Here is a 115,343-nt window from a genome sequence, read left to right on the forward strand (position 1 = left end):
TCATAATCCTTAAAGCATTAGTAAAATAATTGGGGCTTTAAAGTGAAATATAGCTATATTTTTTTCTTATCTTTTCTCAGTTTTGCGATGCTGACAGTAGCATCCGCATCGCCTTTAACATATCCATCAAATACTGATTCACTGATCAAAATGAGTGATGATGAGCTTGCAGAAGTTGAAGGGCAAGCATTATTTAATTTAAATAAAGTAGATGATAGTAATCAAAAATTAAGTTTTTTTAGATTAGGAATGGAAGCTGAGGTGGCTTTAAATGCGAATATTAAAAAGTTACAACTTGGATGTGGGGGATCAAAGGGCGCTGGATGTGATATAGATATTGATAATATTGCTCTAACAGGGATTACTACAAGTACAGCTCAAGGTGCTGGTGTAACAACTGATTTTATATTGAATAATCCATTTATTGAATTTGCGATTTCTAATGCCAATAGTGCTTCAACAAGAAGTATAGAAGGCTTTCGTTTGGGCGCACTCTCTGCTTTGGGAATGCTGAGCTTGGGGGCAAATGAAGATACTTCAGATTTAGCTGACGACACAGGCATTAATTCTTTAAGTGGGGATATTGGCGTACGGGTAACAAATGCAAATATTAGGGGAATTAATGTGACTTTAATTGGTACTGCAAATGCCAAAGTTGCTGATTATTCAACCGTTCTTACAGTGGATCGTTCTCCAAAATTTAGCTTAAATGGTTTAAAAGCAGCTGCAAGGTTGAGTTTGGGAGGATTTATTCCAATGCCTATTGACCTACAATTAGATGTGAATATGAAAGATATTCCTTTTAATACAGTACATAGGTTGCAAGTTTCAGATATAAATGGAAATCCAACAAGTGGTGCTTATCTAGCATTACAACAAAAAGATATTAAATGGCAGAATATTGCAACAGGACAATGGAATAGTATTGAAGCAAAGAAAGGATGGTGGTTATCTATTCCTGATACTCAATTTGCAAATTTAAATATGGATGGTTCAGGCGTACGTTTATCGGCTTTAGAGGCTATTGGTGGAGTATTAGGCGCTACTGTTGATATTCCTAAGATGGACTTAGGTCAAAAACCTGTTAGTAACTGCTATGGAAATTTAAAATTTTGCTAAATTAGGTTTAAACACACGTGATATTTCTGATCTAATATATTGTATATGCATTTGAAATTATTTAAAAATACAAATTATATTTTTTTAGTCATCGCTTTATTTTTTATGTATAACCTGAGTTCGAAGTAGAATTTCACCTAAAATTTGATAAGGGGAAGCTGTTTGAGCAGGATAATTATTGCAAGATAATATTTCCGTGATCATTTTTTAAATCTTGGTCTTTTGCTAGTTTTGCGAAGGACAATGATTTTCTTGAGCAATTTATCTACAAACTCTGGAATAATTTCTCGGCTATTTGCAATGATTCTACTGTACTCCTGAATTGCAGATTAAGTGTTCCAAGATTCCCCAACACAAAAACCATTAATTAAATAAGCTGAAATGCTTGCTCCTTACTAAGAGAATGAATTTGCATTAGTAAAACTTTTGCTTTTTCCTCGATCCTTAAGATCAGCGAGTTTCATTTTAGTTTCTTTTAAATCATCAATGAGCTTTTTATACTGTTTGATAGAAATTTCTAAAATACTCTCTAATTGAGTAGGGTTAATGCCTTCTGCAATATAAGCAGTTATACGTATTAATATCAAAAATAAATATTGAGCAGAATGTTATCTAGCAGATAGACGATTACAAACTAGCTAAACAGAAGGTAAGGGGGAGTCATGACCTAATCTTCAATCACTTTTTCTTTATAATATAGAGTGTTAAACATATTTTTTATAAGATCTACAAAGTAGTTTTGCGATGCTTCACTTTTCATGAGACTAATCTAAAAATATAAACTTTAGTTATAAGACTATGTCATGTAATTTATCAACATAGCCTTTAATTATATCTAAATTAAATTTTCTATTTAATATAACAAATTAATTTTTAATGACTTTTTGCTCTTTGTAAAGCATCATTCCATTGTTGTAAATGAAACTGTCTTTCGTTTTCTTGCATATTGGGTTCGAATGCTCGATCTAATTGCCAAGAGGTTGAAATTTCTTCTAAATTTGAAAATATCCCCATTTTCAAACCCGCCATCGCCGCTGCACCCCATGCCGTTGATTCCAACAGTTTAGGACGTAACACTGGTACATTTAAAATATCGGCTTGGAATTGCATCAACATATCATTTTGACTTGCACCACCATCGACTCGAAGTTCTTTTAATGGTTGGGAAATATCGGATTGCATTGCAGTTAAAACATCAGACACTTGAAATGCGATGGATTCTAAGGCTGCGCGTGCAATATGAGATTTATTTGTGCCTCGCGACATACCACAGAGCAAAGCTCTCGCATCACTGTCCCAATGTGGTGCCCCCAAACCTGTAAAGGCAGGTACTAAAACCACCCCATCGGTTGTGCTCACCTGACAAGCCAACTTTTCGACTTCTGCACTGTTTTTAATAATGCCTAAACCATCTCTCAGCCATTGCACAATTGCCCCTGCCATAAACACACTCCCTTCGAGTGCATACGCAGGCTGTTGCTGGCAATTCCATGCCAATGTGGTCAAAAGCTGATTTTGACTAAATTGAATCTCTGCACCTGTGTTGAATAACATAAAACAACCTGTGCCATAGGTATTTTTTGCTGTACCTATATCAAAACAAGACTGTCCAAACAGTGCCGATTGTTGATCACCCAATACGCCTGCAATCGGAATTTCAGCACCAAGCAAACCCGTTGCTGTATTAGCAATATACTGATCTGAATGAATAATTTTAGGTAAAATAGACTTTGGAATGTCAAATAATTCTAATAGTTCATCATCCCATTGTTGGTTTTTTAAATTCATTAACATGGTTCGAGAAGCATTACTTGCTTCGATCACATGTTCCGAACCTTGCGTTAGGTTCCAGATCAACCAACTGTCAATGGTACCAAAAGCTACATGTCCTTGATCTGCAAGAACTCTGAGTCCGTCAATATTTTCTAGTAACCAAACTAATTTTCCAGCACTAAAATAAGGGTCTATACGTAAGCCTGTTTTGTATTGTATTTTTTCTAAATAATTATTTTGTTGTAAATCATTACACCATCCTGCTGCACGGCGGTCTTGCCATACAATCGCAGGCGCTAAAGCTCGCCCTGTACGTTTGTCCCAAACGACTGTGGTTTCACGTTGATTGGTGACACCTAAGGCTTGAATGTCTTTAGCAAGTAGTCGTGCTGAAGCAATGGCTTGTTGTACAACGGCAATTTGGGTTGTCCAAATTTCTTGTGCATCTTGTTCAACCCAACCTGAATGTGGGGTTTTGATTTGTATTTCTCTTTGAGCTGTAGCATGAACTTTTCCATGTTCATCAAAAATAATCGCTCTGCTAGAGGTTGTTCCTTGATCAAGTGCGAGTAAATAGCTCATGTTTTTTGGTTTTAACCCTTGAAAAAATTAGATAGTAACGCAATTATGTAATTAAGCGCATTATTGCAAACAAAAGTTGTGAATTATCATCGTAATTTATAACTTTTATGCTATGATAACGTTGTTATCTGGGGATGTTATTGGCTTCGACGCTGATGATGAAGCTCATAGATGCATGCCGAGAGCGCATTTCCTCTCGTAAATAAAATTTGCATTTTAAATAGTCGCAAACGACGAATCTTACGCTCTAGCTGCCTAAGGGCCGCTTGTCCGCATCTCTGAATACTTGTGGTTAGAGATCCCGACTGAAGCGCACGCACACAAGTCCGTATAACATCAAGCCTCGGGGTGTTGTACTAAATCTAGAGGATCGCGTTTTTAATCCTGTTCGTCGGGTCTTTAAGCGTTAAAACAATAGACGATATCTAAGCATGTAGTATTCTCGAGTGTAGTGTTGGCGGACGCGGGTTCAACTCCCGCCATCTCCACCAAATACCTAAAATCATATACTGTTACATAACTTTATATGAGTACAAAAGCCTTAAACCACAATGGTTTAGGGCTTTTTTATTGCTTCTTATAAATATTCTTAACTTCATATAATACACAGCATATTGTATCCCTATTTGTAGCCCATTATGATAATTGAAACTGGGGATACATTATTTTGTTATGAAAAGATCAGAAGTAAAGACTGGTAAGCGTTTATCAGATACCACACTTGAAAACTTAGAACCTGATGAAAAGGAATACCGTATTTTAGATGGCGATAATCTCTATTTTCGTGTCAAAACAAATGGGACAAAATCGTGGCAACTAAGATATAAAACACCTGAGAATAAATGGGCTTGGCGTGGACTTGGTTCATACCCTGCCGTATCTGGTGCAAAAGCAAGAAAACTTGCCTATGAAATGATGAATGCTGCATCCAATGGAACACCTATACCAACTCAAAAAGAAAAACGTATAGCTGAGATTGAAAAAGTTCATTCAACTTTTGAGCAGATCGCCCAAGAATGGCTAGATACTAAAAAGCAAAGATGGACTGAGGGAACATGGACAAGAAATGTCGGAGCTTTGGAAAAACACATCTACCCTACTTTTGGTAAATCTGATTTCAGAACTATCATGCCTAAAGATTGGTTTGAGCATCTTTTAGGGATACAAAGAGAGCTTGGAATTAATGAACAAGTCAAACGAATGGCTTCTTTATGTCGTGAGGTTTATGACCTTGCAAAAGTGAAAGGAAAAATACAATACAACCCTTTGGATGGTGTAAATAAGTTTTTAGACCCAGCAGAATCAAAAAATATGAAGCATGTTCCCCTTGAAGAACTACCAAGACTTTTACAAGTTATTAATAACTATCCTACTCCAGACGTAAGAATAGGACTTCAATTATTAGTGATGCTTTTCCCTCGACCATCGGAATTAAGGGAAGCAAAATGGGACGAGTTTAATTTGAAAAAGGCTATGTGGGTAAGACCAGCCGAGAGAATGAAAACAAGGATTGAACATGCTATCCCTTTACCTACTCAAGCCATTGAACTTTTAAAAGAACTAAAAAAATATAGTGGTAATTCTGATTTACTTTTTCCGAGTAGAACCAGTTTAGATAAGCCTAGATCAGATACAGTTTTTATTATGGCTTTGCGCCGTATGGGATATGGTGACAAACAAAGTCCGCATGGTTTTAGACATATTGCGAGTTCTGCATGGAATAGAAAATATCCGACTATGGGACAAGTTGTAGAATCTGCCCTTGCTCATTTAAAGAAAGGTGTAAAAGGTATTTATGACAAAGAAGCACACTATGAGGACAGAATAGAGATGCAACAGTGGTGGGCTGATGAATTGGATAGGATGGTGGGGTAACGATGGAAAATATATCATTAAACAGAATTGAGTTAATGCTTAAATTTAAAGATTTCGATTTTGGCAAGCTCACGCCAGAAGAAGGCTATAATTTACTGAATGTTAACTCAGCAGATAGAGATTTAATTTTTTCAGACACTTTTACCATTACCTCTGCTTATTGGCACATTTTTGATCTTAAAATAGGATACCTTGCTGGTGAAAATTTAAATTTAATGTGGGCATTAAATATTGTGAGTTCAAATGAATTACTTATGCCAACTTGGCTTGCAAAGGAGTTAAATAGTAAGATCTCTGACGTAAAAAATTATGAATTTAAAGACTGGAATGCCGTATTCGGAAATCCCGTACCAAAAGGAAAGTCAATTTATACTTTAAAAAAAGATCGAGAATTATTATTCCAAATAGGAAGTTATGTAGCAAAGTCATGCTCAACTGGTAGATCAGTTAATAATGAGTTATTTGAGGAAGCAGCAGAGAAATTTAATACCAATAGAGATAAGGTTGCTAAGCTATATAGAGCATTTTGTGATTTATCCTCATTTAATAAAAATGCGGCAAGAAAAAGATATAAATACAACTCAGAAAAAAATTAAAAAATTTCTGAGTAACTTTTTTTCAAATATGTGAATAATTGAGTACATCCTAAATAAATGCATAAGGATGTATTTAAATGCTTAAAAAGTTTAATGAAGTTTGCGATCTACTTAGTGTCACTCGTGATGGTTTACGCAAATTAATGCTTAAAGATAAAGATTTCCCACAACCAATTAAATTAGGAGATACAAAACAAGCACCAGTTTATTTTTGTTCAAATGAACTTGAACACTGGTTAGAAGTAAAAAAAGCTGAACGCCATGAGGTGACAGCATGAAAAAAATTGGTTATAGTTTCTTTGCTTTGTGCAAAATCACAAAGTTAGCTTTGGTCGGCTATGAATACACAAGCGCATACAGTCCGCTTCGGGCTTTTTTTATGCGTAAAATCTCTATGCTATCGCATCTCTATGGTGAAGCTGGAGAGGGACACTTTCGAGTGTGCAGGTCTCTTGTGTACCTGTCGACCAACCCTTTTCAGCTTTGCCACCCTCATTTGGTCGTGAATGGTAAAGCTCCAAAACTAACACAAGGAGCGCATTAATCATGCCTAATCAAAATATCAAATCAATTCCTAAAACTTATGACGCTGGTGACATGCTTGACTTAGCTTCAATGGCTGAGTGTGATATGGGCTGGATGAGTACAGCCCTATCAGATGTGCAGCTCAAAGTTAAACAAATCAAAAAAGAGTTAATGGCTCGTAATCCAAGTGCCGAATACCATTTTTCCGACTTGGAGAAAGTCTTAGAAATGTTTGTATATTTAGCGGAAGATCGTTGTAGTTATCACGAAAAAGAGGCTGAAAAACTCAGAGAAGAATGGGAATCTGCAAAACAAGGAGGTAATAAATGAATATAAAGCCTTCTTGGGATACAACTGGGGATTTACTGGAAACAGTAGACCCTAGACCCCAGAACCCTATTTTTGTTCACACGCAAAACTACACTAAAAAAGTAGTAGAAAGCTATTCGATTCAAGATTTTGATTTAAACGTTTTAGTTCAAAATGAATCAAAAGGAAGTATTAGGACTGTAGCTGAAGAAACAATTTATAAAAGTCGGGATATTTCAGGATATAAAGCTATCCCTTTATATGACTTGGAAAGTAAATTATTAATCGGCTACCAATTACTAGATCGTAAAAAGAAATCCCAGCCCATTAAAGTGGGTACTGGGATTCCAGTTTGTAATTTTAGCAATGCCAACCCGACAAGTTTTATTGCTACCGATAATTTAAATTTATTTTTTAGATTATCGCAACTCAATTATGTTGTAGTTTTTCACAGTCGCATTAATACTGCCTTTGAATTGATAAATAATTATTTTGATGATCAAAAGCCTAGAATCGTTGCAACTGAAAAACACCTAGAATACAACAATGATTTAAAGATTCATTTTGATTCTGATGTATCTAATTTATCTGATGAGCAAATTAAATCTGTTTTAAAAGGTAAGTCATTAGAAATTCGACCAGCAGAAGTAAAAAACAATTCCACACTCCAAATTGTAAATATGAGTTCTATTAAAGCTCAAGCAATTAATTGGTTATGGACTGGATGGTTGCCTTTAGGAAAAATTACGATTTTGGCTGGTGCTGGTGGATGCGGTAAGACAAATTTACTCCTTGCTCTAATTGCTACTATTTCAACAAATGGCGTATTTCCTGATGGTTCTAAGTGTAATGATTCTGGGAAAATATTAATCTATTCCACTGAGGATGACCCAAACGACACTTTGTTACCTCGTTTGATCGCTAATGGTGCAGACCTCAACAAGATTGATTTTATTGCTGGTCGTATTAATGAAAAAGGAGAACGAGAGCCTTTCGACCCAACAAAAGATTTACCCTTACTTTATGAATATGCAAAGCGGAATCCTGATATTAAATTACTAATGATTGATCCTATTATTTCTGCCGTTGGTGGAGATTCGAATAAGGCAACAGATGTAAGACGATCATTACAGGTATTAGTAGATTTCGCTCAAGAATTTAACTGTGCGGTTGTAGGTATTACCCATTTTGCTAAAGGTACATCTGGCAGTAGTCCAGCCGAAAGAATTATAGGTTCACAGGCTTTTACTGCTCTTGCTCGTATGGTTTGGAGTGCTGCAAAACGTGAAGATGAAAACGACTGCATTCTAGTAAGGGCAAAAAGTAATATCTCAACTTTGGATGGTGGGATTAGATACCAGATCGAAGCTGAAACAGTTTTAGAAAATATTGAAACTACAAAAACAGCTTGGTTGGGAGTAATTGAGGGTTCAGCTAGAGAGTTATTGAATGAGGCTGAATCCACCGAAAATGATAACGGTTCAATGGTAGATATGGCAAAAGAGTTTTTAATTGATCTATTAAGTTCAGTTGAAAATATGCCGACAAAAGAAGTTCAAGCACAGGCAAAAGATGCAGGATTTAGTCCAGCTTCGATTAGGAGAGCGCAAGAAAAATTAAACATAAAACCATTTAAACCACAGGGTGAAAAAGTCTGGTTTTGGTCACTTCCAAAAATTCATAGATTGGATGAACCAACACACTTTTAACACTACTACCCTCATGAGCAAGTTGAGCAACATGAGCAACTTGATGCTAACCACATGAAATATATAAATATTCAACTTGCTCAAGCTAAAACAGATTGAGCAACATGATGAGCAACTTGAATTGATTTAAAAATCATTAACTTACAGCCAACTTGCTCAACTTGTTCATGTTGCTCATGGTTTATAGATATGAATTAAAGGAAATTATGATGACTAATAAAGTAATTGAATTATCAATTGATGAACTGAAAAAACTTGATGATGTTTTAGAAAATTATGCTAACCAACAAAGAGAGCAAAGAAAGAAATTTGGTGAATGCGAAGAAGATAAAAATGGCGATCAATCATTCTTTGAATTGAGAAAAAAAGTGAAAGCTAAATTAAATAGTGATGACCCTGAATACAGCATACATTTTATTTAGGAAATAATAGCCCACTCGATTGAGTGGGTTTTATATATAGTTATATAAATTTAAGACTATGATTTATAAATATATATTCTGATATATAGGCTATATCTTGTACAGGATATAGAAAATGACTTTAACTGAATTACTCGAAAAACGATCTAACACCGTAAACCAGATGAAAGCGATTGCAGATAAAGCATCGACTGAAAATCGAGATTTAACAACCGAAGAATCTACACAGTTCGACACATTGAAAAATGAAGAACGTAGTGTCCAAAAACAAATTGATCGAGCTGAATACCTACGAAGCCTTGAACGATCAGCACCAGCCGACCATGTAGGCGATAACTACAATAAAGACTTTGAAAAATTAAAACGTTCGGTGTCCGTTGCGAACATCATCCGTTCACAGATGAACAGTCAAGGTTTATCAGGTGCAGAACTTGAATATAACCAAGAAGCAGAGAAGCGTTCTGGGCGTAAGGCACAAGGCGCATTTATTCCGTTTGATGCCTTAGAAACAAGAACGAATACCACCACAACAGCCAGCGAACTTGTAGCAACCAACCACCGACCACAGGATTACATCGGGGCTTTACGTTCTTCTAACATTGTCCGTTCAATGGGTGTTCGTACATTGACTGGATTATCAGGTGATGTGGTGATTCCTAAATTTGGTTCAGGTTTATCATTAGGCTGGATTAATGAGGGTGAATCAGTACCAGAAAGTGAAATGGGATTTGATGCAATCACTTTAAAACCAAAACATACAGGCGGTAAGACTGAAATGTCACGCCAACTTATCCAGCAATCAAGTCCAGACATTGAAAGTTTAGTTCGTGAAGATCTGAGTTATTTAATTGCCCAAAACATTGATAAAGCAATTATTGCAGGTACAGGCGTTAAAGACCCATTAGGGATTTTAAATACTGTAGGCGTTTTGACTGGAGCAATCCCTGCGACATGGCAAGAAGTCCTAGCCCTTATCCAACAGATCGAAGATGAAAACATTACCAATCTAAAATGGTTAGGTACAAGTACCACAAAAACCACATTGGCAGGCATAGAGAAATCAGCAGGCACAGGACAGTTCTTATATTCAGGCGGTCAGGTGGGTGAACTTCCTTTTAATGTGTCCGCAAACATGCCAGCGAACAAATTGATTTTAGGTGACTTTAGCCAAGTATTACTTGGTGTTTGGTCAGAGATCGACATTCTAGTGAATCCTTATGCAGAACCAGCCTACAGTCGTGGCGGTGTGCAAGTTCGAGCAATGGCAACGTGTGACGTAGCAGTCCGACACCCTAAAGCGTTCCTAGTGGCTACAGGTGCATGATATGGAAAAACGCTCTTTTAGCATTGAATCTAAAGGGCGCACCCTTTCAGGTTATGCAGCCGTATTCGACAGCCCAACCATGATCGGGAACATTCAAGAAGTGATTAGAAAGGGCGCATTTTTGCGCTCTTTGACTTCCAATGATGCGTCAAAAATTAAAGCCATTTATGAACATGACACCAGTCAACTATTAGGGCGTTTAGGTTCAAATACACTCCGACTTTCAGAAGATGAAAAAGGCTTGAAATTTGAACTTGATTTACCTAATACCACACTGGGGAATGATGTAGCTGAGTTGGTCAAACGTGGCGATCTATCAGGTTGTAGCTTTGGTTTTATTGTTCGATCAGAAAATTGGACAGATACCAGTCGGGAACTTTTGGACGTTGATCTATTTGAAATCACTCTAACCAGCGACCCAGCTTATGAAGCGACCAGCGTAGATATTCGAGCAAAACGTAAAAACATTAAACGCCTTGCCAATGTTAAAAAATATCTGGAGTGCCTAACATGAGCCGAAGAAATCAAAGACGACATGAAAAAAGGAATAACACTCCAGCATATGACACCTATTTTTCTAATGTGGTGAACAACCCTATTGTAAACGCCAAAACAGCCGAATCCATTTCTACTGTTTACGCTTGTATATCTGCAATTGCTGAAACAATCGCAAGTTTGCCTTTTGAAGTCTATAAACGCACTGATACAGGACGAGAAAAGGCAAAACAACACCCACTCTACAAACTTATCCATGACAAGCCGAATCATTGGCAAACAGCCCTAGAGTTTAGGGAAATGCTACAGCGTCATGTTCTCTTACGTGGCAATGGTTATGCTGAAATTGTGAGAGATAACCGAGGGATTAAATCCTTAATTCCATTGCACCCAGACAGCGTAACTGTCCTACTCAATCACAATGGAAATTTAGTTTATGACATTGTTCTACATGATGGCAGCACTAAGCGACTACTACAGGATGAAGTCCTACATTTACGCTACCACCCAAGCGACAGCACCCCATATTTAGGGCGTTCACCTATTCAGGTAGCACAAGACACAATAGCCTTGTCTTTGTCCGAACAACAGCACGGAACAAACACCTTTAACAATGGCACATCATTAAATGGTGTGATCGAAACCTTACCGACTACCACCAGAGAGCAAGCAAAAAATATATCTGATAGCTGGAAACAAAACTATTCAGGTGTGAAGAATGCTGGGACTACACCAATCCTACCAAGTGGAGCAACTTTTAAACCAGTCAGTATGTCATTGATAGACAGCCAATGGCTTGAGAGTAGGCAGTTTAGTGTATTGGAAGTATGCAGACTATTTCGTATTCAGCCCACCATTGTAGGCGTTTTGGATAATGCCAATTACTCCAATAGTGTGGAGCTTGCGAGGCAGTTTGTAACGCTCACTTTGAAGCGTCATTTACTCATGTGGGAACAGTCAATCAATAACACATGCCTAACACCACAGTTCTATTGTGAACACAACCTAGATGGCTTGTTACGTGGTGACAATGCCAACCGTGCAGCGTTCTACCAGTCAGCACTACAAAACCAATGGATGACCATTGATGAAGTCCGAGAGCTGGAGAACCTACCTATTCAAATAAAGACAGAGCCAACACATGAAGAAACACAGCCTATATAAACCGAAAGAAAGAACTATCCCATTGAATAGCCGACTATGGCAAAAGATTAGAGAAATGGTTATAGCCAGAGATCAGGGACTATGCCAAGTCTGCTTAAAACGTGGGCTTACTGTAGCAGGTACAGACGTAGACCATGTAAACAACGATGGTAACGACAATGACCTAACTAATCTTATGTTGCTATGCCATGAATGCCATAGCTTAAAAACAGCACAGGACATGGGGAAGTCAGTCAATTGGGGATGTGATGCACAAGGCAGACCATTAGACCCTAACCATGAATGGAATAAGCCAAAGCTAATACCAAAACGTTGGGATGACCCGAAGTATGATGACAATCCATTTGCCCAAGTGATGAGGATGTAATGCTAAAAAATCACGAAAAGGTTTTGATTGAAGAACCGCCCACCCAATCACATTTTTATGAACGCAGTTGAGGGATTTTGAAATATGGGAAATCCAAGAAAACCAACCGCACTAAAAGAGCTTGCAGGCAATCCTGGTAAACGTCCTTTGAATGATGCTGAACCTGAATTTTTACCAGCCGAAACAATTGCACCCGATTGGCTAGTTGGTGAGGGTTTAGTTCAATGGAATAAGTTAGCACCACAAATGGCTATGAATAAACTATTGAATATTGCCACTGTAGAACCGTTAGCGACTTATTGCGACCTATTAGGTGCATATATTGAAAGCCGTAGATTGGGCGAAATGCCAGACATGCGAGTATTTAACGCATTGCGCTTAATGGCTAAAGAGTTTGGATTCACACCATCGAGCAAAGGCGGAATAGTTACACCAGAAAAAGGAAAGAAAAATGACAAGTCCCGATTCTTTAGCTAACTATTATTTTGATGAAAATGAAGCCGACAAGGTGATAGATTTCTTTTCTGAATGTCTTACTCATAGTACAGGACAATGGCGTGGTAAACCCTTTGAACTCCTTGATTGGCAAGTAAAATATTTAAGAGAACTGTTCGGATGGAGAAGAACGGACAACGGCAAAAGACGTTATAGACAATCCGCTTTATTTATCAGCCGTAAACAAGGTAAAACGGAAATTGCAGCAGCGATAGCCTTGTACTGTTTGCACTGTGAAAATGAACCAGCAGCACAATGTTTCAATGTGGCAGCCGACACAGATCAGGCAGCACTTTGTTTTAATGCAGCAAAGGCAATGACTGAAAATGAAATTGAATTAAGTTCACGATCAGATATTTATAAACGCTCTATTCTCGTTCCCAACACTGGCAGCGTTTACCGTGTGCTATCAAGTTCAGCAAGTACAAAACATGGTTTGAATGTCCATTATTGTGGCATTGATGAATTGCACTGTATTGATGATCGGGAACTTGTAGACGTATTTACTACAGGAACATTGGCACGTAATAACAGTCTTATTTTATATACCAGTACAGCAGGGTTCGACAAAAATTCTATTTGTTATGAGATTTGGGATTATGCCCTAAAGGTACAGGATGGAATCATTGATGACCCTACTTTCCTACCTTGTATTTATGCAGCTCCAGACGATGCGGATTGGACAGATCCAGAAGTATGGAAAGCAGCTTGTCCAAGCATGGGACATACAGTAGATCAAAGTTTTTATGAACAAGAATGTTTAAAAGCGCAACAAGTCCCAGCCTATGAAAACACTTTCAGACGTTTGTACCTGAATCAATGGACAGAATCCGATTCTCGTTGGTTGAGTTCGGCAGTTTGGGAAGAATGTAGGAACGAAGATTACCCCGACCTCACAGGACGACAATGTTACATAGGTTTAGACCTTTCATCCGTACAGGATATTACAGCCCTTGTTCTAGGCTTTCCGATTGATGGGAAATTCTATGTAGTCCCTTATTTCTTTGTCCCACAAGTGCAAATTTGGGAGAGATCGAGAAAGGATAAAGTTCCATATCCGCAATGGGTGGAAAATGGATATTTGATTGCTACAGATTCCAAAGCCGTAGATCAGCAAGCTATACGCCTAAAAATCCATGAACTTGGTGAACAATACCAGATTAAAGAAATTGCCATTGATAGATGGAATGCAAGCCAACTAATGACTGACTTAGAAGCTGATGGTTTTGATGTTGTAGGCTTCGGTCAAGGTTACGGAAGTATGTCATCCCCCTCAAAACAGCTTGAAACTATGCTGATTAATGGTGATCTACAGCACCCTAATAACCCAGTTTTAAACTGGATGTGTGCCAATACCGTTGTCGAAATAGATGCAGCAGGCAATACCAAACCAAGCAAAAAGAAATCTAGTGAAAAAATTGATGGAATTGTTGCCACGATCATGGCACTTGGACGAGCAATGGCGAACATCGAATTAGACATAAATGACGAGGTAATATTTTAATGGCTTTAGTTCAATTATCCGAAATGAAACAGCATCTTAGAATCTTGCATGACTTTGATGACACAACAATCCAAATTTATTTGGACAGTGCCGAACAGCACATTAAAAACTTTCTTGGTTCAGATTGGGACAAGGTGACAGACATACCAGCACCAATCAAGTCGGCAATTCTGCTACTAGGTGCAGACCTTTACTTAAACCGATCTATGCAGGCAGAACAAACATTGAATAGCAATCGAGCTTTTGACTTGTTATTGAATCCTTACATCACCAAAGAGGTGTATTAATGAATATAGGTGCAATGGATAAACTTTGTATTGTTGAAAAATATGAAGAAATCCGAGATGAATACAATAATTTAATTGGGAAAGGTTGGGCAGAGTTCACCAGATTGTATGGTGACTTTCAGCCATTGAGTAGTAAGGATCTAATTGCAGCAAAGGCGGCTGGAGTGAGTACCAGAGCTAGGTTAATTACCCATTTTATTGATGGTATTGATTCTTCAATGAGAGTGTCAATTTATGGGTTAAGTTCAGAAATGCAATCATTCAATATTGATGGTGACCCCCAATCAGATTTGAAATCCAACAGGGAGTATTTGACTTTTAATTTGGTGAAAGCTGAAATTTGAGTTCAAATGGTATTTTGGAAATTGAACTCATGAAAATATTCATTATCTTAGAAGCATATAGATACACATAAAATACAGTACCTTGTATCCCTATTTGTATCCCAAGATAGATCTAAATTATTTTATTATTATAAATCAATAAAATACATATTTGTTCAATTGTCGCCATCAAAATTTAATTCAGAGATGTCCGACTGAATGTAAAAAAGCCTTTAAACTCAATGTTTAAGGGCTTTTTTATTGTCTCTATTGTCCGATCTTATCCGATGCGATTTGACCCTAACTTTGCCTTCTTTGGGTAATTTTTGGGAAAATTTACCCAGCAAATATCATAAATATATTGGGTAATATAAATGGCACTTACTGATCAAGAATGTAAAAAAGCACAACCTAGCGATAAGCAATACCGTCTTTCAGATGCGAATGGCTTATCATTAATTATTAGCCCTAAAGGACAGAAATATTGGAATATCCGTGTCACTGTTCATAGACAGCGTAAATCTGAATCCTTAGGACAATATCCAGATATTAGTTTAAAAAAAGCACGTGAGATCGCACTTGAACTAAAATATAAATATTCTCGTTCTGCTGTCCATGAAGAATTAAAACCTTTTTTTCGTGATGTCGCAGAGGAATGGTTTGAAAATCAAAAGGAAACTTGGTCTAAGAAACATATTAGTAATGTACGTGCTTCTTTAGATGAATTGTATCTAAGCCTAGGCGATAAGCGTATTAACCAAATCCAAGCTCCTGAAATTTTGCAAAATATTAAAAAAATTGAAGCAAGAGGCTCTCTTGAAGTAGCAAAACGAACCTTATCTCGTTGTGGTATGGTGATGAAATACGCCATTGCAAATGGTTATCGTTTAGACAATCCTGCTGGAGATTTAGTTTATGCACTTAAATCTAAGCGAGTTAAGAACCTAGCTTCACTTGCAGCAAGCGAAATGCCTGAGTTTTTGGCAAAGGTTCGTGCTTATCCAAGTGATGCACAAACACACCATGCACTTACATTAATTATGCTTACAGGTGTGCGTGTTAGTGAGTTACTTCAAGCCACATGGGACGAGTTTAATTTAGAGGAGCGTAAATGGGACATTCCTGCTGAACGAATGAAAAATGGCTTAGCACATCGTGTACCTTTAACAGACTATATGATTACAGAGCTACAAGCACTACGTTTAACGCATAATCAGGACTTACTTTTTCCACATAGATTAAATAATAAAGAGCCAATGCGCAGTGAATCCATTCTACAAGTCATCAAACGTTCAGGTTATGCAGGTCGTATGACTACTCATGGTTTCCGCTCTTTATTTAGCACAGTCGTCAATGAGTCCAATTTATTTAATTTTGATGCAATTGAACGTCAGCTTGCTCATGTTTCTCAAAATAGAATTCGTTCTGCTTATAATCGAGCACAGTACTGGGATGAACGTGTCAAGATGATGGAATGGTATAGCCGTCAAGTTCAGTTATGGGGTAGTGAAGTGATATAATATAGGACTTACGCACTATTCTTTTACTAATTTTTGTGGCAGAAGATGATTTTTGTCTAAAATAAAACTATCAATAAAATTCTTAATAATTGGTCTAAATAGACCCTTCTGCCATTGATAAATATTCATAAAAATATCATTCCAGTGTATTTTTTGTATCTGCACATAAGCCATTAATGATGCAAAAATATGATTGTTAATGAGCTTCGCTCACCTAACCTGAAACTTTTCAATATGACATACTTGCTTAATGATATCGGTGATATTGCTCAATTTTCCAATGACTTGCCTGTAAATTTTGAAGCCCTTCAATGGTTAAATACTCATCAGCATCATAAACAATATAAAATCTCTGCTGTTCTTTGAGCTGAGTCTTAAATGATTGTACAAATTCAAAGTCTTTAAGCCACATTTTTTGACTATTTTCAAATGCAGCTAATTGCCTAATCTGATGCCAAATCCCTTTTTCAAGTGATACCTTGCGATTACTGTCGATACCAAACATAAATCGAATACCATGATTTCTTATGGTTTTTAGATTTGATGTTGTAATATACCAACGATCACCTCTGACATAAGCAATGTCTGCATCCCATTTTATAATTTTATCTACGATATCCCTGAAGTAATCATTCTTGATTTTATTTTCAGATTTGTCTTAATTTCTGAAATTGATAGGCATATTTTTTACCCAGCTGATCTGTCGCATACAGTGTAATAAGATTGATCGCTTTTTACAGAGCGATGGTGTTTCCCTGACCAGAAAAACCTGACTAAATCCATATATTGACTATAAGGTTTATCTAATCTGGTTGTAATTTTATCAACTACGATCAAATGTATTACATTTGATCGTAGAATTTTGAAAACCTATAGATCAGTCGTAATCAACTTTAAGTCAGTCACATTTTTAATGTGCTCTAAACTCACTCCATCAGCTAACTCAATCAGTTTAACACCGTCTTCTGTAATATCCATGACACCTAAATCACTAATAATTCGGCTAACCACGGCTTTGCCTGTGAGAGGCAAAGTACATTGTGGCACAATTTTTGGGCTGCCATCTTTGGCGCAGTGTTCCATCAGAACGACGACTTTTTTAACGCCAGCCACCAAATCCATTGCACCGCCCATGCCTTTGACTTTTTTACCTGGTATCATCCAGTTGGCAAGATCACCTTTTTCAGAAACTTCCATTGCGCCTAAAATTGCAATATTGACATGACCACCACGGATCATGGCAAAAGATTCAGAGCTTGAGAAAAATGAAGCACCTTGGCGGGCAGTCACGGTTTGTTTGCCTGCATTGATCAAGTCTGCATCTACTGTTTCAGCCGTTGGAAATTCATCAATACCGAGTAAACCATTTTCTGACTGCAACCAGACATTAATGTCTTCGGGAATATAATTGGCAACCAAAGTCGGTAGACCAATACCTAAATTGACATAAAAACCATCTTCTAGTTCAAGCGCAGCACGTTGTGCCATTTCATTGCGTGTCCAAGCCATGTCTTAAGCCTCCTCTGCTTTTAAGGTCATTTGTTCAATGCGTTTTTCAGGATTTGCATTGAGCACAATTCGGTTGACATAAATACCAGGTAAATGAATATCATCTGGGTCAATTTCACCAATTTCGACAATCTGTTCCACTTCAACAATGGTGAATTTCCCTGCCATAGCACAGTCAGGATTAAAATTTCGTGCAGTTTTACGGAACACCAAATTACCTGCTTTATCCGCTTTATAGGCTTTGACCAAAGCAAGATCTGCGGTGAGTGAGGGTTCTAAAATATAAGGTTTTCCATCAAATTCACGGACTTCTTTGCCTTCTGCAATCAGTGTACCAACGCCTGTCTGTGTATAAAATGCAGGAATACCTGCACCCCCTGCACGGAGTTTTTCGGCTAATGTGCCTTGTGGTGTCAGTTCGACTTCAAGTTCGCCTTGTAAAAACTGACGTTCAAATTCTTTGTTTTCACCAACATAGGATGAAATCATTTTTTTAATCTGTTTGGTGGCAAGCAGTTTACCCAAACCAATACCATCCGTTCCTGCATTGTTGGAAATACAGGTTAAGTCTGTAACACCTGTTTCCATCAGGGCGTCAATTAAAACTTCAGGAATACCACATAATCCAAAACCACCTACTGCAATGGTTTGTTTATTTTTTACCACATCTGCAAGTGCAATACGTGCATTGGCTACGACTTTATTCATTGGCTGACTCCATGTCTTTTTTAAATTATTAACATCGAATAGAAGCATTGAGAAATTGAATATTTTAAATATGTAATGAGGAAAACTTATTAATCAAAAAAATACACATTTAGAGATTAAAGTATTTTTTATTTAGGTGAGATATAGCGTAGAAGAAAATTTTAATATACAAACCAATATATAAACTTATTGAAAATAATGCTCACAAATAAGATTAATAAATTGTTGAGAAATATGAGAAAGCTCAAAGTCTTTTCGATATAAAACACCAAATGCCAAAGATACGTTTCCATCAGTGATATCCAAAACTGTGTTATGTTCTTGATCAATAAAATTTTGGAAGTGCCGAGGAATTGCAGTGACACCCATTCCATATGCTACAAAATGTGACAATGAACTGATTTGATGACATTCAACCTTTAAATCCAAAACTAAATTGTTTTTTAAACAACTCTCTTCAATGACATGGCGAATAATTGAGGGCTTTTGTAAGGTAACAAAAGGATACGTACATAGCTCAGCCATGGTGATGTGTTTGTACTGAGCGAGCACATGGTTCTTCGGTACAATTGCAATGAAGTCTTCTTTAAATAAGATGTGGAACATCAGTTGGTGACGAAATTGTGGTTCAAAACAAATCCCTATTTCAAAAATACCGTCTTGAACTTTTTCGATAATCTTTTCATTGGGTACATCGTGAATTGAAAAACTAATATTTGGAAATTTTTTGGAAAACTCCTGTAAAACTATAGGCAATACAGCATGGGTTGCAAAGGGCATTGAAGCAATATTGAGTATGCCACGATTCAGTTGGAAGCGTTGTTTGACATCTTTTTCCATATCCTCCCAATTTGCGAGAAGTTTTTTTGCATAAGGAATTAAAGCTAATCCTTCATAAGTTAAATTTACTTGTCGTGTACTACGTTTAAAGAGTTTCCCACCCAATTCTTCCTCTAAGGACTTGATACTTAAACTTAAAGCAGACTGACTTAAACACAGTTCATCAGCTGCATGTGCATAGTTCAAGGTTCGAGCAAGGATTAAAAAAGCTTTAAGTTGTTTTAATGTCATCTATTTTCTCATTCATCATCTATTTTCAGATCAGCTGGCACACCTTAAAGCATGTTGCAAAAATAGTGAAGTTGCCAAAAACGATGAGTGTATTTTCACATTAAAAATAGTGATGCAGATTTGCATGAAAATAGAGTTTTCCTTGATAAATATAAAAAACCAATAAGATCAATGTTATTGCTCAAAGAGCTGCGATGATCGGCCTATTTAGGGAATAGCCTGTCGCAAAATGTTAAGTCGATGTCGTCAAATGTAAAGGATATAAAGATTGACTGTTGTAGTTTTAGGTTATGCATTTAGCAATCAATAATAAGCAAAACATGGATAGGAAAATGACACAGACACAAGCAGTACGCTTTTATGAAACGGGCGCACCAGATGTAATGCAATTGGAAACGGTAAACTTAGCTGAACCTCAGACGGGTGAAGTACGTTTACGTCATGTTGCAGTGGGTTTGAATTATGCGGATACCTATTTCCGTAACGGTACTTATCCAATCCCACTGCCAAATGGTATTGGTACTGAGGCTTCTGGCATTATTGAAGCTCTTGGTGAGGGTGTGACTGATTTTGCAGTTGGTGATCGTGTCACATATACAGGGTTTTTAAACACGCTTGGTGCATATAGCACTGAACGTAATATTCCAGCCAATGCTTTGATCAAACTGCCAGAAGCCATTTCTTGTGAAACAGCAGCCGCAATGACCATGCGTGGTTTAACTGCTTCTTATTTAATGCGCCGTATTTATGACTTTAAAACAGGTGACACAATTTTGCTGCATGCCGCAGCAGGTGGGGTTGGGCTAATTGTATCGCAATGGGCAAAACTACTGGGTTTAACGGTGATCGGTACAACTTCTACTGAGGAAAAAGCAGCTGTTGCTCGTGCACATGGCTGTGATCACGTGATTAATTATAGTCATGAAAATGTGGCTGAGCGTGTGCGTGAGTTGACCAACGGTGTGGGAGTCAATGTCGTTTTTGACAGTGTCGGAAAAGATACTTTCATGTCCTCTTTAGATTCATTAAAACGTCGTGGCTTAATGGTCTGCGTGGGTACAGCTTCGGGTCCAATCGCAGAATTTAATCCTGTATTACTTGCAATGAAAGGTTCGTTATTTATTACACGTCCAGCACTAGCAGATTACATCGCCGATCCTGCTGAAAAACAAGCTTTAGCCAATGAATTATTTGATCATGTTGCAAGTGGCCGTATCAAAATTGAAATTAATCAACGCTATGAACTTAAGGATGCTGTTCAAGCCCATCGTGATTTAGAAGCACGTAAAACCATCGGATCTTCAATTTTTGTGATCTAGTCGCTTCAGTTTAGAAATGACGGTTTTTGCTAGAAAGGATTTCTCATGCAAATAGAACAATTAGCCTGCAATATCGGTGCAGAATTACGCGGTGTAAATTTGGCAGATGCCATTCAAGATCAAGACCTGTTTGCTGAAATACGCTCACATTTACTCCAACACAAGGTTTTATTTTTAAGAGATCAAAATATTTCACGTGCTGAACACGTTGCATTTGCTGAACTTTTTGGTCAACTTGAAGATCATCCAGTAGCAGGGAGTCATGCTGATCACCCTGGTTTGGTGCAGATTTATAAGACACCAGACAGTCCTATTGATCGTTATGAAAATGCATGGCATAGCGATGCAAGCTGGCGCAAAATTCCACCAATGGGATGTGTGTTGCGTTGTGTGGAATGTCCGCCTGTTGGTGGCGATACCATGTGGACCAATATGGTCATGGCATACGAAAACTTACCAGAAGATGTAAAAGCGAAAATCGCAGATCTACGTGCTTATCACAGTATCGAAGCGAGTTTTGGTGCGGCGATGCCGCTTGAAAAGCGTTTGGCGTTAAAAGCACAGTTTCCAGATGCGGAGCATCCTGTGGTTCGCACTCATCCTGAAACAGGTGAGAAGATTCTGTATGTAAATGCATTTACAACACATTTTAGTAATTATCACACCAAAGAACGAGTACGTTTTGGGCAAGATGCCAATCCAGGTGCAGCAGATTTACTGCGTTATTTAATCACCCAAGCATCTATTCCTGAATACCAAGTACGTTGGCGTTGGCAGCCAAACAGTATTGCGATTTGGGATAATCGTAGCACGCAACATTATGCCGTGATGGATTATCCAGCGTGTCATCGCAAAATGGAGCGAGCTGGCATTATTGGCGATACAACATATTAATTTTTAAAAACTTACTAATTTTATCTATCTAATAAATAGCATAGGAGATGCATATGCAATTTTTTGATGATTCTTTACATCCAGAAAATATGGAAAAAGTGGTAATTACTGTTGCGCCGTATGGTCCTGAGTGGATGCCTGAAGATTTTCCAGAAGATATTCCTGTGACGATGGAGGAACAAATCCAAAAAGCAGTGGAATGTTATGAAGCAGGTGCGACTGTTTTACATTTACATGTACGTGAGTTAGACGGTAAAGGTTCAAAACGTCTATCAAAATTTAATGAACTGATTGCAGGTGTGCGTGCTGCTGTACCAGATATGATCATCCAAGTGGGTGGCTCGATTTCTTTTGCACCTGAAAGTGAAGGTGAAGCAGCGTTGTGGTTGAGTGATGATACCCGTCATAAATTGGCAGAGTTAGATCCGAAACCTGATCAAGTCACTGTTGCTGTCAACACTACACAAATGAATATCATGGAGCTGTTATATCCAGAATATCTCAAAGGTACATCACTTGAACATCCTGCAATTCAAGCGGCTTATGCTGAAATGACAGTACCTGCAGGTCCTGAATGGTTGATTGAGCATTTAAAGCGTTTGGCTGCCAATGGTATTCAACCGCACTTCCAACTGACAGGAATGCATGGTTTAGAAACATTAGAGCGTCTTGTACGAAAAGGCTTATATAAAGGTCCAATGAACCTAACTTGGATTGGTATTGGTGGTGGTTTTGATGGTCCAAACCCATTTAACTTCTTTAATTTTATTCATCGTGTACCTGACGGTTGTACGTTGACTTCTGAATCTTTGCTGAAAAATGTATTACCACTCAATACCATTTCAATGGCAATGGGCTTGCATGCACGTGTGGGGAATGAAGACACCATTATTAACCATAAAGGTGAGCGCTTCTCTTCGGTTGAGCAGATCAAACAAACTGTGCGTATTGCACATGAGCTAGGTCGTGAAGTAGCAAATGGTCAAGAAGCACGTGAAATTTATCGAATCGGTGTACAGTACGACACCATTGAAGAAACTTTACTTGCAAATGGCATGGCACCTAATCGTAAAGTTGGGCAAAAAGGTGTACCACAGCGTTAATTGCATCCAAATTCATAAGAGTTATACGGAATATTAACTCGAATAGGTTGCATTTAGGGGGGCTACACTTTTTAGGCTAAGTGTAATCCTCCAAAAATTAAAAATTACAAATGATAAAAAATACAAGGAGGTGGTTATGGGTGTACATCAATATACATCCGATGTGACAGGTATTGATACGTCAATCGGTATTCCACGACGTTATGCTTGGATGGTCTTTGCGCTTACTTTTGGTTTACTCATTTCGGACTATATGTCGAGACAGGTTTTAAATGCTGTCTTTCCACTTATTAAAAATGAATGGGCATTAACTGACAGTCAGTTGGGTCTACTCAGTGGCATTGTAGCATTAATGGTAGGTCTACTCACCCTACCATTGTCACTACTAGCTGATCGGTTTGGACGGGTCAAAAGCTTAACAATAATGGCTGTATTGTGGAGTCTAGCAACTTTAGGCTGTGCGCTTGCTGAAAGCTATCAACACATGTTTATTGCACGTTTTCTAGTAGGTGTTGGAGAAGCTGCATATGGCAGTGTGGGGATCGCGGTGGTTGTCGCCGTATTCCCAAGAGAAATGAGAGCGACATTAGCCAGTGCATTTATGGCAGGTGGTGTGTTTGGCTCTTTCTTAGGCATGTCACTCGGTGGTGTCATGGCGGAACATTTTGGTTGGCGCTGGGCATTTGCAGGTATGGCAATTTTTGGTCTGGTTTTGGCGATGCTCTATCCATTGGTTGTGAAAGATAAAAAAATTGCGTCACCGAAAGTGATTGATCATCGTGGTCAAAAAATAAAACCAGCAAAAAGCCCTCTTAGAAGTTTGTATTCAAGTCGTTCTGTCGTTGCAACCTATATTGGCAGTGGTCTACAACTCTTTGTTGGTGGCACGGTAATCGTATGGATGCCAAGTTATCTAAATCGTTATTACGGTATGAGTACTGACAAAGCAGGGATTACTGCTGCCATCATTGTATTGTTTAGTGCGGTGGGGACAATTTTATGCGGCATGCTATGTGACCGTTTAGGAAAAGATCGTCCTGATCGTAAAGTTGTTTTAGCAATAATTTATTGTATTGGTGGTTGCATTCTTTTGTCTGTTGCCTTTGCCTTACCAGCAGGAATAGCACAATTATTATTGATTTGTTTAGGTATGTTTATCGCTTTGGGTACCAATGGTCCTTCGAGTGCAATGGTGGCGAATTTAACCCATAACTCGGTGCATGGTACTGCATTTGCAACTTTAACTTTAGCCAATAACTTTTTAGGTTTGGCACTTGGTCCATTGGTAATTGGAAAGCTATCCGATGTCATTGGTTTACATGATGCTTTTCGAGTGATGCCTTTGGTCAGTATTTTAGCGGCTGTGGTGTTTTTATATGCCAAACGGCATTACCACAAAGACATGGAACGTGCCAATCAGCAAGCTTTCGCAACAAATGATTTACAAGATATGGAAGAAAAATCATGACACGTCAACTCGTTATCGATGTTTTTTTTGAATTTATTTGTCCTTGGTGTTTAATCGGAAAGCGTCAATTACAAAATGCTATACAACAATTAAAACAAAGCCATCCTGATGTCAGTGTGGTGCTTCAGTGGCGTGGTGTGCAGCTTTTACCGCAAATTCCAAAAGACGGCGTGCCATTTAAAGCATTCTATTTAGTTAGATTAGGCAATGCGACAGCTGTACGTCAACGCCAAGAACAGGTTCGTCAAGCTGCAAAAATCGTAGGTATTGATATTGATTTTAATTTGATTCCGCGTATGCCGAATACGAACAAAGCACATGTTTTATTTAAAAATGCGTTGAAGTTTGCAAGTCCAACACTCTGTGATCGTTTGCTTGAAGCCATTTTCACGGCTTATTTTCATCATTCAGAAGATATCAGTGATATTGCAACCCTACAAAAAATAGCAAGCTATTGTGGTTTTACCGATGAGATCTTAGACAAAATATTTGCAGAACAAGATAACACAGTATTTATTTCGGCAGATACAGGTGGTAAGGGGGTGCCATACTTTGTGTTTGATGGGAGTTTTGCGGTGGCAGGAGCTCAACCTGCACAGGCATTATATCAGGCGATGCTTGAAGCATTGGAAATGCAGGAGCAATATGCATGAGCATTCGTTTTCAAATTCCTCAGGACAAAATTCCAACTTTAGGGCAACGTACTTTTTTACAAGTTGAAGATCAGTTTGTTGCATTATTTAATGTTAATCAAAATCTTTATGCTATTAATGATCGATGTCCTCATCAAGGTGCATCTTTATTTGGCGCCAAGCTTGAAGGAAAAACAATTCAATGTTGCGCACATGGACTTAAGTTTGATTTGGCGACAGGATACTTGAATAACTCCACCCACTTTAAAGTCACTACGTATCCATTAGAAAAGATCAATGATCACGTTTTTATAGTGATGGATTGAGGAGACGAACATGCCAAATATTCAAACTATTCATCTACGCACACGTGAGTTGCTGCCAGGTTTTATTGTTAGTGCTGTAGTGGCTGCCGCAGCCTGTTTCCTATCTGAGCATTACGGTGCACCTGTTATGCTGTTTGCTTTATTGCTTGGAATGGGGCTTAACTTTTTATCTAATGATGGAAAATGTAAAGCAGGCATAGAGTTTACAGCACGTACTGTGTTAAGGATCGGCATTGCGCTTCTAGGCATACGAATTACTTTAGGGCAAATCACAGCATTAGGATGGCAGCCAGTTATTATGGTGATTACCATAGTTGCTGTAACAATTTCTGCATCTGTGCTTGCGGCAAAAGTACTTGGATTTAATAAATTTTTTGGCATGCTCACAGGCGGAGCGACCGCAATTTGTGGTGCATCTGCAGCATTGGCATTGTCTGCGGCGCTGCCGAATCACCCACAAAAAGAAAAAGCAACTTTATTTACAGTGATTGGTGTATCTGCACTTTCAACATTAGCGATGATTGTTTATCCCATGATTGCTAGATGGTTAGAGCTTTCTCCACTGGCGTCAGGTGTTTTCTTGGGAGCAACCATTCATGATGTTGCACAAGTTGTCGGTGCAGGTTATAGCATGTCAACTGAAACAGGCGATACTGCAACGGTTGTGAAGTTAATGCGTGTAGCAATGCTATTACCCGTGATTGTTTGTGCAGCCATGATTACACGAATGCAAGGTACAGATGATGGTACAGGACAACGTCCACCACTTTTACCAATGTTTGCCGTGGGTTTTTTAGTTCTCGCCTGTATCAACAGTACAGGATGGGTACCACTTGTCATTCAAAGTGGGCTGAATGAGTTATCTCGTTGGTGTTTAATTATTGCGATTAGTGCATTAGGTATGAAAACACAACTCAAAGAATTGGCAAGTGTGGGAATGAAACCGATTTTATTAATGATTGGGGAAAGTATTTTCTTGGTGCTGTTGGTTCTAGCACTTATGCAGTTGTGGTTATAGTGTAGCGGTTGATTGATGAGTATTTGACAGTAGAAAAAAGGCTTCTCCATCATAGAAACGCCTTTTTTGTATGATTTCAATGGATAGATGATTGCTGTTGATGATTCGACTTAGTGCAATAAGGTTTTGTTCATTTCACGCCATGTATTTGGTGCCATTTTAAATTGACTGATAAACCAACGCGTAAATGAACTTGGCATTGAATACCCTAAAATATCAGAGACTTGTCCTAATGAATAATTTGAATTTTTTAAATAACGAAAAACTAGATCACGGCGAACATCATTGACTAAATCACTAAAATTAGTATTGTGCGCAATGAGACGGCGTTGTAGGGTGCGTACATTTAAACCATGCGCATGAGCAACTTGGTCAATGGTAGCGCGCCCCATAGGTAGCAATAAATAAATACTTTTGCGGACATCAAAAATAAGCGAAGATTCACCATCATTTTGTAAAATATCAAGATAACGTTGTGCGTGATCTGCCATTGCAGTATTGCCTAATGGATTGGCAGTATCTAGCTCTGTTGCTGTACAAACAATGCCATTAAACTCACTTCCAAATTTTAAAGTACAGCCAAAAATACGTTTATGCGTTGATAAATCCTTTGGTGCAGGATGTGTGAAATGAATACTTAAAGGATGCCATTTTTGCCCTAGTAGTGCTGTACAAAAACGGTGGGTAATACCGATTGCGAGTTCAATTGCTTGACGGCTATAAGCTGATATACCTGTCACAACCTCCTCTCTGATAATCACAGTTTTATCTATCTCTTCGATATAAATTGCGAGTGCATCATTAAATAAATTGCGATAACGCACAATAATCTGCAAAGCATCACGTAAGGTTTGCTGATAATTTAAAAGTAAGCTGATCTCGCCAAAATCTGCGAGATGGCGTTGTTCTGCCATGCGCAAACCAAAGGTATCACAATGGCTCATTTGAGCAGACTGTTCGAGTAGATAAATTGCCTTATTAACAGGAATACGTTGTTTCGTATTAGTCAGTTGTGTTGGACATAAGCCGACATTAGACAATAAATGATAAGGATTAATGTCTAATTGTTGCGTGACATGCACATAGTTTTTTAAAACTGCCATATGAGCAAGAGGAATCACCTGAGTTTCTCCTTTTTTAATTTGACCTTCCTAGTCGAATTTCATTTATAACGAAAATTTGCTGTTCAGCATAGGTCTAATACGGATCTTAAACGTAACTAGATGTAGCTATTTTCAAAATTTAAATTCAGTTTAATCCGATTTTATTCAGATGAATTTTTTTTAGTTATTGTGTCGTCAAATGAAAAGTAAATGTCATCTAATGTGTATTTTATGCAATTCTTAACTTGTATTGTGATTAAGTATTTTGATGAATTATTGTCCTTTTACAGCAGGATGCAAAAGGTAGAAAATATGGAAAAAATCAACACGAAGGCAACAATTTTGATCATCCCTGGGTTGAGAGATCATGTAGAAGAGCATTGGCAAACTATATTAGCTACACAGTTAGAAAAAGTACGTACTGTTCCCCCAAATGAGATAGATAAATTAAGCTGTGCTAATCGAGTAGCACGTATTCAAGCTGAGTTAGATAAAATTCAAGGTCCAGTGATCTTAGTTGCACATAGTGCTGGTGTACTGATGACTATTCATTGGGCAGCGAGCTATTCTTCGCCAAAAATCAAAGGCGCATTGTTGGTTACACCCCCTGATTTAAATCAGACTTGGCCTGAAAATTATCCAAGTTCAACAGTGCTTGCACAAGAAGGTTGGTCACCTTTACCTGAACAAACTTTACCCTTCCCAAGCATTGTGGTTGCAAGTGAAAATGATCACTTAGCAAGTCAAAAAGTTTTTGAAAAAATGGCGAAAAATTGGGGCAGTCAATTGGTGAACTTAGGTGAAGTTGGACATATGAATCCTGCCTCAGGATTTGGTTTTTGGCCTGAAGCTATTGAGTTTATCGCTCAACTTGATGGTGTAGAGTAACGTGTTATCTCAGCATCATAAGCATCTAAACATGAATAAAAATAGATCGGTTTAGCAGGAGTTTAAGCCGATATTAGAGAAAAAAGTATTGAGTAAAATCAATGCGAGAAAAAGATTTTCTATAACAATATATCACCGTTTTGCCCATCACATGGACGATGGTCGTCAAAACTTATCATGAATAAATCATATCGATATGGAGATGATATGGTGTGTAAAACTTTATTTTTAAAAAATGCCAAACAGCCTTTTTTTTCATTTACTCAACTTTGTGTCTGCATGGGATTAGTGTTCAGCATGACTGAAGTTTCAGCTATAACTGTTGAACTAAACGAGGATTGGAAGCTTGAAACCAATACTCATTTGAGTATTGGGCAAAGTTGGAGTACTCAAGATGCTGATCGTGCTTTACTGTATCGCCCTGATGCATTGAGTATTGGTAAAGAGGGAACAAGTATAGATATTAATGGGGATAATGGGCGGGCTAACTTTGAAAAAGGTGATCCTATTTCACAAGTTGTAAAAGGTTTAACAGAATTCCGTCTCAATGGGAAAAATCAAGGCGCTGTACTGAGTGCAAAGTATTGGTATGATCACGCTTATGAAACAAGGAGAGGTGATTTTATCCCTTTTGATGATTCAGAATGGCCACGTTTGGTGAAATATAAAGGGATTGACCTTTGGGATGCTTATCTTTGGAAAAATTTAAGTTTTGATCACGGGGAAAGTCTAGATTTAAAACTGGGTAAACATGCTTTGAATTGGGGTAAATCTCAATTTTTTCAAAATGGTTTAAATTCAGTCAGTGCTTTTGACTATGCTGCTATGAACCGTCCAGGAGGTGATGTAAAAGAACGCATCATTCCTGTGGAGATGTTTTCTTTTGTAGCAGGATTATCAGATAAAACTAAAGTTGAAGGTTTTTATCAGTTTAAATTTCGTCCTTCAACTATTGATGGATGTGGAACTTTTTTTGAGATCTCTGATGTTTTTGCAGAAAATTGTGGACCTTTATTGATTGGTGGACCGGGCTTTACTACAGACCAAGCCATCAATGGTCCATTGGATTTTACTATTGCCCGGTTGCCAAGTGAATATGCCAAAGATAATGGTCAATATGGTGTGGCCATTAAACACATTATTCCAAGTTTGAATAATACTGAATTAGGTGCATATTTCGCCAATTATCATAGTCGAATTTTACATTTTGATGGAATTACTGTATCTCAACCAGGCGCAGCCAATTATCACACGGCAAGGATTCTGTCGGTTTATCCTGAAGATATAAAAATGTATGGTTTAAGTTTGACTGGCAAAGTGGGTAAGACTTCTATTTTCAGTGAGCTCAATTATAAACCTGATATGCCGTTGCATTTTAATAGTACGGATATGGTCTATGCGCAGGCCTTATATAATGATACCCCGATTACTTCTGCAGGTGAAACCTTAGCACTTGGTGAGCGTATTAATGGTTTTGCACGAGTACCTGTCACGCAGTTTAGTTTGGGTGCTGCTAGCGCAATTCCAAATGTGTTTGGTGCAAGTACTTTATCGCTTGTAGGGGAGTTAGGAATAAATCATATTGGTGATACTGATCAATACCATTTTGGACGTAGTGGTGCTTTTGGGCGTAGTGGTTTGTCAACAGGTGCTTATAATCCAGCAAAGGTTGAAACTTATTGTATTGCACCCAAAACAGCACAATTATCTGATCAAGAGATTCAAAATTTAAATGCCAAATATTGTAATGATGAAGGCTTTTTTGAAGAATGGTCAGCAGGCTATCGCTTAAGAGGTGCATTGAATTATAACGATCTACTCGCTGATACCACAGTTTCGCCAAGTTTAATGTTTCGTCATGATGTCAAAGGTTATGGCCCTAATTTCCAAGAGCGACAAATGGCGATCAGTGCAGGTATTTCAGCAACTTATCAAAAGAAATATATAACTGAGTTATCTTATACCAATTTCTTTGGCAACAATGAGTTTAGTGTTTTAGATGATCGTGATTTTGCATCATTAGTCTTTAAAATGCAGTTCTAATCTATGACATATTAACGCTTTAAAATCATTTTTAATTTGGCTCTTCTTTTTATCTACCTTTGAGCGTGGATGAAGGGAAGAGCTTTATCATTTATAAAGAAACAACTGAGCATTTATACATTTTAGTGAAAGTGGCATTTATTTATCAGGTAAAAATTAGGTTCGATGTGTCCAAAAGATAAGTCCGTGTCGTGAAAAGATAAAAACAAATAAAAAAATTCAGCTAATTTAAAAAGTAATTTATGCAGCAATGCATGATGAATATTCAAAAAACATTTTAAAAAATTCGGGAATAAGGATATTTTCCATGTACGGCAATATGATGTTTCAGCCACTTTTGATCAGCAGTTTAATTGAGCATGCTCAGACTTATCATGCAGACACTGCGATTATTTCAAAAAATACAGATGGCACGATGACGCAAACCTGTTGGGGTGAAATTGCTGAAAACTCGAAACGCTTTGCCAATTATTTAAAAAATTTAAATCTACAAGCAAGTGATCGTGTTGCTACGATCGCATGGAACAATCATCGTCATTTAGAAACTTGGTATGCTGTTTCGGGCAGTGGCTTGATTTGTCACACGATGAATCCACGACTTTTTCCAGAACAATTGAGTTTTATTATTAATGATGCAGATGATCAAATCCTCATTTTTGATAAAACTTTTGTCCAGTTGATCTTATCGATTAAGGTAAATATTCCAAGGGTAAAACAATTTATTTGTTTAGACGCTTATGATGCAGATATTGCTGCGATTTTCCCTGATGTTCAGTTTTATGATGATTTAATTGAAAATCAATCCATTCGATTTACATGGCCGATCTTGGATGAAAACACCGCCAGTTCATTGTGTTATACCTCAGGAACCACAGGCAATCCAAAAGGTGTGTTATATAGCCATCGTTCAACTGTTTTACATAGTTATGCAAGCAGCTTACCTGATTCATTTAATTTATCTGCTAAAGATCGAATATTACCTGTCGTCCCGATGTTCCATGTCAATGCATGGGGAACACCGTATGCTGCAGCAATGACAGGGGCAAGTTTAGTCTTACCTGGACCGATGCTTGATGGTAGCAGTTTGGTCAATTTAATTGATGATTATCAAGTGACGGCTGCATTAGGTGTACCTACTATTTGGCAAGGCTTACTGAATGCAGCACAGCAGTTAGGTAGTGAGCTCAGTAGTTTAAAACGGAATGTCGTAGGTGGTGCTGCATGTCCACCATCAATGATTAAAGCCTTTAAGGAAAAATATCAATGTGAAACCATTCACGCATGGGGAATGACTGAAACCAGTCCAATGGGTGTGGTGAATCAACTCAAAGCTAAACATGGTCAATTGAATGAAGCCAATCAATTGCAAGTGCGTCTAGCTCAAGGTCGTCCACCATTTGGTGTGCAGTTGCGTGTTTGTGAAGAGGAAAAAGGTACAGTTGAATTGGAGAGAGATGGATATTCAACAGGGCATTTACAAATTAAAGGACACTGGATTGTCGATCGTTATTTTGCTCAAATTGAGTCCGCTTTAACAGAAGATGGTTGGTTTGATACAGGCGATATCGCCACTTTGGATGATGATGGTTATCTCAATATTGCTGATCGTGCCAAAGATTTAATCAAATCAGGGGGAGAGTGGATATCCTCTGTAGAGCTAGAAAATATTGCCATTGCACATCCTGATATTGAGAGTGTGGCAGTCATTGCAGCACATCATCCACGTTGGGATGAGCGTCCAATTTTAATTGCGAAAAAATCTACAGAAAGTCAAATTACCGAGAGCCAAATTCTTGATTATTACAATGACAAAATCGCCAAATGGCAAATCCCAGACAAAGTCATTTTTGTAGATACCATTCCTGTGGGCGGTACTGGCAAAATTTTAAAGAAAGATTTGCGTGAAATTTATGGGGCAGTGTTGTTAGAAAATAACTAATTATCACTCTAAGTCACCCAATACTTAGCTAATTTACCTATATTCAAGGAAAGGAATATGACACAAGAAACGTCTGCAGGCTTAAGATTTAGACAAGCACTGGAAGTGGAAAAACCATTACAAATCATTGGTACAGTCAACGCTTATGCAGCGATGATGGCGAAACAAGTCGGTTATAAAGCGATTTATCTTTCGGGTGCAGGTGTTGCAAACTACTCTTATGGTTTACCTGACTTGGGTATGACCAGCTTAGATAACGTTTTAGAAGATGTGCGTCGTATTACAGAACGTGTAGATACACCGTTACTGGTAGACATTGATACAGGTTGGGGCGGTGCATTTAACATTGCCCGTACCATCAAACAAATGATTGCCGCAGGTGCAGCCGCAGTACATATCGAAGACCAAGTGGCACAAAAACGTTGTGGACACCGTCCAAACAAAGAAATCGTGTCGCAACAAGAAATGGTGGATCGGATTAAAGCCGCAGTAGATGCCAAAACCGATTCAAATTTTGTAGTGATGGCGCGTACTGACGCACTACAAAAAGAAGGCTTGCAAGCCGTGATCGACCGTGCTTGTGCCTGTGTTGAAGCAGGTGCTGATGCTATTTTCGCTGAAGCCATGACAGACATTACTATGTATAAAACTGTTTGCGATGCAGTGGGTGTGCCAGTGTTGGCAAATATCACTGAATTTGGTGATACCCCATATTACACAACGCAAGAGTTGGGTGAGCAAGGTATTTCAATGGTGCTCTATCCATTGTCAGCAACACGTGCGATGCAAAAAGCGGCACTGGAAGTGTTCCGTTCAATTCGTGAAAATGCCACACAAGTGAATGTACTTGACACGATGCAACAACGCAAAGAACTCTACGAATTCCTTGATTATCATACTTTTGAAAATACATTAGACAAACTATTCACTGAAGGAAAATAAAAATGGCTGAAGGTAAAGTACTGACTGGCGCAGGATTGCGTGGACAAGTTGCAGGGAAAACTGCATTATCAACCGTAGGTAAAAGCGGTGCAGGCTTAACCTATCGTGGTTATGATGTACAAGACTTGGCAGAAAATTGCCAATTTGAAGAAGTGGCTTATTTGATCTTCTTCGGTGAATTGCCAACCACTGAACAACTTGCTGCATATAAAGCAAAATTAAAATCTTTACGCCAATTACCCCAAGCTTTGAAAGAAGTACTTGAGCGTATTCCTGCTGACTCACACACAATGGATGTGATGCGTACAGGCGTATCCATGCTCGGTAACCTTGAAACAGAAAAATCATTCGCAGAACAACAAGATGTTGCAGATCGTATTTTGGCGACTTTACCTGCGATTATTTGTTACTGGTACCGATTCAGTCATGATGGCGTACGTATCGAAGAAAATACCGATGATGATTCAATTGGTGCACAATTCCTGCATCTTCTTCGTGGTGAAAAACCAAATGAGTTGCATGAACAAGTGATGAATGTTTCCTTAATTCTTTATGCAGAGCATGAGTTCAATGCCTCTACGTTCACTGCGCGTGTATGTGCATCGACATTGTCAGACATGCATTCATGTATTACAGGTGCAATTGGTTCACTTCGTGGTCCACTCCATGGCGGTGCAAATGAAGAGGCAATGGAAATGATTGAAAACTGGACATCGCCAGAAGAAGCTGAACGTGAAATGTTGGGTAAGCTTGAACGTAAAGAAAAGATCATGGGCTTTGGTCATGCGATCTACAAAGACAATGACCCACGTAATGGCATCATTAAAATCTGGTCTGAGAAATTAGCGAAAGATGTCGGTGATACGGTACTTTATCCAGTATCAGTACGCTGTGAAGAAGTGATGTGGCGTGAGAAGAAATTGTTCTGTAACGCAGACTTCTTCCATGCATCTGCATATCACTTCATGGGTATTGCAACCAAATTGTTTACACCAATCTTTGTCATGAGTCGTGTTACAGGCTGGGCAGCGCATGTGATGGAACAACGTGCAGACAACCGTATTATTCGTCCAAGTGCGGATTATACAGGTCCTGAACTGCGTAAAGTGATCGCAATTGAGGAGCGTATTGCCGCTTAATTTCTTAAGAATACTCAAGTTTATTAATGCTCTAATGAGAATTTCATTGAGCATTATTTTATTTTTAAATATAAATAGGACTTACGTGTATTAGTCTGGAGTCTAAATAACTAAAAGACAATTAACATCCTCAGCATCTTTTAATTTTAAACTCTACTTAACGCTTCGAAACGAAATGATGCACCACGATGTTCTTCAGGTAAGTGTGCAGCACGTCCAAAAAGCTTTTCACGTAAAGTCCCTGTACGATATTCTTTTTGATAGACACCACGATATTGTAATTCAGGCACAACATAGTTCACAACATCTTCAAAGGTTTGATGCGCCAAAATATATGCTAAATTAAAACCGTCAATATCTGTATTTTCAATCCACTCTTGCAAACGATCTGCAACAGTACTTGCCGAACCAACAATTACAGGTCCATTGCCGCCAACGCTAGTCCATTTGGCGATTTCTTCAATCGTCCAAATCCGATTTGGGTCAGCTTTAACATAAGAATCGAGTAAAGACTGAATAGCATTGGTTTCAATATATTCAACTTGATCCGTTGATTGATATTGGGAAAAATCCACTCCCGACCAACCTGAAACTAAGGTTAGTCCCCCATCATAGCTACCATAACTTTGGTATTCTTCAAATTTCTTTTGTGCTTTTGCATCAGTTTCATCAACCACAATCGAGAGCATGCAATAAATCAACACAGAGTTTGGATCACGTCCTTCTTCTAATAGTTTGGATCGGATACCTTGTGTTAATTGTTTTACTGCGGCTTTGGTTGGTGCAGAAATAAAAACACATTCAGCATTTTGGCTAGCAAAGCGTTGTCCACGGCTAGATGCTCCAGCTTGATATAAAACAGGTGTACGCTGGGGCGAAGGTTCACAGATATGAATACCAGGGACTTTAAAATATTTTCCATCATGACCAATGGGATGAACTTTATCAAAATCAGCAAAAACACCGCTATTTTTATCACGCAGCACAGCATCATTTTCCCAAGAACCTTCCCAAAGCTTGTATAAAACCTCTAAATATTCGTCAGCAATGTCATAGCGATTATCATGATTGACTTGCGTTTCTAATCCTAGATTTTTTGAACCACTTTCTAAATATGAGGTGACAATATTCCAACCTGCACGACCTTTAGTTAAGTGATCTAGGGTACTCATACGTCGAGCAAAGGGGTATGGGTGTTCAAAGGAAATCGAAGTTGTTACACCGAATCCTAAATGCTCTGTCACCGCCGCCATTGCAGGCACGACTTGCAAAGGATCATTAACGGGAACTTGCACTGCACCCGTAATCGCATGTTTACCACTACCATAATAAACATCATAAATCCCCAAAACATCGGCAAGAAAAACACCATCAAATTTGCCTCGTTCTAATATTTTGGCTAAATCTATCCAATAGTATAAGTCTTTATATTCAATAGATCGGTCAAGTGGATGACGCCATAAACCGGGAGATTGATGGGCAATACAATTCATTTCAAAAGCATTAAAGCGAATTTGTTTAGTCATAATATTACTCATGAATACTCAAAAACTTTATTTATTGGTGATTTTTATCTTATGCAAAATAAATGTACATTTTTATATTTAAAGTTAAGATATAAATAAATTTTTATGCTTATGAAAATAAGCATATATTTTATAAATTAATGTTTAAAAGTTAATTTTTAAGAATATTTATCTTTTAATTTATTTAAAATATTGATTTTTAATATATAAATTTTATTTATGTAATTTTTATAGATGTGTTATTTCATTTTAAATATATTGCTTTTCATTTTAATATATAAAAATTTAAATATTGCTGCTAGTTTAAATTTAATATTTCAACTAGGAAATCCAATGACTGCTAAAGTTAATATTACATTAGACTCAATAGAAAATATTCCAAAAGATTTTTATTTACTAAAAAATAAAGCCTATATCATTCAAAATGATGCAGAAGCGATTGCGGTTGCAAAACAATTAGCAGAAGATTTTAAACAAGAAGCCGCTATTAGAGATCATGAGCGTCGTTTGCCTTTAACTGAAATTGAAAAGTATTCCCAATCAGGTTTGTGGGGAATTACTATTCCTAAACAGTTTGGTGGAGCAGAAGTTAGTTATAAAACTTTGGCTGAAGTCGTGAAAATTATTTCCAGTGCCGATTCATCTTTGGGGCAAATTGCACAGAATCATTGGGCTTTTGTAGAGCATATCCGTTTAGATGCGACACCTGAACAACAAGTTTTTTTCTTTGACCAAGTGCTACAAGGACACCGCTTTGGTAATGCTTTTTCAGAAAAAGGATCAAAAACAGTTGCAGATTTAACAACGACAATTGATTTTAAAGATGATCATGCTGTGGTAAATGGACAAAAATTTTTTGCTACAGGCGCATTGCTAGCACATTGGATACCTGTTGTTGCAATCAATCATGAAGGAAAACCATTTGCAGCGTTGATTCCACAGCATAGTGAAGGTTTGACCATTAGTAATGATTGGAGTGGCTTTGGTCAACGAACAACCGTAAGTGGTTCTGTGATTTTGGATCATGTGAATGTCGATTTGAAATATGTCGTACCAATTTATCAGGCGTTTGAACGACATACTGCAGCAGGTGCTATTTCACAATTTATTCAGGCTGCTATAGATGCGGGTATTGCTCGGGGTGCGATTCAAGAAACGATTGATTATGTCCGTCAATATACTCGTCCTTGGATTGATTCAGGTTTAGAAAAAGCTACTGAAGATCCTTATACCATTGCCAATATTGGCGAATTAAAAATTAAATTGCGTGCTGCAGAAGCAGTTTTAGATTTGGCTGCATTGGCAATTGATGCAGCTTTAGCTGAGCCTTCTGAACAGAACGTTAATGATGCAACACTACTGAATGCTGAAGCCAAGGTACTAACTACTGAGATTGCGTTATTGGCAGCCAATAAATTATTTGAGCTTTCAGGTACGCGTTCTACTTTGTCAGAATTAAATTTAGACCGTCATTGGCGTAATGCCCGTACCCATACTTTGCATGATCCTGTACGTTGGAAGCTAAATATCGTAGGCAATTATTATTTAAATGATATTGCACCACCACGTCATGCTTGGAGTTAATAGGAGAATAACAATGACAACATTTACACAAAATCATGAGCTTTCTTTGGGTGGGAACTATGAGCAAGTTGCACAAAAGTTTCGTCCAATTTTTTCTAAAATTTCCTCTGGAACGCTAGAGCGAGAGAAGAGTCGCATCTTACCATATGAGCCAATTCAATGGTTAAAACAAGCCGGTTTTGGTGCTGTACGTGTACCTGTGCAATATGGTGGTGAGGGTTTATCTCAACGTCAGTTATTTCAGCTACTTATCGAATTAGCAACTGCTGACTCAAATATTGTACAAGCGTTGCGTGGGCATTTTGCTTTTGTTGAAGATCGTTTAGTAGCACATCGTGATCATTCACAAGAACTCTGGTTTAAACGTTTTGTACAAGGTGATTTAGTTGGAAATGCATGGACTGAGATTGGTAAAGTTGAAATTGGTGATGTAGCCACTCGTATTTCTCAAAATAAACAAGGTGAACTGGTGGTCAATGGTGAAAAGTTTTATTCAACAGGCACGATTTTTGCCGATTGGATTGATCTTTTTGCTTATGATGAAACTTTGGATCAGCATGTGATTGCTGCGATTTCTACACATGATCAGGGTGTTCATGTGAGTGATGATTGGGATGGGTTTGGGCAAAAAACTACTGGCAGTGGTACACTAAAAATCAATCAGGTGCTTATAGAGAGGGATCATATTTTACCTTTTGAGCAACGCTTTAAATATCAAACTGCATATTATCAAGTTTTTCACTTAGCAACTTTGGCTGGGATTGCACTGAGTGCGGTAGACGCTTTTTCAGAAGAAGTTCGTCAACGAACTCGTATTTTTAGTCATGGGAATGCTGATTTGGTTAGGCATGATGCTCAAGTACTCCAAGTGATTGGTAAAGCATCTGCTCAGGCTTTTGCTAGTCAGTCTATTGCACTTACTGCAGCGGAAGCATTAGATTTAGCTTATTTAACGCATTTCCAAGACAATGATGTTGCTGATCAACAAGCCAACAATACAGCTGAATTAGAATCCTCACAAGGACAGGTGGTGATTTCGAATTTAGTATTAGATCTGACATCAACGTTATTTAATGCTTTAGGTGCATCAGCCAGTACAACAACCAAACAACTTGATCGTTTTTGGCGTAATGCACGAGTAGTATCCTCACATAATCCACTTATTTATAAAGAAAAGGTGATTGGGGATTGGATAGTAAATCAAACACCGTTACCTTTTGTTTGGCAAATTGGTAATAGTCCAACTGCTCGAAAAAATTCTGCTTAATATTTATTTTGGGATAAACAGAGTTTCCATCGAAAGGTGAAAACTCTTTTTTATACAATGTCTTATTATTAATAAGAAAATATTGAGATCGTATTTCTTATAGAATTATGTTATTAAAAATAAATCAAAACTGAAAAATAAAAATCATGAAAAAATTAACATTAATTTCGCTGATGAGTTTTATCTGCTTACCTACATTGTCCTTTGCACATGCCGAAAATCGCTTTGAAGGTCTATGGCAGGAAATTTCACTTTATGATGATTCAGACATTATTGAAGGATCTGATAATGGCGTATCTGTGGATGATAGCGAATATTACTATATTTCAAGTTATCAAAATAAATTGTTAATGAACAATGTGAATAAAGATTCTACATTTGCAGTAGGCGAAGTTAAACAAAATACTAATATTTTAAAGTTTGTTGTCGTAAATTATTTAGATCGAGATGACATTTACGTTTTAAATTATGAATGTCGTGAAAAAGTTAAAAATCTAGAACTTCGTTGTCAATTTACCAATCAAAAAGGCGAAGTCGAAAAAAATATTATTTGGAAAAAACGCACCCAGAAAATGACCCAAACAAAATAAAACCCGCATATTGCGGGTTTTATCGAATTCTTAGGGATTTAAGCAACTTGTACAGGAATACAGTTTGCTGTGTGATTCACTGTATTGTCTGGATTTGCATAAACAAGGCGAGGTTTATGCGCATCAGCTTCAGCATTGGTAAAATCACCAAATGTAGCGATGATCATCAAATCACCTACATCCGCTTGAAGTGCAGCGCCACCATTCACAGAAATGATGCCTGAGCCTTCTTCACCACGAATTGCATAGGTTGTGAAACGCTTACCATTTGTCACATTCCACATATGAATTTCTTCGTATTCACGAATGCCAGCCAAATCTAAAAGAATGCCGTCAATTGCACAAGAACCTTCATAGTGCAACTCTGCTTGAGTCACGACACAACGATGGATTTTAGCTTTTAATAAACGAGATAGCATGGCTTGCGTCTCCTAGTTGTCCTACGACAGTTATATGTGGTCAAACAATAACTTTTGCAATGGGATGCTTTTTGAAAGCGCATTTTGCTCTTAAATTTAGCGCATAGCAAGAAAAATTGTTTAACAAAGCTTGAAATTGAATAAATGAAGTTTACGGTTTGTAGGCATTTATTTGATTCATTGCCTGCTGAATCTCACCGTTCACTAAAAGATCGATCTTACTTAAGGCATGATGAATTGCATCATCCATTAAAGTTTGTTCATTGCTTGGAGCACGGCTTAATACGTGACCAGATACTTTCTCTTTTGCACCTGGATGACCGATTCCAATGCGTAAGCGGTGAAAATTTGCACCGATATGCGGAACAATATCACGTAAACCATTATGACCACCATGACCACCGCCTGTTTTTAAGCGAATGACACCTGGGTTCATATCGAGTTCATCATGTGCAATCAGAATTTCTTCTGGTTTGATTTGATAAAATTTGGCGAAGGGTACAACACTTTGACCAGAGAGGTTCATAAAGGTTGTCGGTAATAATAGACGAACGTCTTGACCTTCGATATTACCACGACCACTGATCCCTTTATATTTAGAATCAGTTCTGAGTTGAATGCCATATTGATCTGCAAGGCGTTCTACAAACCAAAAGCCTGCATTATGGCGGGTTTGGGCATATTCAGAACCTGGATTACCCAAACCAACAATCAGTGAAAGTTTACTCACACTCATTTACACCATTCAACACTTATGCGCGTTTGAAGTCAGCGTGCATAGGTGTGTTTTTAGCTGGATGACGTTGTAAAGCTTGGATTTTAACGCTTTCAGCTTTACCGTCGATGTTGATTTCTACAACTTCTTCAAAGAAAGCATTGCTTTCTAAAGCTTTAACAAGCTCACGAAGCTCTAACGTTACTGCTACAGGCTCAGCTGAACCACCATAGATGATTGCAGGTACTTTGTTTTGAAGACGAAGGCGGCGGCTCGAACCTTTCCCTTGTACTGCTTCTTCACGTGCTACTGCATTTAATACGAAGTTTGCCATGATAGACATTCCTAATTTAAGTTTAATTGACTAGACCTTCGACCAGTCTAGTGATAGAAAGCCCCACCAAAAGGCAGGGCTTTTAAATTTTAGCGCTATATTATAGATAAGAATCGAACATTGCGCTAATAGATTCTTCGTTATTAATACGACGAATTGTTTCAGCAACCATACTTGCAACTGAAACTTGACGAATTTTACCAAGTTTCAATGCTTCTTCAGAAAGTGGAATGGTATCAGTCACAACCAATTCATCAATCACTGAATTTTGCAGGTTTTCAAGTGCTTTACCAGAAAGAACAGGATGTGTTGCATAAGCAACAACCTTACGAGCACCAAATTGTTTAAGTGCATCAGCAGCTTTACATAATGTACCTGCTGTATCCACCATGTCATCGACGATGACACAATCACGATCTTTTACATCACCAATCAAATGCATCACTTGTGATTCATTGGCTTTTTGACGACGTTTATCGATGATCGCAAGATCAATATCACCCATTTGTTTTGCAACTGCACGTGCACGAACCACACCACCAACGTCAGGTGAAACCACCATGAGGTTATGATGAGATTGTTGACGAAGGTCAGCAAGCAAAGCAGGAGTACCGTAGATATTGTCTACTGGAATATCGAAGAAACCTTGGATTTGGTCAGCGTGCAAGTCGATCATGACAACACGGTCAATTCCTACAGTGGTCAGCATATCTGCGACAACTTTTGCAGTAATTGGTACACGCGTTGAACGTGGACGACGGTCTTGACGCGCATAACCGAAATAAGGAATCACAGCGGTAATACGACCAGCACTTGCACGACGCAAAGCATCAGCCATCACCAAGATTTCCATGAGGTTATCATTGGTTGGTGCACAAGTTGGTTGTACGATAAATACGTCTTTACCACGCACATTTTCAGTAATTTCGACAGTGATTTCACCATCAGAGAATTTACCTACTGATGCAGCTCCCAATGGGATATGCAAATGGCTAACGACTTTTTGGGCGAATTGTGGATGAGCATTTCCACTAAAAACGACAAGATTGGGCATGAAGCACCCTTGGCGGTTGGCATGTTTGAAAATAGATGGCAGGGGCGGCTGGATTCGAACCAACGGATGCCGAGATCAAAACCCGGTGCCTTACCACTTGGCGACGCCCCTAATGCGGCAGAACTTTAATATTTTTACCAAAATTTGTCAAGGTATTTATGAGTTAACCTTAGAAAAATCTACAGTAATGCTGTTCTGTCTTTTTGAAAGTAAATGGCAGGGGCGGCTGGATTCGAACCAACGGATGCCGAGATCAAAACCCGGTGCCTTACCACTTGGCGACGCCCCTAATTGATGTATGGTTTTAACTCAGTAATGGCAGGGGCGGCTGGATTCGAACCAACGGATGCCGAGATCAAAACCCGGTGCCTTACCACTTGGCGACGCCCCTAAAACTTAGCTGAAACACACATCTACAGATGAAAATGATGGCAGGGGCGGCTGGATTCGAACCAACGGATGCCGAGATCAAAACCCGGTGCCTTACCACTTGGCGACGCCCCTATCATGACACTTGAAAATGAACTAAAGGTGACTCATTTATACTTTTCACCAAGTAAGCTTTACATGGAGAACGTGCTAAAATTTCATCAATATTCATATTTTCAGTGACTTCAACAAAAACACAAGCACCTGTACCTGTGAGTTTTGCTTTACCGAACTGGTCTAAGTAATGCATGGCTTCATCGACTTCTGGATATAATTTTCGAGCGAGTGGCTCAAAGTTATTTCCAAAACTAGATGAGTTTTGTTGATAGGCGCAAAATTTAGTAGGCTTCGTATCTCTTGTCAATGTTTTTTGTGAAAAAAGCAGTTGAGTGCTGATAAAACAATCAGGTTTTAACACAATGTATTGTTTTTGATCTAAGTCTATGAATGTTAAGTGTTCACCAATGCCTTCTGCCCACGCATTTTTACCATGCACAAAGATCGGCACATCTGCACCTAATTGCACTCCCAGTTCTGCCAATTTAGAAATGCTTAAACCACATTGCCAAAGTTGATTGACTACAATCAGTGTAGTCGCAGCATTGGAAGAACCACCGCCTAGACCAGCACCCATTGGAATGTTTTTTTCGATGTTAATCGTCAAACCTGTCAAAGCTTTGGCAAATGGTTTTAGAATTTGTGTGGCTTTGTAGATCAGATTTTGTTCTAGATCAACACTGTTTAAACCCTCAATGCATATTTGATCCGCAGTGTTTTGAGTAAATTCCATCCAATCATATAAATCAATCAGTTGGAAAATACTTTGCAATTCATGGTAACCATTTTCACGGCGACCAGTGATGTGTAAAAACAAATTCAATTTGGCAGGAGAGGGCACACGAATCATAACAATTTAAGCTTTTGCAGATTAACGATTTTGGATGATCATTGTAATACGATTTTCCTGTCCTTCCGCTAAAGCTTGTTTTAAAATTAACTTATTCGGTAATGCAGCAGCATCGTTATAACTTAAATCAACTGTCCAACCATCCTCAATAATGGTTTTTGGGCGTTGTTGTTGATCTTTTTCAATTTTTGCTGTGGTGGTTGCGGGTTTGGCTTGTACCCAGTCTACAATATGGGTAATTGGTGCGACCCAACCTGTAGCGCGTTCTAGTAATTCCTCAGGTGTTGCTGCGGTGATTTCGCCAGTTTTAGAACTGTTTAATGTCACTTGACCGGGTTTCCCTTCGATAATGGTTTTACCAATCCCTAAAATACCCGTTAGCTGAATGTCAAAATTGTCCTGATTTTGTTGCCAAGTATAAAATGCGCTGCCTGTTTGTTTGGGAGTTTTGACGCCAATTTTTCCTTCTAAACTGAAATTTTGTGCATCTTGAACTTGTGGGGCAGTGGTTTGTGGGGTTTTTACATATTGCTGACAACCTGTTAAGGCAAAACTTGCTGTCGCAATCGAAGCAAAAAATACTTGAGCCATAAAACGCATAAAAATTAACTCTTATGTAAATGTTGAGGTAACAATAAAGAATCTAGTTGCTGTAATTCAGCATCATTTGGGTGATTTTGTTTGAGTTGTTGTAACACTTGATTAAATTTGTCTAATGCACCTTGCATATATAATGATTTTGCGTAACGCACCCCGATATTAATACTGCCACTCATTTCATAGGCTTTGGCAAGGACTTTTGATGAGGTTACAAAGTCATTTTGCAAGAACGTGATATAACCTAAAGTATCTAAAATAGAGGCTTGTTCAGGGGCAAAATCGAGTGCTTTTTCTGCATAAGCACGTGCTTCATTCAAACGACGATTTTGTAAGGCGAGTGTATAGGCATAAGCATTTAAATAAGTTGGACTGTTGGGTTCTATGCTGAGCAATTGTTTTAAAGCTTTGTCTAATTGTTCTTTATTTTCAAATGGATCAAGCAATAAAACTTCTGAATATAATAACTCAGGATCGTCAGGTAAGTTTTGTACAGCTTCACTGAGTAAACGTAATGCTGCCTTTTTGTTGTCCATTTTCTTTAATATTTCAGCTTGTGCTTGATAAAGGAAACTTGCATGCTGAGGATAATTAACACGTTCTTGGGTTAAAAAACGTAAAACATCATTGAGCTTGCCTTGCTTATCATAAATTGAAATCAGGTTACGTCTAGAAACGGTGTATAGGTTTCCATCTACCAGTCGATAGTAGGCTTTAGCAGTTTCAAGCTGTTGTTTACGTTCAGCATTTACAGCTAAGTAAAAATACGCATCATTTTGATATTTGCTTGAATAGCGTAACTCAACCAAATAGTGTTCAGCCAAATCATATTTTTTTAGATCGATTGCGGTTAAGCCTGCAATAAATAAGGCTTCTTCAGCATCAGGCCATGTTTTAATGATTTTTTCTAATTTGTCTAAAGCCAGTTCAGCTTGGTTGACCTTAATCAGATAACGGACTTCTGCCAGTCGCACTTCCAAATTATATTTGTGCTTACGACTACTGCGTTCATACCAGTCTAAAGTTTCTTTCTCATCGCCTAAAGCCATCAGTAGATTGGCTTTCATGAGAATAAAACCAGTTACTTTTGGACGTTTTCGCAAGGCTTTATTCACAGTTTCTAAAGCTTTTTCTATGTTGTTACTTTGCGCTTCAAGACCTGCGATGAGGATCAAAACGGAAGGATTATTTTTTTCTTTACTCGCATAAAGCGTGTTGAGAAGATTTACACGGTCTTCTTCTGACTCAGGGGTGATCCCTGCCAAAATTTGTTCTAAGTCAGCATTTGGGTCAATATTTAAAATACTATCTAAGGTTTCTGCTGCAAGCTGATACTCATGGGCTTTTAACGCAATATGTGCCAAATAAAACTTGGCAGGAACATCCTCAGGTTCTTGTACAACCCAATGGGTAGCAATGTCTAAAGCGGCTTGTAAGTCTTGGTGTTCAATGGCAACATCTAGCGCACGTTGCTTAATTGACGTTGAATTATTACGGATTGCAAGTACGGTATAGTTGTGCAAAGCTGTAGGTGTGTCATGATATGCTAAGGCAAATTCAGCAATCATGCTTTGTTTTAATGCTTCTGTATTATAATTTGCATGATACAATTCGCCAGCTGCTCGAATATGAGCGCTAGAAGCCATGCTACCGACAAGTAAGAATGTGGTAGAATATTGCTTAATTGTCGTGCCGTTAATGCGGCTGCTTATTTGACGCAATTTTTCTTTATCCAAGTATGCTTTTTATGACACCGTTATTGCACAATAGCATAAATTTAGCGAAATGATGATCTGATATGTCTTTCTTTGCATTGGGTGTCAACCATCAAACTGCTTCTGTAGAGTTACGTGAAAAAATCGCTTTTAATCCAGAGCGATTGAGTAGCCTACTTGCAGAACAGTGCCAACATCATGAAATGAACGATATGGTGGTGGTTTCGACCTGTAACCGTACCGAAGTCTATGCCATGGCTGACAATGCCGATATGGTATTAGATTGGCTCGCCCAGAAAAACGGTATTGATGTAAAACAATTGTCAAATCATGTATATCGTTATGAAAATAGTGATGCTGTTTCACACTTAATGCGTGTTGCGAGTGGCTTGGATTCACTGATGTTGGGTGAGCCACAAATTTTAGGGCAAGTTAAAACCGCCTTAGCACTGGCAAAAGATGCAAAAATCGTTTCTCAAAATCTGAATCAAATTTTTGAATACGCTTTTTATGCAGCTAAACGGGTACGTTCTGAAACTGCAGTTGGAAGCCATGCTGTTTCGATGGGCTATGCAGTTGCACAGTTGGCTTTGCAAGTATTTAGTCAACCGGCAAAACTTACCGTCATGGTAGTTGCCGCAGGTGAAATGAATAGCTTAGTGGCGAAGCATTTAGCGGAAATGGGTGTGGCTAAGATCCTCATTTGTAACCGTGGGCGAGAACGTGCTGAAAAATTAGCACAAGAGATTGCACATCGTGTCGAAGTAGAAATTATTCCATTTAATGAACTTGCTGAAAATCTATATCGTGCAGATGTGATTTCAAGCTGTACAGGCAGTTTATATCAGGTAATTTCATTTGCTGATGTTAAAGCTGCTTTGAAAAAACGCCGTTATCAGCAAATGTTGTTGGTTGATTTGGCAGTACCACGTGATATCGACTCCAAAGTAGAAAGTTTGGATGGGGTATATTTATACGGGGTTGATGATCTGCAATCCGTCATTGATGAAAATCTTGCCCATCGTCGTCAGGCTGCTGTTGAAGCTGAAGTGATGGTGAATCAATTGGTCACGCAGTTGGTGACACAGCAAAAAATCAATGATGCAGGTGAAACGATTCATCATTATCGGCAGCAAGGTGAGCAACTCAGTCAGCTTGAATTAGCCTATGCTTTGCAACGGATTCAAGCAGGTGAAGATGCAGCCACAGTTTTACAAGAGTTTAATCATCGTTTAACGCAAAAGCTTTTGCATCCAACTTCTATTTTGCTGCGTCATGCTGCCAAAGATGAAGATCCTTCGCATTTTGAATGGTTAAAAGAAAATATTCAGGATATTTTTGAAAATACACGTCAAGTAAAAGTAAAAACTTAATTGTTAATCTTGTGGTGTAATCGCCTGTATTGAAAATTCTTTTTGAGCAATAAACTCACAATAACAGTGCTGTCCAAGTACCAAAAAGCGCGTCAGATTTAAACGACCAAGCGGATCAAAATCTTGAATTTTTTCTAAGTCAGCGTGGTCACATCTAAAAATTCCACGATAAGCATGCTCTGAAATTGTTGTAAGATCATATTTTTTAGCAAGTTGTTCTAACCACATTTCATCATTTTCATAATAGAAACTGGCGATATTCTTAAAATACAAACTAAAATAAATAATATGTTCATCCCCAACATATCCACCATCCAAAGTGATTTTTAACTGTTCCTGTTGGTGTGAGAGTTCAATTTGAAAATCACAGCCTTCAAGAAAAATATGCTCTAAGGGAATTGCTAAAAGTGAATGTGGCATCATGAAAATTCAGTATGTAAAACTTAACTATGCACCAATTTTAAACTAATTTTCTTGGTGAGTTCATTGAGTTGTTGACGTAAGTTACGAGATTCACTTAAGGATGCAGGCGCTTTCATTTTTTGACGCAGATATTTTTCTTGCAAAGATAATGAATATTCAGCTGCTAATTTATCTGCCATTTCAGGGGCTTGGATTAAATTTTGAATATTGGTGCGCTGCATAATTTCAGACAGCTCTAAATGATAAGTGCTGCAAGCACCTAAAATATAATAAGTTGCAAGCTCTTGATCATCGGGTAAATCATCAAAAACAAGGTCAAAAATAGCAAGCACTTTGGCAAGTAATTCATCAGGATGGATAAATGCTCGTAACACTTCAAAATGAATGTATAAAAAAGGATGCTGCATCAAGATTGCTACTGCAAAATCTTCATCTTTGGTGCGAATGTTAAAAGACAAAGAGGCATCTAAGCTCACTTGTGGTTGCCATTTTTTATTAAAACCTAACTTTTCACGAAAAAATTGTCTTAATAAATAACGATATGAACCTTGTTTCGGGAGTAGTTCAACCAACTGATTGAGTTCTGCCATAACCTGACTTTTGCCTTCAGGTGTATTTATCACATAGTTTTGACTGAGTAAGGCAAATAAAAAATCAGATAGCAGCGGAGCGCTTTGCCACAAACGCTGGAAGGTTTCCATGCCTTCTTTGCGGATCAATGAGTCTGGATCATGTTCTTTGGGTAAAACGAAAAACTTGAGCTCACGTCCATCATTGAGCAAAGGTAATGCGATCTCTAAAGTACGACGTGCGGCTTTTTGACCTGCTGCATCACCATCAAATGCAATCGTGATTTGATTATTTTGTTTAAATAAAATACCTAAATGTTCAGCATTACTTGCTGTACCAAGCGTGGCTACAGCCCCCGAAATACCATACTGTTGTAAGGCGATAACATCCATATAGCCTTCGACCATCAGCCAGTCTTGCGCACGCTCTTTACGCCCTTCATACAAGCCATAGAGTAATTGGTTTTTATGGAAAACTTCGGAGTCTGGTGAGTTGATATATTTTGGTTTGATTTCATCATTCAGCGCACGACCACCAAAACCAACCACACGACCTTTTGAGTCACGAATTGGGAAAATGACCCGATCACGGAGTAGATCAAAGTCACGTCCACTATCACTGGTACGAATTAGTCCGAGCAGTTTTAAACCTGCAATATCTTGTGGGAAGGCTTTTTCTAAGTGTTGCCAGTCTTCGGGCGCATAACCCAAACGCCAATATTGAATCGTATTTTTGCTTAAACCACGATGTTTAAAATAATGCTGTGCAGTTTTGCTATGAGGCAGTTGTTTTTCATAAAACTGTGCGACATTTTCCAAAAGGTCATATAAGTTTCCGTCTTGTGGAATTTGCTCAAAAGGCGCAGCTTCAAACTGTGTTGGGTCGAAATGATCAAAATCAGGATATTGGTTAAATGCCTCAAAAGGATCAATTTCCGAAGGCATTCCCTCATTTTGTAGCGTCGGTTGCGTACTTTGCGGATCAGTAACGTTATGTTCTATAACAGGTTGTGGCTTAGGGGCTTCACGTTTATAAGACAGTTTTTTATTGTCTTGATTGTCTTTTGGAAGTTCGATGCCGGTTTGACTGGCTAAGTCTTTCATGACATCAACAAAGTTACGATGGTCAATGTCCATTAAAAAACGGATAGCATTTCCATTGGCTTGACAGCCAAAACAGTGAAAATATTGTTTGTCACGATAGACATGAAAAGAGGGCGTTTTTTCCTGATGAAAAGGGCAACAACCTGAATAGGTACGTCCTGTTTTTTTCAACTTCACACGTTGACCAATCAAATCGACAATGTCAGTTCGATCTAAAATTTGATCAATGGTGTGCTGAGGAATAGCCATAAGTCAAAGCCAAGTCAAGGAGGTAAAACCAGTGGGTCGATAAGTTTAGCTTAGATTTGCCAAGGCGTATATGTGTATCGAATTTGCTTACATATAAAAAAGGCAGAATAAAAATTCTGCCTTTGCAAGATATTTAAATCATTACTGTTGAGGTTGTTCTGTCTGCTCAGGTTGAGTCTGTGGCTGCGTACGCTGACCATCATATAGGCTTTCATTGGCATTTGCATATTCACCAGAACTTTGACGATCAGGACGATCCAGTAAACCAAAAGTTGCACGATTTAACCAACTTGGTTTATTTTCTGATGAATCTTGCGCTTGTGCATTTGACTCAGAAGTTTCAACTGCACCACCTGTTTTTTCACTACGCCCAAAAATACCTAAAGTTGCACGGTTCAAGAAGCTACCTTCTTTACGTGCAGCACGTAAATTCACTTCACCGTTCGATTTAACTAAGTTTGGATAATTCAGTTTTAAAATTTCAACATACTGTTGAGAGGTCGCTTTGTCGCCAAGTTTGTCATAGCCATACGCCATGGTTGCAAGTGCTTCAGCAACTTGAGGTGTTTGTGGATAATGTTCAATTACCCATTGTGAACGCTCAACAGCCGCTAAATATGCTTTACGTTTAACGTTAAAGCGAGCAGCATTCATTTCACTTTCAGCAAGCTCTTGCCCAATAAACTTCATACGTTGTGCAGCATCGACTGCATATTGGCTGCTTGGGAAGCGGCGAATAAAATCTACAAAGTTTTGGTAGGCATTTTTTAAATAACTGGTATCACGGTGTGATTGCTTGAGCGAGGTATAACGCATCAAGCCGTCATAGTTTTGCTCCATATTCGCCACACCACGAACGTAGTAAGCATAATCAACATTTGGATGTTGTGGATTTAAACGAATAAAACGTTCAGCATGAGCAATCGTCGCCTCATAATCTTTTTGTTTAAATTTGGTATAAATCATTTCCAACTGTGCTTGTTGGGCATATTGACCTGTTGGATAGTAAGTATCAATCGCTTGAAATGATTTTTCAGCATCGCCATATTGCCCCTTATCTAAGGCTTTCATCGCTTTGTTGTAATAGCTTTGCTCGCTTGACTGAGGACCAGTATCGACAACATCTTTTTTACTTGGATTGCTGCTACAGCCTACAAATGCCGTTGCGATGCTCAAAGATAAAGCAAGCATTGTAACTTTATAACGTGGTAGCGACATAAAAATTCCTCTGTTTATACGGGCAATAGGCTACAATTGCGCTATTAAACCACTTTTGTCCGAATGAGCAAATGACTTCAGCACAATCTTCTAATTCTAATTTCTCAGAAAATGATTTCAATTTACTTGAAGATTCTGAGGATGCAGATAATCATACTTCAGCCTTAACTGCAACACGTTTATCGTTGCAATTTCAATTGGATGACAGTTATTTAGGGCAACGCATAGACCAAGTTGCAGCCGCCGTTTGGAGTGACTTTTCCCGAGAAAAGCTCAAACAGTGGTTGAAGGATGGTCATTTGTTGGTAAATGGTAACATTGTTAAGCCAAAGTACAAATGCGAAGGCAATGAGTTACTGACTTTAGAGGTTGAGTTAGAAGCACAAACTTCAGCGCAACCTGAGAATATCCCATTAGATATTGTCTATGAAGACGATGATATTATTGTGATTAATAAACCTGTCGGCATGGTGGTGCATCCAGGTGCAGGCAATTCAAATGGGACACTGGTCAATGCCTTATTACACCATTATCCAAAATCATCTGAATTAACCCGTGCAGGCTTGGTACATCGTATTGATAAAGATACCAGTGGCTTATTGGTGGTTGCTAAAAATTTAGAAGCACAATTTTCACTCAGCAAGCAGTTGGCAAAGAAATCGGTTTATCGTGTGTATGATTTGATTTGCTACGGCAATATCATTGCAGGCGGTACCATTGATGAGCCAATCAAACGTCATCCTGTTGATCGTATTAAAATGGCGATTTTACCGGGTGGGCGTGATGCGGTGACACACTATAATGTCAAAGAACGCTTCCAAAACTTCACGCGTGTTCAAGCGCAACTTGAAACAGGGCGTACCCATCAGATTCGTGTACATTTCACCTATATTGGTTATCCTTTGGTGGGTGATCCAGTGTATATGAGTCGAGTAAAAGTACCTGCGGGTGCATCTGAGTTGCTTAGTGATACTTTGCGTGGCTTTAAGCGTCAAGCCTTACATGCTGCCAAATTAGGTCTAATCCATCCACGCAGCAAAGAGGAAATGTTGTTTGAAGCACCTTGGCCAGAGGATTTTACGACTTTGGTCAACACGTTACGCTCTGAAAATAAAGCGTATTGATCAGGTTCTAAAAAGGAGAATCACATGCAATTTGTTCAAGGATTACCGCAAGGCGTATTTGTCGGACAAACCCAAATCCAACATCCGCAAGCATTGCCATCAGCGCAAGCTGAACTTGCAGGGTTCAACTTGGCATTGCATGTGAATGATGATCCTAAACGTGTGCAACAACACCGGATGATGTTATTAGATGAATTTTCTAAATACGGTGTCAGTAAAATCACATGGATGACGCAAACGCATAGCACAATTTGCCATACCATCAATGAGCAAATGCCATTGGACGCTTTGGTGGGGGATGGTTTAGTTACCCAGAAAAAAGCCCATGCTTTAATGATGATGACGGCTGATTGTTTACCTGTGGTACTGGGAAATACTCAAGGCACAGAAATAGCAAACTTGCATGCAGGCTGGCGTGGTTTGGCAGGTGGTATCATTGAAAATACCATTGCAAAGATGCAAACCCAGCCAAGTTGGGCGTGGCTCGGTGCTGCAATTAGTCAACCTTGTTTTGAAATAGGTGCGGAAGTAAAAGCTGCTTTTTGTGATAAATATCCTGAGCTTGTAGATGCCTTCAAAGATGGTGAAAAACAAGGTAAATACTATGCCGACCTTTATGCCATTGCCCGTTTTATTCTTAAATTAAATGGTGTCGAGCATGTCTTTGGCGGGGAACAATGTTCATATTTGCAAGACCAAGATTTTTATTCATATCGTAGATCTGCCAAAACAGGACGTATGGCGACATTCGTGTTTATGCAGTAATTCATGTAAACTTGAGTAAATCTGTTTGTTTTAATTGCTATGTCTTTACCTACACACTCCCTTGCTATTGTTTATCATAGTCCTTATGGACACACTGCAAAAGTTGCCCAATATATTGCACAAGGCGCAACACAGGTGGGCGTTATTGCGCATTTGATGAATATTGAAAATATAGACTGGGATCAATTAGACCAAGCCGATGCCATCATCTTTGGTTGTCCAACATATATGGGCAGCTTAACCTCTGGATTAAAACAATTTATGGAGCAGTCATCTAAACGTTGGCTAGCTCGTTCTTGGCAAGGCAAACTTGCAGCGGGTTTTACCAATAGCGGTGGGTTAAGTGGTGACAAACTCGCAGTATTACAACAGATCAATCTATTTGCGATGCAACACGGTATGTTGTGGACAGGTTTACCTTTGATGCCTACAGGCCGTAGTGCGGATGATTTAAATCGTATGTCAGGTTTTTTAGGACTAATGACCCAATCAGATAATGCGCCTGTGGAAATTACACCACCAAAAGGAGACTTAGAAACCGCAATTTGGTTTGGTGAATATGTTGCCTTATTGTTAATGAGAATATTTAAATAATTTACTTTTAAACAACTGTTTAAAAAATATGAAATGTGAAATACATCATAAAATAATACTTTTTATATGAATTGTGTAAAATAACCACCTTTAATAATTTTAAATTTAATGAATAATACTCCGACTTGCTGATGGAATTGGCACGTAATAAATAAAATAAAAATTTGGAGTAAATCGAATGACAACTAAGAGACTGGTCATCTCTAGTGCTTTGCTTGCGTTGACAATGGGTTCAACTTATGCAGATGACTCTACTTTAAAATCTCTTTCAGATTCCGAGCTTTCAGAAGTGCAAGGTCAAGCATTGATGAATCTCACCTATACAGATCCCTCAAAAGCAAATGCTGCTATGGCATCGCAAAATATCGGTTTTTATAAACTCGGTATGGAAGCGGATGTTGAGCTGAATGCCAATATTAAAAAATTACAATTGGGGTGTGGTGGTGTCAATGGTGCAGGTGGATGTGATATTGATATTGATAATTTAAGTTTATCGGGCATTTCAGATACACGTGAAGGGCGTGTCGGTTCTTCTGCAAAACTAACCAATCCTTTTGTTGAATTTGCCATTAAAAATCCAAACTCAGCCTCTACCCGAGAAATGATGGGTTTTCGTTTAAGTGCTGAAAAAGTATTAGGGATGTTGACGCTTGGTGAGGAAAACTCAGATAAACCGAATGGTATCAATAGCCTAAGTGGTTATATGAAAATTAAAGACGCAACGGGTACTGCAACGACCGCAGCAAGAAGTGGTGTAAATTATAATAATCTTGGTGAAACAGTGTATGGTAAGGCAAAAAGTACAACAGGACTTATTTCGGCAGATTTTACATCCAATGATTATTCTTTAAATTTAGCAGAGGGAAGCGGGACACTTAAAATTAATGGGCAAACAATTAGCGGTAGACGAATGTCTAATGTGAATTTAATGGGGACTGCTAAAATTGATAATATTGCTTTAAGTGGAAACATTTCTGCAAGTGCTAAATTATGGGGACTTTTACCTATACCTTTATCAGGAAATGTTTCAGGAAATGTATCGAACTTAAATGTTGATGTTGAGGTTTCAGAAAACTTGGGATTTATTCATAAACTACCTTTAAATAATCCATTTTCTTTATCTTTACAGAAACAAGATATTTTTTGGAATGGTGCAGCTACAACAGCTCAACGAGGATGGTGGTTAGCGATTGAAGATCCTGTGGATATTGGAAATGTTACGCCTAGTCAAAAAGTTGAAGTGACGGACTCTGTAATTAAGCAAGTCATTCCACTTATAAGTACATATTTACAAAATAATCCGATTGAATGTGGTTTCTTAGCAACGAGTTGCTTGGCTGGAAATTTTAGACTTGGTGAAGTGCCATTGCAAAATGCAAAGGTAAATATGGAGTTAGCAAATTTACAATTAAAAAATCAAACCTTTGCCCCAAACTGTTATGGCGCTCTTAAATTCTGTTAATTGAACATGTAAAAATTACAAGTGAACATTTTTTAGAAGAATATGCCTCAGGTCTTTGAGAGCATATTCTTCTGTTTAAAAACAACAGAGTGTTCTCTAAAACTTAGCCTGACAATTTTCTTGCTGCATATTAAAGTTTAATGTTGCTTGAACCTTATAAAGCTCATCAAGATTTTTTTGATGTTCAGGTAGAGAGAAGATTTGACTATCAACCAAATTGAGTTTTTTCATAGAAATATGTTGAGCGGCACAATAACGACCAACAGCACGATTATAGGCAAGTTGCTTTTGTTGCTCAGCCGTTAATTTATCGAAATTTAAAACTTTTTGCTGCTCTTTTGCGTATTCCACTAATACTTTTCGATCAGCAATACTGAAAAACATAGAGTTATTAATATACGTCGCAACATCACGCCGTACACCATTATAATCAACAACAAGAGGGCTAATCAGTTGACAAGCTGAAAGGTTCAGTAGTAAAGCAGTGCAGGCAAAAACTTTAATTTTCATCGTATAAAATCCTGTTTAGATCAGCCTATTTTGCCTAATTATTACAAGAAAAATGTATTAATTTTAAGCATTTGTTTTGCAGTTGTTTAAAGCATGATCATTAGCGCTGAAGAGTGCTTGACGAATTATAAATAAATTTAGATAATGCGCACACAGTTTACGGCTATGTAGCTCAGTTGGTTAGAGCACAGCACTCATAATGCTGGGGTCACAAGTTCAAGTCTCGTCATAGCCACCATTTTTATAGACCATGCTCACCGCATGGTCTCTTTTTTTGTGTATAAAAATGCTTGCATGACTAAAATGATACAACTACTTTAACCCATAGATCTTCTATAAACCTATTTCATATTGCTCTATTAAGTTGATTTAAATGATAAAATGACCGAACTATAAAATATATTATTTTTCAATCAATTGTTTTTGAATATAATTTTCAATAAATTGTTGCGTATTATCGTCTAAATAAAAGGGTGCAATGAGTGCAGCGATGAGATCATCTAATCGATTTTGCTGATCTAAAGCCTTTAAACAATAGGGCGCAAAACGCTCAGCTTCTTTAAATAAATCTTGTTGTGTTAGGCTCACAGAATGCAATAATTCTTGAAGCGTATAATCACTAAAATATTCATAAAAAGCAGATACCACTTCTAAAATAATGGTTTGTATATAGGGTGTTTGGCGTAAATGTTTCCAAGTTTCATAAGCCAAAATAAAAAACTCTTCAAAATCGATTGATTGAAACTGAGAGAAAGTTTCTTTTAAGGTTTTTTGTTTGATTTCCGACCAAAGTTGCAATGCGATTTCTGCTAGTTCTTCATTGGGTAATAAAATGATATTACCGATTTGGTTGCGAATCGCTGTAGCAAGTTGTTGTTCTAATTTTAGTTCAATGAGATGTTGCTGATCTTGTAAATAATTGACGACTTTAGCACCAATACTTTTACTTCTTACATTCAGTTTACGAAAGTAATCTAACCATGGCGTATTATTTTCTAAAATTTGATTGGCAAGTTGTAAACTCACATGTTTGATCTGTGAATTTTCTTGCAAATTTTCCTGAATATAATGGCGTAATTGTTGTAACTCTAAAATCTTATATAACCACAATTCAAACTGCTCATCAGATAAAAAATCATTGAATTGCGCAGAGCTTGTAGTTGCTGTTTGATGCACTTTTTGCGCACTAAAGCCAATAAACTCTAAAATATCCGCACCGAGTGTTAATTCAAAAGCATATTTTTGTACAACTTCATGCAATGAATGAAGTTGGATAACTTCTTTTAAATGAATATGTTCAGCATGAGCATATACTTTTTGAATAAAATCTTGGATATAACTTTGATCTTGGTGATCCAATAATTTGTGTTTGATAAAAGCAACCTGCTCAAGCAAAAGTGCTTGAGCAAAGTCTTGACTAAAACTTTTTGGCAGCTTTAAGGTATCCATACGGATCAGTTACCTGCTTTCCAACCGTTGACGATCGGATAACGACGTTCACGACTAAATGCACGTGATGTAATTCTTGGTCCAATCGCTCCTTGGCGGCGTTTATACTCGTTGCGGTCAACCAGTTTAATCACTTTTTCAACCACATTTTTATCAAAACCTTTTGCAATGATGTCATCTTGACTTTGATCTTCTTCGACATAGGCATAAAGAATCGCATCTAAAACATCATATGCAGGTAAAGAATCTTGATCTTTTTGGTCTGGACGAAGTTCTGCTGATGGTGGGCGAGTAATCACACGTTCAGGAATAACGGCAACTTCACTTAAACTATTACGATATTTTGCTAATTCAAAAACAATCGTTTTATAGACATCTTTCAGAACGGCAAAACCACCGACCATATCACCATAAAGCGTACAGTAACCAACCGATAACTCAGATTTGTTTCCTGTAGACAGCACTAAGTTACCAAACTTATTAGACAAGCCCATGAGTAAAGTACCACGAGCACGAGCTTGAAGGTTTTCCTCAGTTGCATCTGCAGGCGAGTTACCAAAGAATGGATAAAGCGTTTGCATGAAACTATTTACGATAGGGTGAATTTCTGCAATTCCAAAAGTTACGCCCATACGTTTTGCTTGTTCAGCAGCATCTTCGACACTGATTTGTGAGGTATAGGTATAAGGCATCATGACAGCTTGTACTTTCTCAGCACCGATAGCATCAACGGCAACCGCTAAGGTTAAAGCGGAATCAATCCCACCAGACAGTCCTAAAATTACACCAGGGAAACCTGAACGCTCGACATAATCACGTGTTGCCATGACTAAGGCTTGATAAATTTCAGCCATCGTGTCTAAAGCAGGTGCTGTTTCGACAATTTTATAAGCTTTATTTTCAACTTCATAATCAACAAAATAAAGCTGCTCTTTATAGCTTTCAGCACGTAAAGCAACTTCGCCAGTATTGTTAATAACAAAACTTGAACCATCGAAAATCAAATCATCTTGACCACCGACTTGGTTGGTATAAAGCACATGAATATTGATTTGTTTTGCCAATTCTTGCAGCGTTGCAATACGATGTTGCGGTTTACCCACTTCATAAGGTGAAGCATTTAATACTAAAACGCTTTCAACATTGAGTTGCGCAAGTTGTTGAACGGTGTTGAGTGACCATACATCTTCACAAATCAATACACCAAACTTATGTCCTAAATATTCAAACACAAGGTGTTGATGTCCTTCGTTAAAATAACGTTTTTCGTCAAAAACACTATAGTTTGGTAGATTTTGTTTATTATAAATCCCTAAGATTTGTCCATCTTTCATGACTGCTGCAGAATTGTAGCGCTGACCGTCTTCAGTTGCATTGACAAAACCAAAAACCATTACAATGTCTTTCACGGCTTGTAATTGCTCAAAAGCCTGAGCAGTACGTGTATTTACGCTTGGACGAAGCAATAAATCTTCAGCAGGGTAGCCTATAGTTGCGAGCTCTGGAAAAACGATAATATTGGCATCTTGTTTTTTTGCTTGATTGGCTTGTTCAATCATTTTTTGAACATTTGTTTCGATATCGCCAATATGTGGAGAGAATTGCGCGAGAGCAACTTTAAAACTTTTCATTTAAACCTTGTCCTATTCCTATAGGGTAGTAAGCACACAACAAATTGATTTATATCTATATAGTTATTCAATTGTGTGTAGTTTAACGTTTCAAACACTGCCAAAAGGCACAAAATAAAAAATCACTTTCATGACAAAAAATCTTTATTTCTTGCATGGCAAAAATTACAGATTGGGGCTATTTTAACGAAATTAAAGCCAGATGCTAGAGATTTAAAAATATTGTCAAAAAATTATCTAACATCCCATCAAATCTAACAGAATTTTCTTGAAAATATGAAGAAATTTATAGCTTTATTTTGTGTTTTTTGTGTATGTAAATCAACTAGAAAAATTAAGTGCAGTTAAAATTAAAATGCTTTAATCAGATCGGTTCTAAAATAATGTTTTTGATTCTTTTTAAGAAAATATCTCTTGCAATATCACCTTGTTGCTCAATGTTATAATCTTGGTATTTTTTATGCATTTGTAAAGTGTAGCGATAAGGATTGTATTTGCCATAACTGGCATATAAAGCAATTTGTAAAATTGCGCCTTTAAGCAAGACATTAATATTTTTTTGATGTTGATAAACATGCGCCATCTCATGAATAAAAATGGCTTGATTGGATAAGCTTTCTTTGGAAAAATCACAGCAAAAATCAGCATCTTTCATGTGAATACAACCATTTGGGGCCATTAAAATGCCAACAGGTTGCCAAGGTAAATAAGGCTGATTCATCACTAAAACTTTTGAATAATCAATTAAATTTCCAAAAACAGACTGACTAATATGAATTTCACCCTCCGTTAAATGGCGGTATTTAAATAACTCAATTTTAAGAAATTTATATAACCAACGATAAAGATTAAACACTGTATTAACCTTGTGATTTTAATTTTCAAAATTATAGCGAGGCTTGCTGTAAAACACGATATTTTTATCAAAATGTCATATTTCAAACTTATGCTATTTCGGCTCAGCATCAGTACATTTTAAAGTGACATAAAAGGCATAAGTGTTGCTTTGCAATGTTAAGTAAGTGATCAAAATAAAAAGTGTAAATTTCAAAAAAATATCCTTAGAGGACAAAACTTGTTAATAGGTGTTATTTAAAAAAATATTGTCTAACAATTTATTAAAAAGTAAGAAAATGCTAATTGAATGACTTTAAATGCTAATAGGAATTGACAAGGCTTAGCGTAATTTTCTATGCATCAAATAGAGTTTTCACTCAAACATGAGCAGCAGATCACAGGATGAACTGCTGTTTATACATTAATCAAATAAAGAGTATTGTAGCCATGTTGTTCGCTAAGCCAGTTAAGTCTATTCTTTCAAAAGTATTTACAGGTTCACCTTTTAGTTTAGAAGATCAGACGCCAATCATTCCGATTCGTCATATGAAGTTCGACTTTGAGCCAGAAAAAATAGATCACAAATTCTATATGGATGCAGAATTAGCGAGTGCTTATTTTGCGTCATTGTCGATCTTTTTAACTTATGGTGAAGATCTTGTGATTGATACAGCGCGTTATCATCGTGATTTCATTACAGATCCTTTGTTGAAGCAACGTGTAACATCTCTTATTGGACAAGAAGCAATCCACTCTAAAATGCATGAAGAATTAAATGATGCATATATGGAGCGAGATTTACCTGTAAAAATTTTCCGCTTTTTAGCAAGCAATGTGTTTGAGTATGGCTTCAATCGCTTACCGCAACCAATGAAACTTTCTTTAATGGCTGGAATTGAGCATTTTACAGCGGTACTGGCAGAATACATGATGAACCACGAAGAGATTTTCTTCCGTTCACAAGATGAAAAGCAACGTGCGATTTGGATGTGGCATATGCTAGAAGAGTCTGAGCATAAAGATATTGCTTATGATGTATTCCAAACTTTATCAAACAATTATGCGCTTCGTGTTGCAGGCTTTTTCCCAGCTTTAATTACGATTTTAGTATTAATTTCATTTGCATCTTTCTTTGTTCCATTCTACCGCAAACCAAGTAACTTAATTAGCTGGAGTTACTGGAAAGATATTCCACATAGCTTTAAATTAATTTTTGGCTTAAAAGATGGGGTGTACGGTAGTTCATGGGCTCACATTTTTGATTACTTACGTCGTGATTTTCATCCAAATGATCATGATACGACTGCGTTCTTGGAATATTACAAAGAAACATTGTTACATCCAGAAACTGGTGTATTAACACCTTATCTTGTGAAAGAGTTTATTCCTGCATTACGCAGCTAAGTATTTAAAAATTAATTGGATGAATTAAATGGGATTTTTTTCAAAAAAAAGAAAGCCTACACAAAATGCATATGCTGTTGTAACAGGTGCAGGAAGTGGAATTGGACGCAGCTTTGCAATGGAACTTGCAAAGCGCGGTGGTACAGTCGTTTGTGCGGATATTAATTTAGCAGCAGCAGAAGAAACTGTAAGTTTGATCGAAACTCAAACTTCAGGTAAAGCTTTTGCTGTGCAATGTGATGTGACCGATAAAGCACAAGTTAAATCACTGTCTGAACAAGCGGAACAGCTCATGGGGCATGCGGTTACTTTAGTGATCAATAATGCTGGTGTGGGCTTGGGTGGTAAATTTGACGAAGTATCTCTCGAAGATTGGCAATGGTGTGTCAACATCAATCTTTGGGGCGTAATTTATGGCTGTCATTACTTTGTACCGAAGTTTAAACAACAAGGTTATGGCGCAATTATTAATGTTGCATCTGCTGCGGGCTATACTGCCGCACCTGAGATGACTGCATATAATGTGACCAAATCAAGTGTGTTAGCACTCTCAGAAACATTATCCGCTGAACTACGTAAAGACAAAATCAGCGTCAATGTACTGTGCCCAACTTTAGTACCAACCAATATTATGAAGAATGGTCGTTTACCAAAACAGTATGCAGGCGTTGCCGATGATTTGTTAATGAATCATGCCTTTACGACCAGTGAAAAAGTAGCCATTAAAACTTTGGATAATTTAGATGCAGGTAAGCTTTATACCATTCCTCAACCAGATGCAAAATTATTCTGGTTGATGAAACGTGCATCTCCAAGCTTATATACCAAAATGCTTGGTATCGGCTATCCAGTTTTTAATCGATATTTTAAGTAATCTGAAATTTGAGTAGAACAACATGACAACAGAAACAACATTAGATACTTTGCCTGAAGATAAAAGCACTGCAAAAAAAACCTCAACAACAACTGTTGAAGATGTAAAACAAGTCACTCAGCCTGAAACGGCAGCAACAGAAAAAGCACAAGCAAAACCTGTGGCAAAAACAGCAACCAAAGCTGAAGTGAAAGTTGAAAATAAGCCTGAAGCGAAAGTTGAAGAAAAAACTGCTGAAAAAGCTCAAGTTGCTGAAGAAAAAACAGCAAAAACGACTGAGCAAAAAGCAACAACATCAAAAAAAGCTGAACCAGTGCGTGTATTTGATACAATCGTTGTAGGTGCTGGGATTTCGGGTATTGCTGCGGCATATAAAATGAATCAAGCAGGTTATCACGACTATATCGTGCTTGAAAAAGCAGATCGAGTGGGCGGTACTTGGCGTGATAACAATTACCCAGGTTGTGGTTGTGATGTGCCATCAGCATTGTATTCATTCTCTTTCTCACCAAGTCACAAATGGAGTCATTTGTTTGCAAGACAGCCTGAAATTCTAAGCTACTTAGAAGAAGTTGTTGAAAAACATGACTTAGGTGGGAAAATTGAACTTGGCATTGAGCTGTTAAGTGCAAAATGGGACGAAACCAAACACGTTTGGAATTTAGAAACATCTAAAGGTAAATTCCAGTCAAAAACTGTGATCTTTACTACAGGCCCGATCACTGAGCCATCTATGCCAAAAGTCAAAGGCATTGAAAGCTTTAAAGGTAAAATGTTCCACTCTGCACGTTGGGATCATGACTATGATCTAAAAGGTAAGCGTATTGCAGTGATTGGTACGGGTGCATCAGCAATTCAGTTTATTCCACAAGTACAGCCTTTAGCGAAAGAATTATTTGTATTCCAACGTACGGCACCTTGGGTATTGCCAAAAGCAGACCGTGAGTTGGGGGATACTGCAAAAGGTATCGTGAGTCGCTTCCCTGTGATTCAAGAAACATGGCGTAATAGTGTTGCACAAATTCTAAATGGAATTAACTTTGGATTGCGTAATCCGAAAGTTTTAAAACCAGTGAATTTTTTAAGTAAACAATTGCTTAAACTACAAGTCAAAGATGATGAGTTACGTGAGATTTTGACGCCTAACTTTGACATTGGTTGTAAACGTTTATTGTTTGCTAACAACTACTATCCTGCATTACAACAGGACAATGTTAATGTCATTCCTCATGGTTTGGTTGAGATTGATGGAAATACTGTAATCGGTGCAAATGGTGAACGTCATGAAGTTGATGTCATCATTTGGGGAACAGGTTTTGAAGTTTCTCATCCACCAATTGGTCAGCGCGTGACTAACTCAGAAGGTGTTTTACTGTCTGATTTGTGGAAAGATAGCTCACCAGAAGCATATTTAGGTACAAGTATTGAGAAAGTTCCAAATGCGTTCTTAGTATTAGGGCCAAATATCTTGGTCTATGATTCTTTCATTGGTATTGCAGAAGCTCAGTTAGACTATATTATCAGCGGTCTATTGAAAATGCGTGATCAGAAGTTTACACGTATTGAAATTAAGAAAAATGTGGTGCGTTACCATAACCTGAAAGTTCAAAAGAACTTAAAAACAACAGTATTTAATGCGGGTGGTTGTAAGTCATATTATCTAGATGAAAATGGTCGTAACTTTGCTGCATGGCCGTGGTCATTGCAAGAGTTGAAGAATCAATTAAAAGAATTGAATCTTAAACACTACGACATCGCATCTTAATTGATCATGTTGCTGAAGCCCTAACACAGTTTAGGGCTTTTTATTTTGATGTAATTTTAAAATAATAACTTCGGCAATGATAAGGTTGATTACCCAGCCTAACCAAGCTTCGAGTTGATAAATATGTACAGGCGTTAACCAGTCAAAGTAAGGTTGTAAATTATATAAAATTATTTTCCATGTTCTTAAGCTTAGTGCAGATAGTGCAAGTGCAAAACTACGAATCATCCAGTCATGATGTGCTAACCAATCTTTTTTTATGATTTTATACAATGCAATAAAAGTGCTAACTCCCCATAAAATACTTAAAAGGATAAAGCATAATTTGGTTTGCCAACCGCCTGCTGCTGAAAAAGCCATGATAAAACCGCTCGGCAACGCAAAAATGAAAACACTGATGATATAAAGCCAGCCACTATAACGATGGATTTTTGGGAATTTTTGTCGAATTTGACTGAAAAATTGTGTGAAACCTGCGATTAAAAGCAAACTACTGACAAGCACATGAACCTGAAAAGCAAAACGCCAAGGCTGTGTGGTTACAACATCTTGTTTGAGTGCTAAAAAATTATTGTCATCTTGCCAAGGAAAATACGCTAGACAAATTTTCAACATGAGGACGCATAAGTAAAAATAGATACCTAGGATTAAAATTAGCAGTATTTTATTGGTATTTTTATTTTTGATTGTATGCATATTCACCATTTTTTTAATTCAAGCATTGTTTGCTGATTGGGTGTATTTGGTTTTTAGACAGATAACTATCATGATAAATCTTTACGTTTTAATGGATTTAAAAAATTAAAATTTGAACTACACTAATTTATAAAATCATATCGCTTAGGCTTAAGGAATAACAATGAAAAAAACATATTTTGCTTTATTGGGTTTAAATGTATTACTGATCCAATCCAGCTTTGCTTTTGATTTACAACAATTAAAAACTTCATGGACAGGTGTTTATGATGGTCAAAAAATAGGGGTATTTATCCAATCTATTGATCGTAATCAAGTCAAAGGATATAGCATTCTAGGTAAGAATAAGCAGGATTTTTCAGGAAAAGTTCAATCCACATCGCAAGGTTATAAAATCACTGCGGTTGAAAGTGGAGCAAAAACCAGTAGTGGTACTTTTGTATTTCAAGTGAGTCAGAATCAACCTCGATTGTTACAGTCAAGTTGGGAGTCTGCATCGGGTAAAATCAAACCAAAATATTTTGATCTCAAACCACAACAATGTCGTTATGCAAAAAATGAAGGTTTGTTTGCTGAGGCCTCTAATCGATTGTTAAAGGATGATGATTTACAACTTCCACCAGACGAGCTTGATTATATGCGTAATAGTATTTATGCCCGTCATGGCTATTCATTTGCCAATAAAGAAATTGCAAGCTTATTTAGTAATGCGGACTGGTATATGCCGTGTAGCACCAATGTGGAAAAGCAATTAACTCAAATAGAAAAAACCAATATTCAAAGGATTAAAAAAGTTCGCCCATATATGGAAAAGATGGAGTGGGGACGTTAAAAGCATAGTGATAAAATTTCATTAATTTTAAACATAGAAGATGATGCTTATGATTAAAAAAACTTTTGTTCTGTCCGTTGTTGTATTTGCAGCATCTAGCAGTTTTGCAGCAGCGCCAACAGCCAAAGAAATTATAGGATCTTTAACCAATTTAAATGCGTCAAGTGCTTATCCTAAAAATGCAATACATATTAATGAAACCCAAGCGATTAAATTAAAATCGGGTGAGGTTGCATATTTATCGGGTGTGGAGTTTAAAAATGCGGCACGTAACTTTTGGGGTGGTTATATTTTGACACGTCCAAAGTTAAAGCAATCTCAGATATTGGATTATGGTGGACAAGCCAACAGCTTTAAAATCTATGAGGTACAAGTGAATACCAAGCCCACTCAATTGATTCAGCTAAGTTCAGCTGGTTCAGGACAAGGTTCAGTTTCTAGTCAAGATGAGTTGGTGTATTTTGATGGTTGGAAAGCTTATGTTGTTGCAACTGCTGAGTCTTCAAGTGATCCAGGACGCTATAGTGAGCAACTAGGTGAGGAAGATTGTAAAACAGGGCATGAGATTGAAAGTGCTTTAAAGGTTGTGCCGCAAGCAAACTATATTATAAGAACCACTAAAACTGCCAATGCATGTAAGGGTGCAAAAGTAACTATAAAAGAAGATAAATTACCGTTTAAAATTCGATAAGTAAGCAATAAAAAACCACCTAAAAGGTGGTTTTTTTATTAAAACATAAAACGAATTAACGTTTGATGTCACGTTGTACTTCGCCAGTATAAAGCTGACGAGGACGACCGATTTTGTAAGGTGCGCTGTGCATTTCTAACCAGTGGCTGATCCAACCTACAGTACGTGCAAGAGCAAAGATCACAGTAAACATTTCTGTTGGGATACCGATCGCTTTAAGGATGATACCTGAGTAGAAGTCTACGTTTGGATATAAGTTACGTTTGATGAAGTATTCATCAGAAAGTGCGATACGCTCAAGTTCCATTGCAAGTGCAAGTTGTGGATCGTTGATACCAAGTGCGCTAAGTACTTCGTCACATGTTTCTTTCATTACTTTCGCACGTGGGTCGAAGTTTTTGTAAACTCGGTGACCGAAGCCCATAAGTTTAACTTCTTTAGTCTTCACTTTTTCCATGAAGTCAGCAACGTTTTCTACAGAGCCGATTTCATCAAGCATCTTAAGAACAGCTTCATTCGCACCACCATGCGCAGGGCCCCAAAGTGCAGAGATACCCGCAGCGATACATGCGTAAGGGTTTGCACCAGTAGAACCAGCTAAACGTACAGTAGATGTAGACGCATTTTGTTCATGGTCAGCATGAAGCGTGAAAATACGATCCATTGCTTTTGCAAGGATAGGATTTACTTTATAGTCTTTGTCCGCAGGTGTAGCAAACATCATGTACAAGAAGTTTTCAGCGTAACTTAAGTCGTTACGTGGATACATGAATGGTTGACCTACAGTGTATTTGTAGCTCCACGCAGCCAAAGTAGGTACTTTAGCAATCAAACGAATCGCTGTGATTTCACGGTGGTTAACATCTTCAATATCAAGATTGTTATGATAGAAAGCAGAAAGTGCACCCACAACACCAACCATGATAGCCATAGGATGTGCATCACGACGGAAACCATTGAAGAAACGGCTTACTTGGTCATGAACCATTGTATGGCTCAGAACTTTTGCTTCAAATTCAGCTTTTTGTTCAGCAGTTGGAAGCTCGCCATTTAATAGCAAATAACAAGTTTCTAAGTAGTCTGCTTGAGTCGCTAATTGATCAATTGGGTAGCCACGGTGTAAAAGTACACCTTTGTTACCATCGATAAATGTAATTTTAGACTCGCAAGCAGCAGTAGCCATAAAACCAGGATCAAAAGTAAAGTGACCTGCGGCCAATACATCTTTAACGTCGATTACATCTGGGCCCAATGTACCACTGTAAATTGGTAATTCAATTTCTTTGCCATCAAGTTGTAAAACGGCTTTTTTGCCAGTTGCTGCAGACATTCAATTGATCTCCTGTCCTGGTGAATGTTTTATCTAACTTGCGCTTGTTTATTAATTACCAAACAAGTTAGACCGATCAAAATTGCTATTAGCTTAGTGAGTACTGAAATTTTGTCAATTATACTTATGGATAAAAAGTGACGTTAGCACAGTAGCTTAGTCATACAATCTCATTCAAAGACTTTTAAATAAACTTACAGTATCGGCTCAGTATAATAAGGCAAATTCTAGATTTGGTGCATAAAAATAATTATTTCTGCTAGACAAAAACATACTTTAAAGCGCAGATTTGTTGAATTTTTAAATAATCAGATAAATCTTGGAAAAATTTAAAATTATCTAATTCCCATAACTTACAAATAGAAAAAAATGTGGATGATTGAAAAATAATCATAAAAATAGCTGAAATAAATTTTTTCATTTTAGTTGTTAATTGAGCAAAAAATAGTTTAAAAAAACTTTTAAATGATTAAAAAATAAACTTTAGTGTAAATAATAACCTAAGATTTGATTTTAAAATGAGCAAATATTTGAGCTTGAATATTTTGATACTATTTATTTACAAACTAAGTGCTTATTTCTACTCATAAACTGTGAAGTCAAATTACATATAGCTTATAGAGGGTATTTATTATGGAAATAGTCATTAAAATTTCATCTCTTCATGCCAATATAGATGAACATAATAACTAGACCAATTTGATCGGATTTTTTAATAAAAAATAGTTTAAATAGATGTTGTGCTTTAGTCTAAATTTTAAATGGCTTAAATCCTGTGATAGATGAGCATGTGGTTATAAATTTAATTATTAAAAAATAACAAGATAAGTACTTTTAAAAGTTTTATTAATAGAAAAATACCATTATTTTTTTTGTAAATGATTCTTATTTATAGATGTTTTCCTAAAAAAGCCAAACGGCATCGTTTGTATTTTGACAGTTCACGATTTATAATTCGGTGTCGTTTATAAGTTTAGGCAATTTGCTTGCCTAACAATGCCAGCTTTCCTTCGAATTAATTCCAACAAACTCCGGATGGAGTTTTTACTTACAGGATGCCCGCTGTGAAAAGCAACAGACCTGTCAATTTGTCCATGGGTCAAGTTTTAGACGTAAACTTAAAATCCCCTGTGGCTATTGCATCAATTTTACACCGTCTTTCAGGTGTCATCGTATTTTTACTCGTACCGGTACTTTTGTGGCTTTTAGACAAATCATTGTCTTCGCCTGAAGGTTTTGCTCAAGTTCAAGCAATCTTTGGCGGCTTCGTTGTACGTTTCATCGTATGGGTGTTTGTAGCAGGCTTATTATTCCATTTCATTATGGGTATTAAGCACTTACTTGCTGACCTTGGTTTTGCTGAAGAACTTCAAAGTGGTCGTGTTGCAGCTACAATTGCATTAATTTTGGCTGCGATTTCAATCATCGCATCATTTGTATGGATTGTTCTCTAATGAAAAGTGCTACAGGTTTAACGGGTTCAGGTTCTCGTGATTGGTATATCCAACGTGTGAGCGCTGTTGTTCTTGCTGTTTATACTGTTGTCGTATTAGGTTGGATTCTGTGCAATGGCGGATTTAACTACGAGCAATGGTTTGGCTTTATGATGACACTTCCAATGAAGATTTTGTCTTTATTGGCAGTCTTATCTCTTGTTGCGCATGCTTGGATTGGTATGTGGCAAGTATTCACTGACTATGTGACTACTCGTCAAATGGGTCCTTCAGCTTCAGGTTTACGCATCGTATTAACGTCAGCAGTGATTATTGCTGTTATTGCGTATGCGATCTGGGCAATCCAGATTTTTTGGGCGAATTGATAGGAAGATGTCATGGGCGCTTTAACCCCTAAAGAAGATTATTCAAATATTCCAAGCCAGTTCTTCGATGCAGTCATCGTTGGTGGTGGTGGTTCTGGTATGCGTGCTTCATATCAACTTGCTCAAGCAGGTTTGAAAGTAGCAGTATTAACCAAAGTTTTCCCAACACGTTCTCATACAGTTGCGGCGCAAGGTGGTATTGGTGCATCTCTTGGTAATATGCAAGACGATAACTGGCACTATCATTTTTATGACACTGTAAAAGGTTCTGACTGGTTAGGTGACCAGGATGCAATCGAGTTTATGTGTCGTGAAGCACCTAAAGTTGTTTATGAGCTTGAACACTTAGGTATGCCATTTGACCGTAACGCAGATGGTACAATTTACCAACGTCCATTTGGTGGTCACTCTGCAAACTATGGTGAAAAACCAGTTCCACGTGCATGTGCTGCTGCTGACCGTACAGGTCATGCTTTATTACATACGCTTTATCAAAGCAACGTGAAAATGGGTACTCAATTCTTTGTTGAATGGATTGCATTAGATTTAATCCGTAACGAAGAAGGTGATGTGCTGGGTGTGACTGCGATTGACCAAGAAACAGGTAAAATTGCAGTATTTCAAGCGAAAGCAACATTATTTGCTACAGGTGGTGCAGGTCGTGTTTACCGTGCCTCTACCAATGCTTATATCAACACTGGTGATGGTCTTGGTATGGCTGCACGTGCAGGTATTCCATTACAAGATATGGAATTCTGGCAATTCCACCCAACAGGTGTTGCAGGCGCAGGCGTATTGTTGACTGAAGGTTGTCGTGGTGAAGGTGCGATCCTTCGTAATAAAGACGGCGAACCATTCATGGAACGTTATGCACCGACTTTAAAAGACTTGGCACCTCGTGACTTCGTATCACGTTCTATGGACCAAGAAATTAAAGAAGGTCGTGGTTGTGGTCCTAAAGGGGATTATATCCTACTTGATATGACGCACTTGGGTGCTGATACGATCATGAAGCGTTTACCATCTGTATTTGAGATTGGTAAAAAATTCGCAAACGTAGATATTACCAAAGAGCCGATTCCTGTTGTGCCAACAATCCATTATCAAATGGGTGGTATTCCAACAAACATTCATGGTCAGGTTGTTATTCCTGAATATTCTAAAAATGAAGCTGGTTTCCATGCAGGTTATGACAGCGCAACTAAAGAATATGCTACCAACGGTACAATGGATTACACTGTACCTGTAAAAGGTTTTTATGCGATTGGTGAGTGTTCTTGCGTATCTGTACATGGTGCAAACCGTTTAGGTACGAACTCATTACTTGACTTGGTTGTATTCGGTAAAGCGGCTGGTGAACATATCATTGATTATGTGACTAAACATCACGGTGATGATTATCAACCACTTCCAAATAATGTGCTTGAAAATACATTAAAACGTATTCGTCATTTAGATGACTCGACTTCTGGTGAAAATGCACAAGAAGTTGCAGATGCGATCCGTGATATTGTTCAAGATCACGCAGGTGTATTCCGTACGCAAGCATTGCTTGATGAAGGGGTAAAACAAATCCTTGCGATTGAGCCACGTGTACGCAATATTCATCTAAAAGACAAATCGAAAGTATTTAATACAGCACGTATTGAAGCGCTTGAAGTTGAAAACTTATATGAAGTGGCAAAAGCAACCTTGATTTCTGCTGCTGCACGTAAAGAGTGTCGTGGTGCGCATACGGTTGTAGACTACGAGTTACCACCTGATCACCCGACTTATTCATATGGTCGTCGTGATGATGAGTGGATGAAACATACTTTATGGTATTCAAGTGATAACCATCTTGAGTACAAACCAGTACGTTACAGCCCATTGTCTGTAGAAGCAATTGAACCTAAACCACGTACATTCTAATCGGGAGAAATAAGATGAGTAGAGGTACTCGTACGTTCGAAATCTACCGCTATGATCCTGATAAGGATAAAGCACCGTACATGCAAACTTTTAAACTTGAGTTGACTGATAAGCACCGTATGTTGCTTGATGCGCTGCTCGCTTTAAAAGTGCAAGATGAATCATTAACATTCCGCCGTTCTTGCCGTGAAGGTATTTGTGGTTCGGATGGTGTGAACATCAATGGTAAAAATGGTCTAGCATGTTTATGGAACTTAAACGATTTGCCAGAAAAAATCGTAATTCGTCCATTACCAGGTTTGCCAGTGGTTAAAGATTTAGTTGTGGATATGAATCAGTTCTACGATCAGTATGACAAAATTCAACCCTTCCTAATTAATAATCAACCTGCACCACCTAAAGAGCGTTTACAGTCTCCAGAAGAGCGTGAACACTTAAATGGTTTGTATGAGTGTATTCTTTGTGCATGCTGTTCAACATCATGCCCATCATTCTGGTGGAACCCTGATAAATTCTTAGGGCCTTCAGCATTGTTGAATGCATATCGTTTCATTATTGACTCGCGTGATACAGCGACTCAAGACCGTTTATCACGTCTTGATGACCCGTTCTCATTGTTCCGTTGTAAAGGGATTATGAACTGTGTGTCAGTATGTCCTAAAGGTTTGAACCCAACAAAAGCAATCGGTCATATCCGTAGCATGTTGCTCGACCAAGCAGGTTAATGCCCTAAAAATCAAAGAGCGCACCTTAAATTTAAGGTGCGCTCTTTTTTTATATACTTTTTGTATAGCTTGTATGTGCGTGAAATAGTATTTTTCTATAATGGGTTGAATTTTTATATAAACAACTCCATATAGTATTCGATTATAATAGTTATGTATTTAGCTATTTTATAGATGGTATGTGTCAAAAAAATCAATTGAAGCTTAAGTTCATGTTAGGATTTAACAAATTACTGTAAGCAGAAAAAATGCAGTACTTATGTACATTTTTTAACATAAGTGAGCTGTGCTTAAGTTTATAACTTAAGTGAGTTGCTTGCGAAATGAGCCGCTTTAGAAAAAACAAATCAAAACTTTGTTTTTTCTAAGTCGATTTGCAAAAAAATTGCTCAGCTGCGGTTGAGTATAGATGAGTGGTGATGCCATTGAGGGCGTTATGATTCATTGTCTGCATTAGTAAAATTCTAATGCCGTATAACGCCCTTTGGTTTTTGGGATCTAGGGGTGAGTGCCAATTTACCAGTTTGGCATGATCAATCTTGGGTATGCTTAAAAAGCATCCTCTAATGTTTTTGCAATAGGAAATGGGTCCACAAATGCAAGAAGTTGCTGACGCACTGCGTCTTGACACTGAACTTTCCGCTGATAGTGCAGCGTATATTGAAGAGCTTTACGAGCAGTACCTGTCTTCTCCAACCTCAGTCGGTGAGGATTGGCAACAATATTTCGATAAATTCCCTAAAGGTGATCAGCCCCACGGCAACATTCGTGAGCAATTCTTATTATTAGGTCGCAACTCAAGTCGTGTTCAACCTGTTGTACAAAGTGAAGTCAGCACTGAACATGAACGCCGTCAAATTGGTGTGTTGCAACTGATTGCTGCGTATCGTAACCGTGGACATCAAAAAGCAAAACTTGATCCTTTAGGTTTGGCTAAACGTGAAGACGTGCCAGATTTGGATCTCGCAGCGCATGGTTTAACCAAGTCAGATTTAGATACTGTATTTAACTCAGGTAATCTTGCGATTGGTAAACCTGAAGCAACTTTAGGTGAAATGGTTGAAGCAATGGAGGCAACGTATTGTGCTTCTATTGGTGCAGAATATATGCACATTGTTGATACCAAGGAAAAACGTTGGATTCAACAACGTTTAGAAGGTGCACGTGGTCAATTCGGTTTCTCTGCTGAGCAAAAGAAACATGTACTTGAGCGTTTAACTGCTGCTGAAGGTCTTGAAAAATACCTCGGTAATAAATACGTGGGTGCGAAACGTTTTGGTGTGGAAGGTGGTGAGTCTTTCATTCCAATGGTCAACGAATTGATTCAACGTGCAGGTTCTGTAGGTTGTAAAGAAGTCGTGATCGGCATGCCACACCGTGGTCGTTTAAACTTACTCGTGAACATTATGGGTAAAAACCCGGCTGATTTGTTCGGTGAGTTTGAAGGTAAGGCACTCAATAAAAAAGGTTCTGGTGACGTTAAATACCACCAAGGCTTCTCATCAAACGTGATGACACCAGGTGGCGAAGTTCACTTGGCATTGGCGTTTAACCCATCGCATTTAGAAATCGTTGGCCCTGTGGTTGAAGGTTCTGTACGTGCCCGTCAAGTCCGTCGTAAAGACATTGGTGGTGATGACGTATTACCAATCATTGTGCATGGTGATGCAGCATTTGCAGGTCAAGGTGTTAACCAAGAAACCTTCCAAATGTCACAAACGCGTGGTTATACCGTAGGTGGTACAGTTCATATTGTTGTCAATAATCAAGTTGGTTTTACAACTTCTGACCCACGTGATGCACGTTCTACAGAATACTGTACTGATATTGCCAAAATGATCCAAGCACCGATCTTCCATGTGAATGGTGATGATCCAGAAGCTGTATTATTTATTTCACAATTAGCACATGATTTCCGTCACACTTTCCGTAAAGATGTTGTGATTGATATGTTCTGTTACCGTCGTCGTGGTCATAACGAAGCGGATGAACCAGCTGCAACTCAACCAATGATGTATCAAGTGATCAACAAAAAAGCGACAACCCGTACGTTGTATGCTGATCAATTGGTACAAGAAAAAGTATTGGATCGTGCTGATGCAGATGCTTTGGTTGAAAAATATCGTGAAGACCTTGAAGCAGGTCGCCATGTCGCAAATGCACTTGTACTTGAACCAAACAAAAAAATGTTTGTGGATTGGACACCGTATTTAGGTCATGACTATACGGATGTTTGGGATACAACTTTCCCAATCGAACGCTTAAAAGAGCTTGGTCGTAAAATGCGTGAGTTGCCTGAAGGCTTCGTAATGCAACGTCAAGTATCGAAAGTGATTGATGACCGTTTGAAAATGCAAACAGGTGAAATGCCATTAAACTGGGGTGCTGCTGAAGTTTTAGCTTATGCGTCGCTTTTAGATGATGGCTATCTGGTTCGTTTAACGGGTGAAGACGTAGGTCGTGGTACATTCTCACATCGTCATGCAAAACTTCATAACCAAGCGGATGGTTCGGTTTATATTCCACTTTGTCACATCAAAGAAAACCAACCACGTACTGCAATTTATGACTCATTGCTGTCAGAAATGGCAGTACTTGCGTTTGAATATGGTTATGCAACTACATTGCCACACAGTTTGATTATTTGGGAAGCGCAATTTGGTGATTTCGCAAACTGTGCACAAGTTGTAATTGACCAATTCATTTCTTCTGGTGAAACCAAATGGGAGCGTGTTTGTGGTTTAACACTTCTTCTTCCACATGGTTTTGAAGGACAAGGTCCAGAACATTCATCTGCACGTTTAGAGCGTTTCTTACAGCTTTGCGCAGAAGACAACATGCAAGTGATTACACCAACAACACCTGCACAAATCTTCCATGCGATGCGTCGTCAAGCTATTCGCCCAATCCGTAAACCAATGATCGTAATGTCACCGAAGTCATTGCTTCGTCATAAACTTGCAACCTCTACTTTAGATGAGCTTGCAACTGGTACATTCCAAACTGTGATTGATGAAGTTGATCAAATCAACAAAGCAGACGTAACACGACTCGTACTTTGTGGTGGTAAAGTGTATTACGACTTACTTGAAAAACGTCGTGAACAAAACTTGAATATCGCAATTGTACGTGTTGAACAATTGTATCCATTCCCAGAGCAACGCATTGCTGAAGTTCTTGCGACTTATCCAAACATTCAAGAGCTTGTTTGGTGTCAAGAAGAGCCGAAGAACCAAGGCGCATGGTTGTTTATCGCACCACGTTTATACGAAGGTGTGATGAAATCTGGTAAACAAATTCGTATTAGCTACGCAGGACGTGAAGCTTCAGCTGCACCTGCATGTGGCTCACCTTACTTGCATGCAAAACAACAAGCTCAGCTTGTCAATGACGCTTTAGCGATCGTGGCTGAACAATCAGGAGAATCTAAATAATGGCAACCGAAATTAAAGCACCGGTGTTCCCAGAGTCAGTTGCTGACGGAACAATTGCAACTTGGCACAAACAACCAGGTGAAGCTGTATCACGTGATGAAGTGATCTGTGATATTGAAACGGATAAAGTTGTTTTAGAAGTTGTTGCTCCTGCTGATGGTTCTATTTCTGCAATCATCAAAAATGAAGGTGATACAGTTCTTTCTGCTGAAGTGATTGCAACATTTGAAGAAGGTGCAGTTTCTGGCGCAGCTCCAACGCAAGCTGTAAGCGATGGTAATGTTGAACAAGCAGCAGCTCAAACTGAAGCGGGCGCAGCTCCTGTGGTTGAGCGTGCTCAACCTGTTGCTGATCAAGCACCAGCTGTACGTAAAGCATTGTCTGAAACAGGTATTGCTGCATCTGACGTAGAAGGCACTGGTCGTGGTGGTCGTATCACGAAAGAAGATGTTGCAAACTATCAAGCGAAACCAGCTGCAGCAGCGGCAACACCTTTAAGTGTTGCGGTAGGTGAGCGTATCGAAAAACGTGTTCCAATGACACGTCTTCGTAAACGTGTTGCTGAACGTCTTCTTGCTGCAACGCAACAAACAGCAATGTTAACTACATTTAACGAAGTTAACATGAAGCCAATCATGGACATGCGTGCACAATATAAAGACGCATTTGAAAAACGCCACGGTGCGCGTTTAGGCTTTATGTCTTTCTTTGTGAAAGCATGTACAGAAGCACTTAAACGTTTCCCAGCTGTAAACGCATCAATTGATGGTGATGATATCGTTTATCATGGTTTCTATGACATCGGTGTCGCAGTATCTTCTGATCGTGGTCTGGTTGTACCTGTTCTTCGTGATACAGATCGTATGAACTATGCTGAAGTTGAAAATGGTATTCGTGCATTTGCTGGTAAAGCACGTGACGGTAAGCTTGCAATTGAAGATATGACTGGTGGTACTTTCACGATTACTAACGGTGGTACTTTTGGTTCATTACTTTCAACTCCAATTTTAAACCAACCACAAACTGCAATCTTGGGTATGCACAAAATCCAAGATCGTCCTATGGCAGTAAATGGTCAAGTTGAAATTTTACCAATGATGTACTTGGCACTTTCTTATGACCACCGTTTAATCGATGGTAAAGAAGCTGTAGGTTTCTTGGTGACTGTAAAAGAATTGTTAGAAGAACCAGCTAAACTAATTCTTGATCTTTAATTCTTTAGAATAACAACACGGGCTTAGGGTGATCCTCTAGGCTCGTTTTTGGAGATAAACATGTCTCAATTTGATTTAGTGGTAATCGGCGGTGGACCAGGTGGTTATGAAGCAGCAATTCGTGCAGCTCAGCTTGGTTTCAAAGTTGCGTGTATCGAAAAACGTGTACACAAAGGTAAGCCATCTTTAGGTGGTACTTGCTTAAACGTAGGTTGTATCCCTTCTAAAGCACTTTTAGATTCTTCACATCATTATGAAGATACGCTTCATGGTTTAGATGTGCATGGTATTTCTGTAGAAAATGTACAGCTTGACCTTGCTAAATTGCTTGCACGTAAAGACAAAGTTGTAGACAACTTGACTGGCGGTGTTGCGCAATTATTAAAAGGTAATGGTATCGAGTGGTTACAAGGTACTGGTAAATTACTTGCTGGTAAAAAAGTTGAATTCACACCATTAGATGGTAGTGAAGTTCAAGTTTTAGAACCTAAATATGTGATCCTTGCAACAGGTTCTGTTCCTGTAAATATTCCAGTGGCAAAAGTAGATGAAGACTTAATTGTTGATTCTACTGGTGCGTTAGAATTTCAAGAAGTTCCTAAGCGTTTAGGTGTGATCGGTGCAGGTGTGATCGGTCTTGAACTTGGTTCAGTTTGGCGTCGTTTAGGTGCTGAAGTTGTGGTGTTTGAAGCATTAGACAGCTTCTTGCCAATGGCTGATAAAGCACTTTCTAAAGAATATCAAAAAATCTTAACCAAACAAGGTTTAGATATTCGTATTGGCGCAAAAGTTTCTGGTACTGAAATCAACAACGGTCAAGTTACTGTTCAATACAATCAAGCTGGCGAAGATAAAACTGAAGCATTCGATAAATTAATCGTTTGTGTAGGTCGTAAAGCTTATGCAGAAGGTTTATTGGCTGATGATTCAGGTATCAAACTGACTGAACGTGGTTTAGTTGAAGTAAATGATCAATGCTTAACATCTGTTGAAGGTGTGTATGCGATTGGTGACTTGGTACGTGGTCCAATGCTTGCGCACAAAGCAATGGAAGAAGGCGTAATGGCAGTTGAACGTATTCACGGTCATGCTGCACAAGTGAACTATGACACGATTATCAGTGTAATTTACACACATCCAGAAGCGGCGTGGGTAGGTTTAACTGAAGAACAAGCAAAAGAGAAAGGTCACGAAGTTAAAACTGGTCAATTCCCATTTGCGGTGAATGGTCGTGCTTTAGCTGCAAACGAATCTCAAGGTTTTGTGAAGTTTGTTGCGGATGCAAAAACGGATCGTTTATTGGGTATGCATGTCATTGGCCCTGGTGCATCAGACATCGTACATCAAGGTATGATTGCACTAGAGTTTGTATCTTCTGTTGAAGATTTACAATTAATGACATTTGCTCATCCGACCTATTCGGAAGTTGTGCATGAAGCGGCATTAGCCGTTGACGGTCGTGCGATTCACGCGATTCAACGTAAACGTAAATAATCTAAAGAGAGCGGTTTCGACCGCTCTTTTTTTATCATGATGGTTGTTTTTATTTGAATAATCATCTAAAAATAAAAGAACAAACTTAAATAAATGTCAGTGTTTAATGCGATGGAAGTTTAAATACTGATTGTTATAACAACGTGAAAAGTAGTAAAAGGTAAAAAATGAATCTACATGAGTATCAAGCAAAAACGCTGTTAAAAAAATATGGTATGCCTGTTCAAGAAGGCATTTTGATTACTTCACCAGAAGAAGCAGCCGCAGCATTTGAGCAGATTGACGGTAAGTTTGCCGTGATGAAAGCGCAAGTGCATGCAGGTGGTCGTGGTAAAGCAGGTGGTGTCAAAGTTGTAAAATCTGCTGAAGAAGCGGCTGAATATGCAAAAAATCTACTTGGTACAAATCTCGTCACTTATCAAACTGATGCAAATGGTCAGCCTGTAAATAGCATTTTGGTTTGTGAAGACGTATATCCAGTAGAGCGTGAATTGTATCTTGGTGCGGTTGTAGACCGTTCTTCACGTCGTGTAACTTTCATGGCATCTACAGAAGGTGGTGTCGAAATTGAAAAAGTTGCAGAAGAAACACCTGAAAAAATCTTTAAAGTGGAAGTTGATCCTTTAGTAGGATTATTACCGTTCCAAGCACGTGATGTTGCGTTCAAATTGGGCTTAAAAGACAAACAAGTTAGCCAATTTGTCACTATCATGACAGGTGCATATAAAGCATTTATTGAAAATGACTTTGCATTATTTGAAATTAACCCACTTTCAGTGCGTGAAAATGGTGAAATTTTATGTGTCGATGCCAAAGTGGGTATTGATTCAAATGCGCTATATCGTTTACCTGAAATTGCAGCAATGCGTGATAAATCTCAGGAAAATGAGCGTGAGCTAAAAGCATCTGAGTTTGATCTCAACTATGTTGCACTCGAAGGTAATATTGGTTGTATGGTGAATGGTGCTGGTCTTGCAATGGCGACCATGGACATCATTAAACTTTATGGTGGACAGCCAGCAAACTTCTTAGACGTAGGTGGTGGTGCGACTAAAGACCGTGTGATCGAAGCGTTTAAAATTATTTTATCTGACAGTTCAGTACAAGCTGTTTTGATTAACATTTTTGGTGGGATCGTACGTTGTGACATGATTGCTGAAGCAATTATTGCAGCGGTTCAAGAAGTAAATGTAACAGTTCCAGTTGTGGTTCGCTTAGAAGGCAACAATGCGGAACTAGGTGCAAAATTACTTGATGAATCTGGTTTGAAATTGATTTCTGCGACTGGGCTTGCTGATGCCGCAGAAAAAGTTGTTGCTGCAGTGAAAGCGTAAGGAGTATCAATCATGAGCGTATTAGTAAATAAAGACACCAAAGTATTGGTACAGGGTTTCACAGGTAAAAACGGTACATTCCATTCAGAGCAAGCTTTGGCCTATGGCACAAAAGTTGTCGGTGGAGTAACACCGGGTAAAGGTGGTACGACACATTTAAATTTACCTGTATTTAACACCATGCGTGAAGCAGTACAAGAAACAGGTGCAACAGCAACCTCGATCTATGTACCAGCGCCATTTGTATTGGATTCGATTGTTGAAGCGATTGATTCTGGTATTGAATTAATTGTTGTGATTACTGAGGGTGTACCAACTTTGGACATGCTCAAAGCAAAACGCTATTTAGAAACCAATGGTAATGGTGCACGTATTATTGGTCCAAACTGTCCAGGAATTATTACACCGGGTGAATGTAAAATTGGGATTATGCCAGGGCATATTCATCAACCAGGTAAAATTGGTGTAATTTCTCGGTCAGGTACATTGACTTATGAAGCAGTTGCACAAACAACCAAGCTTGGTCTAGGTCAGTCTACATGTATCGGTATTGGCGGTGACCCAATTCCGGGTATGAACCAAATTGACTGCTTAAAACTTTTCCAAGAAGATCCACAAACTGAAGCAATCATCATGATTGGTGAGATTGGCGGTACTGCGGAAGAAGAGGCTGCTGAATATATCCAATCTCATGTGACGAAACCTGTTGTAGGTTATATCGCAGGTGTAACAGCGCCAAAAGGTAAGCGTATGGGGCATGCAGGTGCAATCATTTCTGGTGGTAAAGGTACTGCGGAAGAAAAATTTGCAGCATTTGAAAAAGCAGGCATGGCATATACACGTAGCCCTGCTGAGCTCGGTTCAACCATGATGCAATTGTTAAAAGACAAAGGCTTAGTTTAATCCAAAAATAATTTGGATATTTTAAAATAAACCGCAGAGAAGAGAGGGCTTAATGCTCTCTCTTTTTATAGAAAAGTCATTAAAAAATACATCTAGATTTTTAAAGAATGTTATAGTTTGAAAAGAATAACAAACCAGTTTTATTGGTTATGGATGAATCATGTATCTTAAAGCATTCTGTAGTATTTTATTGATGTGTATAGGACATGATGCATATGCGGATATTACTCTAACCACTTCAAATACACGGCTCGAAAATAATTTTTCAGTTAAACCCAAACCATCTTATAAATATGATTTCTTTAAACATCTAAAACAAAACCAAGAGCAAATTACAGATACAGAAACTTCGATCGAAATCGCCAACGCAGATTTAAACCAAGAACAAAAGAAACTGGCGGAAGAGCATGAGCAAGAACTTAAAAATTATTCAGTTTTAAGTAATCAGTTTTATGAAGACGAACGTTTCAAAGTTTTTAATTATACCGCATTTACTACCGATGATTTTAAAAACCGCGTTAGTGCAGGGCAGTCTATTCAACAAGAAGTACAAGGTTTAAATATTTCTGTGGGGTATGGAATGGAATTTAAGATCAATAAAACCAATACACTTGGTTATGAATACTTATCAAGCTTTCCTTATGATCGTGGACAGATGGTGCGTTTATACTGGGTTAAAGCATTGTAGTAATTTATTTTTTTAATAGCTTTAATAAAAAGTCTGCTTAGAGCGTAACTTCTTATTCTCTTAAAGTTTAGCAAAATAAAAACCGAGTCAATTGGCTCGGTTTTTAGATAAAGTATTAAGTGATGATTTTAAATGGCTTAGTAGACATCACGTTTATAACGACCATTTTCACGTAGTTGATTCACTTGTGTTTCTCCTAAAATCTCTACAAGTGCGTGATCTACGTCACTTGCCATACCTTGAATACTTCCACACACATAAATGACTGCACCTTGTGCAATCCATATTTTCAGTAAGTCTTGCTGTTCACGTAGTTTATGATGCACATAAATTTTTTCTGCTTGATCACGTGAAAAAGCAAGGTCTAAACGTTTTAGCATACCTGTGGTTTGCCAAGCTTCTAAAGTCTCTTTAAAGAAGTAATCATGTGCCTGTTGACGCTCACCAAAGATCAGCCAATTGTCAGTATAATTCAAACGAACACGCGCATGAATTAAGCTCATTAACCCAGCAATCCCTGTTCCATTCCCGATACAAATAATTGGACGATTGTCATTAATTAAATGGAAAGAGGGATTGGTTCGGATACGCATTGCGATCTGTTCACCTACTTGAGTATGCTGTGTGAGCCAACCTGAACCTAAGCCTAAGTTTCCATCGGCATCACTTTGTTGGCGTACCACCAGACGTAAAACTTGTTGCTCTGGAATGCTGGCAATAGAGTATTCACGGGTAGGCAATATCGGTAATTGCTCAAGTAAATGCTGCATGTTGGCAAAAGGCTCAACTTCAACAGTAAGGTTGCGATTCCAGAGTGCTTGTTGAATCGTGAGATTTAAATCATCTACAGGTGTCGTACTAGTAACGTGATACTTGTCTAGAAATGCTGCGATACGCTCAGAGCTATTGCCTGTTTGAACCTCAGCTATATCACCAGCTTGCCAAACGACTTCGTGTGTAGCATGCAACTCAAGATTAAACGCAGGTGCACCCAAACTATTTGGATTGAGCAATTCACGTTTTTTTAATGTCCATTCATCAAAGACTTTTTCAATGTGCATGTCAGCGAGTTCAAGCTTGCTGATTTGTGCTAGTGAAGTGGTCCATTTTTCAATATCAGCCACATTGGCATTGTCCACTTCAATGGTTTTAAACATCGCTTGTGCTTGATTTTGCTGTAACCATATATCTAGCCAGTGACCAAAACTGCAATAAGTTTCTGGATATTCTTTTGAACCCAAAGCTAAAACGGCATATTTTAAATGCTTTAGATCTAAAGATTGTGGCATGATTTTTTTGACAAATGTGGTTGCTAAATCAGGTGCTTCACCTGTGCCATAAGTACTGACTACAAATAAAATCTGAGGAGAACTTTGTAAATCTTCTGCTGTTAAATCTTGCAATGCTTTGACTGTGACAGGTTGACGAGCAGCTTGTAAATTGGTGGCTGTACGCCAAGCCAGTTGTTCAGAAACACCTGTTTGGGAAGCATAACTAATCAGCCAAGGTGTTGCATTTGGATCAATATCAACAATTGCAGTTTGGTTACGTGCAGCCAAAGTAAGTTGCTTTTGTTTACGGCGTTTTAGATACAGCATCCATCCTGTCACAAAGAACAATGGCATAGATAAGGCAGCCAGCATGACCAAAAACTGATAAACAGGGCCAAAGAAACTACCGCGATGTACAGGTAGCATGCTACTCATGATTTTTTCATTGAGTTTTTTATCTGCATAAAGTTCGATTTTTTCGATTTGGTTATTTTGATAATTATAAGTTGCCTTATTTCTTGCACGTTCATGTTGTGGAATCACATCCACAAAAGAAACCTCCATAGTACCATCTGCTTTTTTAGGTGTAGAGAGGGTAATAGAAGAGTAATCTTGTTTGAGTTGCGCATGAAAGCCAGTCCATGTTTGCGTATAGGCAAGGGCAATTTGCTTTGAATCCAGTTTAGATTTCTCTCGTCCTTTGCCTTGACTACCAGCATTTGAACCTGCTCTTTCACCTCTCGCTTGTTCTCCTGATGTACCAGCACCACGCATCTGTTCAGCTTGTTTTGCTTTACCTGCATTTGCTTGCATTTCAGGTTGAGGACGATCCACACCTAAAACTTTGAACATGCCATTACGCCACCAGTCATATGACCAATACAAACCTGTAACTGCTAAAAGTAAATAAAAAATAACTACCCACGTTCCAACAACAGCATGTAAATCCCAAAGGAAATTACGACCTTTGAGTTTTGGTTTAATGCTGAGCCATTGTTTAAATGAATGCTTTTTCGGCCAACGTAAGTACAAACCACTTAAAATGAAATAAATCAAAATCAGAGTACATGCACCTGTGATTTGCTTACCAACAGGCCCAACCGTTAAATTACGATGTAATTGTTGAATAAATTGGAAGAATTCACGTCCTTTCACTTCTGGCAGAATTTCAGCCGTATAAGGGTTGATCATGACATTAAAGCCTTTACGAGCGCCTTCTTTCTCAATATTGATACTGGAACTGGCATCAGGCGCTTGATCAATAGTGATGCTATTAATTTTAATTTTAGGCTGCGTACTCTGGAAATGTTGATAAATTTCTGTAGGAGTAAGTTTGGCTCGATTTTCGACTTGAACTGTATAACTGTCTGGATTCAGCCATTTTTGAATGGGTTGCTCATAAGAATAAATCGCCCCAGTGACTCCCATAATAGAAAGAATCAGACCAGCAGTGATCCCAAAAAACCAATGAAATTGAAAAAGTATCTTTTTAAACATGCGTGTTCAGGTTAAAGGCAGTATTTGAATAATGTAATTATAACTGAATAAAGTGTAGAGAAAATAGATTTGAAGATAATATTTATTCTCATTATCATTAAGTTTTAAGATATAAAAAAGCCTCCAAATGGAGGAGGCTTAATATTTATTTGAAGATTAAAGAGTTTTTGGTTCACCTACAGTTTCTTTTAAATGTTTACGCACAGTTTCAAAAGAAAAGTTTTTACTGTTCATACGGCTAGGTAGAATGTAAGCACCTTGTTGACCTTTCACTTTAAAGTTCACCAATAAAAACTCAGGAGTGTTATACCATTCATAGATGTCTTTCCAACCAATAGTACCGACACCTTCTTGTAAGCCCATTTGCTGACGCATCACAATACCATGAGGTTGAACACCCAGTTTTATGCCTTTAATTTCTTGTACTGGGAACTCGTTCATCTTGCGTTTAACGTACCATTCCAAACCAAATTTACGCACAAGCAGGTAGATCGCAACACAGGCAAGCAGCACCCAAAAAATCACAGTTGAATAGTTTTTAATAAAAATCAGACCTAGCAAAGATAGCGCAACAATCACGCCCATGATTGCCCAAGCTTTTGTTCCAATTTTATTGGTACTGCGCCAAATCATAAGTTGTGCATTGCGTTGTTCCGCCTCAGTAACTTCATACGGCACAGGTTGTAGGGTATAAGCGTAAAGATTTTTGGCAGTCATAATGTAGTATTAAAAAAATATATAGAGCTATGCAGAGTTTAGCATCATTTCAAATCAAATCGTCAGTATATTCTACCAAAATACCCGCAAATTCACTGTAAGCCTATAAAGAAGCAAGTTCAGTTGATTGATCATCACGTTCGTGGCTTAAACTTTGTTTTAAGGTACTGAATTGTTTTAGGATGCTAAACATCAAAGACAATTGTTGTAAAATAATCAAAGCCTTTGCTGACTCTTCATCAGACTGATTTAAACGTAAACGAATGGTTTGCAGCATATTATGTGCAGTTAAATCAGGCATTTCATCTCTAAGCAAAGCACCTTTAATATCATCTAAGGCTTGATCCAACAAACCTAAAATCTCTGGGTCATGGATTTTTTCACGATGCGCACCGAGTGCTGCGATATAGCTAATAAAGGTATGATTTAAACATAAAAACTCAAAAGCGAGACTTTTTTGAGTCGGATCAAAATCAGGCTCAGTGGCTAGCGTAGAAATTAAAGATGCAACCTCAGCATCGGTATTGTGTGCTGCACGTCTTACAATTCTATAATTCAAGGCATTGTTGCGACCATGATGATATTGATCCACGACTTCAGCCAAATATTGACATTGTGCTTCTAAAGAGCGATTGATGGTGCGTGGTAAACGACGGAATTTCCAGTCTGGAAAAATAAAGCTCACACCAAACCATGCAAAAGCACACCCGATCACAGTATCGATTAAGCGAGGCAACGCAGCTTCAAAACCTAAACCATCTAGATTAAAATTAATTAATGCTAAAATCGTAATAAAAGCAGTCGCTTGAGCATATTGTTTACTACGTAAATCAAAGAATAAAACACCACTAAGAATCAATAACAGTAATTGACCTTCCACTGTCGGTACAAAATACAAAATCGCATAACCAACGATGATGCCTGCTAAAGTACCAATAATGCGTAAACGCAAACGGCGCTTGGTCGCATTAAAGTTGGGTTGACTGACAAAGAGGGCAGTCAATAAAACCCAATAACCGTATTCAATCTGGGTAATTTGTACAAAAATATAGCCGATAAATAACACTACAGACACGCGAATCGCATGGCGGAAAAGTACTGACTCAGGCGTTAAATGTTGTTTGATACGGCTCTTAATATCCTCCCAACCTTTTAAATCATCGTCTTTGAGTTGATTTTCAAACTGTTTGCTTTGATCGTACTTGATATGACGTTCAGTTTCGACATTTTGTAGTTGTGCATCAATGGATTTTAAATTTTGATATAAAGAAAATAAGGCATTGACCCAAACTTGGTCATAATTTTGCGATTGTCGCAGTCGATCTAAAGAATGTCTTAGGTTTTTAAATGCATGTTTAAAACGAGCGTTATGTTGATAGGTATTGCGATTTAAAATACTATCACTCAAGTCCTTACACGCTTTTCCTTGTAAAGATAAAATCCGTTGAAAGCGAAACAGAATGTCGCTATGTTCAAACATTTTCGCTAATTTTTGATAATCAATATGAGCAGAATCAGCTCGTTCATGAATATCTTGCGCAACAAAATAGTATTGTAAACTACGCCGTGTATCTCTTTGACCTCGATCGCCTTTTAATCGAGTGAGCAGGGCAGTTCGCATATCGTTAAAAATACCGATCAACTTACCATTTTCCATAGACAAACCAATCATACTTTGTTGATAACTCTCGGAAGTCATATCGACATCAAACAAATTGGACTTGGAAAATAGAAAATCGCCTAAAGAAGAATAGCATTGCGAAAGTTTGTCTTGTACTTGACGTACAGGGAACAGTAAAAAGCTAATGGTTGAAATGAGACCATACCATGCTGCCCCAATGACCAATAAACTCGGTTGCATATACCACGGTTCAAATAAACTCACCCCAAGCATCGAGTAGACAGAAATGACCAAGCAACCATAAGAAATGGTGGCATAACGCCGACCGAGGGAACCTAATAAAATCCAACCAATACAAGAAACAATAAGACCGAGTGCAAAGAAAATTGGATAAGGGAATAGCAGTGTCACCGATGCTGCTGTCACAAAAAATCCAATATAGGTATACAGCAAGTTCATGATTCGCACAGAAAAGCGATCATCAATGTCACTGAGACCTGCTGCCACGACCCCCAAAGTTAGCGGAATCGTCATGAGCTGTTGATCTAAAAAATAAGGTACAAAAGCCGTGCCTGCAAAAGCAATGACCATGCGTAAGTTATACATGATACTGGTATTGTAAGTTGCTTTTTTAAGCCGATTCAGCCAAGTATTCAAACCAATTCCCTTGAAAAATATTTTTTTGTTATGCCTAAAAATGAAAATCGTATCGTGTGAAATTTCAATTAATCAGCAATAGAAATAATACAATGCAAGGGTTACACTTGTCTGCATTTCTTGCCATTAAATTATCCCATTTCTATGTCTCAACCACATGCTAGACAGCAATATTCTGCGGGCTGGATTTTATTACTTGCGCTATTTACATCGCTTGGACCTTTGTCCATTGATATGTATTTACCCGCTTTACCTCAAATGGCACAAGACTTTAATGTTTCAACTCAGCAAGTTGCTAACTCTTTGCCTGCCTATTTTTTTGGTCTGGCAATGGGGCAGTTGATTTATGGTCCGATTAGCGATCGAATTGGACGAAAAAAACCATTGTATTTTGGGATGAGCTTGTTTGCTGGTGCAAGCTTACTTTGCGTTCTGGCAGATGATCATTGGTCATTGATTGCTGCACGAGTTTTGCAAGCTCTGGGTGGCTGTGTTGGCGTGGTGATGGCACGTGCTGCGATTCGTGACAAGCTCGATGTACAAGGTTCTGCCCAAGCCTTTGCAAGCATGATGATCGTGATGGGAATTGCACCTGTACTTGCACCTACATTTGGCGCATGGATTTTGTATTTTTTTGAATGGCACTATGTTTTTATTGTGCTTATGTTAATTGGTTTATTTTGTCTGATCTGTGTGCATTTTTTCTTTGAAGAGACATTGGCAGAAGAACGCCGTTTAAATCTAAATGTTAAACAAGTACTCCAACTCTATGTCGCAATTTTTAAAGACCGTAGTTTTTATTTACCCATGTTGGCTGGCTGTTTAACAGGTGCAGCATTATTTGCTTATATTGGCTCAGCTTCTGCGGTATTGATGGATCAATATCACTTAAATGAGCAACAGTTTGCTTATGCATTTGGTTTGAATGCCTTAGGCATAATATTTATGTCATTTTTAAATAAAAAATTAGCAAATAAGTTATCTGTGGTACAGCGTTTACAACTGGGTGGAGTTAATCAAGTTTTAGGGGCTATCATTATTGTGATGGCTGGATTAATGCTTAATGCACCACTGTGGGTGATTATGATCGGCATGTTTTTGACTGTTTCAGGAATCGGTTTTACAGGTCCAAATGCGATGGCTTTGGCAATGGCAAAGCAAGGAGAACGTGCAGGAACTGCAAGCGCAATTATGGGAAGTACACAGTTTGCGTGTGGTTTAATTGGGGGCGTGATACTCAATTTCTTAGTATTTAATCATGTATTAAATATGGGAATCTTAATGCTTGCTTTCACTTTAGCTGGTGGTATAGCGATTTACTTCGTTAAAAAGCAACAACAACTAGACGTCTAATAATCACGAAACTTTTAGTTTAATTTTTCAATTTAGCCAATTTGAAAGTACTTTTATTTTGGCTTTTTACTTTAAAAATTTTTAAATCGTCATGCTAAATAAAAAAAGCGGTGCTTAGAATTTAACTCATATCCATAAAATCTTCATATTATTTTGTTATGGCGTTAAAAAAAGTGATAGACATTAGTCGTATATGCTTAATCTACATGTTTTATGATGAAGCATAAATGTAAGAATATATAACAAAAATTGAAAAGTTAATCCGAAAAAAGAATTGAAAATATAATGTTATTCGGTAAAACTGATTTTAATAAAGCCATGAAGTTAAGATAAATTACACATGTGTTATCCTTTTACACATAATGTTACTTTTATGTTTTAACCTAAGTTTCAACGCTTTCATAATTTAACAAAAAAGCAAATGTGCAGGTTTAGAGGGGGTAGTAGTGAACGCTACTACAAACAACAGACAAAAACATTGGTTGTATCTTCATTATAGAGGGGTGATTCAGCCAATTTTGCACGGATGCAGCACACAATTAAAGACTAGGAGTTTTTTATGAGTCGATTCCTCAACAGTAAAACATTTGTTTTGAAGAGCTTAGCGCTAACTGTAACTGCTTTAATGGTTACAACAGCAAACGCAGCAACATCTGATCAAGAGGAAATCAAACAACTTCGTCAAGAAGTTGAAGCTTTAAAAGCATTAGTTCAACAGCAACAACAAGTACAACAACAGCAACAAGTTAAATTACAAGAAGTCGCAACTCAACCTGCTGCACCACAGTCACCTTTGGCATCTTTAAAATCTAAAACTGGTGCAGATGTGAATTTGTATGGTTTCATTCGTGGTGATGCAAACTATATCATTGAAGGTGCAGATGACGACTTTAACAAAGTAAGTAGCAGCGATGGTCAAACAAAAGATAAATTACGTGCAACTGCAAAAACAACACGTATTGGTTTAGATTTTACAGCACCAGTTGCTGATGCCAAAGTGGGGGGTAAAATTGAAGTTGACTTTGCTGGAAATGGTGCAAGTGAAAACTTACGTATCCGTCATGCATACTTAACTTATAATAATTGGTTATTTGGTCAAACAACATCTAACTTCTTATCTAGTCACGCACCAGAGATGATTGACTTTAATACGAATGTAGGCGGTGGTACTACACGTATTCCACAAGTTCGTTATAATTATAAATTAGCACCATCAACTGATTTATTCGTTGCTTTAGAAGAAGGTAATAGTTCAGCTAAATATAAAGAAACTGTTGACGGAAAATCTGTTGAAAGCGAAGACATTAAATATACATTACCTGTATTAACTGCGAAAGTTACTCAAGGTTATGCTGGTGGTAATGGTAAAGCTTCTGGACGTGTATTTGTAGAAAATTATAAATCTGAAGCAACAAGTGATAACCAAACAGGTTGGGGTATTGCTATAGGTACAGACTTTAAAGTTATTGAACCATTGAAACTTTTTGCTGATGCTTCTTATGTCGTAGGTAATAGCAATTATTTATATGGCAGTAACAGTGCGTACTCTGTAGTAAATGGTGATATTGAACAGAATGAGTTTACAGCACTTCAAGTAGGTGGTACTTATAAGATTTTACCGAACTTACGTACAACTTTAGCTTATGGCGCTCTATTTGCAGATGATGGTACTGATTTTGCTAAAGCAAATAAAGCTGCAAATGAAAAAGTTCAACAAGGTTGGTTAAACGTAATTTATTCGCCAGCTAAGCCACTTGATTTAGGTGTTGAATATGTGAACGGTAAGCGTGAAACTTTTGAAGGTAAATCATTTAAAGATAACCGTGTTGGTTTAATGGCAAAATATAACTTCTAATTTTGCTTGTATATGATTTAAAAACAGGAGCGTAAATCGCTCCTGTTTTATTTACATATCACTAAAAAATAAATACTTTATTTTTGATTTAAAAATCATCAAAATAAATCTCATCTATAACTTTAGTCTAATAACAAGGTATAAATACTCATAAAATTGTAAAAAAAAGCAGACATTTTTGTGAAATTCTGCATAATGTTGCCTCTTTTTAAGCTTACAAATCACACAAGTGATTTACAGCAATTTTGTAACAGTATTAGCAAAGCTTTTAATATTGTTTGGTCAGTTTATTCATGATGATATCCAGATGAATAGGCTGTAGTTCTGATGTTTTGATGAAACTACCATTTTATCAATGATAGAAGGAATGATGATGATTTATAAAATGTGCTTGCGATCTCATATCTTATTTCTATCCATCAAGAAATATAGTCTAAATTTATTGATATAGCATTTTCAGAATAGCGCTGTTCTGTATTCCTTTTCGTTGTGCAGTTTTACTTCATTTGCTTTTGAAATGGGAATGTCTTAAATGACAAATAAGACTGTAGAACAAAAAGTATCACCTCAATTAAATGGAAATAATGATGGAATTTACTTTTAATGCATTTTACACGCTGATTGCCGCCGTAATTGTATTGCTGCTTGGGCGTATTCTGGTCAATAAAATTGACTTCTTGCGTAGATATAATATCCCAGAACCAGTTGCAGGTGGCTTAGTCGCTGCGGTTGTGTCATTGATCATCCATAATATGTTTGGTTATAGCATTACCACCAGTAGCGAATTACAAACCAGTTTTATGTTGGTGTTCTTTGCTTCGATTGGTTTAAGTGCCAACTTTGCTAAATTAAAAGAAGGTGGTGTCGGACTCGTTATCTTCTTGGTCTGTGTGGCTTCTTTTATCATTGTGCAAGATATTGTCGGGATGAGCCTAGCATCTGCTTTAGGATTAGACCCATTAATTGGTTTGATCGCAGGTTCAATCACTTTAACAGGTGGTCATGGTACAGCGGGTGCTTGGGGTGAAATTTTAGAAACCCAACATGGCATTCAAGGTGCATTGGCTTTAGGTATGGCGAGTGCGACTTTTGGCTTGATCATCGGGGGTATTATTGGTGGGCCTTTGGCAAAACTGTTAATTAACCGCTATCAACTTTCAAGCCCTAGAACACGCACTGAAGTAGATGATGCCAACAGTGAGCCATTGAGTGGTTTAGGTGAATATGTTCCGTTTGAATATCCACAACAAGTACGTTTAATCACCGCAGATAATGCTATTACGACTTTAGGGTTATTTGCAGCGTGTCTTGCTTTTGCTGAATTTATGACAGGTTACAGTAAAGGACAATGGTTCGAATTACCAACATTCGTTTGGGCACTCGGTGGGGGTGTACTTTTACGTAATATTTTAGAAAGTGTATTACGTATCAACATGTTTGACCGTGCAATTGACGTATTTGGTAATGCTGCACTGTCTTTATATCTTGCTATGGCATTGTTATCATTAAAATTATGGCAATTGGCTGATTTGGCAGGACCATTGGTCGTGATTTTGACTGCACAAACGTTGACAATGGCTTTATATGCTGCATTTGTGACATTCCGTGTAATGGGTAAAAACTATGATGCGGCAGTTCTTGCAGCGGGTCACTGTGGTTTTGGTATGGGAGCGACACCAACCGCCGTTGCAAATATGCAGGCGATTACCAATATGTATGGCCCTTCACATAAAGCATTCTTAATCGTACCTTTATGTGGTGCTTTCTTTGTTGACTTGATCAATGCAACAGTGATTCAGGTCATTTTAAAATTCTTTGTTTAAAATTATAAATCACTGAATAAAAAGCCAATCTTTAAAGATTGGCTTTTTATTTTATGGTTAAATTTTTGTATTTAAATTATTAATTTTATTATTAATTGTTGAGTTAAAAATATTTATTTTACATAAAAATTCAGTGTCTAAATATTCAATAAAGTACGTTTCGCATTATACTATTTAAATATGACAAAAAAAATTTAACAGTTTTTATTGTGTGTTTGTGCTCTGATATGTGCAAAAGTGAGAATCATATTTTATGCAAAAAATTACCTTGTGCCTTTTAATGTGTTGCGTGATGTTGACTGCATGTCAAAGTAATCCATTAGAGTCAGCTTCTGTCACTACTCCACCTGTTTCTGTAGCACGTTCACAGTTAGATAAAAGTTTTTATAAGTTTAAAAACGCACATAAAAAACCTGTGGTTGCTTTGGTATTAGGAAGTGGGGGAGCAAGAGGTTATGCGCATATTGGTGTGATTGAGGTGTTAGAGCAACAAGGAATAAAACCTGATTTTATCGTAGGAACCAGTGCAGGGAGTATAGTAGGTTCTCTTTATGCGAGTGGTAAATCTGCGGAAGAATTACGAGAAATTGCACTGAATTTAAAAGTAAAAGATGTGCGTGAGTTCAAAATCGGAATGAAAGGCTTTTTTGATGGACAAAAAGTTGAAGATTTCATTAATACACAAGTTGCAAATCAAACACTAGAACATATGAAAATCCCGATGTATGTGGTTGCAACACAATTAAAAAATGGTCAAAAAGTTGTTTTTAATTATGGTAATACAGGACAGGCAGTACGTGCCTCGGTATCCATTCCGAGTATGTTTATACCAACCAACATTAATGGAGATGAGTATGTCGACGGTGGTTTAGTTAGCCCTGTTCCCGTTGATGTGGCAAGAAATTTAGGTGCTGATATTGTGATTGCTGTGAATATCTTAGCGCAACCCGCTCATACAGAAACCAGCAATGTTTGGGGCTTGTTTAACCAGAATATCAATATTATGCAAAGTCATTTAGCGGCTGAAGAACTAAAAAATGCAGATATTGTGATACAACCTGACTTGCGTGAAAAAGCACATATTTTTGATGTAAAAACACGTGAATATACTATGCAAGTTGGGCAAGATGCAGCCAAGCAAAGATTGAATGATATTAAAACAGTGTTGAATATGAAAAAGAAAGAACTAGGACAAGAGCAATTTACTGAGTTGAGTGTGCAAAATTAAATTATAGCTTTTAGCTATCGTATTGGCTTATTTTAAATGATCTTTGAAAAAAAACATATTTTTATGATTTTAAAAATCATTTACTTATATTTACTCATTTTATAAAAATATTTATAATCTGGTTAAATTTAATATTTAAAAAATATTTATACTTAGGTTGCAAAGGTAAAATGACGAAAATTAGTATAGGTCAAAAAGTAAAACTCGCAACACAACCAGAATTGGTTTTTGTGGTCACTAAAATCAATTTGGATCAATCATATGAAATACAACTCCAATCTGTGAGTAATCAAGTCTTAAGTTATGACAATATTCCAATGGAAATGTTACGTGTGGTATCTTTTATAAAAGAATAGAAAATTTTATAAAAGGAGAGATGACTAAACTATAGATTTTATAAATGACTTCAATGAGAAATATCATATGAGGTAATGGTCAATTGCCGAATTAAACATATTTTTTGCTTGAAAAGATATATAATAATAGTTCTCTATCTCCTGTCTGAACACTGAGTCAAGAAAACAATGTCACCACTCGATCAAATGATCCCTGCAACAGAAGACCAATCTGAATTAACGATGTCCATTTTGATGACGCCTGACATGGCAAACTTTTCAGGTAATGTACATGGAGGCACGATTTTAAAGTTGCTCGACCAAGTCGCTTATGCATGTGCAAGTCGTTATTCAGGAAGTTATGTGGTAACTTTATCAGTGGATAAAGTAAACTTTAAAGAGCCGATTCATGTTGGTGAATTAGTGACATTTTTAGCCAGTGTCAATCATGTAGGTCGCACATCTATGGAAATTGGTATTCGTGTTGAGGCACAGAATATTCAAAAGCGTTCTATTCGCCATACCAATAGTTGTTATTTCACCATGGTTGCGGTAGATGAAAATGGTAAACCAAAACAAATTCCACCATTAAATTTAGATAATGATTGGAAACGTTGTCGCTTTGAAGCAGCAGAGCATCGTAAAGTTGCACGTTTACAAGAAAATCATCATCCTTCATGTAGTATTTATAAAAAAAGCTCACACAGTTAATTAAAAAAACCTCCATTTGGAGGTTTTTTTTATCGCTTTATTTTGATCCCAATTAAACGAATACAGATCTATATCTAGATAAATGCAGTCAGATATTTTATGGATTTTTAGTTAATGAGAATTAAATGAATAGGATTTATTGAGTGTTTTTAAGAATGATGTCAGAGAAAAAAAGTATTTATTAAGTTGAAAATGATTTCTTACAATCAGACCAAACGGAGTCTATCGTTTGGTTGCAGGGATGAATACAATTAATTTAGTTCAGAATGATAAGTTATGGAATAGAAACTTTATTTTATGCATATTTAATAATTTATTTTTATTTACTTACTACTTTGCTTTTTTAACGATTTTACCTGTTTATATTTTAAAATCTTTAGGAGGCTCGGTTCAACAAGCGGGTTTGGCACTGACTCTTTTTTTAGTGTCATCTATTGTGGTACGTCCATTTTCGGGTTTAATCATTGAAAAAATAGGCAAGAAACTGGCTTTTCGAGGTTCTGAATTGCTGTTTGTTGTCTGTGCTTTTACCTATCTTTTGGCAGATAGTTTATGGATTTTATTGGCAGTGCGTTTTATTCATGGGATTTGGTTTAGTATTTTAACCACAGTTGCTGTGCCTATAGCCAACGAGTTTATTCCTGAAGATCGTAAAGGCGAGGGCATGGGTTATTTTGTCATGTCAACCAATTTGGCTGTGGTATTTGGCCCGTTGATTGCTTTAACTATTTTACAATTTAGTGATTTTATAACTGTTTTTCAGGTATTAACTGCGATTATTTGTATAGGTTTTTTGTTCTGCCTCGTTATTCCTGTACCTTCTAATTTCACGATAAAACTCAATAACAATGAGACCAATTCTCGTCTGAAACTTACAGATATTATTGAAAAACGAGCGATTCCAATTGGTTGTGTGGCGTTGCTGGTTGCTTTTGCTTATTCCAGTGTTATGAGTTTTATTACTGCATATGCCGAAGTACAAAAATTACTGCACTATGTGAGTTTATTTTTTATTATTTTTGCATTGGCAATGATTGTTGTACGTCCTTGGGTCGGTAAAATTTATGATCGTAAAGGTGCAAGTGCTGTGATTTATCCATCTTTTGTATCTTTTGCTATTGGATTAGTCATAGTCAGTTTCGCAGACTCGCAATGGGTTTTATGGTTAGCAGCAATATTTATCGGTATAGGTTATGGTTCGCTATTTCCATGTTTTCAAACTGTTGCAATACAAGCCGTACCCAAAGAACGAATGGGGCATTCCATTTCAACTTTCTTTACTCTGTTTGATTTTGGAATGGCTGTAGGCTCTGTGATCATGGGCTTGATTATTGCTTATTTAGGTTATCAATTTACTTATCTTTTTTGCGCAGTGGTGATTATGTTGACAATGTTTTTATATAAAATGAGCGTGGCACAAAAATTAACTTTGTTGAAGTAAGAACTCTACTTATCTCTAGCTGAAAATATCAATTCAATTTATAGGTTATAGGCAGAATATTTAGGAATGAAAATCACACTATACTTGCAACACCATGAACGGGTTAGATTAGTATAATTTTTGTTGTTGGCAGCATAATTTAATATTTTAGAGAGATGTTTTTATTATACTGAGAATACACAATATAAAAATGGATTGAAAATAATGAAACTCTATACAAATGTACAATCTCGCGGAAATACCATTTTACCTTTATTGATTGAACTTGGAATTGAGCCTGAAGTTGAATTGGTACAAATTGATTATGCTTATATGCAAGAAGCAGAATATCTTAAAATTAATCCTATGGGGAAAGTTCCGTGTTTGATTGATGCTGATTCGGTTATTTCAGAGACACCTGCTATTTTTGCTTATTTGGCGGATAAATATATTGATCGTGGCTTTGCTCCAGCTTTGGATGATCCTAAACGGGGTGAATACTTGAAATGGTTATTTTTTTGTCATGGTCCATTAACAGAACTGATGGATATTAAAAGTTTAAATGTTACATCTGAGCAAATTGAAGCTCGTCGTCGTAGTTTAAGTATGGGAACAGAGCAAGCTGTTTATGATTTTATCAAACAAGGTTTGAGTCAAGCGAAACCGTATTTGTTGGGCGATAAAATTTCTGCTGCTGATTTATATTTAGCTTATTGGTTAGTCTTTGCGATTTCTTTTAAAATTATTCCTTATTTAGATGAGTTTAGACCATTTATTCAGCTAATCCAGCAGCGTGATTCCGTAAAAGATGTACAATGGTTTCAAGCTATATAATAACATTCTTGGAAAATAACATAATATAAGTGGTTTGTTTTCGATGGAGTTTTACATCTAAAGTTTGTATTTAGGGACTAGCCACTGCGTCTTGCGCTTCGTCAAAGTATACTTTGACTTGCTCAGACTCGACCTACTCTTAAGAAACGATGTTTCTCATTCGGCAAAATGAGCAGTGAAACTGCGCAAGAAAACCACCTTGCGGAGCATTGCTCCTCACCACAGAACTCGACAAATACCGTAAATTGATTGATGTATTGTAAAAATATGATCAATTATTAGTAGTCCTGTCTCGGACAATTGCGGATGACGTTTTTGCGTCTCAATTTATGATTGGAAGCAAAAATTCATTTCAAAAATATATTATAAAATTTTTATTGATTGGTATAAGTAGTGAGTAAAATATAGTCATCATTCTTTTGAAACACTACCACATCATTTACTAAAAATAGATGGTTATAAATGTTAAGTATGTAAAAGAAAAAAGACCAAATCGCAGCATGATTTAGTCTTTTTCCTAAATTAAGTGAACTTAACTTAAATTGTTATCTTGAGAGAGATAATCAAATCTTATTGATTTGCTTGTGGAGCAGCTGGTGCTGAACCTTCAGCAGCACTTTCAGTTGCTGGTTGTTCAGAAGTTGGTTGAGCAGCAGCAGAAGCATCTTCAGTTGTCGCAGATTCTTGAGTTGAAACAACTACTTTTTCAGCTTCATCAGCCGCTTGTTCAGTTGCAGCAAAAGAAGCAGTTGCAGCAGTTAGAGCAAAAGTAGTCGCTAAAAGAGTTTTAACTAAATTCATGATCGGCATCCTTATTCATTTAAAAATAACGCCCAAGATTTTTACATTGTCGAGTTGATTAATTGAGTGACAACAATCATTGGGAACGGAAATAATGCTAAGCGGTGATAAAAAAATAGGCAACCTTATGAACAAAGGAAAACAGTTTGAGTTACGCAACAGATATAAAAATCCAACTTTTGTGTGATTATTGTGAAAAAACCTCCATTTTCCCTACTCAAAATGTGTGAAAATATGAAAAATTGCTCAAAAAATAATCTAAAAATTTACTTAGAATCAACATAAAATAATTAATTGCTGCTATTTTTTAATTTTTATTTAAGAATGTCTTCAAATTTTTTAGATTGATGTATTTTTAAAAAATCAATAAAAATTAATCGCTTAAATTAATTTCAAGTATCAGTTTGAGATTTTTTATGATAAAAAATAATATCTTAGTTATATTTTAAGATTTTATGTGCTTTGTTTATATGATTATCTGCAAAATTAATTCTAAACTAGGCTTTGATCCCTAAGTTTTTCTTCATTGAGTGTGTCCCTGTGAAAATTATTGCGAGTGTAGCAGTTAAAACCCACATCATTTCTGGATTTTTAGGTGCTGGAAAAACCACCTTGTTACAACATGTTTTGAAACAAAAACCTGAACATGAAACATGGGCGATTTTGATGAATGAGTTTGGGCAAATTGGTATAGATCAACAGTTATTGCCCAGCGATCAAGGTTATGAAGTTAAAGAGTTGCTCGGTGGTTGCTTATGTTGTGCAAGTCAGTTACCGATGCAAATTGCTTTGTCACGGTTGATTCAAGAAAAAAAACCAGATCGTTTATTTATAGAACCCACTGGTTTGGGGCATCCTGCACAGTTACTAGAACAACTGACTGAACCGCATTGGCGATCTCAAGTAGATATGCGGGCTTTGGTTACGGTGATTGATGGTTCACGTTTGCATGACGTTGAATGGGTTTCACAAGAGTTGTATCAAGATCAAATCAAAGCAGCACAAATTGTGGTGGTTTCACATGTGCAAAGTATGTCGGAAGTTGATCAACGTGTGTTGAATGATTTAAAAGATGAGCATTTTACCCATATTCAAAACTGGTTAATGGCGGAACAGGGCAATATTCAACTTGAACACATTGATGTTGCTCATCAAGGCATGCAACGGAAAATTGTGCCGTTGATTCAGGTGCAAAAGCAATTTTCAGACAATGAGCTTTTGCCTGAAATTAAACAATTGCCATATCATTATGTTGAGTCTTCAAATGGTTATACCGTTGCTGGTTGGAAATTTTCTAAACGTTGGCAATTTAACTTCTATGATCTCTTAGATGTATTATGTGAACAAAAAGATTGGTTAAGAATCAAAGCAATATTGAATACTGATCAAGGTTGGATGACGTTTAATTTTAATCCAGAACAACTTAACTATAAATCAGGCACAGAAAATATTGATAATCGAGTTGAAGTAATTACCCAGCAAGATCGGGACTGGGAAAATTTTGAGGCTGCATTATTAAATTGTCGGATTGATTCAGTAGAAAAAGCACAGTAATTCTCTGGGAAATCTTATAGACTAGCGCCATATTGACGAACTTGAATTTTGGATTGTTCATGGCGCTAAAAGCAACGATTTATAAGGCAGATTTAAATATTGCCAATATGGATGTACATCAATATGGTGATTATCAACTCACGATGGCGTTACATCCTTCTGAAACGATCGAGCGTTTGATGGTACGTGTTTTGGCATTTGCTCGTTTTGCCAGTGAAGACTTGGAGTTTACCAAAGATTTATTTGAAACTGATGAGCCTGCATTGTGGGAAAAAGATTTAACAGGTCAACTGGTTCAATGGATCGAAGTAGGTCTACCTGATGAAGATAAAGTTAAAAAAGCAGCAGCACGTTGTAAAAATGTCGCAGTGATTGCTTATGGTTCTGCGGTTGCAGAATGGTATAAACGCAGTTCAAAGTTAAAAACATTGTCCAATGTGCAAGTTTGGCAATTGTCTGAAGCGACTACTGAAGCAATTCAACAACTTTGTGAGCGTACGATGCAATTGCAGCTGAATGTGATGGATGGTGAATGGACATTGATTGGTGATCATGCCCAAGCGATGATCGAGTGGACACAGTTACAGTAAAATCAATCAAGATTAAGTTAAATAAAACATTTAAACGCGGAGCAAAGTGATGACAGCTGAGTTAAAAATTATCGATTTAGTGGTGGGTGAAGGGAAAGAAGCCGTTAAAGGTGCTTTAATCACTACACATTACACAGGTTGGTTAGAAGATGGCACTAAGTTCGACTCTTCACTTGATCGTGGTAACTATTTTGAAACTGTGATCGGTACGGGGCGTGTGATCAAAGGTTGGGATCAGGGAATTATGGGAATGAAAGTGGGCGGTAAGCGTAAACTGATCGTTCCTGCTCATTTGGCGTATGGTGATCGTAAAATGGGGAATATCATCCCTGCGAACTCAAATTTGATTTTTGAAATTGAATTATATGATGTAAAAACACGTGATTAAGCATGTGATTTCATTTTGAGATTATAAAAACTCTGAGCATGGCTTGGAGTTTTTTGTTTTGCTAATTTGAAAATTTAAAGAATTTAAAATAAGTAAGCAAATAATAAAAATAAGGAGTTTTGTTATGCGATGTAATGCTGAGAAAAGCAAAAACAAGTTGTGATTTTTCTAAAAATAAAAAAGAAAACAAATGATTAGGTGAAGTTTTTTTCGCCACTTATGATATCGAAGAGCGTGCAATCAACACAAAACTTTAATTTTAATATTCATTTCAGGATTATACCTTATAAAATACGTCATTAAGAATGTTTGCCTGATGATTTGAGTTTTTGTTTAATTTACTCCCATTTTATGTTTTAGCACACTGTTAAATGATGAAAGTTAAGATTGCGCTTAAATATAAACTCAACCAATTGATAATACTCATTAATCAAGAAAACATCCATAAAATCAATGAGCTGAAAATTTATGTTAAATCGTTTTTCTACACCCATCTTTGCGTGTTTAACTTTATTGGCTACTTCCATGAGTATGATGTCACATGCAGAAACGCTGAAACCCGATAGAAATTTACTCACCATCATTGGTTATCATGAGATTACGGATCATGAACGAGCATTGATCCCACAATATGCAATTAAATCCAAACAATTTGGACAGCAGATTAAGTCATTAAAAAAAGATGGCTTCAATTTTATTAGTGTGGATCAATTGATCAAAGCCAATCAAGGCCAATATAAATTACCTAAAAAACCATTATTGTTGACTGTAGATGATGGGTATCAAAGCTTTTATAAATATGCTTATCCCATCGTTAAGGAAAAGCGTATTCCTGTAGTGCTGTCTGTGGTCGGTTCATGGATTGAAACACAAGATAAACAGGTGAGTTTCGGTGATCAAAAAATTCCACGCAGTGATATTTTGACATGGGCTGAACTTAAAGAAATGCAAGACAGTGGCTATGTCGAGATCGGCAACCACAGTTATGATTTGCATCGTGGGATTTTAGGTAATCCGCAAGGCAATTCTGAGCCTGCGGCAACCACACGTTTGTATTCTCCAGAAACAAAAAGTTATGAATCTGATCAAGCGTATGCAGGTCGAATTTATCAAGATTTAAAGAAAAATAATGAGTTATTGCAACAACATGGCATCCGTAGTCCACGTGTGATGGTTTGGCCGTATGGGCAATACAACATGAAAACAGTGGAAATCGCCAATCAATTAGGCATGCCGATTACCATCACTTTGGATGATGGCAGCAATGATGTAAAACAGTCTTTAAGCCATTTAAATCGAATCTTGGTGGAAAGTGATACAACACGAGAAGATTTATTGGCAGACATTCGAACCCGTGAAATGGGTTTAAATGACAATAATCGTCCACAGAAAATCATGCATGTCGACCTAGACTATTTATATGATGCTGATCCTGCACAAGAAGAGAAAAATATCGGATTGTTACTGGATCGTATTCAAGCCATGAAAGTCAATACGGTTTATTTACAAGCCTTTTCTGATCCTGATGCAGATGGTTCGGCAGATATGGTGTATTTCCCGAATCGTTATTTGCCGATGCGTGCTGACTTGTTCAACCGTGTCGCATGGCAAATTCAGTCGCGTACTCAAGTCAATCGCTTGTATGCTTGGATGCCACTTTTGGCATGGCAATTACCTGACAAAAATCCTGTATCCAAACATTTGGTAGCAACGCAGCAAGCTAAAAAATCTGATCATTTAAATATGGGCTATCATCGTTTGTCGCCATATTCTCCTGAAGCACGTGAAGTGATTCGTGGGATTTATGAGGATTTAGCCAAGTCTTCAAATTTTAATGGTATTTTATTCCATGATGATACGACTTTATCCGATTATGAAGACACCAGTGACTATGCATTGGCTGCCTATAAAGCTGCAGGCATTTCTACTGACTTAGATGCAGTACGTAAAGATGATGAGCAATTGCAAAAGTGGACTGCATTTAAAACCAAAACCATTGATGATTTTGCGATGCAAATGGCAGACCAGATTCGCTATTATCATCCATATCTCGTGACCGCTCGTAATATGTATGCACAAGTTGCACTGAATGCATATTCGGAAAATTGGTATGCGCAGTCCTTAGAGCAATCTCTAAATCGTTATGACTTTACTGCGATTATGGCAATGCCATATATGGAGCAAGTGGAAGATAAAGAAAAGTTTTTTAACGATCTTGTGAAGCGAGTGAAGTCATATCCAAATGGACTAAAGAAAACTGTATTTGAGCTGCAAGCAACCAATTGGAGAAATAATCAGGCTGTTCCAACACAAGAGATGGCAGATACGATAAAATCGCTTTATCAGCAGGGGGCAATGCACATTGCCTATTATCCTGATGATCCTTTTAAAAACCATCCAGACCCTAAAATGATGCGAGAAGTGTTTGGCTTAAAAACCAACCGTCTGGTTCCATGATCGTATTTTTATGAAATTTTTACAGCATTTTTGGCATATGGCTTTGGATTTTGTGTTTTTTTATCCACTCTTCATGTCATATCTTTGGATGATTGGGGCAGTTATTTTCTATCAAAAAGAAAAGAAAGAGCCACCTTATGATCAACCTAACCCACTGCCTACTTATCCAAAAGTGGCAGTGCTTGTCCCATGTTTTAATGAAGAGGACAATGCAGAAGAAACTTTAAGCCATGCACTTCAGTTGAATTATCCTGATTTTGAAGTGATTGCCATTAATGATGGGAGTTCAGACAATACAGCACAAGTTTTAGATGCTTTGGCAGCAAAATATGAAAAACTACGTGTGGTACATTTGGCGCATAATCAAGGTAAGGCGATGGCATTACAAGCGGGCAGTTTACTCACCGATGCTGAATATCTGATCGGCATCGATGGAGATGCTTTGCTTGATCCACATGCTGCAATGTGGATGGTACGTCATTTTCTGGCAGATAATTCTGTCGCTGCCGTGACAGGAAATCCGCGTATTCGTACACGATCAACTTTACTCGGACGTATCCAAGTAGGCGAGTTCTCTTCGATTGTGGGGTTAATCAAACGTGCGCAACGGACTTTTGGTCGTTTGTTCACGGTGTCAGGCGTGATTACCGCTTTTCGTAAAAGTGCTGTGCATGATGTGGGCTATTGGTCACCAAATGCATTGACAGAAGACATTGATATTACTTGGAAATTACAGCGTGCTGGTTGGAATATCCATTTTGAGCCGAATGCGTTGGTGTGGATTCTGATGCCTGAAACTTTAAATGGTTTATGGAAACAGCGTTTACGTTGGGCGATGGGTGGGGCACAAGTCTTAATTAAAAATATAGATGTTGTATTTAAACCTAAGCTCAATTATCTTTGGCCACTGATTTTGGAGTTGGTACTGACCTTAGTGTGGTCGTATCTGATGCTTGCTGTTGCTATAATTTGGTTATTGCATTTTATCTTTCCAATTTCAGGTTTAAGTCAAACTGCAAGTTCGCCATTTTTACCATATGGCAGTGGAATTCTTTTAGGTTTGAGTTGTTTACTTCAGTTTGCTTTAAGCAAATGGATGGATAGTAGATATGAACCAAATCTTTTAAAGAATTATTATTGGATGATTTGGTATCCCTTTGTTTTTTGGTTAATTACCTTAACAGCAAGCATCGTCGCATTTCCGAAAGTTTTACTGCGTGGTAGTGGTAAACGTGCCCGTTGGATTAGTCCTGATCGAGGAATGCGCTCTTAGGCATTTAGAGTATTGGTAAAATGAAATCAAATCTGATTATCGACTTACGTCAACAATTACCTTGGCATAAACGCTATTTATCAAATACCTCAACTGCAATGTTATGGGGTGTTTGGATATTGTTATGGCGTCCGCTCTTGTTATTGATCGGGGTACTCGGCATCCAAAAGCCACATATTGTGAACAATATTATCTCTGCTTTTACACTAGTATTGCAGCATGGTCTTATCGCACTGATGGTGTGTGCATTAAGTTTATTATTATGGAATCGTTTTATTCCTGCAAAAACACCGAGCCAAGCGCAAAGTAAGGCTGTATCTGATTATGCTGAACATTTTGCTTTAAATGTGCAACAGATTGAAGCTGGCCGTCAGCAGAAAGTCAGTACAGTTTATCATGATGAAAATGGGAAAATTATTTCTATTCAGTAAACGTAAGAGTAAAAAATCCCACATTTTAGTGGGATTTTTTATTTGACTTGAATGTATAAATGCAGTGGATGCAAGAGGTAAAAGATTCATGGTTAATTTCACATGCAAAAAATAAATTCGGCTGAGAGCATTCGTGGCTTGGCATGTTTAGCTGTGGTTTTGTCACATTTAAGTTTAAGTTTTATTCCTTATTTACATCATTTTGATGCCAATGATATTGCCAATAATCAACTGATTTATGCCATTCACCATTCACCTTTTGCATTTTGGTATTCAGGTACGGCTGCCGTTTTTATTTTTTTTGTGCTGAGTGGTTATGTCTTAAGTTATGCGATCTGCAAGGTGCCTGAGCAGATTACATTTAAACTTAAAAATATGTGGATTAAACGCTATCCACGCTTGATGATTCCTGCATTGATTTCCTGTTTGATCATTTGGCTTGTTTTTAATACGATTCAGATAGATAGCAGTCAAGTGGGGGGGTGGCTACAAGCTTATGTCACGCAAGATTTCTCACTGAAAACGGCAGTTTATGAAGGAACCATAGGCTCTTTTTTGTTTGCGGAAAGTAGTATCAATTGGGTACTTTGGACGATGACAATTGAACTACTTGGTTCATTTACACTATTTATTTTAATTTATTTAAAACAACTGCATACCGCTATTTTTGTGCTGGGTTCAGTGGCTTTTGCAGGTTTGGCACTGTGGTGGCGAGGTGAAGGCTTTTTTTATGGTATTTCTAGTTTTATCATCGGCATGTATTTTTATTTTTATGGTCGTCAAATTCCGCTGTTTATTGCCATTATCTTATTGATCTTTGGATTGTATCTGGCTGGTGCGCATAATAGCAGTTGGTCTTATGCTTGGTTATATGCGCAGATTGGTGAAAGAACTTATGAATATAGCAATTTTTTTGCAGGTATTTTCATTGTTTATAGCATTTTAATGAGTCAAGCGTTATCTCGTTTTTTAGACAAGCCCGTGTTGATTTGGTTAGGGAAATTATCTTTTTCTGTGTATTTATTACATTTGGTTTTGATGTATTTAATTTGCATTCCTGTGTTTAATTTATTGTTAAATTTAGGCGCAAGTTATCTATTTTCTGTCGTCTTGGCATCGTTGATTTTTATTGCGGTGACTTTATTTGTTGCAGCGTTTTATAGTCATTATGTTGACCAATTGGCGATGACAAGTAGCCAGAAATTAGCGAAATATTTACTCAAGCCGAAGGTGTAGAGAGTTTTTGTATTGTTTTGCTATAAATCCTCGTTGATTCAGTGGTTATTGGCTTAATATTAAGTCTATGATTAAAATAAGTAATTATGAAGAAGATGAAAAAATATCTCATAGTGATTATGGGCATGATCTGTAGTTTTGGACATGCCGATGCAAATATAAAATTTGAAACACTTCAATCTCATTCACAACTGAGTAAGGTGTGTAAACAAGATGCGCTTGATGTATTTAAACCGAAAACTTATTCACTCAATGTTGGAAAAGTCACTTTAAATAGCTACTCGTGTATTCGTCAAAAGCATGATAATCCTCAATATTATTCTGCTTATGCACTTAAGTTTGCGTCAGGAAAACAGTTGTTTTTCTATGATCAAACTACTGATGCGAGTGCTTATGTGGATATTGATGCATATGCAGTTGGTTCGTCCATTGTGGTATTTGACAATATGAATGAGCGTGGGGGAGACCTGATTTTAATCTGGTTGCAGGATGCGCAACATGTATATTCTACAAAAATCCCTTATATGACTTCTGATGAGGGCAGTGTGGATGTCGCTGTTCAAGGTGAAAATATTATTTTACAAAAGAAAGTCTATATCGGTGATGACCATCAGGCGCAAGTAAAGTTTAAAAAAGTAGGGCAAGCCCTTGTACTCAAAAAAGAAAATACCAAAGGTTTAACTTACTCTTCAGGTCATGTAAAAAACTTCCAACATGAAGCATTTAGGTAGGATAATAAATAAGCTGATGTGATAAAACTAAATCAAGTGGAGCTTTAAATATGAAAATGCTGCTGGTTTTGATTATTGTAATGATCGTGATTTTTTTAGTGTATAGAATGATCACTACTCAGCAAGTTTCCAAATTTAAACCTTCGACCTTTAAAGCGGTCAAAGATGCGACTCAGCCCAAAACCCAAACTACAAAAATCGAACCGATGGCATTTAACGATGAAGAGCAATTGTTATTTGATGATGTGGCAAAATTACTATTTGAACAGCAATTACAATGTACGCAACTGACGCAAGCAGAACTAATTCAACAACAGTTTTTAAGTAAAATGCCTGCCAAAACGGACAGTCAAATTGGTGAATTTGATTTAGATGAATGGTGTATCTACTGGAATTATCGTCATCAATCTTTAGAATATTATGTCGGTAAATATGGAATTTTTTATACACATGTCGATCGTCATGGAGTAGAGCATAAGGCAGAGTTTAAAACAACGGTTTGATTTTAAATTATATTTTAAAGTTTTTAATTTACTCTTAACAGGCAATTTGTTTTAAAATTCGTTGCTTAACCTGTTCTAAATAAAAACAATCTTGATTAAAACGATACATTAAAATTGCACCTTCATAATCTGCAACACTGATTTTAGCTAATGTTTGTGCTTGGATTGTATCTAGTTTTTGAGAAAAGAGTTGATAAAAAGCAGTTTGCCAATCCTGAAAAATATGTTGAATTTTTTTATAAACTTCAAAGGAAATAGTGGCTGCTTCTAAGGAAATGATACCAATCAAACAACCGCATACTTCAGCACTAAAAAACTCAACAGCACGTTGGTGCATTTGTTCAAACAGCATCACGATTTGTGTATTGCCCGACAGTTCAATTTGAAATAAATGTTTTTTTAAATACTGATGAGTATGTTGTAACACTTCAAGTAACAAAGCTTCTTTATTGGGAAAATGATAATAAAAAGCAGCCTTAGTTAACCCACACGCTTTTGCCAACATCTCCATACTGGTGCTTGCGTAGCCATGTATTTTAAATTGTAAAGCACAACGTTGTAGGATTTGAGGTGTCGTGAGCTTTTGCGGGCGCATGATTTTCCATAAAAGAAATAAAAACTTAACGATGAATAAGTTGGTCAAAAGTATGTAGGATTTGATCCCAAATGGCTTCTGAGCCTTGACGAAAATAACCCATATGCCCAATCTGTTTTAAGCCAAAGCTATTGGCATCGATATCGATATAATGCATTTCTGCATTTTGATAATGTTGCATAAAAGCATGCCGTGAACTTGGCAATGCCCAATCATCATCTAAGGCTGCCACGGCATAAATTGGTGTTTTGACTTGGGCATATAAATCTTTAAGCTCTGCTTGTTCAGGATCAGCAAAGAAATAAGTCGGATTTTTACACCATTTGCGCCATTGTTGATAAACCCCTTTAGGTAAATCTGACCCCATGTTTAGCTTACTCCACGGCAGATAGCCTGTGAATGCGACGATGGGTGGAAACACGATGTTCCAAATCACTTGAACTTTCATGCGCTCTTTAAATGGCATATACCCATGCCAACCTGCACCTGTACCCAAGCAATACATAGCAGTAACCTTGCTATGGTTGGGTGTTAAACCTAAAGCCTGTCCACCATAAGAATGCCCGACAACAAATAGCGGATGTTGCTCATCTGAGAAATACTCAATTGCACCTGCCAGATCAAACTTACCCCAATCGAGATAGGACATTTCAAAACCTTTGAGGTGTTCTGGAGCAGATTTACCCACGCCACGATAATCAAAAGTCAGGACTTGATAGCCATATTGAGTCATATATTCAGAGAAACGACGATAAAAACCTTGTGGGACACCTGTTGCACTGGCAAGAATGATTTTGGCTTTGGTCGTGACTGTGGTTGGAGAATACACCACACCACTTAAAACATAGCCATCTAACGCATTCAAGGAAACTTTTTCAGTATCAAAACCCAGTATTTCAGTTTGTCGTTGTAGATTTTGCATCGTCATTTCTCTATTTTAAATTACTTCACTCAACTTTATTTCAATAAAATTTATCTAAATCAATTACTTGCCTTTAAATTGAGGTGCTCGACGCTCTAACATGGCATTTACGCCTTCTTGTGCATCTTCAGAACTGAGTAGTGGATTGAGCAATCCTTGTAAATTTGCAAATGCAGCTTCAGGACTTTGTAAAAATGCTTGGTGTGCAGATTTGAGCGCTGCTTGTACTGCCAGAGGTGCTGCTTGTGCGATACGTTCAGCCAACTCAATGGCACGAATTAATTGATTATTGCCTTCAACCACTTCGGTCACTAGATTCATTTCATAAGCAGTTTGCGCATAGAATAAGTCACCTGTTAGAACATATTTCATAGCTTTCGCCCAACCAGCTGCTTGTATAAAACGTACAGTTGCACCACCAAAAGGTAAGATGCCACGTTGTACTTCTATTTGTGTAAATTGAGTATTTTCATTGGCAACGACAATGTCCGAGTTCAACATCAACTCAATACCTGCGGTATAACAATAACCTTGTACCGCAGTCACTAAAGGTTTAGTACGTTGTCGTCCCACAGTTCCCCAAGGATTGACCATCTCATCACTAAAGCTGAACACACCATCGGCAAGTTTAGGTTGTAACTCAACCAAATCTAAGCCTGCGGTAAAATGATCACCATGCGCAAAAATGACCGCACAACGTAATTCAGGATTATTTTCATATTCTGTTAAAGCAAGGGAAAGGTCTTGAATCATATGGCTATCAAAAGCATTTCGCTTATTGGCACGATCTAAGCCAATTAAAAAAATATGACCACGAATTTCTCGGCTCACTTTTCCTTGAGTATTTGACATTGTTTTTCTCACTTTTGGTTTTTGTGGTTGGTTATTTTTTATATTTTTAAACGAACGTTAGAAAACTGTCAATTTTAATTTCTAATCCAGGTTTATTTGGCGAATAGGTATTGCTATTAAATCTAAGTATTTTCAGCTCAAGCTTTGTAAAATAGTTTGCATTTGACCGATTTTTTTTCATAATGAACACCTCGTTTTATGGGTAGCCCAACATGTCAGGATTAGAAATATTTGCCGTGATCATTAGTGTCATCGGTGTGGCTTTAACCATAAAACGAAATATGTGGTGTTGGTTTTTTAACTTTTTAGCTTTTGTTTTATATGCCTATTTATTCTTTGAATTTAAATTGTATGGAGAAACCATTTTACAGTTTTTCTTTATGGTGGTGAATTTCTATGGTTTTTATCATTGGCTCAAAGGCAAACAGCAAGATCATGAGATCCGTATCGTTCCTATTTCGGTGCAATTGGTCATTATACAAATGGTTTTGGCAGCAGTCGGTGGTTTCCTGTTTGGTTGGGCATTACATCATTTTACTGATGCTGCTTTGCCGTGGTTAGATTCACAACTGGCTGCATTTAGTTTGCTCGCAACCTATTGGACTAGTCGAAAGCATATTGCAACATGGGTGCTTTGGGTATTTGTTGATATTATATATGTCGGAATGTTCCTACATAAAGATTTATATTTGACCGCAGCTTTATATGCTGCATTTGTATTAATGGCAGCTTTTGGCTGGTGGCAATGGACACAAGTTAAAAATAAACAAGTGCTTAATGCTTCAGGTTATCGCTAAATGCTGATTGATTTTATTTCCATACAAAAGAAAAAATTTCAAATCCTTGCGGAGAAAATTCAAGCGCAGCCTGAACGATTTATAGATTTTGATTCGGTTTCTGATTTTTATAAAGCAAGATGGTTAAATGACTTTCCTACAGGAACAATATGGACGGTCACAGGTCTGGACAATGGCGCTGATGAATTTGATATTTTAATTGAATATCGAGATTTATATTTAATAATCGAATGTCATCAACCCATTAAAATATATACAGGTACGAAATAAATTGCTTTAAATGATTTACAGCGATTGAATAAATATTATAAATTATAAGATGGCTCAATTAAGAAATTAAATGAATGGTTTAATTTGAAAAGTGTATTATTTTATATGTGATATAGTGATCAAATTAAATAAAAATTTGATTTGTATTTAACATAAGCTTATTCATAATGCGACATAAGTGTTTTTTATGATTTTCTATGCATGACGGTGCAACTTTATTTTGTCTATTTATAGATAGGCAAAAATGATATAAGAAATAGAAATAAATAGGACAGACTCAAATGAAAGCGTGGGGAAACTCAGTGAATTTATGAACGGGAATATCATTTTAAACTGGAATACCCTCACAAAATGCTGTCTGGTGATGACACTGGGTGCCTTGGTCTACATATTATGGATCGTATGGTACTTATGTGTTTTTAATATTCCGACATTAACACATTGGATGAATGCTGATTTATATGAATCTCATCTGAGTATTTCATTGGGTATTTTGATTTCATTTATCTGTTTGGCAGTGATCAGTTGGAAATTTCAAAAAAATAAATATATACAACAGTATTTTCCTTATTTTGCGATTTTATATTTTGGTTCAACCTTAATTTATGGCGGTTTTAATGTTGGGATTATGAGCCCTGCAACCATTGGCGGTTATATCAGCCTCATTTCAGTGGGTGTGGTTTTATTTGATCGTAAAATCATTTATAGCGCTGCGATTCCGATTAGCATTTTTATGTTACTCAGCATTGTGTTAACCAGTTTAAAACAAATTCCATATGCACCTTTATTTAGCCATGAACTAAATGGCAGTAATTTATCGGAAAATTCATTTTGGATGTATAGTATGTTAATCCTATATTTTCCCATTTTTCTTTTTTCTATTATCCTTTTTGAAGTTTTACTGACACAGTGGCGTAACCGTGAAGCACAAATTCAAAGCATGAGTTTGATTGATCCACTTACTAATATTTTTAATCGCCGTAGTCTTGCACAACGCCTAACTCTGATGCAATTTGAAAAACAAGCCTATGCCTTAGTTTTACTTGACTTGGATCATTTTAAAAATATTAATGATAATTATGGGCATGATATCGGGGATGTGGTGCTGACCAAAGTTGCCAAGATTCTTGATTTACATTTGAGTGAACAAGATATGGCGGGACGTTTTGGTGGAGAAGAGTTTTTATTAATCTTGCAAAATAAAACCCAACAACAAGCAATACAGATTGCTGAACAATGCCGACAAGGAATAGAGCAAGAGCCGATACTGTTAGATTTACAACATAAATTACATGTAACTGCCAGTTTTGGTGTGGCTGTGTCTGAGCAAAATAAGACTAAAGAAATGGTGTTAAGGCAAGCAGATCAGGCATTATATTTTGCCAAAAAACAAGGCAGAAATCAGGTGCGCTACTATGATGAAATTGATTTAAGATATTAATTTTACTTAAAATAAATCAAGAGAATTTATGATATTGTAAGCGCTCTATTCATAATTTAATGAATTTTGGTATGCTCATGACGACAATACCCACAACAATTAATAAAGTAATATTTTCAATAAAATAAGGGTAGACCATTAACACGATTCCACAAACTAGCGCCATTGTATGCTGTTGTTTCTTACCGTAAATAAAATAACCTAAGCCAATCGAGCTAAATAACACGCCTAATAATAAAACGCTGACATTCATTTTTTCGCTATGCTTTGCTGAAAAAATCAGTATGACGTATCTAACTGAAGCTATACTTAAAAACAGCTCATTCTTTATCTATTTGAAAAAGTATGTTGCCTAGATGATTTTGATTTAAAACAAGAGAAAAGTTATGTCGGTGATTTTACCTGTTGCACAACGTGGAGAAGCTGTTTTAACGCTTGTTGCTGCATCTGTTGCTGAAACTGAATTTGCTAGTGAGTGGCTGCAACAATTGGCTGCTGCCTTACATGCCACAATGTTACAGAGAAATGGTGTCGGCATCGCTGCACCACAAGTGTATATTTCCAAAAGAATCATCATTGTGGCATCTCGTCCAAATCCTCGCTATCCAGATGCACCAGAGATGGATGCTGTAGTGATGGTGAATCCTGAAATTTTATCATTTTCCCAACAAACAGTTTTAGGTGAAGAGGGATGTTTGAGTGTACCTGATGAGCGTGGACAAGTTTGTCGTGCTGAACAGATCGCAGTGCGATATTTTAGTTTGCATGGTGAACAAGTCGAAACGACATTTTCAGGTTTTCCAGCTCGAATTGTGCAACATGAAGTTGATCATTTGAATGGTGTGTTATTTGTAGATCGGCTTGGAGCAAAATAATAAAGAGTTATTGGTTTTTATTTTGCTATATAGCTTATTTCTATCTGATTAATTTTTAAGATAGGTATAATAAGGTAATTATGTAATGCTAGGGCGAATGTATGAAAGCTGAATTTCAACAAGGTAAAATTAAACAATATCATGCTGATAAAGGTTTTGGTTTTATTGGTGGACTTGAACAAGATATTTTTTTTCATATTTCTGATTTTCCACTGGCAGATGGTGAACCAAAGCGTAATGAGCGTGTGAAGTTTGTTGTGGTTGAAAATAATGGCAAGTTAAAAGCGACCAAAATTGAGCGAGTAGAAGACAATTCAGCTAAAGCGAAAAAGACCAAAGTGGTGAAGCATAATAATGCGATTACGGATACTTTACTGTCGAATTTTAGAAAATAATTAATCGCTTAAAAGATATTTTCCTCCTTTTTAGTTGAATGTTTTATTGAAAGGGAGGACTAAATCTATTGGGATAATAAAAATAATGAAACCGTATAATAAGAGTTTAAAACAGGCATCTCGTGATCTGCGAAATAATATGACTGAGGCTGAAAAGTTATTGTAGTCAAAACTTCGGAATAAGCAAATTTTAGGTTTGCAGTTTTATCGGCAGAAACCAATTTTAAATTTCATTGTAGATTTTTACTGTCCTGCTGCCAATTTGGTCATTGAATGTGATGGTAGTCAGCACTATACAGTAGATGGGTTAGAGGCTGATCGGATCAGGGATGAAGCTTTAGCGCAGTTGGGATTAAATGTGCTGAGATTTTATAATGGGCAGGTGATGGGGGTTGAACAAGTCTTCAAAGTATCAGAAAATAAATTTTAATAAATTAAAGCTATCTAAACTATGATTTTTTCAAGACTTTATATACAAGAATGCATTGACTTGATAAGAGATAAAAATAGTAACATCAAACAACTATTACAAATGCTTAACTCAAATGATAAGCAAGCATTAGATGCGATGTGGGAAATTGTAATTTCAGCAGAATTATCTAAATTAGGAAATATTGAATTAGAAAAAGATTATAGTGGAAATGGTACTGGTTTTAAGCCAGACATACTTTTTACCAATCATAAATTTGATTTCTTAGCAGATATAAAATGTATTTCTGATCACAATAAACATGATAATAATAGGATTGGAGAGTTACAGTTATTAATTTATAAATATTTTTCAAATCTGGGATTAACTAATTTTTCATGTCATCTTGATATTGAGGATATTTGTACAGAAAATAGGAATGGAAAATCAATTGATTTGAAATTGCCTAAAGATATTTTAGGGTGTTTTCACGAAAAGATTAAAAACAAACTTAAATTAGATCAATTATATTATGATTTTAAGGATCTAGGTGATTATAAAGGATTATGTTTCAGTTTAAGAGTCAGTTTGAATGATAAATTCTCTACAGCGCATCATTCTAGTTATACCGTATCTGAAGATGATAGAAATACAACTCTCTATAACACACTTAATAAACATTACAAGCAGATAAGTTTCTATGATGGTTTTAAGGGTTTTATTGTTTGTGATGGTGATTATCAGCTTTTTAGACAAAAAAATATGGTGGTAGGCAATATTCAACATTTGAGTCTGTTTGTACTGCTTATTTAAAACAAAAAGTTAAAGTTGGATTTATTATTGGAATTTGGATTGAAAGCAGGACGGGAATTTATGATAGAGGCAATGATGTTAAATATAGAATATTTTGCTCAGGTACGAGAGAAAAGCAAGAGTTAGAAATACTATTTGGTAAAATTATTGAAAGTTTACCTGAAGTAATTAGATCACCCGTAAATGCAAAAAATTTATTGTTATCAAAGAATAAATATGGAAATGGTTCAATAGGATATAATATAAAGTCAAAAAAAACTGAAACAACTTTTGGTTTTAGTTTGAGAGAAATACAAAGTTGTTTAGCAGGTTATAAAACATTAAAGGCTGATGAAAAATATAATATGTTTCCATATATAACATCTCAAAATTTAGCCTGTATATGGATTGATCAAGATGTACATAAGGAAGACTATTATTTTAATTTTCAGTGCTCTGAAACAACAGTTTTAAAAGTAGATCAAACTATAAATGACTATGATGTAGTAATTTCTCTTAATGGTTTTTTAGAATTAATGATTGGTACAATACAGTTTAAGTCTTTTGAGGAAGAGTTTATTCTTAAGAATGATTTAAAATCAAATTTATTTAAGGATCAATATGATAGTGGTTTTTTAATAAAAAATGCTAGGTTAATTAAATATAATGAAATTGGATTCAATTTCGATACTTTGAAAAGCCCCCTTATTTCCGATTTTATTTAATCCCTCTCAACCTCCCTTTAAAAAAGGGAGGAGCTCTCACATAATTCATTGGATACGCGAAAGTCCCCCTTTGCAAAAGGGGGATTTAGGGGGATTAATTTTGAAGTAGAAAAAATTACTGAACCGAATCATCCAAATTCGGCGCTAACCAACGCTTCGCTTCATCCATTTTCCAACCCTTACGCTGCGCATAATCTTCAAGCTGATCCTGAGCAATTTTACCCACGTTAAAGTATTGGCTTTCAGGGTTTGCATAATAGAAACCACTCACAGAAGAAGGTGGCCACATCGCAAAACTTGTGGTCAACTGCGTACCGATCTTATCAGTAGAACCTAACCAGTCAAACAAAGATGCTTTTTCAGAATGCTCAGGACAAGCAGGGTAACCTGGTGCTGGGCGAATCCCGACATACTTCTCTTTAATCAACTCTTCATTACTTAAGGTTTCAGATGCTTGGTTACCCCAGAACTCTTTACGGATACGCTCATGCAAATGTTCCGCAAAAGCTTCTGCAAAACGGTCACCTAAAGATTGCGCAAGAATCGCAGAGTAGTCATCACCTTTGGCTTTGAACTCATGCGCCATTTCTTCTGCACCAAAGATCGACACGGTGAAACCACCTAACCAGTCCTCAGCTTGATCTTTGCTCGCAATAAAGTCAGCCAAAGACAAGTTTGGTTTACCTGTCACTTTGTCAGACTGCTGACGCAAATGATGGAAAGTATGCGTCACAGCTTGCCCATCTTCTGTATAAACTTCAACCGAATCCGCAGCAGAACGGTTAGCAGGGTAGATACCAAACACTGCACGCGCATCAAAGCGTTTATTGTCAATAATGTCTTTCAACATTGCTTGGGCTTGGTTATACAAATCAGTCGCAGCTTCACCGACTACTTCATCGTTGAGGATTGCAGGGAATTTACCTGCCAAACTCCAAGAAATAAAGAACGGTGTCCAGTCGAAGTATTCCACCAAAGTTTCCAATGGATAATTGGTGATGGTTTGCGTTCCGATGAAGTTTGGCTTCACAGGTTTGTTGGCTGCAAAATCAATTTTTAAGCCATTTTCAATAGACTCAGCATAAGACAATTTTGCTGCTTTCGGTTGTTTATTGGCAATACGCTCACGCACTTTTGCATATTCAGCGCGATGTTCAGCAACGAAAGCAGGCTTCATTTCTTTGGACAATAATGTGGTTGCCACACCGACTGCACGAGAAGCATCGGCAACATAGATCACTGCATCATTTGAATATTGCGGGTCGATTTTTACCGCAGTATGTGCTTTAGAGGTGGTTGCGCCACCGATCAATAAAGGAATGTTAAAACCTTTACGTTGCATCTCTTTGGCAACAAAAACCATTTCATCCAGCGATGGTGTAATTAAACCTGACAAACCGATAATATCGACATTTTCATCAATTGCGGTTTGCAAAATTTTCTCAGCAGGTACCATTACGCCCAAGTCAATGATGTCATAACCATTACAGCCTAAAACCACACCCACGATATTTTTACCAATATCATGTACATCGCCTTTTACGGTTGCCATCAGGACTTTACCTTTAGACTGACCGCCAGATTTTTCAGCTTCAATGAATGGGTTCAACCAAGCTACAGCTTGCTTCATTACACGGGCAGATTTGACCACTTGTGGTAAGAACATTTTACCTGAACCAAACAAGTCGCCAACCACGTTCATGCCGTCCATCAGTGGGCCTTCGATCACATCGAGAGGGCGTTTGGATTTTAAGCGAGCTTCTTCAGTATCTTCATCAATAAAAGTCGTGATGCCTTTGACTAAGGCATATTCCAGACGTTTTTCTACACTCTCATTACGCCATTCGAGGTTTTCAACTTGTTTTTGTGCTGCACCTTGACCACGATATTTTTCTGCAACTTCAAGCAATTTTTCAGTGGCATCATGTTGGCTT

At 37.4% G+C, this 115,343-nt stretch carries 106 protein-coding genes, 5 tRNA genes, 1 other RNA gene and 4 pseudogenes (1 of these 116 running past the window's edge); 79 read left to right on the forward strand and 37 right to left on the reverse strand.

Annotated features, from left to right (window positions below):
* The first annotated feature begins 42 nt into the window (after nucleotides 1-42).
* Nucleotides 43-1,119 carry a hypothetical protein gene (locus HUS24_RS00005; RefSeq protein ID WP_254433779.1) on the forward strand — a complete coding sequence of 359 codons (1,077 nt, stop codon included), beginning with the start codon at nucleotides 43-45 and terminating at the stop codon, nucleotides 1,117-1,119.
* A gap of 373 nt (nucleotides 1,120-1,492) precedes the next feature.
* Here the strand turns inward: HUS24_RS00005 and HUS24_RS16960 are convergent.
* Both HUS24_RS16960 and glpK read right to left on the reverse strand, forming a co-directional pair.
* Nucleotides 1,493-1,691, reverse strand: a pseudogene (locus tag HUS24_RS16960) (response regulator); the annotation flags it as partial.
* 301 nt (nucleotides 1,692-1,992) lie between these two features.
* On the reverse strand, nucleotides 1,993-3,474 hold the full coding sequence (gene glpK / locus HUS24_RS00010; RefSeq protein WP_173910045.1) for a glycerol kinase GlpK: 1,482 nt from the start codon (nucleotides 3,472-3,474) through the stop codon (nucleotides 1,993-1,995).
* A 130-nt stretch (nucleotides 3,475-3,604) separates the two neighbouring features.
* On the opposite strand from glpK, the gene ssrA reads away from it, so the two are divergent.
* The 17 genes and pseudogenes from ssrA to HUS24_RS00090 all read left to right on the forward strand — a co-directional run bounded on the left by ssrA (nucleotide 3,605) and on the right by HUS24_RS00090 (nucleotide 16,389).
* Nucleotides 3,605-3,965: a transfer-messenger RNA gene (gene ssrA / locus HUS24_RS00015) on the forward strand.
* A gap of 181 nt (nucleotides 3,966-4,146) precedes the next feature.
* Nucleotides 4,147-5,349 (forward strand): integrase arm-type DNA-binding domain-containing protein, encoded by a 1,203-nt coding sequence (locus HUS24_RS00020; RefSeq protein ID WP_173910046.1) that lies wholly within the window; start codon nucleotides 4,147-4,149, stop codon nucleotides 5,347-5,349.
* Nucleotides 5,350-5,351: 2 nt separating this feature from the next.
* On the forward strand, nucleotides 5,352-5,945 hold the full coding sequence (locus HUS24_RS00025) for a hypothetical protein (RefSeq protein ID WP_173910047.1): 594 nt from the start codon (nucleotides 5,352-5,354) through the stop codon (nucleotides 5,943-5,945).
* Between the two features lie 77 nt (nucleotides 5,946-6,022).
* Nucleotides 6,023-6,223 (forward strand): AlpA family transcriptional regulator, encoded by a 201-nt coding sequence (locus HUS24_RS00030; RefSeq protein WP_173910048.1) that lies wholly within the window; start codon nucleotides 6,023-6,025, stop codon nucleotides 6,221-6,223.
* A pseudogene (locus HUS24_RS16965) lies at nucleotides 6,220-6,489 on the forward strand (hypothetical protein). The gene HUS24_RS00030 and the pseudogene HUS24_RS16965 overlap by 4 nt, the downstream one beginning before the upstream one ends.
* Before the next feature lie 2 nt (nucleotides 6,490-6,491).
* Entirely contained in the window at nucleotides 6,492-6,800 is a 309-nt protein-coding gene (locus tag HUS24_RS00035; protein ID WP_173910049.1) for a hypothetical protein, read from the forward strand.
* Nucleotides 6,797-8,488, forward strand: a complete 1,692-nt coding sequence (locus tag HUS24_RS00040; protein WP_173910050.1) for an AAA family ATPase — start codon at nucleotides 6,797-6,799, stop codon at nucleotides 8,486-8,488. The genes HUS24_RS00035 and HUS24_RS00040 overlap by 4 nt, the downstream gene beginning before the upstream one ends.
* 206 nt (nucleotides 8,489-8,694) lie before the next feature.
* Nucleotides 8,695-8,910, forward strand: coding sequence for a hypothetical protein (locus HUS24_RS00045; RefSeq protein WP_173910051.1), 216 nt, complete (start codon nucleotides 8,695-8,697; stop codon nucleotides 8,908-8,910).
* Between the two features lie 115 nt (nucleotides 8,911-9,025).
* Nucleotides 9,026-10,234 carry a phage major capsid protein gene (locus HUS24_RS00050; RefSeq protein ID WP_173910052.1) on the forward strand — a complete coding sequence of 403 codons (1,209 nt, stop codon included), beginning with the start codon at nucleotides 9,026-9,028 and terminating at the stop codon, nucleotides 10,232-10,234.
* A gap of 1 nt (nucleotide 10,235) precedes the next feature.
* Nucleotides 10,236-10,748: an HK97 family phage prohead protease gene (locus tag HUS24_RS00055; protein WP_173910053.1), complete on the forward strand. Its 513-nt coding sequence runs from the start codon at nucleotides 10,236-10,238 to the stop codon at nucleotides 10,746-10,748.
* Entirely contained in the window at nucleotides 10,745-11,893 is a 1,149-nt protein-coding gene (locus HUS24_RS00060; protein ID WP_173910054.1) for a phage portal protein, read from the forward strand. The genes HUS24_RS00055 and HUS24_RS00060 overlap by 4 nt, the downstream gene beginning before the upstream one ends.
* 55 nt (nucleotides 11,894-11,948) lie before the next feature.
* Nucleotides 11,949-12,260 (forward strand): HNH endonuclease, encoded by a 312-nt coding sequence (locus tag HUS24_RS00065; RefSeq protein ID WP_173910055.1) that lies wholly within the window; start codon nucleotides 11,949-11,951, stop codon nucleotides 12,258-12,260.
* A gap of 84 nt (nucleotides 12,261-12,344) precedes the next feature.
* Nucleotides 12,345-12,737 carry a hypothetical protein gene (locus tag HUS24_RS16970; RefSeq protein WP_173910056.1) on the forward strand — a complete coding sequence of 131 codons (393 nt, stop codon included), beginning with the start codon at nucleotides 12,345-12,347 and terminating at the stop codon, nucleotides 12,735-12,737.
* Nucleotides 12,712-14,259, forward strand: coding sequence for a terminase large subunit (locus HUS24_RS00075; protein ID WP_173910057.1), 1,548 nt, complete (start codon nucleotides 12,712-12,714; stop codon nucleotides 14,257-14,259). Before HUS24_RS16970 ends, HUS24_RS00075 begins: the two co-directional genes overlap by 26 nt.
* Nucleotides 14,259-14,546, forward strand: coding sequence for a head-tail connector protein (locus tag HUS24_RS00080; protein WP_173910058.1), 288 nt, complete (start codon nucleotides 14,259-14,261; stop codon nucleotides 14,544-14,546). The genes HUS24_RS00075 and HUS24_RS00080 overlap by 1 nt, the downstream gene beginning before the upstream one ends.
* A complete protein-coding gene (locus HUS24_RS00085) occupies nucleotides 14,546-14,890 on the forward strand; it encodes a head-tail adaptor protein (RefSeq protein WP_173910059.1) in 345 nt (114 codons plus the stop codon). Before HUS24_RS00080 ends, HUS24_RS00085 begins: the two co-directional genes overlap by 1 nt.
* 353 nt (nucleotides 14,891-15,243) lie before the next feature.
* Nucleotides 15,244-16,389, forward strand: coding sequence for a tyrosine-type recombinase/integrase (locus HUS24_RS00090; protein WP_173910060.1), 1,146 nt, complete (start codon nucleotides 15,244-15,246; stop codon nucleotides 16,387-16,389).
* A gap of 15 nt (nucleotides 16,390-16,404) precedes the next feature.
* Here the strand turns inward: HUS24_RS00090 and HUS24_RS00095 are convergent.
* The 4 genes and pseudogenes from HUS24_RS00095 to HUS24_RS00110 all read right to left on the reverse strand — a co-directional run.
* Nucleotides 16,405-17,202 (reverse strand): annotated as a pseudogene (locus HUS24_RS00095) (transposase); the annotation flags it as partial.
* Nucleotides 17,203-17,259: 57 nt separating this feature from the next.
* Complete coding sequence (locus HUS24_RS00100; RefSeq protein ID WP_173910061.1) at nucleotides 17,260-17,898, reverse strand: 3-oxoacid CoA-transferase subunit B; 639 nt, start codon at nucleotides 17,896-17,898, stop codon at nucleotides 17,260-17,262.
* Between the two features lie 3 nt (nucleotides 17,899-17,901).
* Complete coding sequence (locus HUS24_RS00105) at nucleotides 17,902-18,606, reverse strand: CoA transferase subunit A (protein ID WP_173910062.1); 705 nt, start codon at nucleotides 18,604-18,606, stop codon at nucleotides 17,902-17,904.
* Between the two features lie 186 nt (nucleotides 18,607-18,792).
* Nucleotides 18,793-19,677 (reverse strand): LysR family transcriptional regulator, encoded by an 885-nt coding sequence (locus tag HUS24_RS00110; protein ID WP_173910063.1) that lies wholly within the window; start codon nucleotides 19,675-19,677, stop codon nucleotides 18,793-18,795.
* A 332-nt stretch (nucleotides 19,678-20,009) separates the two neighbouring features.
* Between HUS24_RS00110 and HUS24_RS00115 the strand changes: the two genes are divergently transcribed.
* From HUS24_RS00115 to HUS24_RS00145, 7 genes are all read left to right on the forward strand, one after another.
* Entirely contained in the window at nucleotides 20,010-20,996 is a 987-nt protein-coding gene (locus HUS24_RS00115) for a quinone oxidoreductase (RefSeq protein WP_173910064.1), read from the forward strand.
* Nucleotides 20,997-21,041: 45 nt separating this feature from the next.
* Nucleotides 21,042-21,890: a TauD/TfdA family dioxygenase gene (locus HUS24_RS00120; RefSeq protein ID WP_173910065.1), complete on the forward strand. Its 849-nt coding sequence runs from the start codon at nucleotides 21,042-21,044 to the stop codon at nucleotides 21,888-21,890.
* A gap of 53 nt (nucleotides 21,891-21,943) precedes the next feature.
* A complete protein-coding gene (locus tag HUS24_RS00125) occupies nucleotides 21,944-22,993 on the forward strand; it encodes a 3-keto-5-aminohexanoate cleavage protein (protein ID WP_173910066.1) in 1,050 nt (349 codons plus the stop codon).
* Between the two features lie 136 nt (nucleotides 22,994-23,129).
* Nucleotides 23,130-24,461, forward strand: coding sequence for an MFS transporter (locus HUS24_RS00130; protein WP_173910067.1), 1,332 nt, complete (start codon nucleotides 23,130-23,132; stop codon nucleotides 24,459-24,461).
* Nucleotides 24,458-25,114, forward strand: coding sequence for a DsbA family oxidoreductase (locus HUS24_RS00135; protein ID WP_173910068.1), 657 nt, complete (start codon nucleotides 24,458-24,460; stop codon nucleotides 25,112-25,114). Before HUS24_RS00130 ends, HUS24_RS00135 begins: the two co-directional genes overlap by 4 nt.
* Nucleotides 25,111-25,419: a Rieske (2Fe-2S) protein gene (locus HUS24_RS00140; protein WP_173910069.1), complete on the forward strand. Its 309-nt coding sequence runs from the start codon at nucleotides 25,111-25,113 to the stop codon at nucleotides 25,417-25,419. Before HUS24_RS00135 ends, HUS24_RS00140 begins: the two co-directional genes overlap by 4 nt.
* A gap of 10 nt (nucleotides 25,420-25,429) precedes the next feature.
* Nucleotides 25,430-26,437, forward strand: a complete 1,008-nt coding sequence (locus HUS24_RS00145; RefSeq protein WP_173910070.1) for a YeiH family protein — start codon at nucleotides 25,430-25,432, stop codon at nucleotides 26,435-26,437.
* Between the two features lie 110 nt (nucleotides 26,438-26,547).
* Here HUS24_RS00145 and HUS24_RS00150 read toward each other — a convergent pair whose 3' ends face one another.
* Nucleotides 26,548-27,558, reverse strand: coding sequence for an AraC family transcriptional regulator (locus tag HUS24_RS00150; protein WP_173910071.1), 1,011 nt, complete (start codon nucleotides 27,556-27,558; stop codon nucleotides 26,548-26,550).
* Nucleotides 27,559-27,834: 276 nt separating this feature from the next.
* Here HUS24_RS00150 and HUS24_RS00155 point away from each other — a divergent pair, with 276 nt between their 5' ends.
* From HUS24_RS00155 to prpC, 5 genes are all read left to right on the forward strand, one after another.
* Nucleotides 27,835-28,428 carry an alpha/beta hydrolase gene (locus tag HUS24_RS00155; protein WP_254433816.1) on the forward strand — a complete coding sequence of 198 codons (594 nt, stop codon included), beginning with the start codon at nucleotides 27,835-27,837 and terminating at the stop codon, nucleotides 28,426-28,428.
* A gap of 207 nt (nucleotides 28,429-28,635) precedes the next feature.
* The gene (locus HUS24_RS00160; RefSeq protein WP_173910073.1) at nucleotides 28,636-30,471 is read left to right on the forward strand and encodes a DUF1302 domain-containing protein; all 1,836 of its coding nucleotides are present in this window, start codon (nucleotides 28,636-28,638) and stop codon (nucleotides 30,469-30,471) included.
* A gap of 307 nt (nucleotides 30,472-30,778) precedes the next feature.
* Nucleotides 30,779-32,410, forward strand: a complete 1,632-nt coding sequence (locus tag HUS24_RS00165) for a long-chain fatty acid--CoA ligase (protein WP_173910074.1) — start codon at nucleotides 30,779-30,781, stop codon at nucleotides 32,408-32,410.
* A 57-nt stretch (nucleotides 32,411-32,467) separates the two neighbouring features.
* Nucleotides 32,468-33,352 (forward strand): methylisocitrate lyase, encoded by an 885-nt coding sequence (gene prpB, locus HUS24_RS00170; protein ID WP_173910075.1) that lies wholly within the window; start codon nucleotides 32,468-32,470, stop codon nucleotides 33,350-33,352.
* Between the two features lie 2 nt (nucleotides 33,353-33,354).
* Nucleotides 33,355-34,491, forward strand: coding sequence for a 2-methylcitrate synthase (prpC, locus tag HUS24_RS00175; RefSeq protein ID WP_173910076.1), 1,137 nt, complete (start codon nucleotides 33,355-33,357; stop codon nucleotides 34,489-34,491).
* Between the two features lie 146 nt (nucleotides 34,492-34,637).
* Here the strand turns inward: prpC and HUS24_RS00180 are convergent, their stop codons facing one another.
* Entirely contained in the window at nucleotides 34,638-36,017 is a 1,380-nt protein-coding gene (locus tag HUS24_RS00180) for an LLM class flavin-dependent oxidoreductase (RefSeq protein WP_173910077.1), read from the reverse strand.
* Nucleotides 36,018-36,350: 333 nt separating this feature from the next.
* Between HUS24_RS00180 and HUS24_RS00185 the strand changes: the two genes are divergently transcribed.
* The 3 genes from HUS24_RS00185 to HUS24_RS00195 all read left to right on the forward strand — a co-directional run bounded on the left by HUS24_RS00185 (nucleotide 36,351) and on the right by HUS24_RS00195 (nucleotide 39,458).
* Complete coding sequence (locus HUS24_RS00185; RefSeq protein ID WP_173910078.1) at nucleotides 36,351-37,601, forward strand: SfnB family sulfur acquisition oxidoreductase; 1,251 nt, start codon at nucleotides 36,351-36,353, stop codon at nucleotides 37,599-37,601.
* 13 nt (nucleotides 37,602-37,614) lie between these two features.
* Complete coding sequence (locus tag HUS24_RS00190) at nucleotides 37,615-38,868, forward strand: monooxygenase (protein WP_173910079.1); 1,254 nt, start codon at nucleotides 37,615-37,617, stop codon at nucleotides 38,866-38,868.
* Nucleotides 38,869-39,014: 146 nt separating this feature from the next.
* A complete protein-coding gene (locus HUS24_RS00195) occupies nucleotides 39,015-39,458 on the forward strand; it encodes a hypothetical protein (protein WP_173910080.1) in 444 nt (147 codons plus the stop codon).
* 38 nt (nucleotides 39,459-39,496) lie between these two features.
* Here the strand turns inward: HUS24_RS00195 and panD are convergent, their stop codons facing one another.
* The 11 genes from panD to HUS24_RS00250 all read right to left on the reverse strand — a co-directional run bounded on the left by panD (nucleotide 39,497) and on the right by HUS24_RS00250 (nucleotide 45,634).
* The gene (gene panD, locus HUS24_RS00200; RefSeq protein ID WP_004722504.1) at nucleotides 39,497-39,877 is read right to left on the reverse strand and encodes an aspartate 1-decarboxylase; all 381 of its coding nucleotides are present in this window, start codon (nucleotides 39,875-39,877) and stop codon (nucleotides 39,497-39,499) included.
* 151 nt (nucleotides 39,878-40,028) lie between these two features.
* Nucleotides 40,029-40,607, reverse strand: coding sequence for an aminoacyl-tRNA hydrolase (gene pth, locus HUS24_RS00205; protein ID WP_173910081.1), 579 nt, complete (start codon nucleotides 40,605-40,607; stop codon nucleotides 40,029-40,031).
* Between the two features lie 22 nt (nucleotides 40,608-40,629).
* Complete coding sequence (gene rplY / locus HUS24_RS00210) at nucleotides 40,630-40,926, reverse strand: 50S ribosomal protein L25 (protein WP_171532179.1); 297 nt, start codon at nucleotides 40,924-40,926, stop codon at nucleotides 40,630-40,632.
* A gap of 100 nt (nucleotides 40,927-41,026) precedes the next feature.
* Entirely contained in the window at nucleotides 41,027-41,980 is a 954-nt protein-coding gene (locus HUS24_RS00215) for a ribose-phosphate pyrophosphokinase (RefSeq protein ID WP_065993642.1), read from the reverse strand.
* A 36-nt stretch (nucleotides 41,981-42,016) separates the two neighbouring features.
* A tRNA-Gln gene (locus HUS24_RS00220) sits at nucleotides 42,017-42,091 on the reverse strand.
* Between the two features lie 103 nt (nucleotides 42,092-42,194).
* Nucleotides 42,195-42,269 (reverse strand) — tRNA-Gln (locus tag HUS24_RS00225).
* A gap of 27 nt (nucleotides 42,270-42,296) precedes the next feature.
* A tRNA-Gln gene (locus HUS24_RS00230) sits at nucleotides 42,297-42,371 on the reverse strand.
* Between the two features lie 38 nt (nucleotides 42,372-42,409).
* Nucleotides 42,410-42,484: transfer RNA gene (locus tag HUS24_RS00235), tRNA-Gln, on the reverse strand.
* A 1-nt stretch (nucleotide 42,485) separates the two neighbouring features.
* A complete protein-coding gene (ispE, locus tag HUS24_RS00240; protein ID WP_173910082.1) occupies nucleotides 42,486-43,316 on the reverse strand; it encodes a 4-(cytidine 5'-diphospho)-2-C-methyl-D-erythritol kinase in 831 nt (276 codons plus the stop codon).
* 21 nt (nucleotides 43,317-43,337) lie between these two features.
* Nucleotides 43,338-43,916, reverse strand: coding sequence for a lipoprotein insertase outer membrane protein LolB (lolB, locus tag HUS24_RS00245; RefSeq protein ID WP_173910083.1), 579 nt, complete (start codon nucleotides 43,914-43,916; stop codon nucleotides 43,338-43,340).
* A gap of 5 nt (nucleotides 43,917-43,921) precedes the next feature.
* Nucleotides 43,922-45,634 (reverse strand): tetratricopeptide repeat protein, encoded by a 1,713-nt coding sequence (locus tag HUS24_RS00250; RefSeq protein ID WP_173910084.1) that lies wholly within the window; start codon nucleotides 45,632-45,634, stop codon nucleotides 43,922-43,924.
* 77 nt (nucleotides 45,635-45,711) lie between these two features.
* Here HUS24_RS00250 and hemA point away from each other — a divergent pair, with 77 nt between their 5' ends.
* On the forward strand, nucleotides 45,712-47,001 hold the full coding sequence (hemA, locus tag HUS24_RS00255; RefSeq protein ID WP_173910085.1) for a glutamyl-tRNA reductase: 1,290 nt from the start codon (nucleotides 45,712-45,714) through the stop codon (nucleotides 46,999-47,001).
* Between the two features lie 3 nt (nucleotides 47,002-47,004).
* Here the strand turns inward: hemA and HUS24_RS00260 are convergent, their stop codons facing one another.
* The 3 genes from HUS24_RS00260 to HUS24_RS00270 form a co-directional block, all read right to left on the reverse strand.
* Complete coding sequence (locus HUS24_RS00260) at nucleotides 47,005-47,424, reverse strand: hypothetical protein (RefSeq protein ID WP_173910086.1); 420 nt, start codon at nucleotides 47,422-47,424, stop codon at nucleotides 47,005-47,007.
* Nucleotides 47,425-47,444: 20 nt separating this feature from the next.
* The gene (locus tag HUS24_RS00265) at nucleotides 47,445-49,346 is read right to left on the reverse strand and encodes a DNA primase (protein ID WP_173910087.1); all 1,902 of its coding nucleotides are present in this window, start codon (nucleotides 49,344-49,346) and stop codon (nucleotides 47,445-47,447) included.
* Between the two features lie 141 nt (nucleotides 49,347-49,487).
* Entirely contained in the window at nucleotides 49,488-50,564 is a 1,077-nt protein-coding gene (locus HUS24_RS00270) for an outer membrane protein assembly factor BamD (protein WP_173910088.1), read from the reverse strand.
* A gap of 71 nt (nucleotides 50,565-50,635) precedes the next feature.
* Between HUS24_RS00270 and rluD the strand changes: the two genes are divergently transcribed.
* The 4 genes from rluD to HUS24_RS00290 all read left to right on the forward strand — a co-directional run bounded on the left by rluD (nucleotide 50,636) and on the right by HUS24_RS00290 (nucleotide 54,509).
* Nucleotides 50,636-51,688, forward strand: coding sequence for a 23S rRNA pseudouridine(1911/1915/1917) synthase RluD (rluD, locus tag HUS24_RS00275; protein WP_173910089.1), 1,053 nt, complete (start codon nucleotides 50,636-50,638; stop codon nucleotides 51,686-51,688).
* Nucleotides 51,689-51,712: 24 nt separating this feature from the next.
* A complete protein-coding gene (gene pgeF / locus HUS24_RS00280; RefSeq protein WP_173910090.1) occupies nucleotides 51,713-52,453 on the forward strand; it encodes a peptidoglycan editing factor PgeF in 741 nt (246 codons plus the stop codon).
* Nucleotides 52,454-52,492: 39 nt separating this feature from the next.
* Entirely contained in the window at nucleotides 52,493-53,047 is a 555-nt protein-coding gene (locus HUS24_RS00285) for a flavodoxin family protein (RefSeq protein ID WP_173910091.1), read from the forward strand.
* 226 nt (nucleotides 53,048-53,273) lie between these two features.
* Entirely contained in the window at nucleotides 53,274-54,509 is a 1,236-nt protein-coding gene (locus HUS24_RS00290; protein WP_254433817.1) for a hypothetical protein, read from the forward strand.
* 96 nt (nucleotides 54,510-54,605) lie between these two features.
* Here the strand turns inward: HUS24_RS00290 and HUS24_RS00295 are convergent, their stop codons facing one another.
* A complete protein-coding gene (locus HUS24_RS00295) occupies nucleotides 54,606-55,019 on the reverse strand; it encodes a hypothetical protein (RefSeq protein ID WP_173910093.1) in 414 nt (137 codons plus the stop codon).
* A gap of 161 nt (nucleotides 55,020-55,180) precedes the next feature.
* On the opposite strand from HUS24_RS00295, the gene HUS24_RS00300 reads away from it, so the two are divergent.
* Nucleotides 55,181-55,257: transfer RNA gene (locus tag HUS24_RS00300), tRNA-Met, on the forward strand.
* 164 nt (nucleotides 55,258-55,421) lie between these two features.
* Here HUS24_RS00300 and HUS24_RS00305 read toward each other — a convergent pair.
* From HUS24_RS00305 to HUS24_RS00315, 3 genes are all read right to left on the reverse strand, one after another.
* Nucleotides 55,422-56,468 (reverse strand): hypothetical protein, encoded by a 1,047-nt coding sequence (locus HUS24_RS00305; RefSeq protein ID WP_173910094.1) that lies wholly within the window; start codon nucleotides 56,466-56,468, stop codon nucleotides 55,422-55,424.
* 5 nt (nucleotides 56,469-56,473) lie between these two features.
* Nucleotides 56,474-58,099 carry an NAD+ synthase gene (locus tag HUS24_RS00310; protein WP_173910095.1) on the reverse strand — a complete coding sequence of 542 codons (1,626 nt, stop codon included), beginning with the start codon at nucleotides 58,097-58,099 and terminating at the stop codon, nucleotides 56,474-56,476.
* Between the two features lie 364 nt (nucleotides 58,100-58,463).
* Complete coding sequence (locus HUS24_RS00315) at nucleotides 58,464-58,955, reverse strand: hypothetical protein (protein ID WP_173910096.1); 492 nt, start codon at nucleotides 58,953-58,955, stop codon at nucleotides 58,464-58,466.
* 428 nt (nucleotides 58,956-59,383) lie between these two features.
* Between HUS24_RS00315 and HUS24_RS00320 the strand changes: the two genes are divergently transcribed.
* The 3 genes from HUS24_RS00320 to HUS24_RS00330 are packed head-to-tail and all read left to right on the forward strand — an operon-like array spanning nucleotide 59,384 to nucleotide 62,979.
* Nucleotides 59,384-60,340: a metal-dependent hydrolase gene (locus tag HUS24_RS00320; protein ID WP_173910097.1), complete on the forward strand. Its 957-nt coding sequence runs from the start codon at nucleotides 59,384-59,386 to the stop codon at nucleotides 60,338-60,340.
* A 28-nt stretch (nucleotides 60,341-60,368) separates the two neighbouring features.
* A complete protein-coding gene (locus HUS24_RS00325) occupies nucleotides 60,369-61,214 on the forward strand; it encodes an SDR family NAD(P)-dependent oxidoreductase (protein WP_173910098.1) in 846 nt (281 codons plus the stop codon).
* Between the two features lie 22 nt (nucleotides 61,215-61,236).
* Nucleotides 61,237-62,979, forward strand: coding sequence for an NAD(P)/FAD-dependent oxidoreductase (locus HUS24_RS00330; RefSeq protein WP_173910099.1), 1,743 nt, complete (start codon nucleotides 61,237-61,239; stop codon nucleotides 62,977-62,979).
* A 30-nt stretch (nucleotides 62,980-63,009) separates the two neighbouring features.
* Here the strand turns inward: HUS24_RS00330 and HUS24_RS00335 are convergent, their stop codons facing one another.
* The gene (locus tag HUS24_RS00335; protein WP_173910100.1) at nucleotides 63,010-63,675 is read right to left on the reverse strand and encodes a DUF2306 domain-containing protein; all 666 of its coding nucleotides are present in this window, start codon (nucleotides 63,673-63,675) and stop codon (nucleotides 63,010-63,012) included.
* 163 nt (nucleotides 63,676-63,838) lie between these two features.
* Between HUS24_RS00335 and HUS24_RS00340 the strand changes: the two genes are divergently transcribed.
* Together HUS24_RS00340 and HUS24_RS00345 are read left to right on the forward strand one after the other, a co-directional pair.
* Nucleotides 63,839-64,507 (forward strand): YARHG domain-containing protein, encoded by a 669-nt coding sequence (locus tag HUS24_RS00340; RefSeq protein ID WP_173910101.1) that lies wholly within the window; start codon nucleotides 63,839-63,841, stop codon nucleotides 64,505-64,507.
* Nucleotides 64,508-64,556: 49 nt separating this feature from the next.
* Nucleotides 64,557-65,198 carry a hypothetical protein gene (locus HUS24_RS00345; RefSeq protein ID WP_173910102.1) on the forward strand — a complete coding sequence of 214 codons (642 nt, stop codon included), beginning with the start codon at nucleotides 64,557-64,559 and terminating at the stop codon, nucleotides 65,196-65,198.
* Nucleotides 65,199-65,253: 55 nt separating this feature from the next.
* Here HUS24_RS00345 and gltA read toward each other — a convergent pair whose 3' ends face one another.
* On the reverse strand, nucleotides 65,254-66,528 hold the full coding sequence (gltA, locus tag HUS24_RS00350; protein WP_173910103.1) for a citrate synthase: 1,275 nt from the start codon (nucleotides 66,526-66,528) through the stop codon (nucleotides 65,254-65,256).
* Nucleotides 66,529-67,583: 1,055 nt separating this feature from the next.
* On the opposite strand from gltA, the gene sdhC reads away from it, so the two are divergent.
* The 10 genes from sdhC to HUS24_RS00400 all read left to right on the forward strand — a co-directional run bounded on the left by sdhC (nucleotide 67,584) and on the right by HUS24_RS00400 (nucleotide 80,050).
* On the forward strand, nucleotides 67,584-67,982 hold the full coding sequence (gene sdhC / locus HUS24_RS00355) for a succinate dehydrogenase, cytochrome b556 subunit (protein ID WP_148245831.1): 399 nt from the start codon (nucleotides 67,584-67,586) through the stop codon (nucleotides 67,980-67,982).
* Complete coding sequence (gene sdhD / locus HUS24_RS00360; RefSeq protein ID WP_004717289.1) at nucleotides 67,982-68,347, forward strand: succinate dehydrogenase, hydrophobic membrane anchor protein; 366 nt, start codon at nucleotides 67,982-67,984, stop codon at nucleotides 68,345-68,347. The genes sdhC and sdhD overlap by 1 nt, the downstream gene beginning before the upstream one ends.
* Nucleotides 68,348-68,359: 12 nt before the next feature.
* Entirely contained in the window at nucleotides 68,360-70,258 is a 1,899-nt protein-coding gene (locus HUS24_RS00365) for an FAD-dependent oxidoreductase (RefSeq protein WP_173910104.1), read from the forward strand.
* 14 nt (nucleotides 70,259-70,272) lie between these two features.
* Complete coding sequence (locus HUS24_RS00370) at nucleotides 70,273-70,983, forward strand: succinate dehydrogenase iron-sulfur subunit (RefSeq protein WP_004829428.1); 711 nt, start codon at nucleotides 70,273-70,275, stop codon at nucleotides 70,981-70,983.
* Between the two features lie 596 nt (nucleotides 70,984-71,579).
* The gene (locus tag HUS24_RS00375) at nucleotides 71,580-74,417 is read left to right on the forward strand and encodes a 2-oxoglutarate dehydrogenase E1 component (RefSeq protein WP_173911355.1); all 2,838 of its coding nucleotides are present in this window, start codon (nucleotides 71,580-71,582) and stop codon (nucleotides 74,415-74,417) included.
* On the forward strand, nucleotides 74,417-75,631 hold the full coding sequence (gene odhB / locus HUS24_RS00380; RefSeq protein ID WP_173910105.1) for a 2-oxoglutarate dehydrogenase complex dihydrolipoyllysine-residue succinyltransferase: 1,215 nt from the start codon (nucleotides 74,417-74,419) through the stop codon (nucleotides 75,629-75,631). Before HUS24_RS00375 ends, odhB begins: the two co-directional genes overlap by 1 nt.
* 60 nt (nucleotides 75,632-75,691) lie before the next feature.
* Nucleotides 75,692-77,125, forward strand: a complete 1,434-nt coding sequence (lpdA, locus tag HUS24_RS00385) for a dihydrolipoyl dehydrogenase (protein WP_173910106.1) — start codon at nucleotides 75,692-75,694, stop codon at nucleotides 77,123-77,125.
* Nucleotides 77,126-77,292: 167 nt separating this feature from the next.
* Entirely contained in the window at nucleotides 77,293-78,459 is a 1,167-nt protein-coding gene (sucC, locus tag HUS24_RS00390; protein ID WP_171530077.1) for an ADP-forming succinate--CoA ligase subunit beta, read from the forward strand.
* A 12-nt stretch (nucleotides 78,460-78,471) separates the two neighbouring features.
* A complete protein-coding gene (gene sucD / locus HUS24_RS00395; RefSeq protein WP_173910107.1) occupies nucleotides 78,472-79,362 on the forward strand; it encodes a succinate--CoA ligase subunit alpha in 891 nt (296 codons plus the stop codon).
* Between the two features lie 160 nt (nucleotides 79,363-79,522).
* Nucleotides 79,523-80,050 (forward strand): hypothetical protein, encoded by a 528-nt coding sequence (locus HUS24_RS00400; RefSeq protein ID WP_173910108.1) that lies wholly within the window; start codon nucleotides 79,523-79,525, stop codon nucleotides 80,048-80,050.
* Nucleotides 80,051-80,187: 137 nt separating this feature from the next.
* Here HUS24_RS00400 and HUS24_RS00405 read toward each other — a convergent pair whose 3' ends face one another.
* The 3 genes from HUS24_RS00405 to yccS all read right to left on the reverse strand — a co-directional run bounded on the left by HUS24_RS00405 (nucleotide 80,188) and on the right by yccS (nucleotide 85,813).
* Nucleotides 80,188-82,818, reverse strand: coding sequence for a sulfite reductase flavoprotein subunit alpha (locus HUS24_RS00405; RefSeq protein ID WP_173910109.1), 2,631 nt, complete (start codon nucleotides 82,816-82,818; stop codon nucleotides 80,188-80,190).
* Nucleotides 82,819-82,974: 156 nt separating this feature from the next.
* The gene (locus HUS24_RS00410; protein WP_173910110.1) at nucleotides 82,975-83,535 is read right to left on the reverse strand and encodes an SdpI family protein; all 561 of its coding nucleotides are present in this window, start codon (nucleotides 83,533-83,535) and stop codon (nucleotides 82,975-82,977) included.
* Nucleotides 83,536-83,638: 103 nt separating this feature from the next.
* Nucleotides 83,639-85,813, reverse strand: a complete 2,175-nt coding sequence (yccS, locus tag HUS24_RS00415; RefSeq protein WP_173910111.1) for a YccS family putative transporter — start codon at nucleotides 85,811-85,813, stop codon at nucleotides 83,639-83,641.
* A gap of 144 nt (nucleotides 85,814-85,957) precedes the next feature.
* Between yccS and HUS24_RS00420 the strand changes: the two genes are divergently transcribed.
* The 8 genes from HUS24_RS00420 to HUS24_RS00455 all read left to right on the forward strand — a co-directional run bounded on the left by HUS24_RS00420 (nucleotide 85,958) and on the right by HUS24_RS00455 (nucleotide 95,372).
* A complete protein-coding gene (locus HUS24_RS00420; protein WP_173910112.1) occupies nucleotides 85,958-87,166 on the forward strand; it encodes a multidrug effflux MFS transporter in 1,209 nt (402 codons plus the stop codon).
* A gap of 559 nt (nucleotides 87,167-87,725) precedes the next feature.
* On the forward strand, nucleotides 87,726-89,021 hold the full coding sequence (locus HUS24_RS00425) for a DcaP family trimeric outer membrane transporter (protein ID WP_173910113.1): 1,296 nt from the start codon (nucleotides 87,726-87,728) through the stop codon (nucleotides 89,019-89,021).
* Nucleotides 89,022-89,608: 587 nt separating this feature from the next.
* Entirely contained in the window at nucleotides 89,609-90,844 is a 1,236-nt protein-coding gene (gene gltS, locus HUS24_RS00430; protein WP_173911356.1) for a sodium/glutamate symporter, read from the forward strand.
* Between the two features lie 253 nt (nucleotides 90,845-91,097).
* Complete coding sequence (locus tag HUS24_RS00435) at nucleotides 91,098-92,072, forward strand: patatin-like phospholipase family protein (RefSeq protein WP_173910114.1); 975 nt, start codon at nucleotides 91,098-91,100, stop codon at nucleotides 92,070-92,072.
* A gap of 170 nt (nucleotides 92,073-92,242) precedes the next feature.
* A complete protein-coding gene (locus HUS24_RS00440) occupies nucleotides 92,243-92,428 on the forward strand; it encodes a hypothetical protein (RefSeq protein ID WP_173910115.1) in 186 nt (61 codons plus the stop codon).
* 168 nt (nucleotides 92,429-92,596) lie between these two features.
* Nucleotides 92,597-93,118 (forward strand): acyl-CoA thioesterase, encoded by a 522-nt coding sequence (locus HUS24_RS00445; protein WP_171530241.1) that lies wholly within the window; start codon nucleotides 92,597-92,599, stop codon nucleotides 93,116-93,118.
* Between the two features lie 241 nt (nucleotides 93,119-93,359).
* Nucleotides 93,360-94,559 carry an MFS transporter gene (locus HUS24_RS00450; RefSeq protein ID WP_173910116.1) on the forward strand — a complete coding sequence of 400 codons (1,200 nt, stop codon included), beginning with the start codon at nucleotides 93,360-93,362 and terminating at the stop codon, nucleotides 94,557-94,559.
* A 204-nt stretch (nucleotides 94,560-94,763) separates the two neighbouring features.
* Entirely contained in the window at nucleotides 94,764-95,372 is a 609-nt protein-coding gene (locus HUS24_RS00455; RefSeq protein WP_173910117.1) for a glutathione S-transferase family protein, read from the forward strand.
* 570 nt (nucleotides 95,373-95,942) lie between these two features.
* Here the strand turns inward: HUS24_RS00455 and HUS24_RS00460 are convergent.
* A complete protein-coding gene (locus tag HUS24_RS00460) occupies nucleotides 95,943-96,173 on the reverse strand; it encodes a hypothetical protein (protein WP_173910118.1) in 231 nt (76 codons plus the stop codon).
* A gap of 540 nt (nucleotides 96,174-96,713) precedes the next feature.
* Here HUS24_RS00460 and HUS24_RS00465 point away from each other — a divergent pair.
* From HUS24_RS00465 to HUS24_RS00505, 9 genes are all read left to right on the forward strand, one after another.
* Nucleotides 96,714-97,727, forward strand: a complete 1,014-nt coding sequence (locus HUS24_RS00465; RefSeq protein WP_173910119.1) for a GTP-binding protein — start codon at nucleotides 96,714-96,716, stop codon at nucleotides 97,725-97,727.
* Nucleotides 97,728-97,786: 59 nt separating this feature from the next.
* Nucleotides 97,787-98,317 (forward strand): YaeQ family protein, encoded by a 531-nt coding sequence (locus HUS24_RS00470; RefSeq protein ID WP_173910120.1) that lies wholly within the window; start codon nucleotides 97,787-97,789, stop codon nucleotides 98,315-98,317.
* Between the two features lie 49 nt (nucleotides 98,318-98,366).
* On the forward strand, nucleotides 98,367-98,705 hold the full coding sequence (locus HUS24_RS00475; protein WP_173910121.1) for an FKBP-type peptidyl-prolyl cis-trans isomerase: 339 nt from the start codon (nucleotides 98,367-98,369) through the stop codon (nucleotides 98,703-98,705).
* Nucleotides 98,706-99,173: 468 nt separating this feature from the next.
* On the forward strand, nucleotides 99,174-101,162 hold the full coding sequence (gene pgaB / locus HUS24_RS00480) for a poly-beta-1,6-N-acetyl-D-glucosamine N-deacetylase PgaB (RefSeq protein ID WP_173910122.1): 1,989 nt from the start codon (nucleotides 99,174-99,176) through the stop codon (nucleotides 101,160-101,162).
* 10 nt (nucleotides 101,163-101,172) lie between these two features.
* Nucleotides 101,173-102,435, forward strand: coding sequence for a poly-beta-1,6-N-acetyl-D-glucosamine synthase (pgaC, locus tag HUS24_RS00485; RefSeq protein WP_173910123.1), 1,263 nt, complete (start codon nucleotides 101,173-101,175; stop codon nucleotides 102,433-102,435).
* 20 nt (nucleotides 102,436-102,455) lie between these two features.
* Nucleotides 102,456-102,866 carry a poly-beta-1,6-N-acetyl-D-glucosamine biosynthesis protein PgaD gene (pgaD, locus tag HUS24_RS00490; protein ID WP_173910124.1) on the forward strand — a complete coding sequence of 137 codons (411 nt, stop codon included), beginning with the start codon at nucleotides 102,456-102,458 and terminating at the stop codon, nucleotides 102,864-102,866.
* A 102-nt stretch (nucleotides 102,867-102,968) separates the two neighbouring features.
* Nucleotides 102,969-104,102, forward strand: a complete 1,134-nt coding sequence (locus HUS24_RS00495; RefSeq protein WP_173910125.1) for an acyltransferase — start codon at nucleotides 102,969-102,971, stop codon at nucleotides 104,100-104,102.
* A 95-nt stretch (nucleotides 104,103-104,197) separates the two neighbouring features.
* Nucleotides 104,198-104,833, forward strand: a complete 636-nt coding sequence (locus HUS24_RS00500) for a hypothetical protein (RefSeq protein WP_173910126.1) — start codon at nucleotides 104,198-104,200, stop codon at nucleotides 104,831-104,833.
* 50 nt (nucleotides 104,834-104,883) lie between these two features.
* Nucleotides 104,884-105,336, forward strand: a complete 453-nt coding sequence (locus tag HUS24_RS00505) for a hypothetical protein (RefSeq protein ID WP_173910127.1) — start codon at nucleotides 104,884-104,886, stop codon at nucleotides 105,334-105,336.
* A gap of 34 nt (nucleotides 105,337-105,370) precedes the next feature.
* Here the strand turns inward: HUS24_RS00505 and HUS24_RS00510 are convergent, their stop codons facing one another.
* From HUS24_RS00510 to HUS24_RS00520, 3 genes are all read right to left on the reverse strand, one after another.
* Nucleotides 105,371-105,931: a TetR/AcrR family transcriptional regulator gene (locus tag HUS24_RS00510; protein ID WP_173910128.1), complete on the reverse strand. Its 561-nt coding sequence runs from the start codon at nucleotides 105,929-105,931 to the stop codon at nucleotides 105,371-105,373.
* Between the two features lie 25 nt (nucleotides 105,932-105,956).
* Entirely contained in the window at nucleotides 105,957-106,853 is an 897-nt protein-coding gene (locus tag HUS24_RS00515; RefSeq protein ID WP_173910129.1) for an alpha/beta fold hydrolase, read from the reverse strand.
* 63 nt (nucleotides 106,854-106,916) lie between these two features.
* On the reverse strand, nucleotides 106,917-107,705 hold the full coding sequence (locus HUS24_RS00520) for a crotonase/enoyl-CoA hydratase family protein (RefSeq protein ID WP_173910130.1): 789 nt from the start codon (nucleotides 107,703-107,705) through the stop codon (nucleotides 106,917-106,919).
* A gap of 212 nt (nucleotides 107,706-107,917) precedes the next feature.
* On the opposite strand from HUS24_RS00520, the gene pnuC reads away from it, so the two are divergent.
* From pnuC to HUS24_RS00535, 3 genes are all read left to right on the forward strand, one after another.
* The gene (gene pnuC, locus HUS24_RS00525) at nucleotides 107,918-108,502 is read left to right on the forward strand and encodes a nicotinamide riboside transporter PnuC (RefSeq protein ID WP_173910131.1); all 585 of its coding nucleotides are present in this window, start codon (nucleotides 107,918-107,920) and stop codon (nucleotides 108,500-108,502) included.
* Nucleotides 108,503-108,772 carry a hypothetical protein gene (locus tag HUS24_RS00530; protein WP_173910132.1) on the forward strand — a complete coding sequence of 90 codons (270 nt, stop codon included), beginning with the start codon at nucleotides 108,503-108,505 and terminating at the stop codon, nucleotides 108,770-108,772. It abuts the gene before it with no gap.
* Nucleotides 108,773-109,136: 364 nt separating this feature from the next.
* Complete coding sequence (locus HUS24_RS00535) at nucleotides 109,137-110,213, forward strand: GGDEF domain-containing protein (protein WP_173910133.1); 1,077 nt, start codon at nucleotides 109,137-109,139, stop codon at nucleotides 110,211-110,213.
* A 49-nt stretch (nucleotides 110,214-110,262) separates the two neighbouring features.
* Here the strand turns inward: HUS24_RS00535 and HUS24_RS00540 are convergent, their stop codons facing one another.
* Nucleotides 110,263-110,466 carry an amino acid transport protein gene (locus tag HUS24_RS00540; RefSeq protein ID WP_173910134.1) on the reverse strand — a complete coding sequence of 68 codons (204 nt, stop codon included), beginning with the start codon at nucleotides 110,464-110,466 and terminating at the stop codon, nucleotides 110,263-110,265.
* 133 nt (nucleotides 110,467-110,599) lie between these two features.
* On the opposite strand from HUS24_RS00540, the gene def reads away from it, so the two are divergent.
* The 5 genes and pseudogenes from def to HUS24_RS00565 all read left to right on the forward strand — a co-directional run bounded on the left by def (nucleotide 110,600) and on the right by HUS24_RS00565 (nucleotide 113,409).
* A complete protein-coding gene (def, locus tag HUS24_RS00545; protein ID WP_173910135.1) occupies nucleotides 110,600-111,088 on the forward strand; it encodes a peptide deformylase in 489 nt (162 codons plus the stop codon).
* A 101-nt stretch (nucleotides 111,089-111,189) separates the two neighbouring features.
* Complete coding sequence (locus tag HUS24_RS00550; protein WP_065994709.1) at nucleotides 111,190-111,483, forward strand: cold shock domain-containing protein; 294 nt, start codon at nucleotides 111,190-111,192, stop codon at nucleotides 111,481-111,483.
* 85 nt (nucleotides 111,484-111,568) lie between these two features.
* Nucleotides 111,569-111,913 (forward strand): annotated as a pseudogene (locus HUS24_RS00555) (endonuclease domain-containing protein).
* A 21-nt stretch (nucleotides 111,914-111,934) separates the two neighbouring features.
* Complete coding sequence (locus tag HUS24_RS00560) at nucleotides 111,935-112,705, forward strand: hypothetical protein (protein ID WP_173910136.1); 771 nt, start codon at nucleotides 111,935-111,937, stop codon at nucleotides 112,703-112,705.
* Nucleotides 112,706-112,902: 197 nt separating this feature from the next.
* Nucleotides 112,903-113,409, forward strand: a complete 507-nt coding sequence (locus HUS24_RS00565) for a hypothetical protein (RefSeq protein ID WP_173910137.1) — start codon at nucleotides 112,903-112,905, stop codon at nucleotides 113,407-113,409.
* Between the two features lie 115 nt (nucleotides 113,410-113,524).
* On the opposite strand, the gene metH is transcribed toward HUS24_RS00565, so the two are convergent.
* Nucleotides 113,525-115,343 carry the end of a methionine synthase gene (gene metH / locus HUS24_RS00570; protein WP_173910138.1) on the reverse strand. Its footprint extends 1,871 nt past the window's final position, so the window shows 1,819 of its 3,690 coding nt (coding positions 1,872-3,690); the start codon falls outside the window, past its right edge; its stop codon occupies nucleotides 113,525-113,527.

Origin of the sequence: Acinetobacter sp. Marseille-Q1618 (genome assembly GCF_902809855.1) — a bacterium.
Lineage (GTDB): Bacteria > Pseudomonadota > Gammaproteobacteria > Pseudomonadales > Moraxellaceae > Acinetobacter.

What these genes read in the sequence shown, in the direction of transcription:
- HUS24_RS00335 (WP_173910100.1), bottom strand. Translation starts at nt 63,675, where the DNA reads ATGCATACAATCAAAAATAAAAATACCAATAAAATACTGCTAATTTTA.
- HUS24_RS00560 (WP_173910136.1), top strand. Translation starts at nt 111,935, where the DNA reads ATGATTTTTTCAAGACTTTATATACAAGAATGCATTGACTTGATAAGA.
- HUS24_RS00375 (WP_173911355.1), top strand. Translation starts at nt 71,580, where the DNA reads ATGCAAGAAGTTGCTGACGCACTGCGTCTTGACACTGAACTTTCCGCT.
- HUS24_RS00400 (WP_173910108.1), top strand. Translation starts at nt 79,523, where the DNA reads ATGTATCTTAAAGCATTCTGTAGTATTTTATTGATGTGTATAGGACAT.
- gltA (WP_173910103.1), bottom strand. Translation starts at nt 66,528, where the DNA reads ATGTCTGCAGCAACTGGCAAAAAAGCCGTTTTACAACTTGATGGCAAA.
- HUS24_RS00460 (WP_173910118.1), bottom strand. Translation starts at nt 96,173, where the DNA reads ATGAATTTAGTTAAAACTCTTTTAGCGACTACTTTTGCTCTAACTGCT.
- HUS24_RS00505 (WP_173910127.1), top strand. Translation starts at nt 104,884, where the DNA reads ATGAAAATGCTGCTGGTTTTGATTATTGTAATGATCGTGATTTTTTTA.
- HUS24_RS00025 (WP_173910047.1), top strand. Translation starts at nt 5,352, where the DNA reads ATGGAAAATATATCATTAAACAGAATTGAGTTAATGCTTAAATTTAAA.
- HUS24_RS00470 (WP_173910120.1), top strand. Translation starts at nt 97,787, where the DNA reads ATGGCGCTAAAAGCAACGATTTATAAGGCAGATTTAAATATTGCCAAT.
- HUS24_RS00370 (WP_004829428.1), top strand. Translation starts at nt 70,273, where the DNA reads ATGAGTAGAGGTACTCGTACGTTCGAAATCTACCGCTATGATCCTGAT.
- sdhC (WP_148245831.1), top strand. Translation starts at nt 67,584, where the DNA reads ATGCCCGCTGTGAAAAGCAACAGACCTGTCAATTTGTCCATGGGTCAA.
- HUS24_RS00160 (WP_173910073.1), top strand. Translation starts at nt 28,636, where the DNA reads ATGGTGTGTAAAACTTTATTTTTAAAAAATGCCAAACAGCCTTTTTTT.
- HUS24_RS00320 (WP_173910097.1), top strand. Translation starts at nt 59,384, where the DNA reads ATGTTGTTCGCTAAGCCAGTTAAGTCTATTCTTTCAAAAGTATTTACA.
- HUS24_RS00330 (WP_173910099.1), top strand. Translation starts at nt 61,237, where the DNA reads ATGACAACAGAAACAACATTAGATACTTTGCCTGAAGATAAAAGCACT.
- pnuC (WP_173910131.1), top strand. Translation starts at nt 107,918, where the DNA reads ATGTCAGGATTAGAAATATTTGCCGTGATCATTAGTGTCATCGGTGTG.
- HUS24_RS00550 (WP_065994709.1), top strand. Translation starts at nt 111,190, where the DNA reads ATGAAAGCTGAATTTCAACAAGGTAAAATTAAACAATATCATGCTGAT.
- HUS24_RS00500 (WP_173910126.1), top strand. Translation starts at nt 104,198, where the DNA reads ATGAAAAAATATCTCATAGTGATTATGGGCATGATCTGTAGTTTTGGA.
- HUS24_RS00270 (WP_173910088.1), bottom strand. Translation starts at nt 50,564, where the DNA reads ATGTCGCTACCACGTTATAAAGTTACAATGCTTGCTTTATCTTTGAGC.
- HUS24_RS00425 (WP_173910113.1), top strand. Translation starts at nt 87,726, where the DNA reads ATGAGTCGATTCCTCAACAGTAAAACATTTGTTTTGAAGAGCTTAGCG.
- HUS24_RS00110 (WP_173910063.1), bottom strand. Translation starts at nt 19,677, where the DNA reads ATGACATTAAAACAACTTAAAGCTTTTTTAATCCTTGCTCGAACCTTG.
- HUS24_RS00080 (WP_173910058.1), top strand. Translation starts at nt 14,259, where the DNA reads ATGGCTTTAGTTCAATTATCCGAAATGAAACAGCATCTTAGAATCTTG.
- HUS24_RS00120 (WP_173910065.1), top strand. Translation starts at nt 21,042, where the DNA reads ATGCAAATAGAACAATTAGCCTGCAATATCGGTGCAGAATTACGCGGT.
- HUS24_RS00455 (WP_173910117.1), top strand. Translation starts at nt 94,764, where the DNA reads ATGAAACTCTATACAAATGTACAATCTCGCGGAAATACCATTTTACCT.
- HUS24_RS00265 (WP_173910087.1), bottom strand. Translation starts at nt 49,346, where the DNA reads ATGGCTATTCCTCAGCACACCATTGATCAAATTTTAGATCGAACTGAC.
- panD (WP_004722504.1), bottom strand. Translation starts at nt 39,877, where the DNA reads ATGCTATCTCGTTTATTAAAAGCTAAAATCCATCGTTGTGTCGTGACT.
- HUS24_RS00130 (WP_173910067.1), top strand. Translation starts at nt 23,130, where the DNA reads ATGGGTGTACATCAATATACATCCGATGTGACAGGTATTGATACGTCA.
- HUS24_RS00540 (WP_173910134.1), bottom strand. Translation starts at nt 110,466, where the DNA reads ATGAATGTCAGCGTTTTATTATTAGGCGTGTTATTTAGCTCGATTGGC.
- HUS24_RS00165 (WP_173910074.1), top strand. Translation starts at nt 30,779, where the DNA reads ATGTACGGCAATATGATGTTTCAGCCACTTTTGATCAGCAGTTTAATT.
- HUS24_RS16970 (WP_173910056.1), top strand. Translation starts at nt 12,345, where the DNA reads ATGGGAAATCCAAGAAAACCAACCGCACTAAAAGAGCTTGCAGGCAAT.
- odhB (WP_173910105.1), top strand. Translation starts at nt 74,417, where the DNA reads ATGGCAACCGAAATTAAAGCACCGGTGTTCCCAGAGTCAGTTGCTGAC.
- gltS (WP_173911356.1), top strand. Translation starts at nt 89,609, where the DNA reads ATGGAATTTACTTTTAATGCATTTTACACGCTGATTGCCGCCGTAATT.
- HUS24_RS00285 (WP_173910091.1), top strand. Translation starts at nt 52,493, where the DNA reads ATGTCTTTACCTACACACTCCCTTGCTATTGTTTATCATAGTCCTTAT.
- HUS24_RS00345 (WP_173910102.1), top strand. Translation starts at nt 64,557, where the DNA reads ATGATTAAAAAAACTTTTGTTCTGTCCGTTGTTGTATTTGCAGCATCT.
- HUS24_RS00325 (WP_173910098.1), top strand. Translation starts at nt 60,369, where the DNA reads ATGGGATTTTTTTCAAAAAAAAGAAAGCCTACACAAAATGCATATGCT.
- HUS24_RS00045 (WP_173910051.1), top strand. Translation starts at nt 8,695, where the DNA reads ATGATGACTAATAAAGTAATTGAATTATCAATTGATGAACTGAAAAAA.
- lolB (WP_173910083.1), bottom strand. Translation starts at nt 43,916, where the DNA reads ATGCGTTTTATGGCTCAAGTATTTTTTGCTTCGATTGCGACAGCAAGT.
- HUS24_RS00260 (WP_173910086.1), bottom strand. Translation starts at nt 47,424, where the DNA reads ATGATGCCACATTCACTTTTAGCAATTCCCTTAGAGCATATTTTTCTT.
- HUS24_RS00405 (WP_173910109.1), bottom strand. Translation starts at nt 82,818, where the DNA reads ATGTTTAAAAAGATACTTTTTCAATTTCATTGGTTTTTTGGGATCACT.
- HUS24_RS00180 (WP_173910077.1), bottom strand. Translation starts at nt 36,017, where the DNA reads ATGACTAAACAAATTCGCTTTAATGCTTTTGAAATGAATTGTATTGCC.
- HUS24_RS00020 (WP_173910046.1), top strand. Translation starts at nt 4,147, where the DNA reads ATGAAAAGATCAGAAGTAAAGACTGGTAAGCGTTTATCAGATACCACA.
- HUS24_RS00410 (WP_173910110.1), bottom strand. Translation starts at nt 83,535, where the DNA reads ATGACTGCCAAAAATCTTTACGCTTATACCCTACAACCTGTGCCGTAT.
- HUS24_RS00090 (WP_173910060.1), top strand. Translation starts at nt 15,244, where the DNA reads ATGGCACTTACTGATCAAGAATGTAAAAAAGCACAACCTAGCGATAAG.
- HUS24_RS00445 (WP_171530241.1), top strand. Translation starts at nt 92,597, where the DNA reads ATGTCACCACTCGATCAAATGATCCCTGCAACAGAAGACCAATCTGAA.
- HUS24_RS00290 (WP_254433817.1), top strand. Translation starts at nt 53,274, where the DNA reads ATGGGTTCAACTTATGCAGATGACTCTACTTTAAAATCTCTTTCAGAT.
- HUS24_RS00145 (WP_173910070.1), top strand. Translation starts at nt 25,430, where the DNA reads ATGCCAAATATTCAAACTATTCATCTACGCACACGTGAGTTGCTGCCA.
- pgaD (WP_173910124.1), top strand. Translation starts at nt 102,456, where the DNA reads ATGAAATCAAATCTGATTATCGACTTACGTCAACAATTACCTTGGCAT.
- lpdA (WP_173910106.1), top strand. Translation starts at nt 75,692, where the DNA reads ATGTCTCAATTTGATTTAGTGGTAATCGGCGGTGGACCAGGTGGTTAT.
- ispE (WP_173910082.1), bottom strand. Translation starts at nt 43,316, where the DNA reads ATGATTCGTGTGCCCTCTCCTGCCAAATTGAATTTGTTTTTACACATC.
- HUS24_RS00435 (WP_173910114.1), top strand. Translation starts at nt 91,098, where the DNA reads ATGCAAAAAATTACCTTGTGCCTTTTAATGTGTTGCGTGATGTTGACT.
- HUS24_RS00495 (WP_173910125.1), top strand. Translation starts at nt 102,969, where the DNA reads ATGCAAAAAATAAATTCGGCTGAGAGCATTCGTGGCTTGGCATGTTTA.
- HUS24_RS00085 (WP_173910059.1), top strand. Translation starts at nt 14,546, where the DNA reads ATGAATATAGGTGCAATGGATAAACTTTGTATTGTTGAAAAATATGAA.
- HUS24_RS00155 (WP_254433816.1), top strand. Translation starts at nt 27,835, where the DNA reads ATGCAAAAGGTAGAAAATATGGAAAAAATCAACACGAAGGCAACAATT.
- HUS24_RS00475 (WP_173910121.1), top strand. Translation starts at nt 98,367, where the DNA reads ATGACAGCTGAGTTAAAAATTATCGATTTAGTGGTGGGTGAAGGGAAA.
- HUS24_RS00035 (WP_173910049.1), top strand. Translation starts at nt 6,492, where the DNA reads ATGCCTAATCAAAATATCAAATCAATTCCTAAAACTTATGACGCTGGT.
- HUS24_RS00100 (WP_173910061.1), bottom strand. Translation starts at nt 17,898, where the DNA reads ATGGCTTGGACACGCAATGAAATGGCACAACGTGCTGCGCTTGAACTA.
- rluD (WP_173910089.1), top strand. Translation starts at nt 50,636, where the DNA reads ATGACTTCAGCACAATCTTCTAATTCTAATTTCTCAGAAAATGATTTC.
- HUS24_RS00185 (WP_173910078.1), top strand. Translation starts at nt 36,351, where the DNA reads ATGACTGCTAAAGTTAATATTACATTAGACTCAATAGAAAATATTCCA.
- HUS24_RS00340 (WP_173910101.1), top strand. Translation starts at nt 63,839, where the DNA reads ATGAAAAAAACATATTTTGCTTTATTGGGTTTAAATGTATTACTGATC.
- hemA (WP_173910085.1), top strand. Translation starts at nt 45,712, where the DNA reads ATGTCTTTCTTTGCATTGGGTGTCAACCATCAAACTGCTTCTGTAGAG.
- HUS24_RS00060 (WP_173910054.1), top strand. Translation starts at nt 10,745, where the DNA reads ATGAGCCGAAGAAATCAAAGACGACATGAAAAAAGGAATAACACTCCA.
- def (WP_173910135.1), top strand. Translation starts at nt 110,600, where the DNA reads ATGTCGGTGATTTTACCTGTTGCACAACGTGGAGAAGCTGTTTTAACG.
- HUS24_RS00305 (WP_173910094.1), bottom strand. Translation starts at nt 56,468, where the DNA reads ATGGATACCTTAAAGCTGCCAAAAAGTTTTAGTCAAGACTTTGCTCAA.
- glpK (WP_173910045.1), bottom strand. Translation starts at nt 3,474, where the DNA reads ATGAGCTATTTACTCGCACTTGATCAAGGAACAACCTCTAGCAGAGCG.
- sucC (WP_171530077.1), top strand. Translation starts at nt 77,293, where the DNA reads ATGAATCTACATGAGTATCAAGCAAAAACGCTGTTAAAAAAATATGGT.
- HUS24_RS00050 (WP_173910052.1), top strand. Translation starts at nt 9,026, where the DNA reads ATGACTTTAACTGAATTACTCGAAAAACGATCTAACACCGTAAACCAG.
- HUS24_RS00040 (WP_173910050.1), top strand. Translation starts at nt 6,797, where the DNA reads ATGAATATAAAGCCTTCTTGGGATACAACTGGGGATTTACTGGAAACA.
- HUS24_RS00190 (WP_173910079.1), top strand. Translation starts at nt 37,615, where the DNA reads ATGACAACATTTACACAAAATCATGAGCTTTCTTTGGGTGGGAACTAT.
- HUS24_RS00065 (WP_173910055.1), top strand. Translation starts at nt 11,949, where the DNA reads ATGGTTATAGCCAGAGATCAGGGACTATGCCAAGTCTGCTTAAAACGT.
- HUS24_RS00420 (WP_173910112.1), top strand. Translation starts at nt 85,958, where the DNA reads ATGTCTCAACCACATGCTAGACAGCAATATTCTGCGGGCTGGATTTTA.
- sdhD (WP_004717289.1), top strand. Translation starts at nt 67,982, where the DNA reads ATGAAAAGTGCTACAGGTTTAACGGGTTCAGGTTCTCGTGATTGGTAT.
- HUS24_RS00310 (WP_173910095.1), bottom strand. Translation starts at nt 58,099, where the DNA reads ATGAAAAGTTTTAAAGTTGCTCTCGCGCAATTCTCTCCACATATTGGC.
- HUS24_RS00365 (WP_173910104.1), top strand. Translation starts at nt 68,360, where the DNA reads ATGGGCGCTTTAACCCCTAAAGAAGATTATTCAAATATTCCAAGCCAG.
- HUS24_RS00535 (WP_173910133.1), top strand. Translation starts at nt 109,137, where the DNA reads ATGACACTGGGTGCCTTGGTCTACATATTATGGATCGTATGGTACTTA.
- HUS24_RS00075 (WP_173910057.1), top strand. Translation starts at nt 12,712, where the DNA reads ATGACAAGTCCCGATTCTTTAGCTAACTATTATTTTGATGAAAATGAA.
- sucD (WP_173910107.1), top strand. Translation starts at nt 78,472, where the DNA reads ATGAGCGTATTAGTAAATAAAGACACCAAAGTATTGGTACAGGGTTTC.
- HUS24_RS00450 (WP_173910116.1), top strand. Translation starts at nt 93,360, where the DNA reads ATGAATACAATTAATTTAGTTCAGAATGATAAGTTATGGAATAGAAAC.
- HUS24_RS00195 (WP_173910080.1), top strand. Translation starts at nt 39,015, where the DNA reads ATGAAAAAATTAACATTAATTTCGCTGATGAGTTTTATCTGCTTACCT.
- HUS24_RS00135 (WP_173910068.1), top strand. Translation starts at nt 24,458, where the DNA reads ATGACACGTCAACTCGTTATCGATGTTTTTTTTGAATTTATTTGTCCT.
- HUS24_RS00125 (WP_173910066.1), top strand. Translation starts at nt 21,944, where the DNA reads ATGCAATTTTTTGATGATTCTTTACATCCAGAAAATATGGAAAAAGTG.
- HUS24_RS00295 (WP_173910093.1), bottom strand. Translation starts at nt 55,019, where the DNA reads ATGAAAATTAAAGTTTTTGCCTGCACTGCTTTACTACTGAACCTTTCA.
- HUS24_RS00030 (WP_173910048.1), top strand. Translation starts at nt 6,023, where the DNA reads ATGCTTAAAAAGTTTAATGAAGTTTGCGATCTACTTAGTGTCACTCGT.
- prpC (WP_173910076.1), top strand. Translation starts at nt 33,355, where the DNA reads ATGGCTGAAGGTAAAGTACTGACTGGCGCAGGATTGCGTGGACAAGTT.
- HUS24_RS00510 (WP_173910128.1), bottom strand. Translation starts at nt 105,931, where the DNA reads ATGCGCCCGCAAAAGCTCACGACACCTCAAATCCTACAACGTTGTGCT.
- pgaB (WP_173910122.1), top strand. Translation starts at nt 99,174, where the DNA reads ATGTTAAATCGTTTTTCTACACCCATCTTTGCGTGTTTAACTTTATTG.
- HUS24_RS00440 (WP_173910115.1), top strand. Translation starts at nt 92,243, where the DNA reads ATGACGAAAATTAGTATAGGTCAAAAAGTAAAACTCGCAACACAACCA.
- rplY (WP_171532179.1), bottom strand. Translation starts at nt 40,926, where the DNA reads ATGGCAAACTTCGTATTAAATGCAGTAGCACGTGAAGAAGCAGTACAA.
- HUS24_RS00520 (WP_173910130.1), bottom strand. Translation starts at nt 107,705, where the DNA reads ATGTCAAATACTCAAGGAAAAGTGAGCCGAGAAATTCGTGGTCATATT.
- HUS24_RS00515 (WP_173910129.1), bottom strand. Translation starts at nt 106,853, where the DNA reads ATGCAAAATCTACAACGACAAACTGAAATACTGGGTTTTGATACTGAA.
- HUS24_RS00140 (WP_173910069.1), top strand. Translation starts at nt 25,111, where the DNA reads ATGAGCATTCGTTTTCAAATTCCTCAGGACAAAATTCCAACTTTAGGG.
- HUS24_RS00055 (WP_173910053.1), top strand. Translation starts at nt 10,236, where the DNA reads ATGGAAAAACGCTCTTTTAGCATTGAATCTAAAGGGCGCACCCTTTCA.
- HUS24_RS00215 (WP_065993642.1), bottom strand. Translation starts at nt 41,980, where the DNA reads ATGCCCAATCTTGTCGTTTTTAGTGGAAATGCTCATCCACAATTCGCC.
- pgaC (WP_173910123.1), top strand. Translation starts at nt 101,173, where the DNA reads ATGAAATTTTTACAGCATTTTTGGCATATGGCTTTGGATTTTGTGTTT.
- HUS24_RS00115 (WP_173910064.1), top strand. Translation starts at nt 20,010, where the DNA reads ATGACACAGACACAAGCAGTACGCTTTTATGAAACGGGCGCACCAGAT.
- prpB (WP_173910075.1), top strand. Translation starts at nt 32,468, where the DNA reads ATGACACAAGAAACGTCTGCAGGCTTAAGATTTAGACAAGCACTGGAA.
- HUS24_RS00530 (WP_173910132.1), top strand. Translation starts at nt 108,503, where the DNA reads ATGCTGATTGATTTTATTTCCATACAAAAGAAAAAATTTCAAATCCTT.
- HUS24_RS00105 (WP_173910062.1), bottom strand. Translation starts at nt 18,606, where the DNA reads ATGAATAAAGTCGTAGCCAATGCACGTATTGCACTTGCAGATGTGGTA.
- pgeF (WP_173910090.1), top strand. Translation starts at nt 51,713, where the DNA reads ATGCAATTTGTTCAAGGATTACCGCAAGGCGTATTTGTCGGACAAACC.